Raw genomic sequence first — 110,733 nt, forward strand, 5'->3', positions numbered from 1 at the left:
GCCCGCTTCGTCCTCACCTCGGTCATCAAGCCGTCCAGCGAATGGGGCCACTTCCTCGCCCGGCACGTGGCCGAGCACGGCGACGGCGTCGTCGACCTCGCCATCGAGGTGCCGGACGCGCGCGCCGCGTACGCCTACGCCGTCGAGCACGGTGCCCGCCCGGTCGCCGAGCCGTACGAGGTCAAGGACGAGCACGGCACGGTCGTCCTGGCGGCCATCGCCACCTACGGCGAGACCCGCCACACCCTCGTCGAGCGCTCCGGCTACGACGGCCCCTATCTGCCCGGCTACGTCGCGGCCGAGCCGATGGTCGAGCCGCCCGCGCAGCGCACCTTCCAGGCGATCGACCACTGCGTCGGCAACGTCGAACTCGGCAGGATGAACGAGTGGGTCGGCTTCTACAACAAGGTGATGGGCTTCACGAACATGAAGGAGTTCGTGGGCGACGACATCGCCACCGAGTACAGCGCGCTGATGTCGAAGGTCGTCGCCGACGGCACCCTCAAGGTGAAGTTCCCGATCAACGAGCCGGCCATCGCGAAGAAGAAGTCGCAGATCGACGAGTACCTGGAGTTCTACGGCGGCGCGGGCGTGCAGCACATCGCCCTCAACACCAACGACATCGTGCAGACGGTCCGCACGATGCGCGCGGCCGGCGTGGAATTCCTCAACACGCCCGACTCCTACTACGACACGCTGGGGGAGTGGGTCGGCGAGACCCGGGTCCCGATCGACACCTTGCGCGAACTGAAGATCCTCGCCGACCGCGACGAGGACGGCTACCTGCTGCAGATCTTCACCAAGCCGGTCCAGGACCGTCCGACGGTCTTCTTCGAGATCATCGAACGCCACGGCTCGATGGGCTTCGGCAAGGGCAACTTCAAGGCCCTGTTCGAGGCGATCGAGCGCGAGCAGGCCCGCCGCGGCAACCTGTAGTCCGACGGCGCGTTCCGGGCGTGCGGGTGTCACGGGGCACCCGCACGCCCCGGGCAGGTGAAGGCCGCCGCCGACGGGTTCACACCGCCGGCCCCCGGTGCGAACCTGTGATCATGAGCCGTATCGAAGCGCCTCCCGACGACCGGACCGGCAACCTCGTCGACCTGCTGCTCGGCGGCCTGCCCGCCGACGCGGTCCTCACCGACCCCGACATCACGGCCTCCTACGCCCACGACATGGCGAGCTTCTGCCCGGCCGGCACCCCGGCCGTGGTCGTGCTGCCCCGGACGGCCGAACAGGTCCAGCACGTGATGCGCACCGCCACCGCCCTGCGCGTCCCGGTCGTCCCGCAGGGCGCCCGCACCGGCCTGTCCGGCGCCGCCAACGCCTCCGACGGCTGCATCGTGCTCTCCCTGACGAAGATGGACCGGATCCTGGAGATCAACCCGGTCGACCGCATCGCCGTCGTCGAACCCGGTGTGATCAACGCCGCCCTGTCCCGGGCCGTCGGCGAACACGGCCTGTACTACCCGCCGGACCCCTCCAGCTGGGAGATGTGCACCATCGGCGGCAACATCGGCACGGCCTCCGGCGGCCTGTGCTGCGTGAAGTACGGGGTCACCGCCGAGTACGTCCTCGGGCTGGACGTGGTGCTCGCCGACGGGCGGCTCATGTCCACCGGCCGCCGCACCGCCAAGGGCGTCGCCGGCTACGACCTGACCCGGCTGTTCGTCGGCTCCGAGGGCTCGCTCGGCATCGTCGTCCGGGCCGTGCTCGGCCTGCGTCCCAAGCCGCCCGAGCAGCTGGTGCTGGCCGCCGAGTTCGCCTCCGGCGCCGCCGCCTGCGACGCCGTGTGCCGCATCATGGAGGGCGGCCACGTCCCGTCACTCCTCGAACTCATGGACCGTACGACGGTCAAGGCCGTCAACGACATGGCGCAGATGGGGCTCCCGGAGAGCACCGAGGCACTGCTGCTCGCCGCGTTCGACAGCACCGACCCGGCCGCCGACCTCGCCGCCGTCGGCGCCCTGTGCGAGGCGGCCGGTGCCACCCAGGTCGTCCCCGCCGACGACGCCGCCGAGTCCGAACTGCTCCTCCAGGCCCGGCGCCTGTCGCTCACCGCGCTGGAGGCGGTGAAGGGCGTGACGATGATCGACGACGTGTGCGTGCCGCGCTCCCGGCTCGCCGAGATGCTCGACGGGGTCGACCGGATCGCCGAGAAGTACCAGCTCACCATCGGCGTCGTCGCCCACGCGGGCGACGGCAACACCCACCCGACGGTCTGCTTCGACCCGGCGGACCCCGACGAGTCCCGCCGCGCCCGCGAGTCCTTCGACGAGATCATGGCGCTCGGCCTGGAACTCGGCGGCACCATCACCGGCGAGCACGGCGTCGGCGTCCTGAAGAAGGAGTGGCTGGCGCGCGAGATCGGCCCCGTCGGGATGGAGATGCAGCGGGCCGTCAAGCAGGCCTTCGACCCGCTGGACATCCTGAACCCCGGCAAGCTGTTCTGAGGCCGGCGGCTCACTGGGCGAGCAGCTCGGCCAGTTCGTCGTCGAGCCCGAGCCGCTCGCCCTCCGTCCCCGGCGGGACCACCCGCAGCGTGCGCTCCAGCCACGCCGACACCTGCGCCGCCGGTGCCTCCAGCAGGGCGTCCCCGTCGGGTGAACTCAGCGCCATCAGCACGACACCGCGCCCCTCGCTCTTCGTCGGCCACACCCGCACGTCCCCCTGCCCGCACGGCCGGAACACGCCCTCCACCAGCAGGTCCCGGGCGAACGTCCAGTGCACGGGGTGCGCGGAGTCGACGTGGAAGGTGACGTGGACGGCGTACGGATCGCCGGTGAGGTACCCGAGCCGGGCCGGCACCGGGATCCTGCGCTCGGGCGACAGGACGAGCCTCAGCTCCAGTTCCCGCTCCACCACATGGTGCATGGCGGTCTTCCCTTCTCTCGACGGCTGCCCTCCATGGGCCGGTCGGGAGGAGAGAGCGGGCGGGGGCCGCGCCATTACGCGCGTTGCCGGAAGTTTTTTCGCAGGGGGACGCGCCGGGACCGCGCGATGCGTAGCACATCGGTGCTCGAAAGGGGTGGGTCCGGTGGGAGCGGCGGTGGGGGTTGCGCTCGTCTGATAGATGTGGAGGCCCCCATTTGGCCCCCGAGCAGATACGGGACGACGGACATGAGCGCCCCAACCCCGGCCCCCGGTGACGACAGGCCCCGCGAAGGGTATTACCCGGACCCGTCCATTCCTGGATATGTCCGGTACTGGAACGGTGCCTCCTGGGTACCGGGCACCAGCCGTCCGGCGCCCAAGGACGGCGAGTCGCTCGCGCCGCCGCCCGGCGCGGGGGCCCCGGCCGCCGCGGTCGAGGAGACCGGCCCGCACTTCTTCGACGAGGACCCGGTCGAGGACCGCTCCGCCGCGGACGCCCAGCACGGCAGCCGTCCCGAGCCCGCGTCCGCCTGGGGCGCGGACCGCTCCCGCCAGTCCGGTTTCGGCGGCGACCAGGACCGCCGTGTCTCGTGGGGCGCACCGCAGGGAGCGCAGGGAGCGCAAGGGGCTCAGGGAGCTCAGGGGGCCGACCCGAGGGTGGCGCCCGGGGACGGTCAGGACCGGCAGCCGGAGGGCGAGTCCACGGCCCGGACAGCCGACCGGGAGGAGAGCGCCGCGGCCGCCGGCAGCACGTTCGTCTTCCGCCGCCCGGCGGGCGAGTCCGGGACAGGGGCGGCGGCCTCCGCGGACCGCCCCGACGAGGGCACGATGATGTTCCGCGCGGTCGCGCCGCGCACGGGCTCGGGCACGTCCCCGTCCGGTGCCGGTGGTTCCGGCGGTGGCCCGGGGTCCGGTTTCGCCGGGCAGGCCGCGGCGGCGGGCCCGGGCGGGAGTGCCGGGGCATCCGGCTTCGGCCCGGCGGGCTCGGCGGGTTCGGGCAGTCCGGCCGGTGCTGCCGGTTCGGTCGGTGCTGCGGGTGCTGCGGGTGCTGCCGGTTCGGGCGGTGGCTCGGCGGGACCCGCCTTCGGGGCGCAGGCCGCCGGCTCGGGTGGCGGCCCGTCAGGGCCCGCGTTCAGCGCGCAGGGTGGCGCCGCCCCCGCCGGGGCCCCGGACCGTCCCGGTTTCGGCGCCGGCAAGGCCGCCGCCGCCCGGGCCGCCGCCGCGCAGACCGGCGCGGCCGCCTCGACCGCGCTGTCCGGCCCCCAGGCGGCCCCCGCTGTTCCTCCGCAGGCCGGCGCACCGCAGCCCGGTGCCGCCGCCACGCCCCTCAGCCCCGGCCCCGGCGGCGGTCAGTCCTCCTGGGCGCAGCAGGTGCACCGGCTCGCCGGCGCCGGCGACGAGCAGCCCGTCGCGCCCTGGAAGCCCCCGGTCGACGACCCGTTCCAGGCGGTCGCCCGGCGCCAGGCTGCCGCCCGCCCCGCGGCGCTCGGCAAGCGGCTGGCCGCCCGGCTGCTGGACACCGTCGTCCTCGCCGGCATCACCGCCGCGGCCGCCGTCCCCCTCGGCGGCAAGGCGATCGACCACGTCAACGAGAAGATCGACGCGGCGAAGCTCTCCGGCGAGACGGTCACGGTCTGGCTGCTCGACGGCACCACGTCGGTCTACCTCGGCATCATCCTGGCCGTCCTGCTGCTCGCCGGCGTCGTCTCCGAGGTGCTGCCCACCGCCAAGTGGGGCCGCACCCTCGGCAAGAAGCTGATGGGCATCGAAGTGCGGGACATCGAGGGCCACGAGGCGCCGGAGTTCGGCGCGGCCCTGCGCCGCTGGCTCGTCTACAGCGTGCCCGGCCTCCTCGCCGTGGGCCTGGTCGGCGTCGCCTGGTGCCTCTTCGACAAGCCGTGGCGCCAGTGCTGGCACGACAAGGCCGCGCACACGTTCGTCGCGGGCTGAGCGGCGACACTCGTACGTCCGTCACCGGCCGGGGTGTGTCTCGGCGGCACGGAGGAGCAGGCCGGTGAGTCCATGCCTCGGACGGCCGTCCGCCGGATGCGGAGCCGGGGGGTTCGCGGTCGACTCGGGCCATGAGCAGTGAACCGCCCCCCGGCTCCGGTCAGCAGCCCCCGGACGACGACCCGTTCCGGAAGCGGCCCCCGGGCGAGCCGCCCGACGAGGGCACGGGCCGGCCCCACGGCGGCGAACCCCCGCCGTACCCGGGTGGCGGTCCCGGTGCGGGCCCTGACGGCGGCTCCGGAGACGGTCCCCCGGGTGACGGCCCCTCCGGCGACGGCCCCTCCGGCGACGGCCCGTACGGAGGAGGCCCCTATGGCGGTGGCCCGTTCGGCGGTGGCCCGTTCGGCGGTGGCCCGTTCGGCGGTGGCCCGTATGGCGGCGGCCCCTACCCCACCGCCCCCGTCTCCGACCTGCCCCCGCTCGCCGACGGCGCCAAGCGCACCCTCGCCCGCCTCATCGACCTGATCCTGGTCGGCGCCGTCATGGTGCTGCTCACCTGGGGCCTCGGCGTCAACCAGTACGAGGTGGACCCCGACCGTGTCGACGTCGCCAAGTCCTTCTGGCGGTCCGCGGTCGCCGCCGTGCTCTACGTCGCCTACGACACCGTCCTGACCGCCAGGACGGGCCAGACGCTGGGCAAGAAACTGCTGGGCCTGCGTGTGGTCGACCTCGACAGCACCGGCACGCCCTCCGCGCAGAACGCGCTGACGCGCGCGGCGGTGCTGTGGCTCCCGTCCACCCTCTGCTGCCCCTGCCTCTGGCTCGTGGTCTGCGGCGGCTGGAGCTTCTTCGACGAGCCCTACAAGCAGGGCCTGCACGACAAGGCGGCCAAAACGGTCGTGGTCAGCGCCAATTGAGGCACAGCGGAAACAACTGGCGTACAGAACAGCACGTAAAAGGGAAACGAGCGGTCAGGAAGCCGCCCGCTCGCGCACCGGCTCCGGGGCCGACGCGGTGACCGGGGCCCGTACGGGCTCCACGGGCGCGGGCTGTTCCACCGCCGCCGCGCGCTTGCCGGGCAGCGGCACGGTCATGGCGACCAGCAGCCCGAGGGCGAGCGCCGCGACGGTGATGATCGCGATGCCGACGCCCGAACTCGTCTGTGACAGCAGCAGCATGGCGAGGGTCGAGAAGATCACGGTGCACGAACCGTAGGCGAGCTGTGCGGCAGTCGGACGGGGCATGGCCATCATGTCCTCGAAAGTGGGGGTCCACGGGGGCGTCGGCCTGGCATTCCGCCAGCTTTCGGGCGTTCCGTCAAGCGACTCTAACCGGCAGCGTGCCCGAGCGGAACGAACAGTAAGCGTGACCTAATCAACAAGGGCGGTGCACGGGGGGCGCACGGAGTCATGGCGTCCACCTGGTGGACATATGCACGCGCCCACGGGACGGCGGGGTACGCGATGGTTGTCCGCAAAACGAACCTCGGATCCGCATAGTGCACTTGTCTTGTGCAAGTCAAGGTCTGTCTTTTCTTCTAAACCTCTAGTCAAATGTCGTCACTTGACTACACGCGTTGATCACGCGCGCGCGGACCCTCCACGACCGGGACCCCTTCCTTCCGCGCGCTCGGACGCGGGGGAGGAACTCAAGTGACCAGCAGACCCTGGACGTTCAGAGCGGCTGCCATCGGTGTGGCGCTCGCGGCGGCCACCGCCACCATCTCGACCTACGGCGTGGCCCAGGCGGACGACGACACCTCCGCTCCCCGGTCCACCACCGTGGACCGTCGCGACCCGGCGGATCACCAGCACGACGAGCACGACCTCGAAGGCCCGCTGAGCAAGACCCAGGAGGCCCAGCGCCAGGAGGCCCTGAACCAGGTCATCTCCGGCAAGGCCACGGTCAAGAACCGTGAGGGCTCGAAGGTCGTCCAGCTCAAGAGCAAGAAGGGCGACAGCAAGTACGTCGAGCTCGGCCGCGAGAAGACCGACAAGATCTTCACGATCCTGGTCGAGTTCGGCGACCAGATCGACAGCCGCTACGGCGGCACCCCCGGCCCGCTGCACAACCGGATACCCAAGCCGGACCGCAAGAAGGACAACTCGACGGCCTGGCGCGCGGACTACGACCGCGAGTACTTCGAGGACCTCTACTTCGGCACCGGCAAGAACACCGAGTCGGTGAAGAAGTACTACGAGAAGCAGTCCTCCGGCCGCTACTCGGTCGAGGGAGAGGTCTCCGACTGGGTCAAGGTCCCCTACAACGAGGCGCGTTACGGCAACAACGCCTGCGGCGACACCAACTGCCCGAGCGTGTGGAACGTCGTCAGCGACGGTCTGAACGCGTGGGTCTCCCAGCAGAAGGCAGCTGGGAAGACCGACGCCGAGATCAAGGCGGACGTCAAGCAGTACGACCAGTGGGACCGCTACGACTTCGACGGCGACGGCGACTTCAACGAGCCCGACGGCTACATCGACCACTTCCAGGTCGTGCACGCCGGTGAGGACGAGTCCGCGGGCGGCGGCGCCCAGGGCACGGACGCGATCTGGGCCCACCGCTGGTACGCCTTCGGCACCGACGCCGGCGCCACCGGCCCCGAGGAGAACAAGCTCGGCGGCGCGAAGATCGGCGACACCGGCATCTGGGTCGGCGACTACACCGTCCAGCCGGAGAACGGCGGACTCGGCGTCTACGCCCACGAGTACGGCCACGACCTCGGTCTGCCCGACCACTACGACACCGCGGGCGGCGAGAACTCCACCGGGTTCTGGACCCTGATGTCCTCCGGCTCCTGGCTCGGCACCGGCAAGAACGAGATCGGTGACCTGCCCGGCGACATGACCGCCTGGGACAAGCTCCAGCTGGGCTGGCTGAACTACGACACCGCCAAGGCGGGCGTCAACTCCTGGCACAAGCTGGGCCTCGCCGCGTACAACACCAAGCACAAGCAGGCCCTGGTGGTGGAGCTGCCGAAGAAGGCCGTCACCACCGAGCTCGTCACGCCGGCCCAGGGCGCCACCCAGTGGTGGAGCGGCAGCGGCAACGACCTGAAGAACACGCTGACCCGTTCCGTCGACCTGACCGGGAAGACGTCGGCCTCGCTGACCCTCGACGGCTGGTACGAGATCGAGGCCAACTACGACCACCTCTACGCCGAGGTCTCGACCGACGGCGGCGCCAACTGGACCGCCCTGGACGGCACCGTGGACGGCAAGCCGATCCCGCGGGACGGCAGCGACAAGCCGGCCCTGAGCGGCGCGGTCGACGGCTACAAGAAGCTGGCGTACTCCCTGGACGCCTACGCGGGCAAGAAGTTCGACCTGCGCTTCCGCTACCAGACCGACGGCGGCCTGGCGATGAAGGGCTTCGCGGCCGACCGGATCGCCGTGACCGCCGACGGCACCACCGTCTTCTCCGACGACGCCGAGTCCGCGGACGCGGCCTGGACGGCGAAGGGCTTCTCCCGCATGGGCGAGTCCTTCACCAAGGACTACGCGCAGTACTACATCGCGGAGAACCGCCAGTACGTGTCGTACGACAAGACCCTCAAGGTCGGCCCGTACAACTTCGGCTTCACCGACACCCGTCCGGACTGGGTGGAGCACTACGCGTACCAGAACGGCCTGCTGATCTGGAAGTGGGACACCTCCCAGGCGGACAACAACACCAGCGAGCACCCGGGCACCGGTCTGCTGCTGCCGATCGACTCGCACCCGACGCCCATGAAGTGGGCCGACGGCACGCTGATGCGCAACCGCATCCAGAGCTACGACGCGCCGTTCAGCACGTTCCGCACGGACGGCATGACGCTGCACAAGGCGGGCGTGGCGACCCGCATCCCGTCGTCGAAGGGCGTGCCGGTCTTCAACGACCGCACCCACGACTACTACGACGAGTCGAACGAGGCCGCCGGCGTCAAGATCACTGACACCAACACGAAAATCAAGATCCTCAAGGAGGCCGGCGACGGCTCGACGATCGAGCTCGAGGTCGGCCCCGCGGTGAAGTAGATCGCGTTTTAGCAGGTCAGAGCATGATCGGCGGTGACCCACTGGCGGGTCACCGCCGATCCGTGTTTAGGTGCGTCCTGTGGCTCGCTTATTGACACCGACCGACACGGGGGTATGACCACATGGCCGCAGGAGGTTTCTGCAAGCTGCCGAACGGCACGGTGGTGGTGGCACTGAACCTGCCCAGCCCCGCCGCCGACGGCCCCGGCGCCGTCCGCGTCCTCGTCCACTCCGCGAACCGCGCCCGAGCCCTGACCAGGCTCCGCAACCTCGGCCTGCGCTCGGTCTACCTGCGCGGCAACGCCGCCCCGCCGACCCCCGACGAGATCACCGCGGTCCTCCACCACCCCGACGGCCTCATATGGCGCACGGCCCCCGACAACGGTGTCCTCGCCGGCCCGGACCTGGTCCAGGAGCTGTGGCGCCCGATCAGGTCACTGCTGCGCCGCCCGGCGACTCCCGCGTAGAGCGCTCGCCGGACACCTACTGCACGACCGGCTTCCCCGAGAGCTCCACGCCCGCTTCCCGCAGCTCCTCCAGGGCCCGCTCGGTGGTCTCCTGGGCCACCCCGGCCGTGAGGTCCAGCAGGACGTGGGTGCGGAAGCCCTCCTGCGCGGCGTCCAGGGCCGTGGCGCGTACGCAGTGGTCCGTGGCGATGCCGACGACGTCGACCTCGGTGACCTCGCGCGAGCGGAGCCAGTCCGCCAGCTTCGTGCCGTTCTCGTCCGTGCCCTCGAAACCGCTGTACGCCGCCGCGTACGCCCCCTTGTCGAACACCGCGTCGATCGACCCGGAGGCGACCGCGGGGGCGAAGTTGGGGTGGAAACCGACGCCCTCCGTACCGGCGACGCAGTGCGCGGGCCAGGAGCGGACGTAGTCGGGGTTGGTGGAGAAGTGCCCGCCGGGCGCGATGTGGTGGTCGCGGGTGGCCACCACGTGCTGGTAGCCGGACCCGCCGGCCTGTCCGATCAGCTCGGTGACGGCGGCAGCCACATCGGCACCGCCGGCCACCGCGAGGCTGCCCCCCTCGCAGAAGTCGTTCTGCACGTCTACGACGATCAAGGCGCGGCGCATGGTCGGTGTCCTTCGGCTATGAGGTCGGCAAGCCCGGCCGGTGAACTTCCGAGCCTATTGACTTGGGGGAGGAGAGGGGAGGGGCACGGGTCGGCGCATCGCTGCACACCCGTTCGTGAGGGGCTGTCCGGCAGGCTCTAACTACCCGAAGGCCCCTGGACATACTCCGTCGGAATGACCGGCTCCCCGCGCGAGAGCTGCGTCGCCGACATCGGCAGACCCGCGCGCGCCGCCGCGTGCCGGTCACGCGCCGCGTCCAGCGGTTCGCGGGCCACCACCTCGCCGCCCTTGACCAGCTCCACCAGCAGCTGCCGGTCAGCGAGCCGCGCGGGCACCGGTCCGGTGCCGATCACCTCGGCCTCGGCGACCCCGTACGCGTCCAGCCGCCGCGCCGCCCACTTGCGTCCGCCCAGCGACGTCTTGCCGCCGCTGGACTTCTTCGCCACTGGCACCAGCGGCGCCTTCGGGTCGGCGGACTCGGCCCGGGCCACCAGCTTGTAGACCATGGAGGAGGTCGGGTGGCCGGAGCCGGTCACCAGCTGCGTGCCGACGCCGTAGGCGTCCACGGGCGCCGCCGCCAGCGAGGCGATCGCGTACTCGTCCAGGTCCGAGGTCACGATGATCTTCGTGTCCGTCGCGCCCAGCTCGTCCAGCTGCTGCCGCACCCGGTGCGCCACCAGCAGCAGGTCGCCGGAGTCGATCCGCACCGCGCCCAGCTCGGTCCCGGCGACCTCGACGGCCGTCCGGACCGCCTCGGCGACGTCGTAGGTGTCCACCAGCAGCGTGGTGCCCCGGCCCAGCGTGTTCACCTGGGCCTGGAAGGCGTCCCGCTCGCTGTCGTGCAGCAGGGTGAAGGCGTGCGCGGAGGTGCCGACGGTCGGGATGCCGTACCGGAACCCGGCGGCCAGGTCGGAGGTGGTGGAGAAGCCGCCGACGTACGCGGCCCGGGAGGCCGCCACCGCCGCCAGCTCGTGCGTGCGCCGGGCGCCCATCTCGATCAGCGGCCGCTCGCCCGCCGCCGCCGACATGCGCGAGGCGGCCGCGGCGATCGCCGAGTCGTGGTTGAGGATCGACAGGATCACCGTCTCCAGCAGCACGCACTCGGCGAAGGTGCCCTCCACGCGCATGATCGGGGAGCCCGGGAAGTACACCTCGCCCTCGGGATAGCCCCAGACGTCCCCGCTGAAGCGGTAGCCGGCGAGCCAGTCCAGGGTCTGCTCGTCGACGATCTCCCGCTCGCGCAGGAAGCCGAGGACGCCCGCGTCGAAGCGGAAGTTCTCCACCGCGTCGAGCACGCGCCCGGTGCCCGCCACGACGCCGTAGCGGCGCCCGTTCGGCAGCCGCCGGGTGAAGACCTCGAACACGCTGCGCCGCTCGGCCGTGCCCGCCTTCAGGGCGCCTTGCAGCATGGTCAGCTCGTACTGGTCCGTGAAGAGCGCCGTCGAGGGAACATCCACCGGCAGCCCAAGGTCCGCTGTGTTCATGGTGAGGAGCGTACCCCCATTTCGTCAATCTGACGATTGCGGCTCCGGGAGACGCGATCGCCTTACTGCCAGGCCCGTTTGTGCGACTACCCCCCTCGGGTGGCAGCATGGGCTGTGTGACGTCACCCGCGCCCCTGGAGATCGAACGCACCGAGTCGGCGGAGGAGGTCTTCGCCGTACCCGAGCCGGACGTCCCCTGGGTCACCATCGTCCACAACGACCCGGTCAACCTCATGAGCTATGTGACGTACGTCTTCCAGACGTACTTCGGCTACTCCAAGGACAAGGCCACCAAGCTCATGCTCGACGTCCACCACAAGGGCCGGGCGGTCGTCTCCAGCGGCAGCCGCGAGGAGATGGAACGCGATGTGCAGGCCATGCACGGCTACGGCCTGTGGGCCACCCTCCAGCAGGACCGCAAGTAGCCAGCAGCCCGCCCAGCAGTGAAAAGGCGTTCATGCCCGGAACCTTCGAACCGCTTCCCGGCGGCGGCGCGGCCGTCGCCCTCGACGACGTCGAGATCTCCATCATCCGGTCGCTGGCCGTCCAGCTCCTGGAGCTGATCGGCCCCGGCCCCGCCGCGGACGCCCCCGACGACCCGCTCGCCGAGCTGTTCGCGCAGGGCCCGAGCGAGCCGCCCACCGACCCGGTGCTCAAGCGGCTCTTCCCGGACGCCTACAGCGACCCCGAGCAGCCCGCCTCGCCCCGGGACGCCGAGGAGCAGCGGGCCTACTCCGCCGAGTTCCGCCGCTACACCGAGAACGACCTGCGGGCCGGCAAGCGGGACAACGCCCTCGCGGTGATCCGCTCCCTGGACGCGCTCGCCTCGGCCGCGGCCGGCGAGGGCGGAGCGGTGCTGAAGCTGTCGCCGGCGGAGTCCCAGCAGTGGCTCGGCGCGCTGAACGACCTGCGCCTCGCGATCGGCTCCCGCCTGGAGATCACCGACGAGGAGGACACCGACCTCCTGTACCGGCTCCCGGACGAGGACCCGCGCAAGCCGATGGTGATGGCCTACCTGTGGCTGGGTGGACTCCAGGAGACGCTGGTCGGAACGCTTATGCCCTGATCCGTGTGGATGTTGTGACCGACGGGTGACCCTTCGGTGTTCGCTCAGAGGACACTCAAATCCGGATAACGATCGCGTCACCGCACCCGCCTTCTATGGCCTCTTCGGGTGCGCTTTGTCCAAATTTCCCTGTGCGGTGCGCCACATCGCGCCTCTGTGATCAGTATTGCGGCCGTGATAAATCTTCACGACCGCCCGGCGAGCACCACCCGAATGTTCGGCCGGGTGCGCCACCGAGCCGGCAACCGCCGGCCAGGCACGAGCGGGCTCCCGAGATCCGCTCAGCTCCATCATTCCGGGGGGATCGAGACCCGATCCGAGGCCGACGAGAGGCCCGGGTCGGCATGGAGAAAGGCGCACCACACATGACCTCTGCGCAGGTCGGCACGGACAATGTGCCCGAAGAGGGGTACGAGCGCGGACTCGGCAGCCGCCAAGTCCAGATGATCGCGATCGGCGGCGCCATCGGCGTCGGCCTGTTCATGGGTGCCGGAGCGAACATCGCCAAGGCAGGCCCCAGCATCATCCTCATGTACGCCCTCGCGGGCGTCGTCATCTTCTTCATCATGCGGGCGCTGGGCGAACTGCTCCTCTACCGGCCCGTCTCCGGCTCCTTCGCCGAGTACGCCCGCGAGTTCCTCGGCCCGTTCTTCGGGTTCGTCACGGGCTGGACGTACTGGCTCATGTGGGTGGTCACCGGCATGGCCGAACTCACGGCCGCCGCGATCTACATCCACTTCTGGTTCCCGGAGATCCCGCAATGGGTCAGCGCCCTGGTGTTCCTGGTGGTGCTCTTCGGCGTCAACCTGATCTCGGTCAAGATCTTCGGCGAGGTCGAGTTCTGGTTCTCGATGATCAAGGTCACGGCCATCATCGGCATGATCGTCATCGGTCTGGGCGTGCTCACCCTCGGCTTCTCCGACGCCGGTGACACCGCCACCGTCTCCAACCTCTGGTCGCACGACGGCTTCTTCCCGAACGGCATCGGCTCCAGCCTGATGACGCTCCAGGGCGTCATGTTCGCCTACCTCGCCGTCGAGCTCGTCGGCGTCACCGCGGGCGAGTCCGAGAACCCCGAGAAGACCCTGCCCAAGGCCATCAACACCCTGCCCTGGCGGATCATCGTCTTCTACGTCGGCGCGCTGCTGGTGATCCTCTCCGTCGTGAAGTGGACCGAGTTCTCCGCCGGCGAGAGCCCCTTCGTCCACGCCTTCGGCAAGATCGGCATCCCGCTCGCCGCGGGCATCGTCAACTTCGTGGTGCTCACCGCGGCCCTGTCGTCCTGCAACTCCGGCATGTACTCGACCGGCCGGATGCTGCGCGACCTGGCCGCCAACAGCGAGGCGCCGCAGGCGTTCGGCAAGCTCAACGCCCGCAAGACGCCCGCCGTCGGCATCACGGTCTCCGTGGCCCTCATGGGCATCGGCGTCGTGCTGAACTACGTCGTCCCGGAGAAGGCGTTTCTCTACGTCACCTCCGTCGCCACCGCGGCCGGCATCTGGACCTGGATGATGATCCTGGTCAGCCACATCCGCTACCGCGCCGCGGTCGACGCGGGCCGGCTGCGCGCCTCGTCCTTCCCCGCCCCCGGCGGAGCGCTGTTCAGCTGGGTCGCGCTCCTCTTCCTCGTCGGCGTGACCTGCATGATCGCGTACGACAAGGACGCGCGGATCTGCCTGTACGTCGCGGCCGGCTGGGCCGTCGCCCTCGGCATCGGCTGGAGGGTCCTCAAGAGCCGCAACCCGCAGGTCACCGAGCGCCGCGGCGACGCGGAGTTCGAGAAGGTCGGCTGACCACCCCGCGGGACGCCCGCCGCAGGGAGTTCTCGTGGCACTCCCTGCGGCTGCCGCTCAGGGCGTCCGGCATGTGGGCCGTTCCGTACCAACCCTCGGTACGGAACGGCCCTTCTGCTTATCCTGGCGAACATGCTGACCATCACCCAGGCCCTCGTCGACCAGATCGTCGCCCACGCGCGCAAGGACCATCCCGACGAGGCGTGCGGCGTCGTCGCCGGCCCGGCGGGCTCGGACCGCCCCGAGCGCTTCATCCCCATGCTGAACGCGGCCATGTCGCCCACGTTCTACGAGTTCGACTCCGGCGACCTGCTCAAGCTCTACCGCGAGATGGACGACCGCGACGAGGAGCCGGTGGTGATCTACCACTCCCACACGGCCACCGAGGCCTACCCCTCGCGCACCGACATCTCCTACGCCAACGAGCCCGGCGCGCACTACGTCCTGGTCTCCACCGCCGACACCGACGGCGCCGGCGAGTTCCAGTTCCGCTCCTTCCGGATCGTCGAGGGCGAGGTCACGGAGGAGGAGGTCACGATCGTCGGGACGTACTGAGCAGGGCCTGAACCCCGGAATCTCGACATGCGGATGAATATCGTCCGAAGTGTGGGATCACACTCCGGAGGCCCGGCCGGGAATCGATACGATGAGCCCATGGTTTTCCACGACGTGAGCGAAAAGACGCCGGGCGATCTGCTCGTGGCGCGGCTGCACGTCGACCTGTGCAGGCTCGCCAGCGCCATCTGTTGACGCAGCACCCTGCCGCCGTACGGCCGTGAGCCGCGGCGAAACGCTCCCTCTGCGTACGACCACGCAAGCCCGCGCCGCCGCGCGCCACCAACCGACGACACCTTCCGACAGGAGCCCTGAGCCATGGCCATCGAGGTCCGCATCCCGACCATCCTCCGCCAGTACACCGACGGCCAGAAGGCGGTGGAGGGCACCGGGGACACCCTCTCCGAGCTGTTCACCGACCTCGAGACCCGGCATGCGGGCATCCAGGCCCGCATCGTGGACGGCGGCCAGCTGCGCCGCTTCGTCAACGTGTACCTGAACGACGAGGACGTCCGCTTCCTCGACGGCATCAACACCAAGCTGTCGGACGGCGACAACGTCACGATCCTGCCGGCCGTGGCCGGCGGCATGGTCTGATCAGAGATGCGCTACGACTCACCCCTGGCCGCGGTCGGCAACACCCCTCTGGTGCGCCTGCCGCGGCTGTCGCCGTCCCCCGACGTCCGCATCTGGGCGAAGCTGGAGGACCGCAACCCGACCGGCTCGGTCAAGGACCGCCCGGCCCTGCACATGATCGAGCAGGCGGAGAAGGACGGCCGCCTCACCCCGGGCTGCACGATCCTGGAGCCCACCTCGGGCAACACCGGCATCTCCCTGGCCATGGCGGCGAAGCTCAAGGGCTACCGCATCGTGTGCGTGATGCCCGAGAACACCTCGCAGGAACGCCGTGACCTGCTCGCCATGTGGGGCGCCGAGATCATCTCCTCCCCGGCCGCGGGCGGCTCCAACACCGCCGTGCGCGTCGCCAAGGAGCTCTCGGCGGAGCACCCGGACTGGGTGATGCTGTACCAGTACGGCAACCCGGACAACGCGGGCGCCCACTACGCGACCACGGGCCCCGAGATTCTCGCGGACCTGCCCTCCGTCACGCACTTCGTGGCGGGCCTCGGCACCACCGGCACGCTCATGGGCGTGGGCCGCTTCCTGCGCGAGCACAAGCCGGACATCCAGATCGTCGCGGCCGAACCGCGCTACGACGACCTCGTCTACGGCCTGCGCAACCTGGACGAGGGCTTCGTGCCCGAGCTGTACGACGCGTCAGTCCTCACCAGCCGTTTCTCGGTCGGCTCGGCCGACGCGGTCACCCGTACCCGCGAGCTGCTCCAGCAGGAGGGCATCTTCGCCGGCGTCTCGACGGGCGCCGCGCTGCACGCCGCGATCGGCGTCGGAAGGAAGGCCGTGAAGGCCGGGGAGAGCGCCGACATCGTGTTCGTCGTCGCCGACGGCGGCTGGAAGTACCTGTCGACGGGCGTCTACACGGCGGCCACGACCGAGGAGGCCATCGAGACGCTCCAGGGCCAGCTCTGGGCGTAGCCGGCGGCGGGATGGGACGAACAGAACAGACAAGAAGGGCTGGGGCCGCGACCCCGGCCTTTTTTGGTGCTCACCCCGCCAGGTAGCGCACCTGGTCCCACAGCGCCGGATCGACCACCCCGACCCGCCGCCGGAAGCCCCACACCGGCACCTCGCGCAGCTCGTCCGTCTCCAGGAAGCTCGCGCGGCCCTGCGTGTCGCCGACCGAGCCCGGGGGGAGCGGGATGACGCCGGTGCGCGCGTCGCGGAAGCGGGTGGTGATCTTCGCGACGGTGGCCCGCTCCCCGCGCACCGCCAGGACCAGGCAGGGCCGGTCCTTGGTGCGGGCCTCGTCCTCGTAGGGGACGTCCGCCCACCAGATCTCCGCCGGCTGCGGCCGCCCCGCCGCCGTGCCGGCCGGTGCCGTCACCCCGGCCCGCCGCTCCCGCCACCGCCGCCCGCGCCCCCAGCCGTCGACGAGCGTGGCGACGAGCGCGAGCAGCACCACCGCGGCGAGCGCCAGCCACCAGGACGTGTCCATACTGAGACGTTACCGGCGCCATCCCTCCGGCGCGCCCCCCTCGCGAGGATCACCCCCGGCCCTGCCAGCCGAACCGGTGACAGCACAGGTGAGTTCGCCCACAACAGCCCCTGGCGGAGGAGCTACCGGAGGTTTTGCGCCTTACGCTCGACGAACCGCACGACCCCCGACGCCCCTAACAGACTTATCCCGCCAGCGGAGGTTTCTGCTTCATGAAGCTCACCGTCGTCGGCTGCTCGGGGTCGTTCCCGTCCGCGGAATCGGCCTGCTCGAGCTACCTCGTCGAGGCCGACGGCTTCCGGCTGCTTCTCGACATGGGCAACGGTGCCCTGGGCGAGCTGCAGCGCCACTGCGGTCTCTACGACCTCGACGCGATCTTCCTCAGCCACCTGCACGCCGACCACTGCATCGACATGTGCGCGTACTTCGTCGCGCGCTACTACCGCCACGACGGCGGCCGCTGCGACCCGCTCCCCGTCTACGGACCCGAGGGCACGGAACACCGGCTGACCACCGCCTACGCGGACACCCCCTCCGCCTCGTCCATGAGCGAGGTCTTCGACTTCCACACGGTCAAGCCGTCCACCTTCGAGATCGGCCCCTTCACGGTGCACACCGAGCGGGTGGCCCACCCCGTGGAGGCGTACGGCATCCGCGTCGAACACGACGGCAAGGTCCTCACGTACTCCGGCGACACCGGTGTGACCCCGGCCCTGGACGAACTCGCCCGGGACGCCGACCTGTTCCTGTGCGAGGCGGCGTTCACGCACGGCAAGGAGAACATCCCCGACCTGCACCTCAACGGCCGCGAGGCCGGGGAGACGGCGGCCCGGGCCGGCGCCCGCCGCCTGGTCCTCACCCACATCCCGCCGTGGACGGACCCCCGGGTCAACCTGGACGACGCCCGCGAGGTGTACGACGGTCCGGTGGACCTCGCGGCACCGCGCCAGACGTACGAGGTGTAGCAGCAGACGTGGAAGGCCCCCGGAACCCGAGCGGGTTCCGGGGGCCTTCGCCGTGACGCGGCCTACTTGGCCTCCGCCTTCTGCAGCTCGGCGAGTTCCTCGTCGGACTCGCGGCCGGGCGTCGGCAGGTTGAACTTGGTGATCGCGAAGCGGAAGACCGCGTAGTAGACCGCCGCGAAGCACAGGCCGACCAGGGCCAGGCCCCACGGGTTGGTCGCGATGCCCAGGTTCAGGAAGAAGTCCACCGCGCCGGCCGAGAAGCCGAAGCCGTCCTTCATCCCCAGGGCCCAGGTCAGCGCCATCGAGACACCGGTGAGCACCGCGTGGATCGCGTACAGCACCGGGGCGATGAACATGAAGGTGAACTCGATCGGCTCGGTGACGCCCGTGACGAACGAGGTCAGCGCGAGGGAGAACATCATGCCGCCGACGACCTTGCGGCGCTCGGGGCGGGCGCAGTGCACGATCGCCAGGCACGCGGCCGGCAGGGCGAACATCATGATCGGGAAGAAGCCGGTCATGAACTGTCCGGCGCTCGGGTCACCGGCCAGGAAGCGGGCGATGTCGCCGCTCTTGCCCTCGTAGGTGCCGGCCTGGAACCAGGGGAAGGAGTTCAGCAGATGGTGCATGCCGATCGGGATCAGCGCACGGTTGGCCACACCGAAGATGCCCGCGCCGACCGCGCCGGAGCCGACCAGCCACTCACCGAAGTTGTGCAGGGCCGTGCCGAGGACCGGCCATATGTAACCGAAGACGATGCCGATGACCAGGCCCGCGAAGGCGGACAGGATCGGCACCAGGCGGCGGCCGCCGAAGAAGCCCGCCCAGTCGGGCAGCTTCGTGCGGTAGAACCGCTGGTAGAGCAGGGCGACGACGAGGCCCATCACCACACCGCCGAGCACCTTGGCGTCCACCGGCGCGTCCGTCATCACGATCTTGCCGTCGACGACCTTCGCCACCTGCGGCAGGTTCTTGTCGGTGAAGGTGGCCAGCACGTTCTTGAAGACGAGGTAGCCGACCACGGCCGCGAGGGCGGTGGAGCCGTCCGACTTCTTGGCGAAGCCGATCGCGATGCCCACGGCGAACAGCAGCGCCATGTTGTCGAGGATCGCGTTGCCGCCGGCCGCCATGAAGCCGGCGATCTTGGTGATGAACGCGGGGAACGACTCGCGCCCGAGCATGTCGGTGTTGCCGAGCCGGACCAGCAGGGCGGCGGCGGGCAGCACGGCGACGGGCAGCATGAGGCTGCGGCCGATCCGCTGCAGGACGGCCATCACGGCCGTCCCCTTCTTCGGGCTCGCGGGCGCGGCTGTATCAGTGGACATGTACTTCCTCCAGGGGGCACGGCGCCGCCCAGGAAGAATGCGACGGGGGACGGCGGCGTCTCAAAGAAAGGGGAACGCGGTCTCCACCGCGCGGCCTCCACCAGGGAGTGGTGTAGACCAGTTGTAGCACGGTAGGCCGAACGAGTGGAACCCGCCAATTCCGCCCACCGCGACGATCACGCCTTGGCGCTGTCCTCGACGTCCTCCGCGGGCTCCCGCCCCGGAGTCTTCAGGTCGAACCGCGTGATCGCGAACCGGAAGATCACGTAGTAGACGAGCGCGAAGCACAGCCCGATCGGGACGATCAGCCACGGCCGCGTCGCCAGATTCCAGTTGATGACGTAGTCGATCAGCCCCGCCGAGAAGCTGAACCCGTCGTGCACCCCCAGCCCCCACGTCACCGCCATCGACACCCCCGTCAGCAGCGCGTGCACCGCGTACAGCGCCGGCGCGATGAACAGGAACGAGTACTCGATCGGCTCCGTGATGCCCGTGACGAACGACGTCAGCGCCACCGACAGCATCAGGCCCCCGACCTCCTTGCGGCGCTCCGGCCGCGCGCAGTGCGTGATCGCCAGGGCCGCCGCCGGCAGCGCGAACATCATGATCGGGAAGAAGCCCGAGAGGAACTGGCCCGCGTCCGGGTCACCCGCCAGGAACATGTTGATGTCACCGTGCACCACCGTCCCGTCCGGCTTCGTGAACGAGCCGAACTGGAACCAGATGGGCACGTTCAGGAACTGGTGCAGCCCCACCACCAGCAGCGCCCGGTTCGCCACCCCGAACACACCCGCGCCCCACGAGTCCAGCCCGTCCATCCAGTCGCTGAAACTCTCCAGCGCGTCACCGACCGGCGGCCACACCCACAGACACAGCGCCGCGAACACGATCGCCACGAACGCCATGATGATCGGCACCAGCCGCCGCCCGTTGAAGAACCCCAGCCAGTCCACCAGCCGCGTCCGGTGGAACCGCACCCAGAAGAACGCCGCCAGCAGCCCCATCACGATCCCGCCGAACACCCCCGGGTTCTGGAACGTGAACGCCGTCACCGTCCGGTCCCCGTCCGTCAACTGGCACCCGACGTTCGGCACCGCCACCGACCCCTCGGGACAGTCCTCCGGAAATTGCCGTAGCACCGTGAAATAGACGAGGAACCCGGCCACCGCCGCCAGTGCCGTCGACCCGTCCGCCTTCCTCGCCATCCCGATCGCAACGCCCACACAGAACAGCAGCGGCAGCCCCAGCGAACTGTCCAGCAGCGCCCCGCCCGCCCCCACCATCACCTTCGAGACGTTCGTCCAGCCCAGACCGTCGTCCCCGAACACATCCGGCTGCCCCAGCCGGTTCAGGATCCCCGCCGCCGGCAGCACCGCGATCGGCAACTGCAAACTGCGGCCCATCTTCTGCAACCCTTGGAACAGCCGGTTCCAGCGAGCGCGGGCGGGGCCGGCCGCGGCCTCGGCGCCGGCGGGGCTGTCGGCACTCATTCCGGTCCCCTTTGTCGAGAGACGGGCTCGTGGTGTAGACCAGTCGTTCGACGGTCGCGTGAACGTGACGCCATCCTTCGGCACACACGACGAGACCGCTCGCGAAGATGGGCCAACTGTGGGTTACTGCGACAAAGCGGTTCGGATCAGGGAGAACGAACATGGCCACCAAGGCTGAGAAGATCGTTGCCGGGCTCGGCGGCATCGACAACATCGAAGAGGTCGAAGGCTGCATCACCCGCCTCCGCACCGAGGTCGTGGACCCCGCCAAGGTCGACGAGACCGCCCTGAAGGCCGCCGGCGCCCACGGCGTCGTCAAGATGGGCACCGCCATCCAGGTCGTCATCGGAACCGACGCCGACCCCATCGCGGCGGAGATCGAAGACATGATGTGAAGCGCGGGGATCGTCCCGGGCTTCACCCCCTGACGGACCCTGACACCACCTGAACGGGCCCCTCCGCACCGCGGGAGGGGCCCGTTCCGCAAGGACGGATAGGCTCAGCGGCATGTCTCGAATCGACGGCCGCACCCCCCAGCAGCTCCGCCCCATCACCATCGAGCGCGGCTGGAGCAAGCACGCCGAAGGCTCCGTCCTCGTCTCCTTCGGCGACACCAAGGTCTTCTGCACCGCCTCCGTCACCGAAGGCGTCCCGCGCTGGCGCAAGGGCAGCGGCGAAGGCTGGGTCACCGCCGAGTACTCCATGCTGCCCCGCTCCACCAACACCCGCGGCGACCGCGAGTCCGTCAGGGGCCGCATCGGCGGCCGCACCCACGAGATCAGCCGCCTCATCGGCCGCTCGCTGCGCGCCGTCATCGACTACAAGGCCCTCGGCGAGAACACCATCGTCCTCGACTGCGACGTCCTCCAGGCCGACGGCGGCACGCGCACGGCGGCCATCACGGGCGCCTACGTGGCGCTGGCGGACGCCGTCGCCTGGGCCCAGCGCAAGAAGCTCATCAAGGCCGGCCGCCAGCCCCTCACCGGCACCGTCTCCGCCGTCTCCGTCGGCATCGTCGGCGGCGTCCCCCTCCTCGACCTCTGCTACGAGGAAGACGTCAAGGCCGACACCGACATGAACGTCGTCTGCACCGGCGACGGCCGCTTCGTCGAAGTCCAGGGCACCGCCGAGGCCGAGCCCTTCGCCCGTGAGGAGCTCAACGCCCTCCTCGACCTCGCCGTCGCCGGCTGCGCCGAACTCACCGCCCACCAGCGCACCGCGCTTGATACCGTCCTCGAAAAGTAAAGGGCACACCAAGACGGGTGCTCGGCGCGGGCAACCACGCCGAGCACACTCGCGTCTGAAGGAGTACGGGCGCACGGCTCATCCCTGTGCGTCCGGCCAGCCACACGGGCCCGGACCGGCCCGACCGAACGAGAGGGACCGTTCCATGGCCGCGAGCCGCCGACGCCGCACCGCAGCCGTCGCCGCCACCCTGGCGGCCGTCGCGCTGACCGCCGGACTCACGACCGGCTGCGCCGCCGTCGACAAGGCGCTGGACTGCGTCCAGACCGCCGACGCCATCGCCGACAGCGTCACGGAACTCCAGCAGGCCGTGGACAACGCCGCGAACGACCCGACGCAGCTCGACGAGTCCCTCGACTCCATCGACAAGAACCTCGGCGAGATCGGCGACAAGACGGACAACGCGGACGTCAACAAGGCCGTCGACGACCTCAACGCGGCGGTGGACAACGTCCGTACGGCCATCAAGAACGGCGACGAGACGCCGGACATCAGCCCGGTCACGGACGCGGCGGGCGAACTGACGAAGGTCTGCACGCCGTAGCGCTGCGCTAGCTCGGCCGGGCTTTCTCGTCTGCCGGGTTTCCGCCGGTGGGCGCGTGCCGGTGCGGGGGGCTGGTCGCGCAGTTCCCCGCGCCCCTGACGGGGCCCCATACCCTTGGGGCCATGAGTCGCCTGATCCTCGCCACCCGTAACGCCGGAAAGATCACCGAGCTTCGCGCGATCCTCGCCGAAGCCGGGCTGCCGCACGAACTCGTCGGGGCCGACGCCTACCCGGACATCCCCGACGTCAAGGAAACCGGCGTCACCTTCGCGGAGAACGCGCTGCTGAAGGCCCACGCCCTGGCCCGGGCGACGGGGCTCCCGGCCGTCGCCGACGACTCCGGCCTCTGCGTCGACGTCCTGAACGGCGCGCCCGGCATCTTCTCCGCGCGCTGGTCCGGCCGCCACGGCGACGACAAGGCCAACCTGGACCTGCTCCTCGCCCAGCTCTCGGACATCGCCGACGAGCACCGCGGCGCCCACTTCGCCTGCGCGGCCGCCCTGGCCCTGCCGGACGGCACGGAACGGGTGGTGGAGGGCCGGCTCCAGGGCCTCCTGCGCCACGAGCCGACCGGCACGAACGGCTTCGGCTACGACCCGATCCTCCAGCCGGAGGGCGACAGCCGCACCTGCGCGGAACTGACCCCCCAGGAGAAGAACGCGATCAGCCACCGGGGCAAGGCGTTCCGGGCGTTGGTGCCGGTGGTCCGGGAGCTGCTGGGCTGAGGTGCGCCGAAGGGCGCCCACTGATGTGTGCGCCCTTCTCCAATGAGCCCGGTGGGACTCGAACCCACGACACACCGGACCTAAACCGGCGCCCTCTTGCCAGCTGGGGTACGGGCCCACAGCGGTGCCTACTCTACTGGGCCGCGTGGATCGCCCGGCGGCCTCCTCGACACCACGTCCTGGTGATCGCGTGGCAATTCGGGCACAGCAACCGCAGGTTCTCGCGCCGGTCGTCGCTCCAGTCTCCGTTGATGTGATCCACCTCCAGCGTCATTGGCTTGCCGAGCCACTCGGGACCGGTGCCGCACCGCGCGCACTCTTCCGGTACGCCGACAGCGCTGAGCGCGCGGCGCAACAGCGAGGTGCGGGTCCGGTGCCGGCCGCCGTGCCGGATCAGGATCTCCTCGGGCTGCTTGACCGGGACCGTTCCCGGCTTGCCGCGATTGTGTGCCTGTCCCAGAAAATGCGCCGTGTCGAGGCGCTCTTGGGCGATCCAGCGGCGCAGCATCGCCCGCTGACCACCGTTGTCCGGCCGGCCCACGCGGCGCAGCACCTCCGCCAGGGAGGTGGACGCGGCGACCGCAGCCCGCAGTTGTCCAGGGGTGGGCTGGGCCCGTCGTGTGCTCACGAGGGCCGCCCGCGCCGAGCGCCGCGTCCGCGGTATCTGTCCGTCGTCGCATGGCAGTTGGGGCACAGCACCCGAAGATTCTCGATTCTGTTGTTCCGCCAGTCACCGTCGATGTGGTCGACCTCCAAGGGCAGTGGTTCCCCCAGCCACAGCGCTTCGATGCCGCACAGGGCACAGCGCTCCTCGATACCCAGCTCCTGCATGGCCCTCTTGAGGCGGGCACTCGGAACCCGCCGGGCGTGCGAGGAGGTGTCCTCGATGAGGATCTCCGCAGCGGTTCGGCGGCGCTGGTTGTGTCTCGTCCTCTCCGTGCGGACCACGGGCACGAAGTGCGAGGTGTCGATTCCGTAGGCCTTGATCCTGCGGCTGATGTGCGTGTGATGTCCCCCGACCAGATCGAGTCCGAGTTGACGCAGCACGTCGTTCGTGCTGGTCGAGGCCGCTACGACTGCTTGCAGGGCCTCTTTCGTCCACTTGTGGCCCTCCCGTGTGAAGTGGGAAGTGTCCACGCCCAGCTTCTTCATCCGCCGACTGATGTAGTCCCGCGTAGAACTCCGCGGATCCACCCCCAGCCTCCCCAACGCCTCCGACAACGTCCGAGCCCCCCCGGGCAGCCTCCTCCAGCCGCTCCCTGGTGTACGCACTCGCCCCCATCGAGCCTCCGTCACTCCGTCCTCGATCACCTATTCGTGATCCGCACGGAATAACGAACCGGTAGTCCGACGGTCACGCACGGAATGCGGAACGGCCCGTACCGGACGTTTCCGGTGCGGGCCGTGTCAGGAAGTGGCGCGGGGAGTCAGATCCCCAGATCCTTGATGATCTTGGCCACGTGGCCCGTCGCCTTGACGTTGTACAGGGCGCGTTCGACCTTGCCGTCCTCGTCCACGATCACCGTGGAGCGGATGACGCCGACGACCGTCTTGCCGTACAGCTTCTTCTCGCCGAAGGCGCCGTAGGACTCCAGGACCTGCTTGTCCGGGTCGGCCAGCAGCGTGACCTTCAGGGATTCCTTGTCCCGGAACTTGGCCAGCTTCTCCGGCTTGTCGGGGGAGATGCCGATGACCTCGTAGCCCGCACCGGCCAGCAGCTCCAGGTTGTCCGTGAAGTCACAGGCCTGCTTCGTGCAGCCGGGCGTCAGGGCGGCCGGGTAGAAGTAGACGATGACCTTGCGGCCCTTGTGGTCCGACAGGGACACCTCGTTCCCGTCGGCGTCGGTCAGGGTGAAGGCGGGGGCCACGTCCCCCGGCTGGAGTCGCTCGCTCATCAGGCCAGGGTAACCGGGGGTCGGGACAGTGCGATGAGCCGTGGAGCTGACAGACTGTCCGGCACAGGCTTCATACCGACTTCGGAGGCGACACGGTGGCGGACACGGCGGACACCAGGACCCCGGCGCAGATCGAGGCGGACATCAGGCGCCGCCGCGAGACCCTGGCCGAGACGCTCGACGAGATCGGGGTGCGGGTGCACCCGAAGACGATCGTCGGGGACGCCAAGGCCAGGGTCGCGTCCAACATCGATCACACCCTCGGGCGGGCCTACGTGGAGATCAACAGGGCCGTCACCGATGTGCGGGCCCGGTTCGTGGACGAGGACGGGGCGCCGCGGCTGGAGCGGGTCGTGCCCGTCGCGCTCGTGGCCGTCGCGGTGGTGGGCCTGCTCGCGGTCGGCACGCGGCGGCGCAAGGGCTGACCCGACTGCGTACGTTCGCCGGGAAGACAGGTAGGTTTCAGGGCGTGAGCGCCAAGAGAAACGAGCACAGCACCCATCCCGACAAGCTGCCCATCCGGATGCTGCACGACCGCGTACTCGTGCGGCAGGACACCAGCGAGGGCGAGCGGCGTTCCGGTGGCGGCATCCTGATCCCCGCCACGGCGGCGGTCGGCCGGCGCCTGGCCTGGGCCGAGGTCGTCGCGGTGGGGCAGAACGTGCGGACCGTGGAGCCGGGCGACCGGGTCCTGTTCGACCCGGAGGACCGTGCCGAGGTCGAGGTGCGCGGCATCGCGTACGTGCTCATGCGCGAGCGCGACCTGCACGCCGTGGCCGCGGACCGGTTCGAGGGGTCGGAGGACTCGACGGGCCTGTACCTGTAGGACGGGCTGCGCGTGTGAAGGGGCCGGTGACCTGGGTCACCGGCCCCTTCGTGTGATTTTGCTACGGTGGAACGACCCGACGAGACGCGCCGTACCGGGACGAAGGCAAAGACGACGCACCGACACCGTCAGCCCGTTTCCCGGAGGTGTGCCCGTCATGGCCTGGGTTCTGCTCGTCGTCGCCGGTCTGCTCGAAGTGGGGTGGTCCGTCGGCATGAAGTACACCGACGGCTTCACGCGCCCGCTGCCCAGCGTGCTCACCGGCGCCGGGATCGTCGCCAGCATGCTGCTGCTGTCGCAGGCCGCCAAGACCCTGCCCATCGGTACCGCCTACGGCGTGTGGGTGGGGATCGGGGCGGCCGGGGCGGCGGTGTTCGGCATGGTGGTGCTGGGGGAGCCGGCCACCGCCGCCCGGATCTTCTTCGTGTGCCTGCTGCTGGTCGCCGTGGTGGGGCTGAAGGCGACCTCGGGGCACTGATCTCTTCGCGCCTATTCGCGGCGCATGGTCTGCGGGACCACGCCCCAGTCGGGGCCCGTGGGGCCTTCGGAGTCGCCGCCGCCTTCCGTGGTGCCGCCGTCGCTCGTGCCGCCGTCGGTCGTGCCCCCGTCGGTGGCGGTGCCGCCATCGCCGGTGCCGCCGTCGCCGGTGCCGCCGTCCGCGGTGCCGCCGCCGGTCGGGGACTCGCCGCCGGTGCCGCCGTCGGTCTGCCCCGCGGTCTGTCCGGCGGGCGCGCTCGGGGTCTCGCCGGGCGTCGCGGTGCCGGTGTCCTGGTCGTCGCCCCCGGTGGTGCCGCCGTCGGTGGTGCCGGTGGTGGGGTCGGCCGGGGCCTCGGTGCCGGGGGCCTGCGAGACGTCGGAGCCCGGCTGGAGCCTCAGGTCGAAGTCCTTGACCGGCTTGCCCTTGAGGGCGTCGCGGGTGAACTGCGCCCAGATCTCCGCGGGCGGTCCGCCGCCGTTGATGCGCGGCAGGCCCAGGGCGTTGTACAGCGGCTTCTGGGCGGCGGTGACGGGGTCCTGGCCCATGACGGCGACGACCGTGGCGAGCTCGGGCGTGTAGCCGGCGAACCAGGCCGCCTTGTCCTCCTCGGCGGTGCCGGTCTTGCCGGCGGCGGGGCGGCCCGCGGCCTGGGCGGCGGCGGCCGTGCCGTTCTGGACGACGCTCTGCAGGACCGAGGTGGTGGTGTCGGCGGCCTCGCGGCTCACCGCCTGCCGGGTGCGCCGCTCGGGCAGCTCGATCGGGGTGCCCTCCTTGGCGACCTTCTCGACCATCGTGTACGTGCCGTGCCGGCCGTGGTTGGCGAGCGTGGCGTACGCCTCCGCCATGTCCAGGACGCTGGCGGTGGCCGTGCCGAGGGCGATGGCGGGGCCGTCGGCGAGGTCGGGGGTGGCCTCGGGGATGCCGAGGTCGATGGCGGTCTGCTTGACCTTCTGGGGGCCGACGTCGGCGGCCATCTGGGCGTAGACCGAGTTCACGGACTTGTCGGTGGCCTCGTTGACGGTGATGTCGCCGTAGGAGACCTGGTCCTCGTTCTCGGGGGCGTAAGGGTCGCCGGTCCAGCCCTGGACGGGGCGCTTGTTGGTGCCGTCGTAGATCGTGTTCGGGGTGATGACGCGGCCGTCCTGCGTCTCGGAGTGGTTCTCGACGGCCGCGGTGAACACGAACGGCTTGAAGGTGGAGCCGACCTGGAAGTCCCTGCGGGTGGCGTTCGGGGTGTACTGCTTGACGTAGTCGATGCCGTTGTACATCGCGACGACCTTGCCGGTCTTCGGGTCGACGGCGGCGCCGCCCGCGCGGACATAGCGGTCGACCTTGTTGTTCTTCTTGTCGAGCTTGTCCATCAGCTTGTCGTTGACGGCCTTCACGAAGGCGTCCTGCTTGGGCTTCTGCAGGGTCGTCGTGATGCGGTAGCCGCCGGCGTCGAGCTGGCTCTCGTCGACGATCTTGTTCTGGACCAGGTAGTCCTTGACGGTCCGGACGATGTAGCCGCGCTGGCCGGACATGCCGGTGGAGAGGGTCGACTCCTTGGGCACCGGGAACTTCATCCCGGCCCGCTCCGACTCGCTGAGCCAGCCCTTCTTGACCATGCCGTCCAGGACGTAGTTCCAGCGGGACTCGGCGGCCCTGCGGTTCTCGGGGTGGGCGACGACGTCGTACTGGCTGGGCGCGTTGACCAGCGCGGCGAGGTAGGCGGCGCGGGCCGGGTCGAGGTCCTTGGCGTCCATGCCGTAGTAGGCCTGGGCGGCGGCCTGGATGCCGTAGGCGTTGCGGCCGAAGAAGCTGGTGTTGAGGTAGCCCTCGAGGATCTGGTCCTTGCTCTTCTCGCGGTCCAGCTTGATCGCGATGAAGAACTCCTTGGCCTTGCGCGTGACGGTCTGCTCCTGGCGCAGGTAGTAGTTCTTCACGTACTGCTGCGTGATCGTGGAGCCGGACTGCTTGCCCTTGCCGAGGGCGGTGTTCCAGGCGGCGCGGACCATGGCCTTGGGGTCGACGGCGGACTCCGTGTAGAAGTCGCGGTCCTCGGCGGCCAGGATGGCGTGCTGGGCGTCCTTGGAGATCTGCGCGAGGGTGACGTTCTCCCGGTTGACCTCGCCGTCGCGGGCGATCACGGAGCCGTCCGCGTACAGGTAGACGTTGGCCTGCTGGGTGGCGAGCGCGTTGGCGGGCGGGATCTTCACCAGCGAGTAGCCGAGGAAGAAGCCGCCGACCAGCAGGATGACGACGATGATGAAGCCGCCCAGCGTCATGCGCCAGGTCGGGATCATCCGGCGCCAGCCGGTCCGCTTCGGTTTCCCGGCCGCCTGGCCCTGAGGCGCGCCGGGGTCGCCGTCCGCCTGCGGCTCTCTCGGTGCCCAGCCCGGGTTCGGCTGCTGAGGCTCGTCACTCATGTCGTGCACGGACTCCGTTTCGCGTCGTACGTCGTTCCCGTACGTCTCTGCTCGCTCTTGCGCCCCTGTGATGAAGACTGTCCCATCCGGCGATCAGTTCCCTGATCGAGGGCTTCGCCGTGCCGGTCGTGCAGCCACGCCTGTTCGAGGTGTGTTCCCGCTTGCGCGATTTCCCCCGATGGGGGGACACGACCGAGATGCGACTGCTCGCACGCTCCGCCCTGGCCGGCACCGCCGCCCCGCTGCTCGCCCTGGCCACGGGCGCCTCGGCCCACGCGGACGTCACGGATCGTACCGTCTGGTCCGGTACGGACTTCCCCCGCGCCGCCCCCAGAGCATCTAAAACCCCTGGCACGGCTGATCGTCGGCCCATTAGGCTCCTGCGCTTCGGTGCCGGTGGCGAGGAGGGCGGTGGATGTGGGCTCGGGACGGTTGTACGCGGCCGTCGCGGCGGGCGGCTTCAGGCGGTACGCGACCTATCGGGCGGCCATGCTGGCCGGGATCTTCACCAACACCGTCTTCGGCCTGATCCTGGTCTACACGTATCTCGCGCTGTGGGACGAGAGACCCCACCTCGGGGGGTACGACCAGGCGCAGGCCATCACCTATGTGTGGATCGGCCAGGCGCTGTTCAAGACGCTCGGCATCAGCGGCGGCGGCTTCGAGGACGAGCTGATGGAGCGCATCCGGACGGGGGACGTCGCGGTCGACCTGTACCGGCCCGCCGACCTCCAGCTGTGGTGGATGGCGGCCGACGGGGGCCGGGCCCTGTTCGAGCTGTTCGCGCGCGGGGTGCCGCCCTTCGTCATCGGGGCGCTGCTCTTCCCGCTGGCGCTGCCCGGGGACGTGGCGGCCTGGGCGGCGTTCCTGGTGGCGGTGGCGCTGGCCTGGGTGGTCGGGTTCGCCATCCGGTACCTGGTGGCGCTGTCGGCGTTCTGGCTGATCGACGGCACCGGGGTGGTGCAGATGTCGTGGTTCGTCGGGTGGTTCGCCTCGGGGATGATGCTGCCGCTGAACGTCTTCCCGGGCGTGTTCGGCGACGTCGTGCGGATGCTGCCCTGGTCGTCGGTCCTCCAGGCGCCGGCCGACGTCCTGCTCGGCGAGGCCGATCCGCTCGGCACGTACGCCTTCCAGGCGGCCTGGGCGGTGGCGCTGCTGGCGGCGGGGCGGCTGCTGCAGTCGATGGCGACGCGGCGGGTGGTGGTCCAGGGTGGCTGACACGGTGCACGAGAGTGCGGTGCGGGAGAGCGCGGCGCCCGGCGTGCCCGGCCGGGTGCGGGAGGGGCTGCGCGCCTACGGGCTGATCGCCGCGATGTGGATCCGCTCCACGATGGCCTACCGCGCCTCCTTCGCCCTGACGACGTTCACCAACTTCGCGGTGACGGGGCTGGACTTCGTCGCGATCCTGCTGATGTTCTCCAGCGTCGACGCGCTCGGCGGCTTCTCCCTGCCCGAGATCGCCTTCCTGTACGGCCTGTCCAGCCTGGCCTTCGGGCTCGCCGACCTGCTGATCGGGTCGATGGAGCGGCTGGGGCGCCGGGTGCGCGACGGCACGCTGGACACGCTGCTGGTGCGGCCCGCGCCGGTGCTGGCGCAGGTGGCCGCCGACCGTTTCGCCCTGCGCCGCCTGGGCCGGGTCACCCAGGGCGCGCTGGTGGTGGGCTACGCGCTGACCGCGCTGGACATCGACTGGACGTTGCCGAAGCTGCTGCTGATGCCGGTGATGGTGGTCAGCGGCGGGGCGATCTTCTGCTCGGTGTTCGTGGCGGGCGCGGCCTTCCAGTTCGTCGCGCAGGACGCCTCGGAGGTGCAGAACGCGTTCACGTACGGCGGGGCGACGCTGTTGCAGTACCCGCCGGTGCTGTTCGCGCAGGAGCTGGTGCGCGGGGTGACCTTCGTGCTGCCGCTGGCCTTCGTCAACTGGCTGCCCGCGTCGTATGTGCTGGGGCGGCCGTATCCGCTGGACCTGCCGCAGTGGGTGGCGTTCGCGTCGCCGCTGGTGGCGGTGGTGTGCTGCGCGCTGGCCGGGGTCGCCTGGCGGGTGGGGCTTCGTTCGTACCGGAGTACTGGGAGTTGAGTTGACCGGTTCCGAGAGCGGGTTCATCGAACTCGACGGTGTCGAGAAGGTCTTCGACGTACGCAAGAAGACCGGCTTCATGAAACGGGAACGGCGACAGGTCCGGGCCGTCGACTCGATCTCCTTCCGCGTGGCACGCGGCGAGATGGTCGGGTACATCGGCCCGAACGGCGCCGGCAAGTCGACCACCATCAAGATGCTGACCGGCATCCTCACACCGAGCGCGGGCCGGCTCCGGGTGGCCGGCATCGACCCGTCCCGTGAGCGGACGCGTCTCGCGCACCGCATCGGGGTGGTGTTCGGGCAGCGCACGACACTGTGGTGGGACCTGCCGCTGGTCGACTCCTACCGGCTGATGCACCGCATGTACCGGATCCCGGACGCCCGTTACCGCGAGAACCTCGACCGGCTGGTCGAACTCCTCGACCTGGGCGACCTGCTGGACGTGCCGGTGCGGCAGCTCTCGCTCGGGCAGCGGATGCGCGGCGACATCGCGGCGGCGCTGCTGCACGACCCGGAGGTGCTGTACCTCGACGAGCCGACCATCGGGCTCGACGTCGTGTCCAAGGCCAGGGTGCGGGAGTTCCTGCGGGAGTTGAACGCCGAGCGCGGCACGACGGTGCTGCTGACCACGCACGACCTCCAGGACATCGAGCAGTTGTGCTCGCGGGTGATGGTCATCGACCACGGACGGCTCATGTACGACGGGCCGCTCGCCGGGCTGCACGAGGCGGGGGAGAGCGAGCGGACGCTGGTGGTGGACCTGGAGCGCGAACTGCCGCCGATCGAGGCGCCGGCGCCCGCGCGGGTCGTCCGGGTGGACGGTCCGCGGCAGTGGCTGGCGTTCCCGGCCGCGGAGTCGGCGGCTCCGCTGGTGGCGCGGATCGCGGCGGAGTATCCGCTGGTCGACCTGTCGGTGCGGGAGCCGGACATCGAGGCCGTGATCGCCAAGATGCTGCACACATTGGGGGACACCCCCAAACCCCCGCCCGAACAGGCCGAGCGGGCTGTCTCGTAGCCCCCGGCGGGGTGAACTCGTAGGCTGCTGTGTATGACCGACGACGCAGTCCCGGACCTCCGCGCCTCCGACGCCGACCGTGAACGGGTCGCCGGCATCCTGCGGGACGCCCTCGCGGAGGGCCGTCTCGACATGACGGAGTTCGAGGAGCGGCTGGACGCGACGTACCAGGCGCGGACGTACGGCGAGCTGGCGCCGATCACCCGGGACCTGCCGGCCGCGGGCGTCACCGCGCCGGTGGTGTCGCTGAGCAAGGAGCCCGCGACCGGGTCGGACTGGTCCGGGCGGATCGTCGGCGGTGAGGGCTCCTCCACGTGGGCCGTCGCCGTGATGTCCGGCTTCCAGCGCAAGGGGCACTGGACGGTGCCCCGGCGGTTCACCTGCTTCGCCTTCTGGGGCGGCGGGGAGCTCGACCTGCGCGAGGCGAACTTCACGGAGCGCGAGGTCGAGATCAACGCGATCGCGATCATGGGCGGGGTGGACGTCATCGTGCCGCCCGGGGTCGAGGTCGTCGTCCGCGGCATCGGCGTCATGGGCGGCTTCGACCACAGCGAGGAGGGCGTGCCGGGGGAGCCGGGCGCGCCGCGGGTCGTCGTCACCGGCTTCGCGCTGTGGGGCGGCGTCGGCGTCCAGCGGAAGCTGACGCGCGCGGAGAAGCAGCGGGTACGGGAGGAACGGCGGCGGGAGAAGCTGGAGCGGAAGGAAGGGCGGCGGGAGCTGGGTGGCTCCCGCCGGGACTCGCACTGGGAGCACTGAGGCTCGCCTGACGGCAGCCGGAACTACAGCTTCGCCGCCACCGACCCCTTCAGCGACTCCAGGTCGAACGCCTCGGCCATCCGCGCGTACCCCTGGTCACTCGGGTGCAGATGATCCCCCGAGTCGTACACCGGCCGCAGTCGCCGCGGGTCGTACGGATCCCGCAGCGCCTCGTCGAAGTCGACCACCGCGTCGAACACCCGCCCGGCCCGGATCTCGGCGTTGATGGCCTGCCGCACCGCCTCGCGCGCGTCCGTGTAACCCCGGTGCCCGTAGAACGGCATCAGCGTCGCCCCGATCACCTTCAGCCCGCGCGCGTGGGCCTGGTCCACCATCGTGCGCAGGCCGCCGACGATCGCGTCCGGGTCGGCGAGCCGCGGGTTGCGCAGGATGTCGTTGACGCCGAGGTCGATGACGACGACCTTGACGTTCGTCCGCTGCAGCACGTCCCGCGTGAAGCGGTTCAGCCCGCTGGGGTTGTCCGCGGGGCGGCCGAGACCGTCGGTGAGGATCCGGTTCCCGCTGATGCCCTGGTTGACGACGCTGTAGCGGGGCAGGTCCCGTCCGGCCGCGATCTGCGCGCGTAGCCGGTCCGAGAGAACGTCGGTCCACCGGTTGTTGGCGCCCGACGTGGAGGTGATGCCGTCGGTCAGCGAGTCGCCGAGAGCGACCACCGTCCCGTCCGCCTCGTTGCTCAGCACGTCCAGCGCGGTCAGGTAGCGCCAGTACCCGGTCTGCTCGGTGTACGGCGTGCCCGTCACGTCCCGCGCATGGTCGCCCCGGGCGACGTAGGAGGTCTGCCGGGCGCGCGGGTGGTACGTCACCGGGCCGGAGCTGGTCGGCGTGTACGTGGTGATCAGGACGTCCGCGTCGTGCGGGACGACGATGCGCACGGCGTCGCTCATCACCTGCCCGCCGGGCGGGACGACGACCGCCGGGCCGCCGTTGAAGGTCAGCTGCCGCATGGTGTCGGCGAGCGCGGCGGGCGTGCCGCTGCCGGCGGCGACGGCGATCGAGGCCTGCGTGATGTTCAGCGGCGACTGGCCGTAGAGATTGGACAGCGTCACGCGGGCACTCGTACCGCCGACGCTGGTGTGGACGACGTTGCGTACCGAGCGGTCCGCCATGCCGGTCGTCTCCGTGCCGGGCTCGGCGCCGGCCGGGGACGTGGACCAGGTGCCGACCCAGGTGCCGGTGGAGGCCGGGGCGGCGGGGTTGTTCGGGACGCGGCCGTCGGCGAATGCGTTCCGGTTGAGGGTGCCGTCGTCGGATGCCACTCCGACATATATGGCGGTGGAAAGGGCCACGATCGCTGCGACGACGACGGCCAGGAGGGCGTAACCACGACCCCGGGTCATGCTCTTCAGTTCTCCTCGGGCGATGGGAGCCTCAGGCTCCGATCTGATGTTCCCATGATGCGGCATGGGCACGGGGAAGCTGACAGGACCCCGTCGCATTACCCCTCCCGACAGACGCCGGGAACTCCTGTTCCGTTCCAGGAGTCGGTCAGGAAGGGACAATGTGTGCGGGATCACCAAGCGGGTGGAGCGGATGGAACAGACCAAAGTGGAAGAAAAGGGCGGCGTCGCGGGGCAGCATGCCCGCCCCGGAGCCGCCGTGAACCGTGCGATGACGACCTTCAGCCCGGCGGACGAGGAGAAACAGCGCGGCGTCCGCCGGATGAAACTCACCGCCACCGGGCTCCTGCTGTTCGTCGCCGTGGTCTACGTCCTCGCCAAGTGGGCGCAGAACTCGGGCGCCGGCCCCTGGGCGGGCTATGTCGCCGCAGCCGCCGAGGCGGGCATGGTCGGCGCGCTCGCCGACTGGTTCGCCGTCACCGCCCTCTTCCGCCACCCCCTCGGCATCCCCATCCCGCACACGGCGATCATCCCCACCAAGAAGGACCAGCTCGGCGTCTCCCTCGGCGAGTTCGTCGGGGAGAACTTCCTGTCCGAGGACGTCGTACGGCAGCGGCTGCGCGCCGTCGGCATCGGCAGCCGCCTCGGCGCCTGGCTCGCCGTCCCGGAACACGCCGACCGGGTCACGGCCGAGCTGTCCACCGCCCTGCGCGGCGCGCTGACGGTGCTGCGCGACTCCGACGTCCAGGCCGTGGTCGGCGAGGCCATCACCCGCCGCGCCAACGCCCAGGAGATCGGCCCCGGCATCGGCAAGATGCTGGAGAAGGTCGTCGCCGACGGCGGCCACAAGCGGGTCGTCGACCTGATCGTCAACCGCGCCCACGACTGGCTGGTCCTGCACCGCGAGGAGGTCATGGACGCCGTCGAGGGCGGCGCCCCCGGCTGGACGCCGAAGTTCGTCGACCGCAAGGTCGGCGAGCGCGTCTACCGCGAACTGCTGCGCTTCGCCACCGAGATGCGCGACATGCCCGCCCACCCCGCCCGCGGCGCCCTGGACCGCTTCCTCACCGACTTCGCGGGCGACCTCCAGTCCGACACCGACACCCGCGCCCGCGTCGAGCGGCTCAAGGGCGAGGTGCTGGGCCGCGGCGAGGTGCAGGACCTCATCGCCAGCGCCTGGACGGCCGTACGGTCCATGATCGTCGCGGCGGCGGAGGACGAGCGCAGCGAGCTGCGGCTGCGCGTCCGCGCCTCGCTGCTGTCGCTGGGCTCCCGGATGGCGGCCGAGCGCAAGGTGCAGGACAAGGTCGACCGGTGGGTGGAGGACGCGGCCGTGTACGTCGTCACCACCTACCGCAAGGAGATCACCTCCCTGATCACGGACACGGTCGCGAGCTGGGACGCCGAGCACACCACACGCAAGATCGAGGCCAACATCGGCCGCGACCTGCAGTTCATCCGCATCAACGGCACGGTGGTCGGCTCGCTGGCCGGCCTGCTGATCTACACGGTGTCGCACGCGCTGGGGGCGTGAGGGGCCCGGACGTGACGCACGGGTGGCCCGAGGTGCCAGGGCGTAAGCACATCCGCTCAGGGCACTCGACCCGGGTTCTTCTCGATGAGGAGGGAGCCCATGACCACCGCGCAGGCCGAGACCGGCCGAACCGTCACCACCGACATCCCCGCCCGCCTCGACCGCCTCCCGTGGTCGCGCTGGCACTGGACGATCGTCATCGGCCTCGGCACCGTGTGGATCCTCGACGGCCTGGAAGTCACCGTCGTGGGCAACATCGCCAGCCGCCTGTCGGAACCGGGCAGCGGCCTGCCCATCACCTCCGGCGAGGTCACCGGCCTCGCCGCCGCCCTGTACGTGGCGGGAGCCTGCTCGGGCGCGCTGTTCTGGGGCCGCCTGACGGACAAGTGGGGCCGCAAGAAACTCTTCATGATCACCCTGGCGGTCTACCTCGGCGCCACCGCCCTCACCGCGGTCGCCTTCGACACCTGGTGGTTCTTCCTCTTCCGCTTCCTCACCGGCTTCGGCATCGGCGGCGAGTACGCGGCCATCAACTCCGCGATCGACGAACTGATCCCCAAGGAGTACCGCGGCCGCGTCGACCTGATGATCAACGGCAGCTTCTGGCTGGGCGCGGTCTTCGGCTCCCTGCTCTCGATCGTCGCCCTGGACACGGACATCTTCGCGGCGAACGTCGGCTGGCGCCTCACGTTCGCCCTCGGCGCGGTCCTGGCCCTGGTCATCCTCCTGGTCCGCCGGCACGTCCCGGAGAGCCCACGGTGGCTGCTCATCCACGGCCGTGACGGCGAGGCGGAACGCATCGTCTCCGCCATCGAGCGGAAGGTCGAGGAGGAGCGCGGCGAGCCGCTGCCCCGCCCCGACGGCGAGATCACCATCCACCAGCGCCGCAGTGTCTCCTTCCTGGAGATCGGCCGCACCGTCTTCTCCGACTACCGCCGCCGCGCCATACTCGGCTTCTCCCTCTTCATCGGCCAGGCCTTCCTCTACAACGCCATCATTTTCGGCTTCGGCGCGATCCTCACGACGTTCTTCGACGTCCCGAGCGGCAGCACCGGCTACTACTTCGCCGTCATCGCCCTCGGCAACTTCTTCGGCCCGCTGCTCCTGGGCAAGCTCTTCGACACGGTCGGCCGCCGCGTGATGATCTCCGGCACCTACCTGCTCTCGGGCCTGCTCCTCTTCGGCACGGCCTGGCTCTTCGACCAGGGCGCGCTGAGCGCGGGCACGCTGACGACCTGCTGGTGCGCGGTGCTGTTCTTCGCCTCGGCCGGCGCGTCCAGCGCCTACCTGACCGTCTCCGAGGTGTTCCCGATGGAGACCCGCGCCATGTCCATCGCCTTCTTCTACGCCATCGGCACGGCGGCCGGCGGCATCAGCGGCCCGCTCCTGTTCGCCGACCTCACCGGCACGGGCAAGGTCGGCGACACGGTCCTCGCGTTCCAGATCGGAGCGGCGCTGATGTGCCTGGCGGGCCTGGCGGCAGCGATCCTCGCGGTCCGGGCGGAACGCCGCTCCCTGGAGGACATCGCCGAGCCGCTGACGGCGAAGGCGACGGAGACGGCGAAGGCGACGGAGACGGCGAAGGCGACGGAGACGGCGAAGGCGACGGAACGGTGACGGGCCAGGCGGAGTCGAGGTCGAGGGCGGCGACCAGCTGATCGACCGATCCGTGGCCGCGGGGCGCGGGGCGCGGGCCCGGGCGCTACCCGGCCCCACCCCGCCGCCGCAACAGCAGCAGCCCGCCGGCGACGGCGGTGACGCCCGCGGCGGCGGCCCAGCCCACCACCTCCTCGGACCCGGTGGCGGCCAGGTCGCGGCCAGCGCCGGGCGACGCCGAGGCACTCACTGTTCCCTGTGGCCGGACACCCCCGCCCTCGCCGGCCGCACCCGGCGTCGCGGCCGATCCCTGTTCGGACGGACTCGGCGTCGACGCCGATCCGGCCGTGCCGGGCGTGCCGGGCGTCACCGCCGGATCCGCCGCCCTGTCCCGGGTGAACGCCAGCGTGCCGAAGCCGAGCTGGTCGTAGCCCCCGCTGTTGGGCCCGTAGTCGCCGCCCCCGCCCTCCGGCGCGGCCTTGGCGGCGGCGCGCGTCAGGTACGAGGCCGGCAGCCCCCGCCGCTTGGTGTAGTGGTTGGCGATCATCGCCCAGATCGGCCGGGTCATGGCCGGATCCGCCACCGCCACGTCGGAGGCCGTCTCACTCCCGGACCACCCCCCGATCGCGCCCTTCTTCCGCGTGTTCGCGGTGTACGGCACGTCCGCGCCCAGGCTCCACTTGGCCACGTACTGCGCGCCCTTGAGGAACCGGCTGTCGTCGTAGCCGTACAGGTCGATGCCCTGGTTCCACGCCATCTCGCACACCGTGCCCATCAGGCCGACCCCGAGCAGCGCGTGCCCCTGGTCCCGCCCGGCCTCGACCCACTCGCCGAGCCCGTCCTCGTGCACGACCGGGATCGCGTGCTTGACCGACCCCATGCCGTCTCCGTGCTTGAAGTACTCCACCGCCCGGTCCACGACGGCCCGTTCGTCGCAGAAGATCCCGGTGGCGAGCACGCAGGCGATCGCCGTCAGGTCCCAGTTGGGCCAGTAGTTGGTGACGACGGCGTTGTTGTGCCGGGTCAGGAAGTCGTCGCTGAGCGGGTGGAAGACGTCCAGCAGCAGCTCCCGCGCCCGCCCGAGCTCGAAGTCCCCGTGATCCCGGACGAGTTCCGCGGCGTTGGCGAACTGATAGCCGTACAGCCCCGCCGCCAGGAACCGGTCCGCGCTGCCCTCCAGCGCGGTCAGCTTCCCCGACCAGGCGTTGAGGATCGCCACGGCGGTGTCGGCGTGCGCCTCCTCGCCGCTGACGTGGTAGCGCAGGGCGTTCTGGTAGGCGGCGTGGATGTCGTTGTAGAGGATCCGGTAGTTCTCCGGCGTACCCGACCCCCGGTACACGGTCGCCTGGGGATTCGCCCGCCAGCCGCTCTGCGCGTGCCGGTTGGCGGTGAGCTTGGCGAACCCGGCCGTGTAGGGTCTCGCGCCCGCGGTCACCTTGGCGGCCATACGGTCCAGATCGGTACGGGTGTGCAGCAGGCCGGGGTGGGCGAAGGGGCCGTCGGCAGTGGTGGCGGCAGCGGCGGCGGGCAGGGCAGTGCCCACACCGGCTCCGATCCCGACGGCTCCGGCTCCGGCTGCCGCGCCCGCGGCCTTCAGCATGCTCCGGCGGCTGATCTGTCGTGTCACGTCGTCGTACCTCGGCGTCGTAGGTCGCGTACCTGCGGGGGACGGTGAGGAGACGTCCGGCGGTGAAGGCGATAACAAAAACTGGGTTATAGTTGATCTGCATCCGGCCGCCGGAACTCCGGCAGACGGACAGTGCGTTGGTGGTCCAAGGAAAGACGCCCCACTTCCTGTGGGGAGATGCAGGTGCAAGGCCTGCCCGGCGCTCCAACAAGAACCCGGTCCTGGGTAACAGGGCCGGGTTCTTTGCTGTGTGGTGGGTGCGGGGTGCTGGTTGTGTTGTTGGGCCGTCAGCTGAGCGCGCCGTCAGCTGACGGGGGGTCTGCCTCAGGGAGCCGTCGGGCTCTCAGCCGCGCCGATCCGCCACCACCCACGACGCCAGCCCCACAGCCCCGGCCACCCCGAACACGGCAGGCCACGCCCCGACCTTCTTCGCCAGCGGATGGGACCCGGCGAAGGCGGCGACGTACGCGGCCGACAACGCCCCCGCGGCCACCCCGCCCGCCTGCTGCCGCCACTGCCGCGCGGCAGCCGCCCCGGCGACGGCGAGCACGACCCCGCCGAGCTGCCGCTTCCTGCTCCAGCGGGCCACGCCGTACCCGCCCACGAGACCGCTCGCGGCGACCACCGCGCTGGGAACCCTCGCCATGTCTGCCTCCTGCTCCTGTACCCGCGCTCGCGAGACCCCGAGGCTAACGCCCCAGGTGACAGCCGCACGCGCCGGGGCACCTCGAAGATCACGGCTTAAGGTGAGTCGAGGGTTGTCAAGTTTCCTCCTCCGAGCTATATAAGAAGACGCAGAACGTAGGGCATCGCACAGGCAGCGCCTGAAGAGAGGAGTGACCAGTGATGCTCATGCGCACGGACCCCTTCCGTGAACTCGACCGACTCACCCAGCAGGTCTTCGGCCCCACCGCCCGCCCGTCGGCGATGGCGATGGACGCCTACCGCTCCGGGGACGACTTCCTCGTCCACTTCGACCTCCCCGGCATCGACCCCGAGTCGATCGAGCTGGATGTCGAGCGCAACGTCCTGAACGTGCGAGCGGAGCGCAGGTCTCCCGCCCCCGGGGACGCGGAGATGCTGGTCGCCGAGCGTCCCACCGGCACCTTCACGCGCCAGCTCTTCCTCGGCGACACGCTGGACACGGAACGCATCGACGCCTCGTACGAGGCGGGCGTCCTGACCCTGCGCATCCCCGTGGCCGAGCAGGCCAAGCCCCGCCGCATCCAGATCACCGGCGGCGACAGCCGCAAGCAGATCAGCGGCTGACACCGGTACGTCAGCGGCTGACCGCGGCCGCGCCCCCTACCCACGCACCCAGAGGGCTGTCCCGAGGACGTCCCCCCCGGGACAGCCCCGCACCCCCACCCCACCCCGCGCCGCCGGCGTCGGAGCCCGGCGGCACGGGGCAGGACAGGATCCGGAGGAAGACCCGCACATGAGCGCGACGACGGTGCCCAGTGTGACGACCGTGCCCCCTGCGACGACGGCACTCACGCCCCCGTCCCCGACGACCCTGATCCCCGCACCGCCGCACCACCCCCGGGGCGGCGACGACGCCTGGACGGAACTGGTCGAGGCCGTGCGGGAGTCGGGCCAGTACACCACCAGGTCGGAGGCGGAGCGGGTCACCCGTATCGTCCTGTCAGCCCTCGGCGGCCACGTGATCGGCGACGAACGGGTCGACCTCGCCCGCGCCCTGCCCGAGGAGGCCGCGAGGGTGGTCGCCGCCCAGATCCCGGTGACGCGCCGGCTCACCGCAGCGGAGTTCGTCGAATCGGTCGCGGCCCGCATCGAGGGAGCCACCCCCGCCACGGCCCGCTGGGACGTCAGCTCGGTCCTGAGCGTCCTGCCGCGCCTGACCGGCGACGACCTGGTGACCCGCATCCTCGCCCAACTCCCGCCGGGCTACGCCCTCCTGTTCGGCCGAGCGGACCTGAGCCCGGCATCGTAGGCTCCTGCCCCACAGGCACGACGGCCACCGCGACGGTACTCGCGGCAGTCACCACAGGGGCCACCCGCGACGGTCATCGCCGACAGCCCGGCGTTGGCCGTCGTGCGGGGGAGAGCTGGCCCAGCCGACCGGGCCGCCGAAGACACCAGGGGGCTCCTTGACCACCGCCCGCAGCACGTCCTCCGGAACGTCATCCGGAACCCTCACGACCCCGGACGGCACGACCCTCGCCTACCAGGACCACCGCCCCACCACGGAACCCCCGGCCACGTTCCTCCTCCTCCACGGCCTGGCAGGCCACCAGGGCGAGTGGGACGACCTCGCCGCGCGACTGTCAGCCGACGGCCACCGCGTGGTGACGTACGACGCCCGAGGCCACGGCGCCAGCACACGCACGCCACCGACCACGACCCGCGCGGCCCACGTCCAGGACGCCGTCACCCTGATCGAGGAACTGGCACTGGCCCCCGTGACCCTGGTGGGCCAGTCCCTGGGCGGTCACTCGGCGATGCTGCTGGCCGCGTCCCACCCCCACCTGGTGACGTCCCTGATCCTGGTCGAGGCGGGCCCGGGCGGCCCGGCCCCGGACCTCCCCGCGCAGATCGCCGGCTGGCTGGACAGCTGGCCCACCCCCTTCCCCTCCCTCGATGAGGCGACGACGTTCCTGGGCCACGAGGCCTGGACGAAAACCCTCGAACAACGAGAGGACGGCTGGCACCCGGCCTTCGACCGCACCACGATCATCTCCACGGTCGCCGAACTGGCCACCACCGCCTACTGGCCGGAGTGGTCCCGCATCACCTGCCCGACCCTCCTCATCCAGGGCGAGCACGGCACGATGCCCCCGGAGGAACCGGCCACGATGCTCACCCAGCGCCCGGACACCAAGGTGGTCCGCATCCCCCACGCGGCGCACGACGTCCACCTGGACCAGCCGGACCGCCTCCACGAGGCGATCAGGACCTTCCTCCTTGACCTCAAGTTTGATTGAGGTCCTAGGTTGTTCGCGTCCAGCCGGCCACAGCCGCACGGGAGAGCGAGGACCCATGAACGTCCACGTCGAGGACCTGAAGGACTACCCCCAGGAGGAACTGGCCACCCAGCCCATCGGCGCCTGGACCGGCCAGGCCTACCACCGTGTGGTGGGAGCCCTGCGAGCCCAACTCGCGGTCGAGGACCTCACCCAGCCCCACTGGTGGACCCTCAACCACGCCGCCGGCGCCCCCGGCACCTGGACCCGCACCACCCTCACCGACCGCCTCACCCTCTACGACGACCAGGACACCGACTTCGACGAGGTCTACGACGACCTGATCACCCGGGGCTGGCTCACGGAGGACAAGACAGGCGCCATGACCCTCACCGAGGCCGGCGAGGCGGCCCGCCTGCGCGCCCGCGACCGCAACCTCACGGTCCACCGCCGAACCCACGAGGGCATCACCCCCGCCGACTTCGTCACCACGATCAACGTCCTGCGCCGCATCGTCGCCAACCACGGCGGCAACGGAAACCTCCCCGAGCCCGCGCCACAGCCCCGGCAGCCCGGACGGCCCGGGCAACCCGGTAAATAATTCGACAGCCCTCTGCCTCCCACCCCACCCTGCGGAGCAACACCCGCACAGGAGGCGACACTTGAACCCCACCATCCGCCACATCACCTTCGACTGCACGGGCGAGCCCTACGACCTGGCCCGTTTCTGGAGCGAGTTCCTCGGCCACCCCATCTCCGACGCGGACAAGCCCGGCGACGACGAGGTCCTGATCGAACTCCCCAACAACGCGCCGGGCCTCCTCTTCGTAAGGGTCGAGGAGCCCAAGACCAGCAAGAACCGCCTCCACTTCGACCTGGGCCCCACCACACGCACCCGCTCCCAGGAGGTCGAACGAGCGCTGACCCTGGGCGCCCACATCCTGACGGACCGCACCCTCCCGAACGGCAGGGGTTGGGTGGTGATGGCCGACCCGGAGGGGAACGAGTTCTGTGTGGAGCGGGGGGAACTGGAGCGGGTGGAGGACTGAGCCCGGCCGAGGTGTCAGTCGCTCAGCGGCGCATGGGAGTGCTTCCAGCGGAGGGACGGTTCGTCCCCGATCCAGTAAGCGTGCGCCTCGGGAGTGACCTCCATACGAACGGAGGTGATGTCAGGTTCGCCGGCGTCCCGCCACGCGGCGAGTGCGCCTTCGATGGCATCCCAAATGGCGACCGGTCCCCCCTGCCGGACGTTCCACCCATCCCCGGCAGCGGTGAGCGCGGCGAAGGCTTCCCGGCCGGGGTCGAACAGGTACACCGTCTCTCGGCTGTCGCTGACGGCACGGACGAGTTGCGTACCGGGTGCGGCGAGCTGAGCCAGGAAGGCAGGCATCCAGTCGTTCAGCACGTCGGGGGAAAGGCTGGTCTTGCGCTCGGTGTCTGCGTAGGCAGCACGGGCGGAGAGGTCACCGAAGAGAGGGACGACTGCCTCCGCACGGGCGGGCATGAACGACGTCCGGGCGATGATCCGGCCCACTGCGCTGCCGTCGTCCTTGACTGTGAGTTTCGCCAGGCCAGTGCCGTAGGACCAGGCGCTGGGGCCCACGGTGGCGAGGATGATTCCGCCGGGCTTGGTCTGCCTGACCCAGGCGTACGGAATGCGGCGCAGAGCGCAGGTGGCGATGACCCGGTCATACGGTGCGCGGTGAGGATGCCCGAGGAGGCCGTCTCCTGTGACGGTCCAGGTCGAGTACCCCGCGTCTTCCAGGGCGGCGTCCGCCCGCTCCGATACGGAGTGGTCCACCTCCACGCTGGTGACGTTGTCCTCTCCCAGGCGGTGACACATCAGGCCCGTGGAGTAGCCGGTACCGGTACCGATCTCCAGAACGTTCATGCCATCGTCCACGTCGAGGGATTCGAGCATCTCAACGACGGTGGACGGCACCGTGGAGGATGAGGTGGGAAAGCCGGTCACCGGCCTGACAGTGGTGTCGGCGGTGAGGTGGCCGTCGAGCTGGGTCACCCAGGTTTCGTTCTGATAGACGAGGGTCAGCCGCTCGTCCTCCTGGGTGTCCTGCGTGACGGGGATGTACTGCGTGAGGCCGCCGGGTCCGGGCTCGGCCTTGAAGAACGACGGGAGGAACAGCTCCCGGGGTACGGCTTCGATGGCCTTTCGCCATGCGGGGGTTCTCAAGACACCGCCCTGTTCGAGCTGGTCAGCCAGAGCGCGGCGGAGGCTTGCGGAGTCGGGACGGTTCACGGTGTGGCTCCTTGCTCCAGGAGGTCTGCGAAAGCGGCGGCGATCGGCAACCCGGTCTGGTCTTCGAGCCAACCCCATTGACCGTTCGGGTTCAGCTCCAGCCAGTGCAAGTCACCGTCGCGGGCGATGGCCAGGTCGAAGCTGCCGGAGGCGAGGCCGAAGTGTTCCAGGTGGGCGGTGAGAGCCTTCTCCACGCTGTTGGGCAGGTCTACAGGCGTGTAGGTCAGAGCGCTGTAATCTGCGCGCCAGTCCAACAGGTCGGAATCGATACGGATCGCGAACACCTTGAGCCCGACGATGACCACCCGCAGGTCCGCCACCTTGTTCACGCGTGCCTGGAACAGGTGTGGGACCACGGCCACGCTCTCATCCACCTCTTCGACGGTGACAGGCTCGGTCCAGGTGGTCAGCCCCACGCCGTCGCGGCGCCGGTAGGGAGTCCAGCGCAGCGTCTTGTAGATCACCTGGCCGTGTTCCTTGATGAACGCCCGGATACTGGCCAGGTCGTTGGAGATCAGAGTGGGCGGGACGGTGAGGCCGAGGCGTTCGGCCACGGCCAGTTGCACGGGCTTGTATTCCGCCGTGTAGTTGCTGAGGGGGTGGTTCACGTAGCGGCAGCTTGGCAGTGCATAGAGAGCACCCCCGAGACCATGACGAACCTGGGCAGCGGCGAAGCGGGCGTCGGGAGCGTCCAGGTGCGCGAAGTGAGGCCAGGTCGGGCGGCGCCAATACAACGACCGCACCCCCTCCAGGGTGGTGTCCCTGGAGAGGGTCCGGAGGTGGCCGACGGGGGTGGCCGCCGGGCCGGCGCCGAACCGGGCTGACAGTAAGAGGCGGTCACCGATGTCGGAGGGATCGAACCGCACGACCGGGACACCGCGCTTGTTCAGTTCGGTGATCACCATGTCGGCGGTCACATCGTCCACTTCGGTGACGACCGCGACCGGTCCAGCGTGGTTCATCAGTCCTGCTCGCTGTCCTGGTCGTGGTCGGTGTCGTTGCGGCTGTCCTGGTTCGTGGACTGCGGATGAGTCTCGGTGCCTTTGCTGGTGCCGTGCTTGCCCATCTCCACGATGGCGCCCTGCGCGTCGCGGAAAACGGTGGTCTGGGAGGCCGGGTCGAGTTCGGCGGTGGCGTAGCCGGGCTGGTAGGCACTGGGGTAGGGGCGCATACGGCTGATGCCCCAGGGGATGCGCTCCTGAGCGGTGATCGTGGTCTGCATGCTGTGCCCTCTCTCTTTGGTTTCTGATGTGTGGTCGAGCCCCCGGCAGGAGGCTCACGCCAGGCCCCGACGCTGCTGTTGATGGAGTCGGCCAATGGCGCGGAGCTGGCGTGCCTCACGTTCGGTCCCCGGGCGGAGCCGAATCCAACTCACACGCCAGGACAGGCCCGTGGGCCGGGACACCTCCACCCATCGGCCGTCGACTTCATCGACCCGGGCCACCATGTCCCGGTCCTTGTCCACGACGATCCGGCCAGGGGTCACGTCCTCCGGCCGACCGAATCCGACGACCTTGGTGTCCTCGGCCAGGACGCCCACAGCAAGCGGGAGGACGCTGTTCCGGGGGGTCATCTTGGTTTCCTCCGAGGGGTTGATCGCTGGTGCTCTACGCAACCGCACGAACACGCAGCGCGGTACCGTTGCCGCGACGCCGAAGTATGAAAGCCATGAAAGTTGGCTGCACACGGGGAGTCAGGCCATGGCCGAGCGGAAGCCGAACACCAAGCTGGCTCGCTTAGTCGATGAGACGGGCTGGACCGAGACCCAGTTCGCCAGGGAGGTCAACCGCCTGGGGACGGAGGCGGGTACATCCTTGCGATATGACCAGTCCGCCGTCAGTCACTGGCTTGCCGGGACGATGCCCCAACGCAAGGTCCGCGGGTTCATCGTGGAGGCTCTCTCCCGAAAGCTGGCGCGCCCCGTGACTCATGTGGAGGCAGGCCTTCCAGATCCCGCCCCGGGAACGTCCCCACGCACGGATACCTTGGAAGGGTTGATGGAGCTGGGGAGGCAAGACATGGATCCGTCCCGCCGTGGCGTCATGGGCGCTGCTCTGTTCTCCGTAGCCCTCACGATCCCCGATTGGCCCGACGTACTGGGCCGCATGGAAGCCGTGGAGTCCGGCAAGGCCCGCCGTATCGGGTTTCGGGAAGTGGACGCGGTTATGGCCATGACCGAAAAAATCTCGGAGTTGGACGATCAGTTCGGCGGGCGTCACGCCAGGCCCATGGCGGCCGCGTTCCTGGTCAACACCGTGAGCCCTCACCTCCGTGCGGACGCACCGGAGGACGTACGGAAGGCTCTGCTGTCCGCCACGTCGGATCTCCTGTATCTGACCGGCTTCATGGCCGTGGATGAAGGACTCCACGGCTTGGCCCAGCGGTACTACGTGAAGGCCCTGGAACTGGCCGGGGCCGCCGACGACCACCTGACCTACTGCACCACGTTGCGGGGTATGAGCCTCCAGGCCGTAGACCTCGGCCACCACGCCGAGGCCGTCCGCCTGGCCGACGCCGCGGCAGCGGCATCTCCGGCCGCGGGACCTCGTATGCGGGCGTTCCTGGCCGGGCAACAGGCCCACTCCTACGCGGCCTCAGGAGACCGCCGCACCGCCCTGGTGTTCATCAAGGAGGCGGAGGCTGCCATGGACAAGGCAGAGTCCCGGGCGAAGGCCTTCGGCAGCTACTCGCCGTCGTCCCTCGCTTATCACGTCTCCCAGGTCCGCTACGCCATGGGCGACAAGTCGGGAGCCGTGGAGTCCTTGGTGGAGTCGGACAAGCTACGGGACAGCCACTACCGCCGTAGCAGCGTGCGCTACAACTTCCTCTTGGGAGAACGACAGTTGGAGCTCGGGCGCCTGGAAGAAGCAGTCTCCACCTGGGATCGCGTGCTGGACGACTACCCCTTGGTGCAGTCGGGGAGCGCAGACGAAAAGGTCCGCAACATGAAGGCCCTGATTCGCCCTCACCTCCGTACGCCGGCGGCCCGGAGTCTGTACGAGCGGGCCGTGGCTGTGGCCGTCTGATCGTCACTTTGAGCTGAGGGCCGACTGGGCGCTCTGCTCCGCGGACAAAGCCCGTCAGGATCCGCGGCGGTGCGGTGGCCCTGCGGCAGGCGCCGTGAAGTGAGCCAGGCCCGCCGCCGCTAGCCGGCCTGTCGGTGTGACAATGACCGCTTAGTCCGCAGATGCGTGGGACGCTTCCAGACATGCCGTGAGCTCAAGCAGGCCCTTGACGTGGAAAGTCGGTAATTCTCTGGCCGCGGTGCTGTTCCACTGAATGCTGGCCCAGGGCCCGCGATGCACGAGCGCTGTGTGCATACCCGCCTGCCTAGCTGGCCTGATGTCGTTGTCGTACCGATCACCGACGTAGAGGATCTCGTCCACATCAAAGGGCACATCCTCGGCCACCCGCGTGAAGAACTCGGGGTCCGTCTTGGTGGCACCCCAGTCGTCGGATGTACCGATCATGTCGACGTCGTCGGAGAACAGCGCTCGCAAGATCCTTCCGGCCCGCACGGTCTGGTTACCTGCGATGCCGAGCCACAGCCCGTCGGCCCGGAGCTGTGCCAGCGTCGGCCGGACGTCCTCGTACAGATCCTCTTCCCCAAAGATCTCCGGCTGTCCGGCAGATGCCTGCTTTTCCCGCTCCTCGTCGAGATCGAACCCGGGCCGGAACTCCTGGAACGTCTCCCGGTAGTCACGGCCCTGGGCGATCACGGCGCCGAACATCGCGTTGAACTGTGCCGGGGGACACCTAGCGAGTCGGCCCAAGTCCCGTAATCCGGGTCTCGTCCACTAGGCACTCACCGACATCGAAGACCACTGCGCGAATCATGTTGGAAAGGTAGCTATGGGCTGCCATAGAAGGAGGCCTCACCTTGCTAGTTCTTTTGAGCCCTTACGCTTACCCGTCGTCGGCGCCGGATTCGATCTCAACCTCGATAGATTGGATCTCGGACTCGGACAACTTCCCTGAAAGGAGCGCGCGAATCCGATCGCGAGAGAGGCTTGCGGGAACCTTGCTTGGTGTGGGCATATTGGCTGGATGAGACCACCAGCGTCCCGGATGCAACTCATCCCATGGTGGCCGCCTACTGGTGGGTCGACGATTCGCTCCGGGATCGTGGTTTCCGAAGCCATCAACAACACTGTTCCACACGGGGTGGTAGTGCTTAATGATCACTCGTTCTGCCAAGCTCACGAATGCTTCAATTGCCACCAGGTAGCGCACTTGGAAGTCGGCGATATCCAAATCGTGAACTTGGGAGATCGACTGTCGATGCTCGTATAGACGGTCCCAAAGAACCACAGTTTTCGGGTCGTCAAGAGCCCGGCCCTTACGGACGCCTCCCGTTCGTGCTTGACCAACATACATGGGATGCTTGCAGTCTGGCGAACTGACCTCTGCATACAGAGGATTTTGGCCGGTGTAATACAACGCGTACACGCCACTTCCGTATACAGGCGCGACTTCGGCCAAGGGCTCGGGTGCACAGGTCATGAGCTGTGCCTCCATGTTCCACCCCAGATTATCCAGATCCAGAGGATTGTATGGGGTAGGCCGCCGAGCTGCCTCATGCCATGCCTTGGCTTTGCGCGGCTTCGGATGGGGCTTCATGGGGGCGTGCAGTTGATTGCTGCCCTCTGGCTGGGAATTTTCCGGCAAAATTTCTTCAGTCAACTCTCTGTGGCCTACTCAGTCGCGTCGATCACGGCATCATTTCGGTAGTACCTAATGGCACTCGGATAAGGCTCTCGCTTGCCATACATAATTACATATCCGGGGAGTGCGGTAATCTGCCAGTGACTCGGTAGGTGGGACGCTGTAATCCTCAGTATTTCATCAGCCGTGACTCCGTCATTCGGATGGGGCACTCGAACTTCCTCAAAAATACTTGAGGACTCGTACCGGAATACGTAAGGGAGTGCGGCTTTCGTGGCAGTGAGAAGCGAAGCCAATGTCACAGTTCCGTCCATCGCTGGCTCCAGGCTTAGAAGCTCGGAGAGCCTGAACTCAAGATCGATGGGGTAGGTGCGGTCGAAGTGCTCATGGTCGACTACCGTCGTGTCGCGACGCTTCCCCGGATCGTTGTTGCCGAACCCGTTATAGTTCCACGGAACCTCTCCTTGACCTCGGTGCTTGTTGATGAGGAGCCTTTCTGGGGCGACTGCACCAAAATCCTCGTCGACATATAGGCAAGTGAAGCTCATTTCAGTTATGTCGATGTTAGTGCGACCGGAAATCTTCCGAAAATGCTTCTCAATGCGGCGAGGGAGGGAGCGATCGGCTTTGCCGACGTAGACGAGTTTTTCGCCATGGTAGAGCTGATAGACGCCTGGCAAGGGGCGCAGCGACTGGATGTTCTCCATAGTCAATTGAGCGGGTGTCAGATTATCGAGCGCGTCCGCCAATTGGTCACCGAGCGCCTTGGTGATGCTCAGCTTGAACTCGGCGTGGTTCTCCAGACGCACGAAGCGGCTCCCTTCGGTGAGTGATCAGCATCACTCTATCTGGTGAAGCCCATGTGCAGGCTGGGGACTTCAGCGAAGTGTCTTGATTGCCGCCATCTCCGCGGTATGCTTCGCTCATGTCTGAGCTGCGCACCAAGCATGACGAAGTGGGAACCTGTGTCGAGCTGTTCGCCGGTGGTGGTGGCCTCGCCATGGGCGTCCACAACGCTGGCTTCAGACCGCTTCTAGTGAATGAGTACGCCAAGCGCGCTGTCGAAACACTTCAGGCCAACGAGATGCCGGGCGGCGGTGCTTGGCCACTCATTCCGGGTGATGTGCGCAACATTGTCGACCGATTCGAGGACCTCAAGGGGCAGGTCGATATTCTGGCAGGGGGGCCTCCTTGCCAGCCGTTCAGCCTGGGCGGTGTCCATAGGGGCATGGAGGACGAGCGGAACATGTTTCCTGAAATGTTCCGGGCCATCCGGCAAATGCGCCCGAAGGCGGTCATTTGTGAAAATGTTCGCGGTTTGTTGCGTCCCTCCTTCAAGCCGTACTTTGAGTACATCCTCAACGAACTCCGTCTCCCCTTTGTTGAGCGGGAAGCCGGTGCGACTTGGGAAGAGCATAACGAACTGCTTGAGAAACTCCTGGCCAACGATTCTGTACCAGCAGGTGAGCGGTATTGGGTTAAGCCCATTCCGGTGAACGCGGCGGACTTTGGGGTTCCTCAGATCAGGCACCGTGTCATCATTATCGCGTTCCGGGCTGACCTTGGAGTGAACTGGAAGGAATTTGAGCCGCAGCCAGAGTACTCCGACGAAGCTCTGATTGATTCAATGCGTGAAGGGGGGGCATACTGGTCGGAGGAGCGACACGGAACTGTTGATCCCCAGGTCAAGGCACGCGTTATCGCGAACCTTCCGAAGCTGGATTACGCAAATCTGGAGGTTCAGAGGAAACTTAAGCTGAAGCCTTGGCGTACCCTGCGCGACGCGATTGCTGGAATTGACGAGAATGAAGGTAGCCCCCTCCCCTATGTCCCTCTTGACGCCGTAGCTAATAAAAAGCAGGTCGGCGATATCACCGACCACTTTGGTTGGCCGGGGGCGCGTGCGTACGCTGGCCACACGCCCAACGTTCTAGACAGGCCGGCGAAGACAGTGAAGGCCGGAGTTCACGGGGTGCCAGGGGGGGAGTCTGTAATGCAACTCGATGACGTTACTTTCAATGGCACTGGCTTCCGCTACATGACCGTTCGTGAGACTGCGCGTGTCATGACCTTCCCTGACTATTGGCAGCTTGCTGGCCCGCGAGGCGAGAAAATGCGGCAGCTCGGTAATGCCGTCCCAGTGAAGCTCGGCCAGACGTTCGCCGAGGCTGTCGGGGCAGCCCTCAAGTCCGTGGGTGCCCTCGATGCATCGTGGGAGAAGTGATGGCTGACGCCGCGTCTGGGCAGCAGCAGAAGTGGAAAGACCGAATGCCGCCCGAGAGGGCGTACAAAGCTCGTCCTGGGATGTCTAAGGATAAAAGGTCAGCCGAGCAGGATCGTGCGGCTGGCGGCAGGCATCGACGCGCGGTTCCTCTAGGGGATGGTCGATACGCGCGTGGTTCCATCGCGCTACGTCTTTATCGTCGAACTCGGCGTATCCGGGCCTACTTGCGATGGTCCGTCGATGGCGAAACTCAAGAGCGGTACGTGGGCGAGGTTAACGCCGAGACCCGCAATGCGAACCTCGTGTTGGCGTGGGAAGCGGCACGCGCCGCAGGCCAGGTGACTGAGGAAAAACTGCCAGCCACCTCGTCTGCGTCCTCGATATCGGTCCGTGCTGTCATGGCCGCCAACAAGGCGAAAGATACTAAGCCTGAGCGCCTCCTTCGATCCGCCCTCCACCGTAAAGGACTCCGCTACCGTGTGGGAATCCGTCCAGTGCCAGGGTTGCGTCGTACTGCGGATGTAGTGTTTCCGAAGGCCAAGGTGGCTGTTTTCGTTGACGGGTGTTTTTGGCATGGCTGCCCAGAACACCATCGACCAGCGAGAAAGCGTGGCTCCTTCTGGAAAAAGAAGATCGAAGGTAATCGGGATCGAGATGCCGCGACCAACGTCGCACTACATGAGGCCGGTTGGACAGTTGTGCGGGTCTGGGAGCACGAAGACGTTGACGAGGCCGCAGAACGGATTCTCAACATGGTCAGGGCTGGGAGCTTGACAAGCTAAGTCGCGTGCCTTCTAGGCATGTTGCGACTGGCACTGCAGCTCGGATCGGGCGCGTGCGCTAGCTCCGTTCTCTGGAAGAGGGCGTGAGGCGCACACGTCCGTCAGTATTGACGACCCGGCGAGGTTCGACAATGATCAGGAAGAGGTGAGGTTTTCCCACCTCGAGCTGGTGCTTGGCGCGGTGGGTAGCGCGGGTGGCCGGTCGCATGCGGCTACCGAAAATTTTTCGTTTCTTCGAGTGGTCTCCGCCGCAATGCGGCTGACAGTGGAAGCCGAGACCGACTGCGCCTGTTGCGCGAAAGAGTCTAGAACGAAGAGGGCTCGACTGGTTAATGTTTGACCCATGCCACTTCGTGATCTGCTCATCCGAATCGCGGCTATCTACGATGCCACTGCTCTGGCGTCTAAGGACGTACCGGGGCAGGCTCTTCTCCGTAGTGTGAAGGAAAGGGAAGATCTGCCATTGCCGCCTGGCTTCACCGCAGACGGGCATGGCGGCCAGGGCTTCGCTAGTGGCACTCCTTGGATCGGTGTGTACGATCCCGCGATCAACACGGAACCGCATGATGGTCTGTACCTGGCCTATATCTTCAGCGCAGATTTGTCGGCAGTGACACTGACGCTGCAACAGGGTGTGACGAGCCTGAAGAAGAGCATCCCGCGACGCTCAGAACTTCGGCGTGAGCTTCAGACCCGCGCGCAGCGTTTGCGCGCGGCTCTCCCACCGGCCTCGATGCTGAATTGGAGTCACCAACCGGTGTTTGGTTCCGGCGACTGGCGCCCCCGGTCGTATGAGGCGGGCAGCGTGATAGCGCGGCGCTATGAAATTGCGAAACTTCCGACAGAAGAGATGCTTGCCGCAGATTTACTGGAGGCGTCGAAGTTTCTGCGTGACGTGACTGTGGCACAGCGGATCCATCTTCAGATGCCGGACGCAGCGGATCCTCGAGTGGAGTACCTCCCCGAGGAACACTCAGCAAGCGACGCCCTTGACGGTTTCTGCCCAAAGGACAGCAGTGATTACTACGTCCACATTCAAGGGGGCAAGCGTCGAAGGACGAGGCGCCATGAAGCGCTGATCGCAGACTTCGGGTACCACTCGGTCACTTGTGGATACACCCCCATCGTTGCCGGCATGCACCCACGCGACTTGGTTTTGCGACGCGGCGACGGAAGCGTTCAGCGGAGCTGGCTAGTGGAAGGGAAGACTGTAAAGAACGGAAACACCACAAACGCTGTGCGCCAGGCCGTGGCCCAGCTCTTCGAGTATAGTCACTTCTGGCATGAAAAGCGTGGGGAACTTAAACCTTATCTTATAGCTCTCTTCACCGAGGGTATAGGGCACTACGCGGAGTACCTGGAAGATCATGGTATAGGTTCCGTCTGGCGCTCAGGTGACGGTTGGGGCGGCTCGCCCCGGGCTGCTTCATGGGGCCTTGTGAATAACGACTCTATGTAGCTGAATTACCTGACAGAAGTAAGGCATAGTGCAGTTAACTTGCTCTGCTGGCTGGGCGGGTTGCTACCGCACTTTCTGGGCCGCCCGCTTCCTGGCCAGTGTCGTGCCTCCGCGGCCCGCCTCAAGGGCGCTTCACTCCGCTGCGCTGCGTTTCGCGTCGGCTGGCGCCGATGGCCCTTCGGGCCACCCTTGACCCGGGCCGCTCCGGCACGGGAGAGAAGCGAGCGGGCGGCCCGGGATGAGCGGGGGCAGAGGGTCGTAGCGCAGGGGTGAGGTGCCCAGGCGCTCGGGGATTGCGGGCGCGTCAGCGTCTCCGGGCACGCCGGGTCGGCTCGGCGGCGGTCTGCCGGTGGTCGTTGCGCCCTGTTGGACTCAGGCAGTGCTGCCGTGGCACTCCCCGTAAGCCCGGCCCGAGTCGCACCAGCAAGGTGCCCCCTGCTGCGGCGGCCAGGCCACCGCCCGCCCCCGGGCCGCCAGTGTCGTCGCGTACTGGGGAAGCAGCGTCGCGTCGCCCGGGGACGTGCCCTCCGAAGCCGCGAAGGCCTCGTACGACGGGACCGTGCCTGTGACGATGCCGAGGTTCGGCGTGCCGGAGGAGGAGAGTTCGCGGAGGGCGCGCTCTATCGAGGCGAGGTGCTCGTCGTGGGAGGGGTACTCCGGTGCCAGCGTCGGGTACGCGTCGAGGAGTTCTCGGAGTTCCTCCGCCGGCCAGTGGAGGATCGCCACCGGGAACGGGCGGGAGAGGGCCTCGCGGTAGGCGCCCAGTTCCGCGCGGAGGCGGAGGATCTCCGCTTCCAGTTCCGCCGGGTTCTCGGAGCCGAGGGACCACACGCGCTTGGGGTCGTGGAGTTCGTCCAGGGAGACCGGGAGCGAGTGGACCGTGTCGGCCAGGGCGTCCCACTCGTCGTGGGAGCGGCCCAGCATGCGGCGGACCCGGTGGCGGCCGAAGAGGAGCGGGTGGGTCGGCTGCGGGGGCTGTGCCACGTCCGTCAGGAGGAGGCGCACGGCCTCCGTGAAGGTGTCGTGCGCCGCTTCCAGCTCGTCGTGGGACTCCAGGGACTCGGCCACGATCACCCAGGGGGCCGGGTCCCGCGGGGCCGAGGCGCGGACGCCCTCGATGATCGCCCGGGCCTCGGCCTCGTGGCCGTACTCCCAGAGGTTCGAGGCCTTGAGCGCCCGGATCAAGTGGGGGTTGTCGAGGCCCTCGGAGGAGGACAGGAGGCGGTCGTAGAGCTTCGTCGCGCTGGGGCGGTCGCCGGAGAGTTCCAGGTGGGCCGCTGCTCGCAGCAGCAGGGCCTCGGCGTCCTCGGGATACAGGCCGGCGGTCCGCTCCAGGCGTGCCGCCTCGGCGGTGTGGTCGACGTTTTCGGCAGGCGTGTCGGGGCGCATGGGGGACACCGTACTGCCGGGAGGTGACGAGCGTGAGAGATGCGCAGGCCAGACCCCCGGCCGACTCTCACGCTCATCACCAGGGCTTTACGGTTCGCTCCGAACCGTCGCCGAGTCCGGCTACAGCGTCACGTTGTCTATCTGGAGCGTTTGGACCGACTTTGCCGCGAATGGGACGCTTACCGATTTGCCGTTCAGGCGGATGTCCGAGCGCGGGGTGTAGAGGTCGCCGCCTCCCGTCGTCACCGTGTTCCAGCGGGGCACCAGGCCTCCGGAGCCGCCCGTCACCGTGGTGAAGCGGGAGAGGTCGAAGGTGAGGGTCTGGGCGGAGGTGGCCGTGTTCACGGCGACGATCACCAGGCGGCGGGCCGTCGCGTCGTAGGCCGCCACCGCGTAGCTGACGCCCGTGTCCAGGATCGTCATGCCGGGGCGGATGTGGCGGCTGAACTGGGCCAGGACGTAGTGCTTGGTCTGGACGGTGGTCGGCTGGAGGGTGTTCGCGTCGTAGGCGATCATCGCCCAGCCCGTCGACGGGTCCATGACCTGCCAGTAGCACCAGGCCGTGGGGTGCAGCCAGCGGAAGTCGTAGCAGAGGTTCGACGCCATGGTCAGGCCCGTGCCGTCGCTGTCGCCCGTCTCGGAGTTCCACAGCTTCTTGCGGGACGTCGTCACCACGTCCGTGTAGAGGAGGTCGCGGCGGCCGCCCGAGCCCTGGTAGCCGTGCACGTTGACCTGGGAGACCAGGGCCTTGGTCGAGGAGTTGAAGGATGCCCACGTGGAGCGGGCGGTGTCGTAGTTCGTTTCGTCCGAGGCCGCGATGCGGACGCCGGTCAGGCCGCGCTTGTCCAGTTCGCTGCGCATGTACGGGAGGACGGCCGCCTGGACCGCCGGGTCCATGTGGCAGCCCTCCTGCGTGCCGGTCGCGGTCCACCAGGTGGAGGCCGGCTCGTTGAAGGGGTCGACCGTCGCGAAGTTCACGCCCCAGTTCGACTTCGCGTACAACGCCGTCGCCGCCAAGTGCGAGGCGTGCTGGCGGTAGTTCCAGGTCTGCAGGTTGTTGCCGCCGCCGGCCGCGCCCGAGGGGTTGTGGTTGCTGCACATCCACCACATGGGGGAGTTGGCGAAGAGTTCCGTGATCGCGCCGCGCTGTGTCGCCTTCACCAGCATCGCGCGCTGGTTGGCGTCCGCCGTCCACTTCCAGGCCGAGGAGGTGGGGTCCTCGTTGTTCCAGTCCTGCCAGAAGCCCTCGATCTGCTTGAAGCCGGGGATGTTGGGCGACTCCACCATCGTCTCGCCGCCGACGCTGTTCCAGCTGCACGCGCCGAGGTTGTAGCGGGCGATGTTCAGACCCAGGCCGGGGAGCGATCTGCCGTTGTACGTCACCGACTTGGTGGTGAAGAACAGGTCGGCGAAGTCGTCCCGGGCGCCGAAGACGTTGGCCCACCAGGCGAGGGAGGTGCCCCAGCCCTCCCAGGTGCCGTACGTGGTCGAGGGGTTGACGGCGATCGTGGCGTCCGCGTGCGCGGTGCCCGTCGCGAGGGCGCTGCCGAGGAACGTACCTCCTGCTGCGGCCAGCAGGGATCTGCGTCGTATCACGGCTCCTCCGTAAAGGAATCGGGGCAGGCGCCGGTCCCCGGCCCGGCGTCGCGAATGGCTGTCCCGTTCATGACGACGGGCTCATGGCATCGAGAAGCATCGGGTGCGGCGGGTGGGTTGTCGAGAGTTCCGACGAACCTTTCTCAAACCCGTGTACGAAGTGGCGGTGTCGCTGGGGACCCGTTCGGCCGGGCGATCCCGCACGAGGATCCGTTCGGGCGGGCGATGCTGTATAACGAACAGCAGGGCATGTACACGTATGAGAGGAGGGGCAGCCGGATGAACCGCGGTTGGACGACTCTGCGTCCCGCGCTCGCGCTGCTCTTCCTGATCGTCGAGGTGGCGCTGCTCGACACCGGCAGCCTCTCCGCCACCGTCGCCCTGGCCGCGACCGCCGCGGCCTCCGCCGCCCTCGCGGTCTGCGCCGTCGTCGCCTCACGCTGCGCGCCCACCGTGCCGCGCACCCGAGTGCGTACGGCCATCCGCGACCGGGATCGCCGTACGGCCTTCCTGCCCCAGCGCGATCCCGACGCCCGGGGGCGCACGCGCCCCCGCGCACCCGGACACGCCCTCCGGGCGACCGTCGCGTAGGGAACCTCGCGGAGCTTTCAAGGAACTCCAGGAGCTGACCCCGCGCGGGTCGTCATGCCGCCATGTCTCCATCCGGCACGACGAGACCCCCGGAGGGCTCACCCATGTCCGTCTTCGCCACCCTGGTCGAGCGACTCGCCGACCTGCTCCAGCCGCTGTTCGGCGCCTCCGCGGCCGCCGCCGCGATCGTCCTGTTCACCGCGCTCGTACGACTCCTCGTCCACCCCCTGTCCCGGGCCGCCGCGCGCGGCCAGAAGGCCCGCACCGCGCTCCAGCCGAAGATCGCCGAGCTGCGGAGGAAGCACGGCCGGAACCCCGAGAAGCTCCAGAGGGCCGTGCTGGAACTGCACGCCGAGGAGAAGGTGTCGCCGCTGGCCGGCTGCCTGCCCGGGCTGCTCCAGGTGCCCGCGTTCTTCCTGCTCTACCACCTGTTCTCCAGCGACACGATCGGCGGGAAGGCCAATGAGCTGCTCGGCCACCGGTTGTTCGCCGCGCCGCTGGGGGAGCGGTGGGTGGACGCGCTCGACGGCGGTCTCCTCGGCGGCGCGGGGCTCGTGTACGCCGGGCTGTTCGTCGTCGTCGCCTGCGTCGCCGTGTTCAGCTACCGCCTCAGCAAGCGCATGATGGCCGCGAACCCGGTCGTCCCGGCCGGGGACGGGGAGCAGGTGCCGGGAATGGGGGCGGTGACCAGGGTGATGCCGTTCATGTCGTTCTTCACGCTCGTCACCGTGGCCGTCGTGCCGCTGGCCGCCGCGCTGTACGTGGTGACCAGCACGACGTGGAGCGTCGTCGAGCGGGCCGTTCTGTACCGGTAGCCGGTCTGCTGTACCGGTAGCCCGGTCGTGGTCGGTGAGGTGACGGTCCAGTACGTGAACGGGGTATTGCGGAGTGCACGCCCAGCTTGGAGGATCGACCAGTCCTCCGATGGCTGCCCCGCCGCATCCGGGTCACGCTCGTCGGGCGGGCGCCCGCGATCGAGGGAGACGTGATCATGAAGCTGCTGCGAGTCGGTACGGCGGGGGCGGAGCGGCCCGCGCTGCTCGACGCCGAGGGGACCCTGCGGGACCTCTCGGGCGTCATCGCGGACGTGGACGGCGCGCTGCTCGCCGACGCGGCCGGGCTCGGCCGGATCAGGGCCGCCGCCGACGCCGGCGAGCTGCCCGCGCTGGACGCCACCGGGCTGCGGATCGGACCGCCGCTGGGGCGGATCGGCAAGATCGTCTGCATCGGGCTGAACTACCACGACCACGCGCGCGAGACGGGCGCAGAGCCGCCCGCCGAGCCGGTCGTCTTCATGAAGGCGCCGGACACGGTCGTCGGGCCGCACGACACCGTCCTCGTGCCGCGCGGGTCCCTCAAGACCGACTGGGAGGTCGAGCTGGCCGTCGTCATCGGACGTACGGCCAGGTACCTGGAGTCCGAGGAGGAGGCCCTCGCGCACGTCGCCGGGTACGCCGTCGCGCACGACGTGTCCGAGCGGGAGTTCCAGATCGAGCGGGGCGGGACCTGGGACAAGGGGAAGAACTGCGAGACGTTCAACCCGCTGGGACCGTGGCTGGTGACGGCGGACGAGGTGCCCGACCCGCAGGCGCTGTCCCTGAAACTGTGGGTCAACGGGGAGCTGAAGCAGGACGGGACGACGGCCGAGCAGATCTTCTCGGTGGCGGAGGTCGTGCGGTACCTCAGCCAGTTCATGACCCTGTACCCCGGCGATGTGATCAACACGGGGACGCCGGCGGGGGTGGCGCTGGGGGCGCCCGAGCCGAAGCCGTTCCTTCGGGCCGGGGATGTCGTGGAGCTGGAGATCGAGGGGCTGGGGCGGCAGCGGCAGGAGTTCAAGGAAGCCTGAGAGGCGGGGAGCTGCGGAAGTGTCGGCGGCCGCGGGCCGTGTGTGGCTTGTCGCGCAGTTCCCCGCGCCCCTGAGGAAGGTCCCCCGCGGCCCTGAAGACAGCTCTAGTCCAGCAGAGCCGCCAGCTCGCGCCACGCCTTCCTCGGGAGGGCGTCGCGCGGCTCCTCGTTCACCACCTGGAGGGCGACGTGGTCCGCGCCCGCCTCGAAGAAGGCGTCTATCTTGGCGCGGATCGCCGTATCGTCGCCCCAGGCGAACAGGGCGTCGACCAGGCGGTCGCTGCCGCCGTCCTCGAGGTCGTCCTCGGTGAAGCCGTGCCGGAGGAAGTTGTTGGTGTAGTTCGGCAGGGGGAGGTAGGTCTCCAGGAACTCGCGGGCCAGGGCGCGGGCCCGGCCCGGGTCCGTCTCCGGGACCACCGCGAGTTCGGGGGCGAGCAGGGGGCCTTCGCCCAGGGCCTCGCGGGCGTGGGCGGTGTGCTCCGGGGTGACCAGGTAGGGGATCGCCCCCGCGGAACGGTCGCGGGTCAGCTTCAGGCTTTTCGGGCCGAGGGCGGCCAGGACCCGGCGGTCCGCGGGCATCCCGGCGGCGTCCAGGCCGTCCAGGTACGACACGAGGGCCGAGTACGGACGCCGGTACTGCTCCGCGAGCCGGGCGTGGCTCACGCCGAGGCCGAGCACGAAACGGCCGGGCTGCGTGGACTCCAGCTCGGCGAAGGCCGCGGCCGTGGCGTCCGCCTCGTGCTGCCAGATGCTCTGGATGCTGGTGCCGACGGTGAGCCGCGAGGTCGCCTCGATCAGCGGGGCGGCGTGGGCGGCGGAGGTGTTGCCGCCCAGCCAGACGGCCCCGTAGCCGAGTTCCTCCAGTTCGGCGGCGGCCTCGGCGAGTTCGCCGCGCCGGTCCGGGTCCTCCGAGCGCAGGCCCACGCTCCAGATGCCGTACCGGCCGACGGTCTCCTTCAGGGCTGTGGTCATGGGGTGCGATCCCTCCGATTGGGCACCGTGCTTGATCATGCGTACGCAGGTGCCAACCGGAGGGATCCGGCACGCATTCCGTCCCGCTAGCGGCCGTTGCCCAGGAACTGCTCCAGCGCCTCCACCACCAGGCGGTGGTCCTGGAGTTGGGGCAGCCCGGACACCGTCACCGCGCCGATCACGCCGACGCCCTCGACGGTGATGGGGAAGGAACCGCCGTGGGCCGCGTACGTGTCGGGGTCGAGGCGCGAGGACTCCTCGAACGTCGTGCCCTTGGCGCGGAAGCGGGCGCCGACCAGGTAGGAGGCGGAGCCGTAGCGCTCGACCACCCGGCGCTTGCGGGCGATCCAGGCGTCGTTGTCGGGGGTGGAGCCGGGCAGCGCCGCGTGGAAGAGCTGCTGGCCGGAGCGGTGGATGTCGATGGCGACCGGGGCCTGCCGCTCCCGGGCCAGCTCCACGAGGAGGGAGCCGAGCGCCCAGGCGTCGTCGTGGGTGAACTGGCGGAAGACCAGGAGGCGTTCCTGCTTCTCCAGCTCCTCCAGGCTCGGGGTGAGCTCCGGGTGGAACTTCGGGGTCAGCTCCTGGCTGTGTGAGGGGTTGCTCTTGTGGGTCACAGGGTCACCGTCACCTTCTCGCGGGCCGAACGACGGGCGGCCTCCAGTACGTCCAGGGCGGCGGCCGCCTCCCGCGCGGTCACCGGGTTCGGGGCGCCCTCCAGCAGGGCCTTCGCCACGGCCGCATAGTAGGCGGGGTAGTCGCCGGGGAGGGTCGGTTCGGGGCGGCCGCCGCCGGTCATCGGGGACTCGCCGGCGCCCACGCGGCCCCACAGCGACTCGGGCTCCGCGCCCCAGTCCGGGCCGGGGCGCCGTCCCTCGCGCAGGGCCGCCTCCTGGGGGTCCAGGCCGTACTTCACGTACCCCGCCCGCGAGCCCAGGACCCGGAAGCGCGGGCCGAGCTGGGCGGTCGTCGCGGAGACGTAGAGGTGGGAGCGGACGCCGCTCTCGTGCGTGATCGCGATGAACGTGTCGTCGTCCGTCTCGGCGCCCGGGCGGCGGATATCCGACTCCGCGTACACGGCCGCGGCCGGGCCGAAGAGGACCAGGGCCTGGTCGACGACGTGGCTGCCGAGATCGTAGAGCAGACCTCCGATCTCTGCCGGGTCGCCGGACTCGCGCCAGCCGCCCTTCAGTTGGGGGCGCCAGCGCTCGAAGCGGGATTCGAACCGCTGCACGTCGCCCAGCTCGCCCTCGTCGATGAGCTTGCGCAGGGTGAGGAAGTCGTTGTCCCAGCGGCGGTTCTGGAAGACGGAGAGGAGCAGACCGCGCTCCTCGGCCAGGGCGGCGAGCTCGCGGGCCTCGGCCGCCGTGCCGGCGACGGGCTTGTCGACCACGACCGGCAGGCCGGCCTTGAGAGCGGTGGTCGCGAGCGGCACATGCGTCTTGTTCGGGGACGCGACGACGATCAGGTCCAGCTCGGCGGCCCGGTCGAACAACTCGTCGGGCGAGGCGGCGAGGCGTACGTCCGGGAACTCGGCGCGGGCCTGCTGCTGCCGTTCCGGGTTCGAGGTGACCACCGTGTCGAGGGCGAGGCCCTCGGTGGCGGCGATCAGCGGGGCGTGGAAGACGGAGCCGGCGAGGCCGTAGCCGACGAGGCCGACGCGGAGGGGCGAGCCGGGGGCTGTGCCGAGGGGTGTGCCAGTCATGCCACCCACTTTCGCAACGCTGTTGCCAAAGTGCAAGCGCCGGGGACAATGGGGGCGTGAACAGGGCGGACGACGGCAAGGGCGGGATGAAGGGCATGCGCGTCACCGGCAGCAGCAGTGGCAGCGGGGGTGGGGGTGGGGCCAGGGGCGGGGCGAACCTGCTCGCCCTGCGCAGCCACAACACCGCGCTGGTGCTCGACCTGCTGCGGACCGCCGGTGCCGACGGCATCAGCCGGCTCGAACTCGCCGAGCGGACCGGTCTCACCCCGCAGGCCGTCAGCAAGATCACGGCCCGGCTGCGGGAGGACGGGCTCGCGGCGGAGGCGGGCCGGCGGGCCTCCACGGGAGGCAAGCCGCGCACGGTGCTGCGGCTGGTGCCCGAGGCGGGGCACGCGGTCGGGGTCCATCTGGACCGGGACGAGGTGCGGGCCGTCCTCGTGGACCTGCGGGGGACGGTGGTGGGCGAGCGGCGGGCCGTGCTGGACCTGGGGGCGGGAGCGGAGGCCGTCCTGGGGGCGGTGCGGGAGACGGTGGCCGAGGTGCTGCCCACCGGGCTCGGCCGGGCCGCCCCGCTCGGGGCGGGCGTCGCGCTGCCCGGGCCGCTCGACCACGCCCGGGGCGTGCTGCACCGCGTGACCGGATTCCCCGAGTGGGACGGCTTTCCGCTGCGGGAGGCGCTGACGGGCCGGCTCGGGGTGCCGGTCGTGGTCGACAAGGACACCAACGCGGCCGCGCTCGGCCTGGCCGCCGCGGGTGAGGGCGGCTCCTTCGCCTACCTGCACCTCGGTACGGGGCTGGGGGCCGGGCTGGTGATCGGCGGACGCGTGCACCGGGGGGCCCGGACCGGGGCGGGGGAGTTCGGCCATCAAGTCATCCAGCTGGACGGCCCGCCGTGCACCTGCGGCGACCGGGGCTGCGTCGAGGCGCTGTGCCTCGGCGCGGTGGCGCGCGGCGACCTGGAGGAGGCGGCGCGGGTGCTGGGCGCCGGGGCGGCGAACCTGGTCGGCCTGCTCGACATCGACGTCGTCCTCCTCGGCGGCCGTACGGTGGCCGCGGCTCCGGAGGCGTTCGTGCGCGGTGTCGGCGCGGTGCTGGGGGACCGGGCCCGGCGGACGGGCCAGGACGCCGTGCCGGTACGACTCGCCCCCGGCGGCGGAGGGACCGTGGCGGCGGGGGCGGCTCAGCTGGTGCTGGGGCCGGTGTTCGGGCGCGGGGTCGGCTGAGGCGTCTGTCGGGGGTGGGCGGCGGCGGAGCGGCATCCGGGTCACACGTCGGCGCCGTGGTGGGGGTGTCCGGCCGGGGTGTTGGTGTCTTGGTCGGGGCATGCGGGCCGCCTGCCCGGGCCCTGGGCGGGGTGCCGTGCGGCATCCGGGTCACACATCGGGCGCCGTGGTGGGGTTTTCCGGCCGGGGTGTTGGTGTCGTGGTCGGGGCATGCGGGCCGCCTGCCCGAGTCCTGGGCGGGGTGCCCTGCGGCACCCGGTCACACATCGACGCCCTGGGCGGGGCGCCGTGCCCCGGTCGCTGCCCCGGGCCGGTGCCGGGGTTCTGGGCCGTCCCCGTCCCCGTCCCGGTCACCGCCCCCGGGCCGGCTCCGGCACCCTCGCCCGTCCCCGGCCGGTGCCGGCGCTGTGACCCCTCCGCCTCAGTCGCTGCCCCGGGCCGGTGTCGGGGTTCTGGGCCGTCCCCGTCCCGGTCACCGCCCCCGGGCCGGCTCCCGCACCCTTGCCCGCCCGCGGGCCGGCTCCGGCACCCTCGCCCGCCCCGGCCGGTGTCGGCGCTGTGGCCCCTCCGCCTCAGTCGCTGCCCCGGGCCGATGTCGGGGTTCTGGGCCGTCCCCGTCCTGGTCGCCGTCCCCGGGCCGGCTCCCGCACCCTTGCCCGCCCCCGAGTCGGCTCCCGCACCCGCCCCGGGGCCGACCCCGGCACCCCCGCCCGCCCCCGGCCGGTGTCGGCGCCGTGGCCCCTCCGCCTCAGTCGCTGCCCCGGGCCGGTGTCGGGGTTCTAGGCCGTCCCCGTCCTGGTCACCGCCCCCGGGCCGGCTCCCGCACCCTTGCCCGCCCGCGGGCCGGCCCCGGCACCCCCGCCCGCCCCCGGCCGGTGTCGGCGCCGTGGCCCCTCCGCCTCAGTCGCTGCCCCGGGCCGGTGCCGGGGTTCTAGGCCGTCCCCGTCCTGGTCACCGCCCCGGGCCGGCTCCTGCACCCTTGCCCGCCCGCGGGCCGGCTCCCGCACCCTCGCCCGCCCCCGGGCCGGCTCCCGCACCCTCGCCCGCCCCCGGGCCGGCTCCCGCACGCTCGCCCGCCCCCGAGTCGGCTCCCGCACCCGCCCCGGGGCCGGCCCCGGCACCCCCGCCCGCCCCGGCCGGGAAGATCCTGGCCAGGTGGTAATCCAGCACCCTCCGCACGTCCGGGAGGGAACGGCGGTCGTGCAGGACGTCCAGGCCCAGCCCGACGGCCCCCGACACCAGGAGGTCCGCCTCGTGTGTCCGGTCGATGCCCGGTGCCGTCGCCCCGGCTGCCTCGGCCACGCCGATGATGTCCGCGACGAGCCGTTCCAGCGGCTGCTCGGCGGCCAGGAAGACCGCCGCGAGCGCGGGATCGGTCAGGCTTCGCGCGTAGTACGCCGTGAACACGCGCAGGGCGAAGGCGCGCTGGTCGTCCAGCGGCAGGAACTCGTCCAGCACCGCCCGCAGCAGGGCGCACGGGTCCGTCATGTCGTACGGGATGCGCGCCCGGGCCAGCCGCTCGTTCTCCTCGTGCAGCAGGCGCAGCGCGTCCACGAGGAGGGCGTGCTTGGAGTCGAAGTGGTACTGCACGACCCGCAGCGACACCCTCGCCTCGGCCGCGATCCTGCGCATGCTCGCGGCCTCCAGGCCCTGCCCGGCCGCGATGCGCCACACCGCCTCGGCGATCCGCAGCCGCTGCCGCGCCCGGACGTCCGTCGGCCGGGACACCGGCGGTGTGCCCGGCTCGGGCAGCGGCTGCCGGCGCCGGCGGTAGGCCCGGGCCTGACAGCTCCGGGAGCAGTAGACGGGCGGACGCCCCCGCTCCGGGCGGACCAGCCGCGCGCCGCACACCGGGCACCTCTTTTCGTCACGCACGCCTTCACGATAGCGCGACGAGAAAGTGTGACGTAAGTAGAGGATTAGCCCCTGTGGTAGGGGAATTCATCTCCGGCCATTGATACGTTCGTAACGTCACTCCTCGCGAAAGGAAGACCATGAAGTACGACCTCCTGCAAGTCCTCGGCATGGTGGTGCTGGTCGTCTGCGCCCAGGCGCTCGTCCGGCTCCTCGTCGACCACGGGGATCGGGGCCTGCTGGGCGACCTTCCCGGCGGCTTCGGCCCGCTGCTGCTGACCTACGCGGCCCTCACCGCCACCGGCGCCGCCCTGACCGGCTGGGCCCACTCCCGCGCGAAGGCCCTCGGGCGTCGCTAGGGCCTGGAAGCTGTCCGCCGACCGGGCGGATCCGCGCCGCCGTTCGGGCCTGTTTGCGGCGACATCCGCGCGGGGTCCTTCCGTTCCGGCAAGGTCTCAGATCCATGCGACTCTGCACGCCCGCTCGCCTCTGCCTGGCGGCGACCGCCGCCGTCCTGCTCACTGGTGCTCATCCGGCGTACGCGGACGACCCGGCGCCCGCCTGCGCCGCGCCCGACGACCACACCTTCCCGCTCACCACCCGCATCCACGGCGGGCCGGACTCCTATACGGCCGGGGGCGGCTTCGGGACCTGGTACCTCGATCTGACCAACACGACCGACCGGACCTGCTCCGGCATCCACCCCGTCGTCGTGCTCGTCGACGACCGGCGCGCCATGGAGCCGTCCCAGCCGCGGCTGGAGTTCTTCGAGGGGGCCCGGGCCCGCCCCGTGCGGTTCGAGAAGACCGGCGAGGACGAACTCGTCGGGGCGTTCGCGGACGACGCGGGCGGCTTCGGCGGGTTCACCGTCGGCCCCGGCAGGACCGTCACCGTGAAGGTGCGGCTCGCGGTCACCTCGGACGCCGTGGCCAACGACGTCACCGCGAACGCGGCCGTCGTACAGCGGCACGACGACGACGGTGACTGGGTGGGGCAGTCCGACGACTACCGGTTCCGTATCGAGGGCGGCGGGACGGGGGACGACGGCGGCACCGGCACCGTGCCTGAGGGCGACGCCACCGCCCCGCCCCGCGAGGACCGGTTCCCCTTCGCCGAGGAACTGGCCCGCACCGGAACCGGCGGCCAGATCGCCGCGGTCGCCGCGGCCCTGCTGCTCGCCGGAGGCGGGGCACTGCTCCTCGCGCGCCGCCGTCACTGAACCGCCGTCCCGCCTGTCGGAATGCCGTGAGCGGCCCATTCCGCAAGATCCCGCCACTGTTTAGGCTGGGGCGACGCAGGACCGCGTACGGCAGGGAGATCCCGCACATGGCAGACCGCAAGCCCATCGAGTCGTGGCTCACCGACATGGACGGGGTGCTCATCCACGAGGGCGTGCCGATCCCCGGCGCCGACGCCTTCCTGAAGAAGCTGCGCGAGTCCGGGAAGCCCTTCCTGGTGCTCACCAACAACTCGATCTACACCCCGCGCGACCTGCACGCCCGGCTGCGCCGCATGGGCCTGGAGGTGCCGATCGAGAGCATCTGGACCTCGGCCCTGGCCACGGCCCAGTTCCTGGACGACCAGCGGCCGGGCGGCTCGGCGTACGTCATCGGCGAGGCCGGGCTGACCACCGCGCTGCACGACATCGGCTACATCCTGACCGACCACGAGCCGGACTACGTCGTGCTCGGCGAGACCCGCACGTACTCCTTCGAGGCCATGACGAAGGCGGTCCGGCTCATCCTCGGCGGCGCCCGCTTCATCTGCACCAACCCCGACGAGACCGGCCCGTCCACCGAGGGCCCGCTGCCCGCGACCGGCGCGGTGGCCGCGCTGATCACCCAGGCCACCGGCAAGAAGCCGTACTTCGCCGGAAAGCCGAACCCGCTGATGATGCGGACCGGACTGAACGCCATCGGGGCGCACTCCGAGACCAGCGCGATGATCGGCGACCGCATGGACACCGACGTGCTGGCCGGCATGGAGGCCGGGATGCAGACGTTCCTGGTGCTCACCGGCCTGACCCGGCCCGACCAGGTCGACGGCTTCCCGTACCGGCCGTCGCAGGTCGTGGACTCGATCGCGGACCTGGTCGACCGGGTCTGACCCCGGCCCCGGCGGACGCGTCCCGGGACTCAAACCCGTCGTCACCCGTACGGAGTAGCCGCCGCGTCCCTGCGGATGCGGCGGGCGACCGCGCGGGGGAGGCTCCAGGCGTCTGGAGGTTCACGATGGGTTCCCTGAGAGTCACTCTCTGCACGACCGTCCTGGCCGCGGCCGCCCTGACACCGGTGGCGTACGCGGCGGACACGGGGGGCGTCTCGGTGTTCCCGGCGACCCCCGCGCCCGGCAGTGACGTCGCCCTCCGGGTGACCGGCTGCGCGCAGCGGACGGCCGTCGCCGCGTCGGCGGCGTTCGTCGCGGACGCCCGGCTCACCGTCACCGACGGCGCGCGCGAGCTGACCGGCGAGAGCCGGGTCCGCTCCACGCTCACGGCGGGGACGTACGCCGTGAAGGTCACCTGCGGGGACGCCGAACGAACCGGCACGCTCACGGTCCGGGACGGCGACCGGCGGCGCGCCGTTCCGGGCGCCGCCGGACAGTCGGCCGCCGCCGCAGCCGGGGCCGACGGGCAGTCGGCCGCACCGGGAGCCGGCGACGAATCGTCCGGGCCCGAGGCGTCCGTGCCGCCGGGTCCGCACGCCTCCCCCGTCGCTCCCGTGCGGGCGGGCGGCGGGGGCGCCGCCGACCTGGTCGCCGCCGAGGAACGCGGGGCCGGGCCGGGCACGGCCCAGGGTGTGACCGGCCTGGTGCTCGCGGGAGTGGCCGCGGTGGTCGTCGCGCTGGGCGGTGTCCGCCGGAGCCGCGGAACGGACTGACCATGTCCGACCAGGAACAGAGGTTCTCCGTGGGCACCGGCCGCCTGCTGGCCGGCGTCGCCTGGGTCGTGCTGCTGCTCGGGCTGTGGCTGTGGGGCCGCGAGGTCACCGACGTACGGCACGGCATCTCCGCCCCCACCACCGGCGACATGGCGGCGGCCGGCCGGCCCCCGGACGTGAAGCTGCCCCCCGCCCACCGCCCCCTCACCGACGCGCTGCCGCAGCGCGTCGACATCCCCGGGCTCGGCGTCCAGGCACCCATCGTGGCGCGCGGCCTGGACGCGCGCGGGGCGCTCGACCCGCCGCCGTACGACCAGCCGGGCGTGGTCGGCTGGTACGCGGGCGGCGTGGCCCCCGGGGCGCCCGGCACCGCGCTGCTGGTCGGCCACGTCGACACCGACACCCGCCCGGCCGTCTTCTACAAGGTCAGCGCCATGCGGCCGGGCCAGACGATCCGGGTGATCCGGGCCGACGCCAAGGTCGCCGAGTTCACCGTCGAGTCGGTCCAGGTCCTCACCCGTGACCGCTTCGACGCCCACCAGGCGTACGGCCCGCGCCAGTCGGGCCGGGCCGAGCTGCGGCTGGTCACCTGCGGCGGCAGCTTCGACCGCGCGACCCGCAGCTACACGGCGAACGTGGTGGTGTCGGCGTACCTGACGGGGACCGGCCTGTGAGGCGCCCACCCAGCCCGGTCGACGGCCCGCTCCCCCTGAAGCCGCCGACCGGGCCGGTCCTCGACCGCGCGCGCACGGGCTGCGGGAGTAACCCGGCGAGCTGCGCGGGAGGCCGCGGGAGCACGGTGGGTGAATCTCTGGCCGGAGCCCGGGCCCGGCTGAGAAGACTCTAGAACCAAAGGGCCGCCCGGGCCTAGAGGTTGAATAACGCCAAGTCCCGATACGGTGGCTCTGCGTCATCCGCGCAGGTCGGGTTCGGCTCGTGGGTGCAGCGGGACGTATGTCAGGATTGAGACTTGGAACGGTGCACCCAAGGGGGAGTTGGATGTACGGCAGCAGGGGGGAAGGGGCGTCCGCGGGGAGGCGGATGTCCGCAGTGGTGCTGGGGGCGGCACTGCTGATCACGGGGTGTTCCTCGGACGGCGGGGGAGACGAACCGGACAAGAGCGCCGCTGATTCAGGCGCCGGGATCACCCAACAGCCCAAGGAGACCGCCCCGTTCTGGGTCAACCCGGACGGCACCGCGGCCCGGCAGGTCGCCGCCCTGGAGAAGTCCGGCAAGGAGCAGGACGCCGAGGAGATCCGCAAGATCGCCGAGCAGCCGGTCGCCGAGTGGATCGGCCCGGACAACCCCCAGGAGCAGACCCGGGGCTTCACCGAGGCCGCCGACAAGGCCGGCCGTACGGCCCTGCTCGTCCTCTACAACATCCCGCACCGCGACTGCGGCCAGTACTCCCAGGGCGGCGCCGCCGACGGCAACGCCTACCGCGAGTGGGTCGACGGCGTGGCGGCGGGCATCGGCGACCGCTCCGCCACGGTCGTTCTCGAACCGGACGCGCTGCTCCACCTCGTGGACGGCTGCACCCCGGAGCAGTTCCACGAGGAGCGCTACGACCTCCTCAAGGGCGCCGTCGGCAAGCTGAAGTCCCTGAAGAACACGAAGGTCTACCTCGACGCGGGCAACGCCGGCTGGCAGAACCCCGACCAGATCTTCGAGCCGCTGAACCGCGCGGGCATCGCCCAGGCCGACGGCTTCTCGGTGAACGTCTCGAACTTCTACTCCACCGAGGACTCCATCGCCTACGGCAAGCAGCTCTCCGCCAAGGTCGGCGGCAAGCACTTCGTCATCGACACCAGCCGCAACGGCAAGGGCCCGTACACCGAGGGCAACCCGGACGAGCGCTGGTGCAACCCGCCCGGCCGCGCCCTCGGCGAGACCCCGACGACGAAGACGGCCGACCCGCTGGTCGACGCCTACCTGTGGGTCAAGCGGCCCGGCGAGTCGGACGGCGAGTGCAAGGGCGGCCCCAAGGCGGGCCAGTGGTGGGCGGACTACGCGCTGAAGCTGGCGAAGGCCAGCTCCTAGCAGACGTCCTCGACCTGGTCGGGGTCGACCGCCAGATTCCTCTCGTCCTCGTTCAGTTCCCGCTGCGCGAGGGCGCACAGGCGGTCGGCCCATCGCTCGGGGTCGAAGGGGATCACGGAGGTCCGTGACCCGTCGATGATGGTCAGGTGCCTGCCGTCGGTGCTCGGGGAGAGGGCCGAGCCGTAGCCGACGTAGTAGCGGTAGGTGTCCTGGCGGTCGGTCACGTCCCAGACGACTTGTTCGCCGGCGGCGGTGGTGGTGTGGAGCCCGCGGTTGCCGAGGAAGCGGCCGAGATAGTAGACGCCGTTTCTGGTGAGGGTCTGTTTCCAGACCTTCTTCCGCACGTCCCACAGGTGCACCGAGCCGCCGGAATACTGCACGGCGAGCAGCTTTCCGTCGGGGGAGAGGCTGAAGGAACGGATCGGCCGGTCGCGTCCGTCCTTGGGATCCTTCTCGAACCACTTCGTGAACTCGCCGGTGGTGAAGTCCCAGACCCCGACCTCGTCCAGCGTGCGCACCAGTGCCTGCGGTCTGCCGGGGACGGCGGTGGCGAAGGTGCCCGCGGCTTCGTTGGCGAGCTGCTCGGCTGCCTGGGCCCTGGGCTGGTAGGTCTCACCGTCCGGCTTGCCGGTGTCGAGCCGCCAGCGGGAGACGTACGACAGTCCCGAGATCACGGCATGGTCGTCGTCGGAGAAGCTCAGGTTGATCCAGGACGGGACGAGCCCTGTGGTGGGGTCCGGGCCGGAAGCCGTGAGGCCCTCCGGGGCGGGCAGTTCGAGGACGTGCTCCTCCCTGAGGGAGCTGCCCTCGATCCGCCAGACGAGGACCGTCCGCTCGTCCTGGGCGATGGTCAGCATCCGCCGTCCGTCCGGGCTGAAGGCCGCGTACATACGGGCCAGCGGCCGGGACGGACGCGCGGTCGCGAGGAGACGGTGGTCGGCCAGGTTCCACAGCTGGAGGCCGGTGCCCTTGGAGTCGATGACGGCCATCCTGCCGCTCGGCCCGTCCGGTGTGCGGATGCGGTTGAGCAGGGCGTTGGTGTCGAACGAGGTGGGCGGCCGGACCCGTACGGTGACGATGCTGCCGCCGACCGCGACGGCCGCGCGCAGGTCACCGGGAGGCCCGGCGAGCGCGACCGCGGGGAAGTTCGCCCTCCCGGTGACGTTCTGGTCCTCCGGAGCGGCGGCGGGCGCGTCGAACGTGGCCGGCCAGCCCTTCTCCAGGTCGACGACGAGGAACCGCATCCGGCCGAGGTCCGTGCCGATACGGCCGGTGGGGTTGACGAGGTAGCGACCCGAGGCGTCGAGCCGGGGCGTGTTGAGCGGGCACAACCCCTGGAAGCCGCTGTTGTGCCAGTTCCGGAACCGCTCGGGCGATGAACCCAGCCGCCATGCTTCGAGCACCCCTTGGGTCGTGCAGGTGACCAGGACGGCGCCGTTGCCGCTGACCGTCGCGGAGGCCGTGGCCTGCTCGCCCCAGGGGCGGTTCAGCGTGCCGCTTTCGAACTGCCAGGAGACCAGCCGGCCCCGCACGTCGTCCACGGCGGCGTCCTTGGGCACGATCCGCGCCACCACCGTGCCGTCCGCGGCGAACCAGGCCTGTGCCGCGTCCCAGTCCTTCGGCGGGACGAGCGTACGGCCCGTGCGGCGGCCGTCCTCCGCGTTCCACACGAGCACGCCCTCGCGGGGAATCGCGGCGAGGATCCGCTTCCCGTCCCCGTCGAAACGCAGGTCGTGGACTCCGCGCGGATTCTTGTCGACCGCCTCGCCTTCCCGCAGGGTGATGAGCCGCGGGACATCCGAGGACGACGGCACCCCGAGGGAGATCACGCCCCAGTCGGTCGCCCGGGCCACGGTCCGGCCGTCGGGTGAGATGGCGATACGTTCGTTGTTGCTTCGCTTCGTGAACTTGACGGGCTTGGGCCGGGCCGTGCCGCGCAGGTCCATTTTCACGAAGTCGCCGTTGGCCAGCACGGCGTAAGCGAACGTGCCGTCCTCCGTGAGCGCCACGTCCTCGACCTCATGACGCCCCTCCATCACCACCCGCTCCACGTCCTGCAACCGCAAGTACTGCGCCAGCAGCGCGGAACGGGCGTCCGGCCGGGCCTCCGCCCGGTACGCCCCGACCGTGTACAGCGAGGAGACCGTCAGGGACGTGCCGTCGAGACTCGCGGCCTGCTGCGCCAGCCGGTCCGAGGCCAGCCGCCGCTGCTCCGTCAGCAGGTTCAGATACAGCACGGACACCACGGCCGCCGCCACCACGGCCAGCACGGTGACGACGGCCCACAGCATCCGCAGATACCGCTTCCGGCGCTCGGATCTCGCGGCCTCGGCCGCCTTGCGCTCCCGCAGCCGGACACCGGCCTCGATGAACTCCCGGTCCTCGTCAGTCAGTTCACCCGGGCGCTCCGCGAGCCACCGCTCCGCCACCGGCAGCGCCGGATCCTCCAGCAGCAGCCCGTCCGGCCGCCCGGCCCGCCACCAGCGGGCCCGGTCGTAGCGGAGTTCGCCGCGCCAGGTCAGGAACGTACGGTCGTTCTCCACCTGCTCGGCCAGCGGCTGCCAGTGCTCGATGAGCGCCTCGTGGGCCAGCTCGACCGTCTCGCCCCGCTCGGGGTCCGCGCCGAGGACGAGGACCCTGGCCTCGGCGAGCTCGCGGGCGATCGCCCACCGCTCCTCACCCGCGTCACGTCGGGCGAGCCGGGCGCGCAGGGCCGTGCCGCTGCCGGGCGGCACCTGGACCAGCGCCCGCAGCAGCCCGGTCGCGGCCTCCGGCGTCGCCCCGCGCAGCGCCCGCTGCCACGCCGAGTCGGCCCGGCTGCTCAGCACCCCGCCGAGCCCGCCCAGTTCACGGTAGGTGCCGAGGCGGAGCCGGCCGCCGACCTGCCGGTCCCACAGGGTGGTCAGGACGAAGCCGAGCAGCGGCAGGGCGCCGGGGCGGCCCGCCGCGTCCTCGATGAGCCGGTCGGCCAGGCCGCTGTCGTACTCCACCCCCGGAAAGGCCCGCAGCGGCAGCCGGACCACCTCGGTGAGCTGCTCACGGGTCATCAGGCCCAGCTGGTGCGCGGGCGCCCCGCCGACCAGACGGCTCAGCTCCGGGTGGCGCAGGGCCGCGTCCTGGAAGTCCGTACGCAGCGCCACCAGGACGCCCACCCCGGGGTGGCGGGCGGCGTCGAGGAGCGCGTCCACCAGGGCACGCATCTCCTCCTCGGGACGCAGCAGCAGCGCCTCCGCCTGGTCGACGGCCAGCACGAGCCCGGGAGCGGACCGGTGCTCCCGCAGGGCCGCCCCGACCGAGGCGGCGTCCGGCAGACGGCCCTCCGCGCGCAGGGTGACGACCTCCACGTCCCGTTCCTTCAGACGGGGCAGCACGCCCGCCATGAGGAGGGAGGACTTGCCGGAGCCGGACGGGCCGGTCAGGGTCACGCAGCCCTCGGGCGTCCCGTGCGGGCACAGCAGGCCGGTGACGGCGTCGACGTCCTCGTCCCGGCCGAAGAAGTGCGCGCTGTGCTCCTCGGTGTACGGGCGCAGTCCGGGGAAGGGGGAGGAGGGCGCGAGGAGTTCGGCCAGGCGGGGCAGTTCGTCGAGGATCGTGCGGGTCGGGATGCAGAAGCTCTGCCCCCGGTGCGCCGGTGAGATCGAGGCGACGATGCCGACGACGGCACCGAGCTCGTCGTCCCACACGGCGGCGCCGCTGAAGCCGGGCTGGATCGGGTCCGTCTGGCCGTCGAGCGGGGACATCTGCAGGCGGCCCGTGCCGGTGCGGGCACGCAGCCGGGCGGTGTGCCAGCCGCCGCCCGTGTCGTCCCTGGGCAGTCCGAAAACGATGGCCGGGTGGTCCCAGACGTCCCGGGGCGCCACCATGACGACGGGCCGGGCCTCGGGCAGCGGACGGGTCAGCGACAGGACGGCCACGTCCCCGGTGCCGTTCGCGCGCACCGGCACCCAGTCGCGTACGACGGCCTCCACCGACTCGCCCTCCCGGAGGACGAGGGTGACGCGCACGAGCCCGTCGGGCCGCTCCTCCCACCGCTCCGGCAGACCCAGCGCGTCCAGCACGACATGGGCGCAGGTCAGCACCAGGGTGGGCGCGATGACCGCCCCCAGGCCGCCGATGTGCCCGTCCGCGCCCATGACCTGGACGGTCGCGGCCGCCAGGACCTCCTGGGCCACCGGACCCGACGTGGTCGACTCGGTCATCTCCCGTTTCCCCCGCCACCGTTGACCACACGTGCCGATCTCGTACCGAGAGCACACCACGTGCCGTGTGCAGGTCAAGCCCGTTTCCCGTCAACGGCCCTCGCGGGAAGACATGCGAAAGGGGCGCCCTCCACACCGGAGAGCGCCCCAACCGATCGACGTCTAGGGCACCTTGACCCACTGCGCCTTGCTCGGCGTCCCCCGGTCGTCCGTCACGAACAGCATGTACCAGCCCGCCTGGACCAGGTTCCGGTTCTCCGGCATGGTCACCGTCAGCTTGTCGCCGGAGGCCTCGAAGTCCAGCGCGATGGACCGCTGGTCGACGTCCGTGACGTGCGTGGCGGCGCTCGGCCGGATCAGCCGGACCTTCTTGACCTTCGCCGCGTCCGACGAGGTGAACGTCCCCGTCCCGCCGCGCTCGATGGTCTGCGGCCCACCCGCCAGCGAGGGCCGGTCCCCGTCGCCGTAGAGGTACGGCGGGGTGTAGATCTCGATGCGCTGCTCGAACTTGCCCGGCTTGGTGTTGGCCTTGTCGGCGTACAGCGAGTCGGAGCCGAAGAACATCACGCGCCCGTCGGGCAGCAGGATCGACCCGGAGTGGTAGTTGCGGCCCACCAGCGGGTCGGCGACCCGCTTGAGCTCGTTCTTCTCCGTGTCGTACAGCCGCGCCTCGAAGATGTTGGAGTCGCCGCGGCCCCGGTAGTCCTCCGAGCCGCCGGAGATCAGCACGCTGTCGTCGGGCAGGATCGAGGCGTTCGGGTAGCGCGTGCCCTTGTCGAGCGAGGGGCCGTCGACGAAGCGCGGGTCGTCGTCCTTCAGGTCGACGATCCGGGTCTTCTCGCTGGACTGCTGGGACTCGCCGACGCCACCGCCGCCGATCACCATGTACTTCTCGTCCTGCGCCGGCGGCAGCAGCACCGTGCCGGAGGTCTCCATCAGCTTGGGGTCGCTCAGCCCGGGGACCTTGGTGAACTTGTTGGTGTCCACGTCCCAGACGCCGGGGTCGCGGCCCACGTTGTCCGGACCGTAGCCCGCGTTGGAGCCCGAGTAGAAGACCTTGCCGTTCTGCATGAGGAACAGCGCCGGGTAGGTCGGGAACTGCCGGACCTCGTCGGTGTAGGTCCACTTCTTGGTCTTCGGGTCGAAGATCTCGTTCTTGCCCGGGACCAGCTGGCCGATGTCGTCGAGGCCGGAGACGCTGAGGATCCTCCCGTCGCTCAGGGTGGTGAGCGTCGGGTACCAGCGGGCCTCCTTCATCGGGTCGACCTTGATGTACTTCTCGGCCACGGGGTCGAACTCGAAGGCGTCCCGGATCCCCTGGAAGTCCTTCTTGTCCAGGGCGAGCTTCTGCGCGATGCCGTAGGTGTTGCGCGCGTCGGCGCCGTCCAGGCCGTGCACGCGGTAGTTGTCCTGCGTGCCCGTCTCGAACTTCTTGCCCCGCTTCTGCGCCTCGACGTAGATCCGGCCGAGGCCGGGGTCGTTGCGCAGGAACTTGCCGGTCGCCTTGTCGAAGACCTTCTTGGCGCGCGGCACGAGCACCGGGTCCTTGGAGACGAAGGTCTTGCCGTTCTCCTTGCCGGTGAACTTCGTGCCGGCGGGCAGCGTGATCGGCTTGTCCGGGTTCTCGTTGTGGACGATCATCAGGCCGCCGGCCTTGGTGACGTCACCCTTGAGCTTCTCGTACCGCTTGGTGCCGCCCGCGATCAGCAGGTTGCCGTTGGCGAGCTGGGTGTGGCCGGTGCAGAACAGGTCGCTGGGCGTGGGGACCTTCTTGATCGTGCCCTTGACCGGGTCCCAGATCCGGGTGTCGAACCTCTTCGCGTCGAAGTTCTCCTGGTTGTTGCCCGACCCCGCGACGAGCAGCACCTTGCCGGTGCGCAGCAGCGCCGCGTGGATCGTGTTCTGCCGGTACTCCTCGGGAAACTCGATGATCTCCCACTTGCCGTTCGCGGCCTTGTACTCCGGCTGGTTGATCTTGTACTGGTGGTATTTCTCGGTGCTGAAGCGGTAGAGCCACGGCCCGTTCATCCCGGCCAGCGCGAGTACCACCGCCGTGCCGATCGCGAGTCGACGGGCCCGGCGGCGGCCTGCACGGTCGTTCATTCCTTACGTCCCCCAAGTCCACCAAGGGCGATCTGCATGGTCTGGTCGGTTCCCCCGACCTCCCCGTTGCCGCCAGGGGTGGCGGCCCAACTGGGCTTGTTCTGCGGGGCGTGCGGCGCCTGCTGCTGCGGGATGGGCAGCGGCTGCGTCCGGTGCGGCCCGGCAGGGTCCTGAGGCTGCTCCGCGGCGTGGCGGCCGGGCTTCTTCGCCTCCTGCCGCAGCTGCCAGCGCCAGGCGAAGATCGGCGAGGCGGTGATCAGCAGCGCGAACGTCGCCCAGATGATCATCGCGGGGTGGGAGTTGCCGAAGACGAAGCCCGCCGCGATCGAGGCGGCGAAGATCAGGATGAAGTACCAGTGGTAGCGGAACGTGCCGAACCAGCGGTCCGGGCTCGCCGAATCGCCCTTGGGGGTGACCACGAACTTGCTCTTGCGCCGCAGCACCGAGTCGATCAGCGCCTTCGCGTACAGCGGCGCCGACAGCGCGGACATCACCATGCCGGCCACACCGCCGGAGCCCTCCGGCTCGTGCGGCGAGACGTTGTGCCGGCGGTTCCAGACGTACAGGCCGATCTGCAGGGCGGAGGCGTTGCCGTAGAGCATCAGCCAGACCGCCGGGTCGATGTTCACACCCGAGGCGCCCAGGCCCAGGAACAGCGCACAGCTGAGCGCCGCCAGGATCCAGTTCAGGGCCGACATCGGGTAGAAGATGATCATCATGGTGTAGTTGAAGAGCTTGCTCGGCGGCAGCGAGTACCAGCCCTTCCAGTACTGCCCGATGATCGTCTCGTACGTCCCTCGCGACCAGCGCATCTGCTGGGTGAAGAAGTCCGTCCAGGCGCTCGGGCCCTCACCGACCGCGAGCACGTCCGGCGTGTACACCGAGCGCCACTTCTTCCCCGTCGCCGGGTTCTTGTGGCGGTGCATCTCGAAGCCGGTCGCCATGTCCTCGGTGATCGAGTCGTACAGGCCGCCGATCTGCTTCAGCGCCTTGATGCGCACGGCGTTGGAGGTGCCGACGAACATCGGGGAGCCGTAGCGGTTGCCGGCGCGCTGGATCAGCGCGTGGAAGAGGAACTGCTGCGACTCGGCGGCCTTGGTGATGGGGTTGTCGTAGTTGCCGTAGACCTGCGGGCCGATGACGAAGCCGACGTCCGGGTCGCGGAAGAAGCCGAGCATCCGCTCCAGGTAGTTGGGCAGCGGCACGTGGTCGGTGTCGACCGAGGCGAAGAAGTCGTAGTCGTCGCCGTGGGCTTCCAGCCAGGCGTTGTAGTTGCCGTGCTTGGTCTTGGCGCGGTGCGGGCCCTTGGCCTGGTTCCACTTCGCGACGCCCTTGCGGGAGAAGTGGTGCACGCCCAGGCGCTCGCAGACCGCCTTCACCTCGGGGTCGTCGCCCTCGTCGAGCAGCCACACGTGCATGAGGCCCCGGTGGCGGATCTTCACCGCGGCCTCGAGCGTCTTCGTCACCATCTCCAGCGGCTCCTTGCCGGGCACGAAGGAGGTGAGGAAGGCCACTCTGGTGCCGACCTCGGGCACCACCGGGATCGGGTCGCGGGCGACCAGCGTGGCGTGCGCGTTGGACAGCACGTTCATGCAGCGGAAGAACTCGATCAGGCCGATCGAGACGAGCATGACGACGTCGAGCGCCGGCAGCCAGTCGAAGGCCGGGTAGTCGCGCTCGGTCCAGTGCTCGGGCTGCAGCAGCCAGAACAGCAGCACCAGGGACAGCACCGGGGCCGCGGCCAGCATCAGGGCGACCCGGATGCGGTGCGGCTCCTGCGAGATCAGCGAGCGGTACTGCACCTTGTACGGCTTGCCCGGATCGGGCTGGGTGAGGGGACCCGCGAGCCGGCTGTAATGCTCGTAGTCGTATCTCGGCAGCGTCTTCTTGATCCGCCGGAACGTCCCCGTGGTGCTCATCCGATGCGCCGGCACCCTGAGCTGGGTGGTCTGGGACGGGTCGTGGTCCTGCCGGGCGCCCGTCGGCCTCGACGTCATGAGTCATCCCCCCACACGCGGAACAGCCGCGTGTTTCGTCGCTTCCTACCGTCTGCGACAGGTCCCCCTCGACCTTCACAGACGTATCAGTGGTGGGTCGCTGTCACCACGTCATCCACACCCTATAGACACGGCAACGCGACCTTCCGGTTGCATGATGCCCCCCTCGGCATCGCTTCATGAACGGGGCCCCTACCCCCGCTCGATCCGCAACCGGCTCCGAATCCCCCCAACTGCCGCGAAACCGCAGCATCTTGAAAAACCAGATAACCAGGGTTCTACGGCGTTCATCATGATCGCAAGATGCGAAACGCGGTGTTTACCGGTCATACGCGTTCATTGTGGCGGGTGTGGGGACTCTGTGGAGCCGGTGTGGACAGGCGGGCGCGGATGTTGCCGAAGTGCTCTCGTATGGCATCCTCCGCCCGCATCGAGTCGCCGGACCGGACCGCGTCGAGGATCTCCCGGTGCTGCCGGCAGGTCACCTTCGGGTCCTGCGGCTCACCCCCGAGGTCCGTGCGGACCCGGTGGAAGGCGTCCCAGAAGGCTTCCAGGACCTCGCTCAGCAGCACGTTGTCCAGCCCCCGGTAGAGGGTGGCGTGGAAGGCCCGGTCGGTCTCGGCGAGGCCGGCTCCGCGCGCGGCCTGCTCTTCCATACGGTCGACGAGCGCGTCCAGTTCAACGAGGTCCGCGCGCGGTATCCGCCCCGCGAGCCGGGAGACGAGCCCCGTCTCCACGGCCTCCCGGAGTTCGAGCAGCTGGAGCAGGGAGTCCTCGCCCCGGTAGTGCCCGGCGACCGTGCGGAAGGCGAGGCCCTCGATCATCGGTGCGAGTGACATCGGGCCGACGTACGTCCCGAACCCGTGCCGGATCTCCACGATGCCCATGGCCTGGAGCGCCTTCAGCGCCTCCCGCACCGAGTTCCGGCTCGCGCCGAGGTACTCCATCAGCTCGGGCTCGGTCGGCAGCGGGGCCCCGGAGGCCAGCCGGCGGTCGATGATGAGCTTCTTGATCCGCTCCTGGAGGTCACGCGCTGCCATGGCGAGAGGGTATCCGGCCAATCGCACGGTGGGCCGGGTTCCGGCCACACAAGGGAGACACGCGGGAACGCAAAAGGCCCCTCGCTTCCGCGAGGGGCCTTCCGGTCGGTGCGATCGAGCCACGCCGCGCTTCGGTCCCGGGGCGCTGTGACGCCGAGGGGAGGGGGTGTGGGGGGCGGAGCCCCCACGACGCGCGGCGAAGCCGCGCAATAACAGAGATGGCGAGGTGGTTCGCGCTTTCCGCGAACACGCCTCGCCATCGTCATCGTGCGCCGCCAGGGACTCGAACCCCGGACCCGCTGATTAAGAGTCAGCTGCTCTAACCAACTGAGCTAGCGGCGCCTGCTGACGTCGTCACTCTACAGGACGCCCGGAGGTGCTCCCGACCACCGGCCCGGGCCCGGGGCGGCCCCCGGATGGCCCCCGCGTACATCATTCGGACCGTCAGCATGCGCGTGCGGAAGACAGTTGCGAAACTGACGACGCGCGCCCGGACGTGCACGGGTGCCGCATTTTCCGCCGGAAGTGTGAGGGGAATCGCATGGAGTCTCCGGTATTCGAGGAAATCGACCCCGCGAGCGACTGCGACTGCCCCGGCTGCGTCCACTGGCGCCGCGTCCTGCCGCATTCCCCGGCCGGCCGCACCACCGCCCACCCGGCCGCGCGCCCCCAAGCTCTCGGCTGCGCTCGAGCAGGGGGGACCCCCATCGCCCTCGCCCTGGCCGCCGTCGCGTCCGCCGCACTCGGCGCCGGTCATGCCGCACCGGCCGCCGCCGCCCCGCACGCCTCGCACCGCCAGGACGTTTCCGCAGGTGAGGAGCCTGAGACCCCGCAGGGTGAGAAGGCCCCGCTGCATGGCCCCGGAGGCCGGCCCGCCAAACCCGCGGCCGCCCCCAAGCCCTCCGCCATCACTCGCGCGGAGATCATCAAACGGGCCAAGACCTGGGTCGCCGCGAAAGTGCCGTACAGCATGACCGCCTACTGGTCCGACGGTTACCGGCAGGACTGTTCGGGCTATGTCTCGATGGCCTGGCAGCTGCCCGGGAACGAATGGACGGGCAGTCTCGCCCAGTACGGGGAGCGGATTTCCAAGGAGGAACTCCAGCCGGGCGACATTCTGCTGTTCCACAATGCGTCCGACCCCGAGAAAGGCTCGCACGTCACCATTTTCGGCGGCTGGACGGACTACACGCACAGCTACTACATCGCCTACGAGCAGACCCGCCCGCACACCCGCCGGCAGTCCACCCCGTACGCGTACTGGAGCGATTCCGACCAGTACGTCCCCTACCGCTACAAGGGCGTCAGCCCTGAGGAGCCGGAGCCCGAGCCGGACAGCGGGAAGCCCGGCGCCCCGGCTGCCACGCCCTACCCGGGAGCGGCGTATTTCGGCCCCGGCGCGCACAACAAGTACGTCACGCTGCTCGGCCGCATGCTCGTCGCGCGCGGGGCCGGCGCCGCCTACGCCTCGGGTCCGGGACCGCGCTGGACGGACGCGGACCGGCGGGCGACCCGGGCCTTCCAGCTGGCCCAGGGCTGGACCGGCGCGGACGCGGACGGCCTGCCCGGGCCGCGCACCTGGGAGCTGCTGGCCACCGGCCGGGGCAAGGACGTGAAGGACGGCGCCGTCGGACCCCCGCCCTCCTCGCACGGCGTCCCCGGCTACCCGGGCCGGGCGATGTTCCGGCCCGGCGCCAGCAACGCGTACGTCACCCGGCTCGGGAGGCAGCTGGTGCGCAAGGGGTTCGGCAGGTTCTACACCGTCGGGCCGGGGCCGCGCTGGGGCGAGGCGGACCGGCGTGCCGTCGAGGCCTTCCAGCGCACCCAGGGCTGGCGGGGCGGCGCGGCGGACGGCTATCCGGGGCCGGAGACCTGGCGCCGGCTCTTCTCGTAGGCCCGGCCGACGGGTCCCGAACCCCGGTCGGACCCTTCCGGCGGGTCCCGCACCCGGCACCGGGGACCATCTGTGACGCATCTGGCGCGGAGGCTGGAGGCACGCATGAGTACGACCACTTCCCACACGTCCGAGCCCGACGGACCGGCCGAGGGGCCGGCCCGGCCCGCCCGGCTCATCCAGAACGAGGCCACCACCGAGATCCCCGTCCACCTCCTGTTCCGCGACGACCCCGACCCGGCCACGGTGGCGCTGAAGCCCGCGGTGGTGAGCCGCAGGCAGGGCACGGGGGAGCAGCCGCGCCTGCGGCGCGCGGTCGCCGCTGCACCGCGGCCCGTGCCGCAGGTCGACCCCGATCTGGTGGAGCGGCCGGCCCGGGTGCTGCCCGGTGCGGCGGGCGTGCTGGCCGGGGCGTGCGGGGCGGCCGGCTGCGTGGCCACCTCCTGGTGGGCCGGGGTGCTGCCGCAGCTCGCCCTGGAGGCGCTGCGGCTGCCCGCGCAGGCGGGGGCCGGGCTCGGCCCCGTGCAGTGGGCGGCGTACGCGGGAGCCGCGGCGCTCGGGCTGTTCGGGTTCGGCGGGCTGGCCCGGGGCCGGACCGGGCGGGCCTGGGTGCTGGACCTGTTCGGCCGTTACCGGGGGACCGTCCGGCGCTCCGGCCTGCTGTGGGTCAACCCGCTGCTGCTGCGCCGCCGGGTGGACGTACGGCTGCGGCACTGGCGCAGTGAACCGGTGCCCGCGGTCGACGGGAGCGGGGTCGCGCTGCGGGTGGTCGTGCTGGTGGTGTGGCGGGTGCGGGACACCGCGCGGGCCACGCTGGGGGTCGAGGACCACGAGACGTACCTGCGCGAGTGCGTGGAGGCGGCGCTGGCCCGGGTGCCGGTGGAGATGCCGGGCGGGGCGAAGGGCGCCGGGGACGCTGCGGCCGAGGCGCTGACCCGGCTGGTGGCGGCCGACGCGGCACCGGTCGGGCTGGAGGTGTTCTCGGTGCAGCCGGTCCGGGTGGAGTACGCCCCGGAGGTCGCCGCCGCGATGCACCGCCGCCGGATCGCCGCGCTGGACGCCCAGCACCGGGCGAGCGTGCTCACCTCGGTCGTCGACTCGGTGGAGGACACGGTCACCCGGCTGACCATGCGGGGGCTGGTCGAACTCGACGACTACGAGCGGAAGGTGCTGGTGAAGGACCTGACGGTGGCGTTCTGCGCGGGCCGCGGGGAAACAACCCCGTGATTGGTATGGACATGTTCAACTAACCTCCCTACTCTCAGACTTGGTCTAGACCTACCTGCACGTCAGCTCACTGAAACCCCCACGTTCTCCAGGAGCGGCAGCATGCGTACAAGGACCAAGTTGTCCGCGGTCGCGGTGGGACTGGCCACGACCGGAGCCCTCGTACTCTCCTCCGGCGGCGCCAGCGGCCACGGCTACACCGACCTCCCCATCAGCAGGCAGAAGCTCTGCCAGAACGGCACCGTGGCCAACTGCGGCGCCATCCAATGGGAACCGCAGAGCGTCGAGGGCCCGAAGGGCTTCCCGGCCTCCGGACCCGCCGACGGGCAGATATGCAACGCCGGCCTCGGCCACTTCGGCCAGCTCAGCGCACCCCGGACGCCGTCCGGCGGCGCGTGGCCCGCCACGAAGGTGACGGGCGGCCAGAACTACACGTTCCGCTGGCAGTTCACGGCCATGCACGCCACGACCGACTTCAAGTACTACATCACCAAGCCGGGCTGGAACCAGAACCACAACCTGGCCCGGTCCGACCTCAACCTCACGCCGTTCTTCACGGTGCCGTACAACGGGCAGCGCCCGCCGTCGACCCTCTCCCACACGGGCAGGCTGCCGTCCGGGCTCAGCGGACGGCACGTCATCGTCGCGGTGTGGACGATCGCCGACACGGCCAACGCGTTCTACGCCTGCTCGGACGTCACCTTCTGAACCTCTGAGGTTCTCTTGAGTCACCGGTGCGGCCGGCGTGGGTACGTTCCTCCCACGCCGGCCGATCGGGGCCGGCGCATCGACTTCGGGGGACGCGCGATGCACCTGATCTTCTACGTCGTGCCCGGCCTGATCATGGCCCTGGCGGTCTTCATGGCCTACCGCGTCCTCCGGCGCTGGCTGCAGATCCGGGGCGCGTGGAACAGCGGCCTGACGGCCGAGGCCCGGTGCCTGCGGGCGTTCACGACGGTGAGCGGCGGCCACGGCGACACCTCGGTCCGCACCACCCTCCACCACGTCTACGAGTTCATCACCCACGACGGCCGGGTCATCCGCTTCGAGGAGGAGGGCGGCCCCGCGACCACCGTCGAGGGCGACTACGTCACGGTCCACTACACCGACGGCCGCCAGGTCGTGGCCACGGCCCAGCCGCCGAGCCGGGCGAGGCAGGCCATGACCACCGTCGGCATCCTGGCGTTCCTCGGCGTGGTCGTCGTCTTCTGCGCCGGGTTCGTCACCGCGTACAGCCAGACCTTCGGCCCGAACGGCGACTTCGTCTTCAGCGTCGACAGCGAGACGTCCGTGGCGCCCTGACCCTCCACATCTGACGGTACGTCAACTACCGTGCGCGCCCATGGACTCCAGCGCGAGCACGGTCGCGGAACTCGTCGCCGGCCGGTGGGGCGACCACCGGCCGGGACTGTGGTGCGGGGAGCGCGTGCTGACCCACCACGAGGTGGCGGCCGGAGCCGCGGCCCGGGCGGCACTGCTCGCCGAGTGGCTGCCGCCGGGCGCCGCACCCCACATCGGCGTCCTGCTCGACGACACCCCCGAGTTCCCCCTGTGGCTGGGTGCGGCGGCCCTGGCCGGGGCGGCGGTGGCCGGAGTCAACCCGACCCGCCGGGGCGCCGAGCTCGCCCGCGACATCCTGCACACCGAGTGCCGGATCCTGGTCACCGAACGGGCCCACCTGCCGCTGCTGCGCGACCTGGACCTGCCCGGCGTCCGCCTGCTGGTGACGGACGAGGCGGACTGCGCCGAACTCCTCGCGCCCTACGCGGACGCCCGGCCGGACGCCTCCCGGGCCACGCCCCGCGACCGCCTCCTCCTCTACTTCACCTCCGGCTCGACCGGCGCGCCCAAGGCCGCGCTCTGCTCCCAGGGGCGACTGGCCGCGGCCGGGCAGGCGCTGGCCGGGCAGTTCTCCCTCGGCCCGGACGACGTCCACTACCTCTGCATGCCGATGTTCCACGGCAACGCGGTGATCGCCGGCTGGGCGCCCGCGCTGGTGACGGGGGCGGGCGTGGCGCTGCGCCGCCGCTTCTCGGCGTCCCGCTTCCTGCCGGACGTGCGCCGGTACGGGGCGACGTACTTCACGTACGTCGGCCGGGCGATCCAGTACGTGCTGGCCACCGAGCCGGGGCCGGACGACCGGGACAACCCGCTCCGGCTGGGGTTCGGCACCGAGGCGGGCGCGGTGGACGCGGCGGCGTTCGCGCGGCGGTTCGGGGTGCGGCTGGTGGAGGGGTACGGCTCGTCGGAGGGCGGGGCGGCCGTGCAGTGGTCGCCGGGGACACCCCCGGGGGCGGTCGGCCGGGCGGCGCCCGGGCTGGTCGTCCTCGCCCCGGACACCGGCGAGGAGTGCCCGCCGGCCCGCTTCGACGCGGCGGGGCGCCTGCTCAACGGGGACGAGGCGATCGGCGAGCTGGTCAACCGGGGCCCGAGCCCCTTCGAGGGCTACTGGCGCAACCCGGCGGCGGAGGCGGAGCGGCGCAGGGGAGGCTGGTACTGGACGGGCGACCTCTTCTACCGGGACCGCGAGGGCTACCTCTACTTCGCCGGCCGCACCGACGACCGCCTCCGCGTCGACGGCGAGAACCTGGCCGCCGCGATGATCGAGAACATCCTCGCCCGCTACGAGGGAGCAGCCGCGGTCGCCGTGTACGCGGTGCCGGACCCGGTGACGGGGGACCAGGTGATGGCGACGATCGCCGGGACGTTCGACCCGGAGGGGTTCGCGGCGTTCCTGCGCGCGCAGCCCGACCTGGGGACGAAGATGGCGCCCCGGTTCGTGCGGGTGGTGGAGCGGATGCCGGTGACGGCGACGAACAAGATCCAGCGCGCGGCATTGCGGAGAGAGGGTTTCCGCTGCGCGGACCCGGTGTGGTGGCGGCCGCCCGGAGCGCCCCTGTATCGGCCGCTGACCAGGGAAGACGTCGAAGGGCCCCTTGCTCCCACAAGGGACCCTTCGGCAGGGAGTGTGGGGGGCGGAGCCCCCACGACGCGCGGCGAAGCCGCGCAATAACGGAGATGGCGAGGTGGTTCGCGCTTTCCGCGAACACGCCTCGCCATCGTCATCGTGCGCCGCCAGGGACTCGAACCCCGGACCCGCTGATTAAGAGTCAGCTGCTCTAACCAACTGAGCTAGCGGCGCATGACTCACGCCGACCGTCGGAAGCGTGTTCCGCGGTGGGCGACGCAGAAAATACTACCTGGTCCCAAGGGGTGCTCCGAACCACCCGGCGCGGCGCTAGATCGCCATGGACAGCAGGACCGGCGCGGCGTTGCGGTTGAGGGTGTCCGCGGCCTGGCGCAGGCGGTGGGCGTGTTCGACCGGGAGGGACAGGGCCAGGCAGCCGACGGTGGAGCCGGCCGTGATGGGGACGGCCGCGCAGATCGTGCCGACCGCGTACTCCTGGAGGTCCAGGACGGGCACGGTGGGCGGCTGGGCCTCCAGCCGGGAGAGCAGCAGCCGGTCGCTGGTGATCGTGCGCGAGGTGAGGCGGGCCATCTTGTGCCGGGCGAGGTGGTCGCGGCGGCCGGCGTGGTCGAGCTGCGTGAGCAGGCTCTTGCCGATGGCGGTGGCGTGGGCCGAGGAGCGGAAGTCGACCCACTCGTTGACCTTGGGGGTGGCCGGGCTGTCGGCGTACTGGGTGACGCTGATCTCGCCGTCGACGTAGCGGCTCATGTAGACGGCGGCGCCGACCGAGTCGCGCAGCCGGTCGAGGGTGTGCTGGAGCTTGTCCCGCAGGGCCTGCTCGCGGTGGTGGGCGGAGCCGAGGCGGGTCAGGGTCTCGCCCGCGACGTAGGCGCCGTCGGTGATCTGCTCGACGTAGCCCTCGCGGCGCAGCATGCGCAGCAGCGTGGTGAGCCGCTCCGGTCCGATGCCGGTGCGCCGGGCGAGCTCGGCGTCGGTGACGCCGGAACTGTCCCGCGCCACCGTCTCCAGGACGCGCAGGGCTTCCTGGGCCGAGTGGTAGGGGGTGGTCGGCTCGTGCGTCAGCGCCACGGTGGTCTCCCCTGCGCTTGCTCTGAGGGCCGTAATCCGGTCAGTGAACCTTTCTCAGGTTAACCGGCAAAGGGCCCGCGCGGAGCGGGGGTTGACAAGATTCCCGGGCGCCCGGACCGGGACATTGACCCGCTGGCATATGCCAGCAGCATGCCCCAGTCCGGCGATCCGGCATTCCGCCTGGTCACCGCCCGTAGTCACAGCACTGCGCTGAGAAACTCCCGCGTCCGGTCCTTCTCCGGCTCGCTGAAGATCTTCTCCGGCGAGCCGGCCTCGATGATCCGGCCCGAGTCGAACATCAGCACCTGATCGGAGATGTCCCGGGCGAAGTTCATCTCGTGGGTCACGCAGAGCATCGTGATGTCGGTGGAGCGGGCGATGTCCCTGAGCACGTCGAGCACACCCGCGACCAGCTCCGGGTCGAGCGCGGACGTCACCTCGTCCAGGAGCAGCACCTGCGGCCGCATCGCCAGCGCCCGGGCGATCGCCACCCGCTGCTGCTGGCCGCCGGACAGCTGCGCCGGGTGCTTGTCGAGGTGGTCGGTCAGCCCGACCAGCTCCAGCAGCTCGCGCGCCCGCTCCTCGGCGGCGTCCTTCGACATGCCGAGGACCGTGACCGGCGCCTCGGTGATGTTGCGCAGGACCGTCATGTTCGGGAACAGGTTGAACTGCTGGAACACCATCCCGATCTTCTTGCGGACCTCGCGGACCTGCTTCTCGGGCGCCGGGAACAGCCGCTCCCCGTCCACGGTGATCGTGCCCTCGTCGGGCTTGGTCAGCGTCATCAGCAGCCGCAGGATCGTGGTCTTGCCGGATCCGGAGGGGCCGATCAGCGTGACGTGCTTGCCGGCGTCCACGGAGAAGTCCAGGTGGTCCAGGACCGTGTGGTCGCCGAACCGCTTGGTGACCTGCTCCAGCCGGATCAGCTCGCCGCCGCTCCTGGGCGGGTTCTTCTCGGGGTTGGGGAGGGTGTCAGTGGACAAGGCGTCGCTCCAGAACTCGCAGGGCAAGGGAGGCCAGGTAGGAAATGACGATGAAGGCCACTCCGATCACCGTCAGCGGCTCGGTGAACTGGAAGTGCTCCTGCGAGAACAGGCGCGCGTGGCCGAGCATCTCCAGGACGGTGATCGCCATCAGCATCGGCGTGTCCTTGAGCATCGCGATGACGTAGTTGCCGAGCGCGGGCACGACCCGGCGCACCGCCTGCGGCAGGATCACCGCGGTCCACGTCCGGCGCAGCGGCAGGTTCAGTGCCGTCGCCGCCTCCCACTGCCCGGTCGGCACGGCCTCGATACCGGCCCGGTAGACCTGCATGGTGTACGTCGAGTAGTGCAGGCCGATCGCGAAGACACCGGTGGTCAGCGCCGAGAACGTCAGGCCCCACTCGGGCAGCACGTAGAAGAGGAAGAACAGCTGCACCAGCAGCGGGGTGTTGCGGACGAACTCCGTGACCGCCCCGACCGGCCAGGTCACCCAGCGCGTCGGCACCCGCATCAGCAGCGCCCACACCAGGCCCAGCACGAAGGAGATCAGCGAGCCGATCACCAGGATCTGCAGGGTGACCAGCAGGCCTTCCCAGAAGTCCGGCATGAAGTCGGAGACCGCGCTCCAGTCCCAGTTCATCGGACCGCCTCCACCACGACCGGCTCAGGCGCCCGGGTCTTGCTGTCGGGCTTCTTCCCGACCCCCGCCTTGAGCTTCTTCTCCAGACCGCGCATGACCCGGGTGAGCAGGAAGGCGATCACGAAGTAGACGATCAGGATGTACGTGTAGATCTCCGCGCTCTCCTGCAGCGCCAGGCGCACCAGGTTGCCGCTGAACGCCAGATCGCCCATGCCCATGATCGACACCAGGGCGGTGCCCTTGAGCAGTTCGATCAGCAGGTTGGAGAACGGCGGGATCATCTCCGGCACCGCCTGCGGCAGCAGGATCAGCTTCATCCGCTGCCAGGGCGTGAAGCTGAGCGCGATGCCGCCCTCCTTCTGCGCCGGGTCGACCGCGTTCAGCGCGCCGCGCACGATCTCGGAGCCGTACGCCCCGTAGGTCAGGCCGAGCGCCAGCGTGCCCGCCCACAGCGGCACCAGCTGCCAGCCGAAGGCCGGGGGCAGCACGAAGAACACCCAGAAGATCATCACCAGCGCCGAGGTCCCGCGGAACACCTCGGTGTAGAAGCCCGCGAGGAAGCGGACGATCCACAGCCGGTGGGTGCGCGCGACGCCGACCACGAAGGAGACGGCGGCCGCCAGCAGCGCGCTGCAGACGAGCAGCTGGATCGTGACCCAGGCGCCCTTGAGTACCAGTTCCCAGAGTCCCGAGGTCATCCGCCGCAGAGCTCCTTCGCGGTCAGATCCGTCATCTCGGCCTCGGTGAAACCGAACGGCTTGAGGATGCGGAAGAGTTCGCCGCTCTTCTTGAGCTTGCGAAGCTCCACGTTGAAGGCGTCGCGCAGGTTCGTCTCGGTCGGCCGGAACGCGAAGGCGCCCCCGTCGACGTGCGGCTTGCCGCCCACGAGCGGCTTGAAGGGCTCGGTGGCCTCCGCCTTGGCGGACTTCTTCACCACCTCGCGCACGGTGAGCGCCGTGCCGGCGAACACGTCCACGCGTCCCGCCTCGACGGCGTTCAGCCCCGCCACCTGGTCCGGGACGATGAGGATGTCGCTCTCCTTGTACCCCGCCTCGACGGCGTACTGGATCTCGGCGTAGCCGGTCCCGGTGGCGAACTTCGCCTTCTTCTCGACGATGTCCTTGTAGCTGCGCAGCCCCTTCGGGTTGCCCTTGCGGACGATGAACGCGTCGAGCATCTGGTAGTCCGGGTCGGAGAAGATGACCTGCTCGCAGCGCTCCGGGTTGACGTACATCCCGGCGGCCACGACGTCGAACTGCTGGGAGTTCAGGCCCGGGATGAGCGAGCCGAACTCGGTCGGCACGGGCTGCACGCGGTCGACGCCGAGACGCTTGAAGATCACCTTGGCCAGTTCCGGTGCCTCGCCGGTCAGCTCGCCGTTCTTGTCGATGAATCCGAACGGGATCTCACCGGCGATGCCGAGCCGGACGACGCCCGCCGCCCGGAGGCGGTCGAGGAGGTCACCGCCCTTGACGTCCGAGGCGGTGGCGACCCGGCTGCATCCGGCGGCGCCCACTGCGCCGAGCGCCGCGACCCCCGCGAGCAGCGACCGGCGTGTGGGCCCGGATATGGCCTGGAGTAGGGGTTCGGGTTTTCTCGATGGGCTTCTGCGTGGTGGAGCCATGGGCGCGCGGCTACCCGACCGCATGAGAGTTATGCCGATCTTTTCAAGCCCCGCACTCTCCCCGCGCGCCCTTGACCGCGGGGGCGGGGGGCACTCCCATGGAGGGCATGGCTGATCGCTACATCGAAGTCTCGCTGGTCAAGCGTGACGTGACCTGCACGGCCAGGCTGCTGGACGACCGCGCGCCGATCACCTGCGCGGCCGTCTGGGATTCTCTGCCACTGGCCGGCGACGTCTACCACGCGAAGTACGCGCGCAACGAGATCTACGCCCTTTTCCCGCCCTTCGCCCCAACCGAGCCACCCCTCGAAAACCCGACCGTAACCCCCATTCCGGGCGACCTGTGCTATTTCACCTTCGCCGGTGCGGAGTTGGGGACCAAGTCCTACGGCTACGACCGCGAGGTCCGCGCCGGGACCACGCTCGTCGACCTGGCCCTGTTCTACGAGCGCAACAACCTGCTGCTGAACGGCGACGTCGGCTGGGTGCCGGGCATCGTCTGGGGCCAGGTCGTCGACGGCCTGGACGCCATGGCCGAGGCGTGCAACGACCTGTGGAGGTCGGGAGCGGCGGGGGAGTCGCTCAGCTTCCGGAGGGCGTAGGCCGGCCGGCCGTCGCCACTCCGGCCTCGTACAGCGCGTGCGCCGCCCGCAGCACCAGATCGTCCCGGTGCCGGGCGGCCACGAGCTGCAGTCCGATCGGCAGCCCGTCCCCGTCGGCGCCGACCGGCACGCTTGCCGCGGGCTGCTGCGTCATGTTGAACGGGTACGTGAACGGGGTCCAGCCCGTCCAGCGCCGGTGGCCGGATCCTTTCGGCACCTCGGTGCCCGCCTCGAACGCCGTGATCGGCAGGGCCGGGGTGACGAGCAGGTCGTAGGTGTCGTGGAAGCGGCCCATCCGGCGGCCCAGGTCCATCCGCACGTCCACCGCGGCCAGATACTCCAGCGCCGAGTAGCGGGCGCCTTGTGTGCAGATCTCGCGCAGGCCCGGGTCCAGCACCTCGCGCTGCCGCGGACCGAGATGCTGCGTCACGCGCGCCGCCCCGCTGAACCACAGGGTGTGGAACGCCTCCACCGGGTCGGTGAGGTCGGGGTCGGTCTCCGTGACGTACGCGCCCAGCTCCGCCAGCCGCTCCACCGCCCGCCGCACCGCCGTCGCCACCGCCGGCTGCACCGCCACCTGCCCGCCCAGCGACGGCGAGTACGCCACCCGCAGCCCGCGCACCCCGCCGACCAGGCCCTCCGCGTACGCACCCGGCGGCGGGGCGAGCGCCGACCAGTCGCGCGAGTCCGGGTGGCCGATGACGTCCATCAGCAGCGCCGCGTCCGCCGCGTCCCGCGTCATCGGCCCCACGTGCGCCAGCGTGCCGAAGGCGCTCGCCGGGTAGAGCGGCACCCGCCCGTAGGTCGGCTTCAGCGCGAAGATCCCGCAGAACGACGCCGGGATCCGCACACTGCCGCCGCCGTCCGTGCCCAGCGACAGCGGTCCCGCGCCGAGCGCCACGGCCGCCGCGCTGCCCCCGCTCGACCCGCCCGCGGTGCGCGCGGGGTCCCACGGGTTGCGGGTCACGCCGCTCAGCGGCGAGTCCGTCACACCCTTCCAGCCGTACTCGGGCGTCGTCGTCTTGCCGAGGAACACCGCCCCGTGCTCGCGCAGCCGCGCCACGGACGGCGCGTCCTCGTCCCAGCGCCCCGCCGGATCCACGGCCTTCGACCCGCGCAGGGTCGGCGCCCCGCGCAGCAGCAGGATGTCCTTGACGGTGACCGGCACCCCGTCCAGCAGCCCGCGTGGCTCACCGCGCCGCCAGCGCTCCTCCGACTCCCGGGCCCGCTCCAGCGCGTCCTCGGCGGTCAGCCGGACGAAGGCGTTGACCTCCGGCTGGATCGCCTCGGCCCGCTCCAGCGCCGCCCGCGTGGCCTCCACGGGACTCCACTCGCCCTTGCGGTAACCGTCGAGGAGCCGTACGGCGGTCAGCTCGGTGAGCTCGGTCATCCACCCTCCCAGGAACGTCAGTGGCCCGGTACATACCCACGCTGCTTGTCGACCACGTTCACCAGCGGCCTGCCGGCCTCCCACAGCTCGTACAGCTCCACGAACTGGGCGCCGAGGTCGTCCCGCCAGCCGATCGTGTCCCCGCTCATGTGGGGCGACACGATCAGGCCCGGGAGCCGCCACAACGGGCTCTCGGGGGTCAGGGGTTCGTCGGCGAAGACGTCCAGCGCGGCGCCCGCGATCCAGTGCTTGGCCAGGGCGTCGGCGAGGTCGTCCTCGACGACGAGCTGGCCCCGGCCGATGTTGACGAACCGGGCGGACGGCTGCATCACGCCGAAGCGGCGGGCGTCGAACATGCCGTGCGTCCGCTCCGTGAGCGGCGCGGCCGCGATCACCCAGTCGGCGCGGGACAGCAGCCGGTCCAGGTCCTCCGGGCCGTGCACGCCGGTGCGCGGGGTGCGGCCCACCAGCGCGGTCGTGATGCCCAGCGCCTTGAGCGTGCCGGCGATCGCCCGGCCGATCGGTCCGGAGCCGACCACCACGGCCCGGGTCCCGGCGACCTTGTGCGACTCGCGGTGCCGCCAGGTCCGCTCCCGCTGCAGCTCCAGCGTGCGCGGCAGATCCTTGGCCATCGCCAGGACGAGCGCGGCGACGTACTCGGCGATCGGCTGGTCGAAGATGCCCCGCGCGTTCGTCACCACCGTGTCGGAGGCGGCGAGTTCCGGACACATCAGATGGTCCACGCCGGCGCTCGCCGTGTGCACCCAGCGGGGCCGCGGGCCCTCGCCCGGCCAGGCGTCCCGCACGGCGCGCGAGGTGAAGTCCCACACCAGCAGTACGTCCGCGCGCGGGAGGTGCTCCGCGAGCCCCGCCGCGTCGGTGTGTTCGATACGGGCGCGGCCGGTGAGGCGGCCGAGGCGGGGGAGGGGTTCGGCGTCCAGGACGAGCAGGGTGGGGGTGGGCATGAGCAGCCGTTTCTCCAGCCGTTCGGCGGGCCGGCCGGCCCCGGGGGGCTGCCGGTGACGACGAGTTAACCCGGTGTTGACCAGGGAGTGATCCGGGCGGATTGACCACGCTCGCACCCGAACCTACCGTCGTCAACACGGGCGTTCCCACGATCCGTTGCACACTCGTTGCCCAGCGTGAGGCCGGTGCCTGCCATGGACGTCTCATTTCTCGGCGGGCCCAGCCCGCAGCGCGGGGTCGGCGTCGTCGCCCCGTTCGACTTCGCACTCGACCGCGAGCTGTGGCGCTGGGTGCCGGACGGGGTCTCCCTGCACATGACACGCACGCCGTACGTGCCGGTCGAGGTCAGTCTCGACCTCGCCCGCCTGGTCAGCGAGCACGAGACGCTGAGCGAGGCGGTCCGCACGCTCACCGCGATCGCCCCCGAGGTCGTCGCCTACGCCTGCACGTCGGGCAGCTTCGTCGGCGGCACGATGGGCGAGCGGGCGATGTGCGAGGCGATGAGCCGGGCGGGTGCCGTTCCCGCGATCACCACCTCGGGCGCGCTGCTGGAGGCCCTGGTCGAGCTGGACGTCCGGCGGGTGGCGCTGGTGACGCCGTACACGGTCTCGGTCACGCAGTCCTTGGAGGCCTACGTCGCCCAGGCCGGCGTGGCGATCTCCGGCTGCGCCTTCATGGGGCTGACCCGGCACATCTGGAAGGTGCCCTACCGGGAGGTCGTGGACATGGCGCGCCAGGCCGTCCGCGGTGACGCCGACGCGCTGTTCATCAGCTGCACCAACCTGCCCACCTACGACGTGATCCCCCAGCTGGAGGCGGAGCTGCGCATCCCGGTGATCTCGGCCAACCAAGTGACGATGTGGGCGGCGCTGCGGCGACTGGGTACCCGTGCGGTGGGGCCGTATCAAGCGCTGATCAATCCGGCGGCGCGGTCCGGCCCCGTACCGCCGGGGGCGGACCCCGGTCCCGTCGTGCCGGAAGAAGAGCAGCAGCAGGAAGGCTGGACATGACAGCACTGGGATTCCTCTACCCGGGCCACTCCGCCGAGGACGACTATCCGCGCATCGAGCAGTTGCTGGGCAGCGACATCCGGGTGGACCTGGTGCACACCGACATCGGTGAGGACGCGCACCGGGTGGACGCGCTGCTGGAGATGGGCGCGGCCGGGCGGCTCGCGGCCGGCGTCCAGGAGCTGCGGCACGCCGGCGCGGAGGCCGTGGTGTGGGCCTGCACGAGCGGCAGCTTCGTCTACGGCTGGGACGGCGCGCAGGAACAGGTGCGCACCCTGGCCCAGACGGCGGGCATGCCGGCCTCCTCGACGTCCTTCGCGTTCGTGCACGCGGTGCGGGAGCTGGGGGTGCGGCGGGTCGCGATCGGGGCGACGTACCCGGAGGACGTGGCCCAGCTCTTCGCGCAGTTCCTCCGCGCGGACGGCGTCGACGTCGTGTCGGTCAGCAGCTCCGGCATCATCACGGCGGCCGAGGTCGGCACCTGGGGCGAGGCGGAACTCCTCGCCCTGGCCCGCAACTCCGACCACCCCGACGCCCAGGCCCTGCTCCTGCCCGACACGGCCCTGCACACGGCCGCGCACATCCCGGCCCTGGAGAAGGAGCTCGGCAAGCCGATCCTCACCGCCAACCAGGTCACGGTCTGGGAGGCCCTGCGCCTGGCGGACCGCCGGGTGAACGCACCGGAACTGGGCGCCCTGTTCACGAGGGAGCCGATCATCCAGGCCTGAGCCCAGCCCGCTCCAGGCCGGTGCGAGGCCGACTCAGCGGATCTCCGCCCCGCTCTCACGCCCTCCGTTCAGGCGGCGGGGGCGGGGGATGCGGCGGCGCCGGGCCGACGGGCCGTTCCCGGCGCCGCCGGGGCAGGACGGAGGGGAACACGAAGCCGACGGCTCCACCGGCGACGGCCCCGACCGCCATGGCCAACGGAAAGTCCCAGCCGACGCCGGAGTCGAGCAGTTCCCGCGGCCCAGCCACCACGGCCCCGAAGAGCCCCGTCACCCAGGCGCCGCGCAGACGGCCACGCGAGCTGATCTTGTTCCTTCTCCTGCGCATCAGGTCCGACCAGGTTCAGGCTGACGGCGACTGTGAACGTTGCCCTGAGGCATCTCGCCGCACGAGTCGTCATGAAGCCCAAGGTGCCTTCCAAACAGCCCATGAAGAGGCGCGGTGCCCTCGAATGCAGCTCCCATGCGGGCCGGAATCGGTCCTACCGCTTATTCGGGGCAAAGTGGGGCGTACCTGCTCCCATGTCCAACTGAGAGCTGAGGAATGCTCAACTCCGCCGACACAAAAGGCGCTTGAGTTGACCGAAAGCGCGTTCCCCTTCAGTCGTCCACCCCGTGCACACTGGCCACGTCCGCAGCCAGTCGTGCCGTGAAGGACCCCCTCCGATGGCCGAAACGGGACCGTTCCGATCCCCTGCAAGCGCTGTCCAGGCCTCAGCCCGCCTGCTGTGCTGGAGTCTGGCGGCGGCCATGATCACCGCCGCGGTGGATGCCTCGCTCGGTCCGCGGGCCGGTTGGTGGGGAGTCGTGTGGCTCCTGCCGTGGTGGCTGTTCGGCGCGGCCGCCCTCGCCTGGACCGTCCTCCGGGCCCGTGAGAAGGCCGGCCCCCCGCCCCCGCCCGGCTGCGCGCGGAACGACTGGGAGCAGGCCGCCTGACGGACCCCGGCACGGTTGCCCGGGAATAAGCGGAGACAGTCCCCTGTTAACGCCGGAACGACAGCACACGGCCCACAGCAGGAGGCACCCCACCGTGGCGGCAGACGAGATTCGCGGCGCAGCACAGGGCAGCGCCCCCGTCCCCCTCTCCGTACTGGACCTGGTCACCGTGGGGGCGGGCCGCACCGCCTCCGACGCGCTGCGCACCAGCGTCGGCCTGGCCCGTCTGGCGGAGACGCGCGGCTTCCACCGCTACTGGGTCGCCGAGCACCACTCCATGCCGGGCGTGGCCTCCTCGTCCCCGGCCGTGATCCTGGCCCACCTCGCCGCCCACACCGACCGCATCCGCCTCGGCTCGGGCGGCGTGATGCTGCCCAACCACGCCCCGCTGGTGATCGCCGAGCAGTTCGGGACGCTGGAGGCGATGGCCCCGGGCCGCATCGACCTCGGCCTCGGCCGCGCGCCCGGCACCGACGGCGCCACCGCCGCCGCCCTGCGCCGCACCGACCGGCTGAACGAGGGCGCCGACGACTTCCCCCAGCAGCTCGCCGAGCTGATCCGCTTCCTCGACGACGACTTCCCCGACGGCCATCCCTACCGCCGCATCCACGCCGTCCCCGGACCCGTCCAGGCCACCTCCCCCGGCGGCGTCCAGTCCCCGCACCGCCCTCCGGTCTGGCTGCTCGGCTCCTCCGGATTCAGCGCCCGCCTGGCCGGCGCCCTCGGACTGCCCTTCGCCTTCGCCCACCACTTCTCGGCGCAGAACACCATCCCGGCCCTGGACCTGTACCGCGAGTCCTTCCAGCCGTCCGCCTTGCTCGACGCGCCGTACGCCCTGATCGGCGTCTCCGCGCTCGCCGCCGACGAGGAGCAGGAGGCTCGCCGCCAAGTGCTGGCCGCCGCGCTCAGCATGGTCCGGCTGCGCACCGGCCGCCCCGGCCTCGTGCCCACCCCCGAGGAGGCCGAGGCGTACGAGTTCAGCCCCGTGGAGCGCGACTTCGTCGACTCCTGGAACGCCAACGTCATCCACGGCACCCCGGACGAGGTCCGCTCCGGCCTGGACGACCTCGCCAAGCGCACCGGCGCCGACGAGCTGATGATCACGGCCAACGCCCACGGCGGAGACGTCCGTGTGCGCTCCTACGAACTCATCGCCGACGCCTACGGGTTGCCGACGCCCGCCTGAACGCCCGGCCTGCCCAGCAGCTCGGAGATACGGTCCGGCGGCACCGGACGGGAGTACAGCCAGCCCTGTCCGGTGTCGCAGCCGATGCTCCGCAGCCGCGTGGCCTGGGCCGAGGTCTCCACGCACTCCGCGGTGACCGTCAGGCCCAGCCGGTGGGCCAGCTGGATCATCGCCTCGACGACGACCTCGTCGGCCGGGTTCGCCCGGGCGGCCGCCTCCCGGTCGTCGTACTGGAAGCCCCGCACGAAGGACCCGTCCAGCTTCAGCACCGACACCGGCAGCCGGCTCAGGTACGCCAGGTTCGAGTAGCCCGTGCCGAAGTCGTCGATGGCGATGCGGACACCCATGTCGCTGAGGGCCTTCAGCGTCTGCAGCGGCCGGCCCGCCGAGCCCATCACCGCCGACTCCGTCAGCTCCAGCTGGAGCAGGTGCGGCGCCAGCCCCGTCTCGGCCAGGGTCTCGGCCACGTCCGCCACCAGGTCGGAGTCCCAGACCTGACGCACCGCCACGTTCACGCTGACGAAGATCGGCGGCCCCTCCGGGTGGTCCAGCTGCCAGCGGCGGGCCTGCTCGCACGCCGTGCGCAGTACCCAGCGGCCCAGCGGAACGATCGAACCGTCCTCCTCCGCGAGTCCGATGAACCGATTCGGCGTGAGGACGCCGAACTGCGGATGGTTCCAGCGGACCAGCGCCTCGACCCCGTGCAGCCGGTCGTCCTCCATGCCGACCAGCGGCTGGTACTCCAGCCGGAACTCACCCCGGTCGATGGCCGGGCGGAGCGTGGAGGCGAGGGCCTGACGGGTCATGCGGTGAGCGTTGCGCTCCGGGTCGAACAGTGTCCAGCGGGCCTTGCCGTCGGCCTTCGCCCAGTACAGCGTCGTGTCCGCGGCCTGCATCAGGGCCGTCGGGGTGGTCCCGGCCGCGTGCCGTTCGACCACGCCGATCGACGCCGACACCGACAGCCGCCGGCCGGAGATGTCGAACGGGTCCTGGATCGCCTTCAGCACCGACTCGGCCAGCTCGGCCAGTTGCTCGGTGCCGGTGGAGTCCTCGACGAGCAGCGCGAACTCGTCACCGCCCAGCCGCGCCACCAGCGGGGTGCTGGTCCGGGAGTGACCGGCCTCGTCCGCGCAGCGCGTCAGGCGTTCGGCCACGGCGGCCAGCAGCCGGTCGCCGATGCGGTGGCCGAGCGTGTCGTTGACGGCCTTGAAGCCGTCCAGGTCCAGGTAGCACAGCCCGATCCGGCCCGTGCCGCTCCGCTCGTACGACTCCGCCTCCAGCGCGGCCGACAGCCGCTCGAAGAACAGCGTGCGGTTGGGCAGCCGGGTCACCGGGTCGTGCATCTGCAAGTGCCTCAGGCGGGCCTGGAGTTCGCGCCGGGCGCTGATGTCGGCGACCGACAGCAGCACGCCCCCGTCCTCGGCGGGCAGCGGCGCGACCGTCACCTGGACCCACAGCGAGTTCCCGTCGGGGTGCTTCAGACGGCGCGTGCAGCGCAGCCTGGACTGCCGGCCGCGCAGCACCTCGCGGTAGGCGTGCCGGCTGCGGGCGTCGGAGGTGAGGTCGACCAGGTCGGCGGCGACGGCCCCGGCGAGTTCGTCCGGACCGCTGCCGAGCAGCGCGGCGAGCGCGTCGTTGGCGCTGACGACCAGGCCCTCGCGGTCGACGACGGCCATGGCGAGCGGGGCGGCCGCGAAGGCGGAGCGGTAGGGCGGCTGCGGCACGGGCTCGGTACGGGGAGACGTGACAATCTCACTCTCTGTGACGACCGGCCGGTCCAGGTCTGCCGCGGGCGCCGGCCCTTCGGAGGTTCCGCTCACCGCTCGCTCCCGCATGTATTCGATCTCTGTCCGTGCAGGAAAGGTCAGGAAAGTGTGCCGATCATAGAGGCTGGCCCCAGGGGCTTCCAGCCGGTGTCCAGTCTTCCCGGCCAGTCCGCGCTTCTGCCAGATCGTTTCTGCTCACACCCGGACGGCCTCTTCAGCCTCCCGACCAGTTGTGACGTTCCGTGAATGCTTCGGGGGTGTCGGCTTCCGTGAATTTTCGACCCTCTCACCCAACTGGTGCAGGCAAACAGGGCGCGGTACGACAAATCATCACAGTCTGGGTGCGGTGTCCCGCGAACCGTACCCGGAGGTATCCGTGCCGCGTCCGTTCCCGCGCGCCCGACTGCGCAGCACCGCGGCCGTGTTCACCACCATGTCGGCGCTCGCCGCCACCTCCCTCGGCACCGGCCCCTCGGTCGCCGAGTCCGACCCGGCCGCGCCCTGCGCCCTGACCCGCACCGACGCCCACCACTCGGAGGGCCTGGACACGTGGAACGCCGCCTATCCGCGCCCGGCCCGGGCCCTGGACGCGGTCATGGTCTTCCTGTCCTTCCCGGACGCCCACCCGCTGACCACGCCGCAGGAGCTGACCGCCGACCACTTCCCGGCCACCACCCGCTTCTTCGAACGCGCCTCCTACGGCCGCTTCACGCTGCGCCCGCACCCGCTGAGGCACTGGATCCAGATGCCCCGGCCGTCCACCGCGTACGACATACAGCGTGACTGGAGCCCCGCGCACCGGGCCGCCTATCTGCGCGACGCGCTCGCCGCGGCCGACCCGCGGGTGGACTTCTCGCGCTACGACGTCGTGTACTTCGTCGCCGATCCGGACGCGCCGGGCGTGGACTCCGACGCGACGAAGGTCGTGAACCTCACGAGTCCGCTGCGGGCCGACGGCACCGATCTGCGCCGGATCGTCACGGTGTTCGAGCAGCATCCGCCGGACCGGCTCGTCCTCGCCCATGAGACCGGGCACGTCTTCGACCTGCCCGACCTCTACCACCGGCCCGCCGACGGCAAGGGCGACTGGGACACGCACGTCGGTGACTGGGACCTGATGGGCAGCCAGTTCGGACTGGCCCCGGATCTGTTCGGCTGGCACAAGTGGAAGCTGGGCTGGCTGGACGCGCGGCAGGTGCGGTGTGTGCAGGACGCCGGTCCCGCCCGGCTGACGCTGGAGCCGCTGGCCGCGGGGCCCGGAGTGCCGGTGGCGGGCGCCGCCGGGGCACCGGCCTTCGGGCTGGGGCGGGGCACCAAGCTCGCGGTCGTGCGGACGGGGCGCGACAGCGTGCTCGCGTTCGAGGCGCGGGGGCCGGTGGGCAACGACGCGGCGGCGTGCCGGCAGGGCGTGCTCGTGTACCGGGTGCGGGGCGGGGCCCAGTCCGGGGGCGGGCCGATCGAGGTGATCGACGCCCACCCGCGCACGGAGGCCTGCTGGGAGGACTCGGTCTACCCACCCCTCGCGGACGCCCCGATCGCTCTCGGGGAGAGCTTCACGGTGCCGGGGGAGGCGGTGCGGGTGGAGGTGGAGGGCCGCACGGCTTCGGGGGCCTGGACGGTGAAGATCTTGGTGGGCCGCTGAAGGGTTTCCGGGCATGCAATAAGGCCTCTCGCTCTCGCGAGAGGCCTTACCGCTGTCGGTGCGCCGCCAGGGACTCGAACCCCGGACCCGCTGATTAAGAGTCAGCTGCTCTAACCAACTGAGCTAGCGGCGCCTGCTGACGTCGTAGACCTTAGCACCCTGGTCGGGGGGAGGAAAAATCGATATCCGCACGGCCGAGCGGGCCGCTCGCACGGCCGCCCACAGCAGGACCTCGGGGCCCGGCAGCCAGGGCTGACGGGTGTCGGGCGCGACGAGCCAGCGGGCGGTGGAGCGGGTCGGGGCGGGCGTGACGGGGGAGGCGCTCTGCGTGGGGGCCGGGACGGTCACCGCGTCGCCGGTGCCGTGGCACAGCAGCGGGGGTACGGCGTCCGTGCGGCAGGTCTCCCGGGCGTCCCCGCCGCCCGCGCCCCACTCCTCCCACTCCAGCAGCGCCGGCAGCCGCTGGGCCGTGCCCGGGGCGGCGAACAGGAGCATCCTGCCGCGCAGCTCCGCGACCGGGCCCGAGCCGGGGCCGTCGTCCCACAGCCGGTCCAGCATCCGGCGCCCGAACAGGGCCGGGGCGCTGACCACGTCGAAGACCGACCCGCAGGGCAGCACGACCGGGGCGTCCGGCCGCTCCTCCCAGAGGGCGAGCGTGCTTCGCGGATACGTTCCTGCCGAGGCGAGCCAGGCGGCTCCGTCCGGGGTGACGTGGGAGGCGTTCCATGCGCTGCTCATGCCTTCATGTGTACCGGCCGTGAGCGTGCGGTTCCCGAGGGTTGCGGGAAATCGGGACAGGAGCGGGTGGGTGGGGGTATCTTGCCCGCCTGGCATATGCCGGGTGGTCGGGCGGAGCGTGTTCTAGACCGGTTCGCCGGGTCCTCGGCCTTCGGCGTCGCCCCGCATCAGGTCCCGCCCGAACTCGACCATCTTCTTGGCGTAGTCCTCGGTCCACTCGGCCCGCTCGGCGATGTCGGCCGTCGTCAGCCGGTCGAAGCGCCGCGGGTCGGCCAGCTGCGCGGCCGCCATCGCCTGGAACTCCACGGCCCGGTCCGCCGCCGCCCGGAACGCCAGCGTCAGCTCGGTCGCCCGGGCCAGCAGCGCCCGTGGGTCGTCGATCGACTCGAGGTCGAAGAAGTGCTCAGGGTCGGAGGCCGCCTCCGCGGGCTCGAAGAGCAGGGGCGCGGGGCGTAGCCGCGGTTCGTTCCGACGCGGCGTGGGCTCCGCCATGTCTTCTCCTCCTCGTACGTCGCGCACGGCCCTCCCGGTGGAGTGGGCCACCGTCCATTGTCTCGCGGGCGCGCAAGTGGGCATCGCGGTGGTGGATACGGCCACCCCACCACCCCGCGTTCGCCACGGCCGCCGGGAGGGGCGATGTTCGGCCGGGGTGAGTGGTTTCGGGGGTGTGGGTCATGGCCGCCAGGCCGCCCGGTGCTCCGCGAGATGCGCCAGCACCGCGTGGTTCGCCTCCCACCCGTCCGGGCTGTGTTCACCGGCCGCCTCCGGCGGCGTGCCGGCCTCCGGCCGGGGGGGAGAGAGAGGCGGGTGGTTTCGGGGGTGTGGGTCATGGCCGCCAGGCCACCCGGTGCTCCGCGAGATGCGCCAGCACCGCGTGGTTCGCCTCCCACCCATCCGGGAACTTCACCACCGTCCCCAGCTGGACCGGCTCCGTCGACGGGTAGTCGTCGAGGAGGTCGGTCACCCCCGCCCGGCACACCACCACGCACGCGTGCCGGTGGCGGGAGGCCAGGACGCAGAGGCGGCCCGTCTCCAGGTGGAACGCGGTGGCGTCGGGGCGGCCGGAGAGGGGGTGGAGGACCACCGTCACGTCGTACTCGCGGCCCTGCAGCCGGTTCGCCGTGTCCACGACCACCTCGGTGACGCCGAGGTCGGCGAGGGCCGCGCGGACCGCCGCCGCCTGGTCCCGGTGGGCCGTGCCCACGGCGATCCTGTCGGCCGTGAGGGGGGAGGGGTCCGGTGAGCGTTCCGAGGTCGCCGCGCCGCCCCGGTCCAGCATGCGGCGCACGACCGTGGCCACCGCCCGGACCGCCTCCGGGTCCGTGCGCGGGGTGTGCCGGGCGGGCAGTTCCAGCAGGCCCCAGCCCGACGCCGCCGCCTCGTCGATCACCCGGTCGGGGCCCGAGCCGTCCGACGGCACGCCGAAGGACAGGGTCCGGTCACCGTGGCCGGTGCCGCTGCGGAACGGCGTGTAGGGGTAGAAGGCGTCCGAGACCAGGGGCGCCGCCGAGGCGGGGAGCCGCCAGGACACCGGCAGGCGGTGCTGCGGCAGGTCGGGATTGTGCGCGAGCAGGGTCGTCACCGCCGAGGCCGACGGGTCGTACGAGAGGCCCGCCCACTGCTCGCTGCCCACGATCGCGAAGGGGTCGAGCTGCCCCGGGTCGCCCACGAACAGCGCCCGCTCGAACAGCCCGGCCACCGCGAGCAGCGCGTCCGAGCGCATCTGGTACGCCTCGTCGACGATGGCGTGCCGCCACGGCTCGTCGACCTTGACGTGCGCCCACTTCGCCGCCGTCGAGATCACCACGGCCTGCCCGGCGAGGTCCGCCGCCTTGGCCGACTTGCGTACGTTCTCCAGGCCGTCGAGCGCCTTGTCGTACGGGTCGGCGTCGCTGCTGTGCAGGCGGCCCACCGGCAGCTCGGGGTTCTTCTCGGCGAGCCGCAGGACGAGGTCGTCGACCTGGGCGTTGGTCTGCGCGACCACCATCAACGGGTGACCGGCCTCGGCCAGTTCCAGGGCCGCCCGGACCACCAGCGTGGACTTGCCGGCGCCGGGCGGGGAGTCCACGACCACACCGCGCGCGGTGCCGTGGAGGGTGTCGTGGAGGATCGCGTCGGTGGCCTGTGCCGCGGCGGCCGAGGGATCGAACACCGTGGTCACAGGACATCCTCCTCGGTCACCGGGTCGGCGGCCTCCAGGACCGCCACACCGGGCGGCCCGCCGTGCGTCCACGGCGTCTCCTCCGGGTCGGGCAGCTTGGCGCCGCCCCGCTGCTCGTGCTCGAAGAGCGTGAAGCAGACCCGGTCGCCCTTCTCCGGCACCGAGCCCGGCTCCGGCTCCTTGCCGCGGCCCATCTTGTCGAGGATCCGCAGCACGACGCAGGCGCCCTCCTCCTCCGCGACGAACTCCGCCGACTGCGGCTTGCCGCCCAGCGAGCGGTACACCTTCGTGCGCTCGCCCAGATGCGGCCGGTCGTCCGTGCGGACCGTGACGAGGGGGCGGGGGCTCGGGCGCTTGCCGTCGCTGTACGCCATCACGACATCGGTGACCTCGCCCGCGAACGCCTCCCCGGCCAGCCGCCGGCCCGCCATCACCAGCGGGTCGTCGAGGGCCTCCTGCGCCTCCAGCCGGGCCTGTTCGCGCTCGCGCGTGGCCAGTTTGTTCGCCGCCGTCACCGCGTCGTCGCGGCGCGGCTGCGGGGGCTCGCCGGCCAGGACGCGGTCGCGGTGGCCGGTGAACGACCAGCGGTCGCGGGTCCACCGCTCCTCGACATGCGCTCCCTCGGGCAGCTCCCGCAGCAGGTCCAGGCCCCGCCAGACCGCGTCCCAGGTGGGCCGGGTGCGGCTGAGCACCAGGTCGCGGATCTCCCGCTCGGCGGCGGTCAGGGCCCCGAGCCGGTCGTCGGCCTCCAGGCCGTCCTCGGCGGCGGCCAGGGCCGTGCGGGCGCGGTCGTAGCGCTCGATGGCCGGGGCGAGGAGCTTGTTGTCGAAGGCCGGGTCGGTGGCCGGACCGGCCGGGGGACAGGTCAGCTGTCCCTGGGCGTCCCGCTCCAGCTCGGCCTTGAGCGCGGCCTCGGCGCCGGTCATGCCCTCGGGCGGGTCGATCCAGGCGAGCAGCGCCCCCAGGTGCTGGTCCTCCAGCGTGGACTGCCCGGTCGCCCAGTGCCGGCCCAGGACGTCGGTCATCGCCAGCAGCAGCGAGGAACCGGGCACCCGGGCCCGCTCCCCGAAGTGCGTCAGCCACCGTCCGAGCAGCGGCACCCGCGGCGGCGCCGGGTACGGCGCCTCCGGGTCCTGCTCGGCCGTACGCCGGAACCGCGTGGACCGCCCGAGCAGCCGCACCAGGTCGATGCCCGCCCGGCTCGGCACGACCAGCTGCGGCGCGTCCGCGCACAGGTCGACCTCGACCTTGACCCGCTTGCCGGTCTCCGGGTCGGTCTCGGTGCGCTCGGCGGCCTCGACGACCTCCGCGTAGGAGTCGACGTAGGGCAGCACCACGTCGGCCAGGTCGGCCAGGAACGCGAACCTGAGGTCGCGGTCGCGGGGCTGCGGGACGACCAGCAGACGCGGCGCGTCCCGGTCGGTGCCGACCAGCGCGCCGAGCGGGGCGCCGGCCTCACCCGCGGTGATCAGCGGCACGAACACCAGGGGACGGTCGCCCAAGTGCCGGTGCCGGACGGTGGCGGCGGGCTGGGCGCGGCCCGTGCTGACCGCTTCGAGACGGGCGAGGGTGGAGATCAGCGACACGCCGCCTCCAGGGCCTCGGCGCGCAGGGCCGCCGCGCGGCGCAGGGCCGCCACCGCCGGATCGCCGGGGTCGCCCGCCTCACCGCGGGCCGCCGCGAGGACGTCCTCGACGGTCGTCAGGCCGCCCAGCTCCGCCCGCACCGGGCGGCCGAGCGAGGTCACCGCGCCCGTCTCGCGCGACCTGTTCCGGCAGTGGAAGGCCAGCTCGCACGCGGACAGGCACTCCGGCGCGTACGTCGCCGGGACCGACTCCACGGCGGCCGTCAGCTCCTCGGCGGGCAGCTCGGGCGAGAAGCACGTGCCCTCGGGGAGCGCGTCGGCGATGTCCTCGATACGGGTCAGCCGGGCCAGCTGGCGGGCCGTCACCGCGCGCTGCTTGCGGATGTCCACGGCGGACGCGGCCGGCTGGTTGGAGAAGTCCCGGGGGCAGACCAGCAGGATCCGGTGCCGCACGCGCGGGGCCGGCTCCAGCCGGGCCGCGAGCTCCTCCAGCGCCAGTACGTACACCGCCGCCTGCCGGGCCGCCGCCCCCACCTTCGCCGGGTCGGCCGAACCGTCCAGCAGCGGGAAGGACTTGATCTCCACCACCGTCCAGCCGCCGTCCGGATGCACCACGACGGCGTCCGGCTCCAGGAACGCGGGGGAGCCCGCGACGTCCAGCGCCAGCATCGGGTGGTCGAGCAGCGTCCACGCGCCCGGGTGCGCGGCGGCCTCGCGCAGCTCCAGCGCCGTACGGGCCGTGCGCCCCTGGGGGCCGGTCGCGGTCAGGTCGGGCACGCGCGCGTCGGCGGGCGGCTCGGCGGAGCGGTCCAGCTTCTCGTGCACCAGCCGCAGCAGCTCCGCGCCGCCGTCGGCCTTGACCTTCGCCTCGAAGGCGTTGCCCCGCGTGAGCGCGAACTGCGACTGCCCGAAAGCCGAGGGGGAGCCCAGCGCGCTCGCCAGGGCCGCCTTGTTCACCCCGGCGCCGTCGAGGATCGCGCGGCGCGCACACCCGGGGTTGGCGGCCAGGGCCGCCAGAGCGCGCGCGTCCAGTGCCTTCGCGGGTACGTCGGGGCCGCGCAGCTCAGCGAGCCGGTGCCGGAGCGCCGTCCCCCGCGTCCTTGGGGGAGGCACTCGGCTCGGCTCCCGCTCCGTGCCGCGACTCGCGCTGCCGTGGAATTCGCTCACCCGCGGAAGTCTGGCATCCGGCACTGACAATCGGGGAACCTGCGCCGGAGGAGTCCGCCGCGACCGGCGTGACACTCGGCAGGAGCTGTGCCCTGACCCGGTCCGCCGTGCGCATCACGACCGGCGCCAGCAGCAGTCCGACGCCCATGACGGCCGCGCCCGCGACGGCGTCGAGGAAGTAGTGGTTGGCGGTGCCCATGACCACGATCGTCGTGATCAGCGGGTAGGCGACACCGGCCGCCTTCGCCGTGCGCGTGCCGCCGTAGCGCCACAGCATCACTCCGCACCACAGGGCCCAGCCCACGTGCAGACTCGGCATGGCCGCGTACTGGTTGGTCATGCCCCCCATGCCGCGCGGCGCGCTCGCCGCGCCGCCCCACCAGCCGTAGGAGCTGTACTGGGCCATCGTGTCCACGAAGCCGTGGCTCGCGTCGAGGAGCCGGGGCGGGCAGGTCGGCATCAGGGTGAAACCGATCAGGCCGATGAGGGTGGACGTCATCAGCCAGGTCCGCGCGGCGCGGTAGCGCACGGCCCGGGAGCGGAAGAGCCAGACGAGGATCGCCGGCGTGACCAGGTAGTGCAGCGACGCGTACCAGAAGTCCGCCGGTATGCCTATCCAGGCCTCGTGCGTGAAGAGGCGGTTGAGCGGGTGCTCGAAGTTGATGCGGAGCGCCTTCTCGAAACGCAGCAGCGCCAGACCGTGGTCGACCGCACCTGAGACGTCCCCCCGGGCGAGGAGCCGGCCCGCCGTGTAGCACGCGTACACCAGCAGGATCAGCGGCAGCTCGGTCCACCAGCGCAGCCTGCGCGCGGGGGCCGCCTCGGTGCCCAGTGTCTCGGCGTGCGGCATCCGATCGCCCTCCCCCTTCGTCGTCACGCGGCGCCCGGCCGTCCGGGCGTGTCACTTTACGGCGTGTGTGCGCGCCCAGGGGGCGCTCTCCGGACCTCAAAGACGCAGAGATCGCCCCCCGGGTTGCCCGTGAACAGGGTGCGCGATGATGGATGAGTTCCGCTTGCGTTTTTCTTCCGGAAAGGTTCCCCATGGCTGCGCGCATCCTGCTGGCCCGCCACGGACAGACCGAGTGGTCCCTGTCCGGCAAGCACACGGGCAGGACCGACGTGCCGCTTCTGGAGGAGGGCCGGCGCGGCGCCAAGCTGCTCGGCGAGCGCCTGCACCGGGCGCCCTACGACGGCCTGCCCGGCGTCGAAGTGCGCACCAGCCCGCTGGCACGCGCGCGTGAGACGTGCGAACTGGCCGGATTCGGCGACCGGGCGCGTGCCTGGGACGCGTTGCTGGAGTGGGACTACGGGGCGTACGAGGGCATGACCCCGGCGGACATCCAGGCCGTCCGGCCCGGCTGGCTGATCTGGCGCGACGGCGTCCCCGAGGGGGAGACGCTCGCCGAGGTGACGGCCCGGGCGGACGAGGTGGTCTCCTGGGCCCGTTCCGAGGACCGCGACGTCCTGATCTTCGCCCACGGGCACGTCCTGCGTTCCATCGGCGCGCGCTGGCTGGGCCTGCCGCTCGACTTCGCGGCCCGGATACGGCTGAACCCGACGTCCCTGTCGGTGCTGGGCTGGGCGTACGGAGAGCCGGCGATCGAGAGCTGGAACGACCTGGGGCACCTGGTCTGAAACGCCCTGGGTCACGTGGTCTAGGTCGGGCGTGGCAGCGAGGCGTGCCGGTCCAGGAACGCCGACACCCCCGAAGCCCGCCGATGGGGGAGCAGCACGCGCGCGGTGGCCGCCAGCATCGTCTGGATCCGCGACGACTGGACCTCCTCCAGCAGGTCCAGCACCCGCATCCCCGCCACCGCCGCCTCGTCCGGCCGCCCGCCCCGCGCGAGGTCGTCCGCCAGCTCCGCCGTGTACAGCGCGATGTTCCGCGTGAAGTGCGGATCCTGGAGTTCCGCCGCCCGCCGCGCGTGCCGTGCCGCCCGGGGCCAGTCGCCCAGCGTGGACCAGCACTGCGCCTCCAGGCCCTCCAGTTCGGCCTCCCCGTAGAAGCTCATCCACTCGGGGTCGGCGTCCGAGGGGCCCCGCTCGAAGAGCGCCTGCGCCCGGGCCAGGGCCTGCTCGCAGCCGACGCGGTCCGCGAGGCCCGCCCAGCCGCCCGCCTCGCGCAGCGCGAGCAGCGACATCAGCCGGGCCGACCCCACGGGCCGGGCGACGCGCTGCGCTGCCTGGGCCGCCCGGACCGCCTCGCGCGGGCGGCCCGCGTCGCGCGCGAGGAACGCCGTGTTGCAGAAGGCGTGCGCCTCCAGCCCCGGGTCGCCGGTCATCCGGGCGGTCGCCAGGGCCTCGGCGTAGTGGGAGCGGGCGTCGTCGAAGCGTCCCGAGTCGTGGGCCAGCCAGCCCACGGAGATGGCCAGTTCACCGGCGCCGGAGTAGAGCCGGTCGGCCGTCGTCTGCCGGGTCGTGCCGGCGTCCAGCAGGGCGTACGCGGCGCGCAGCGGGGCGGCCGCTCGGCGGTAGAGGCCGTCGGCGCCGTGCCGGTCGTCGAGCAGCCGGATCCGGCGGACGGCTTCCTCCAGGGCACCCGCGTCGCTCGCCCCGGCGCGGCGCACGGGGCGCTGTGCCGCCGCGGCGTCGAGGGCGAGGCCCACGGGCCCCAGCGAGGCGGCGGCCACCGTGGCGCCCCCGCCGGTCATGAATGCGCGACGTAGCACGTCGCTCTCCTCGTAGGTGTCGTGCGGGTGGTACGGGTCGTACGGGTTCTGCGTGTCATACGGCTCGGACGCCCCACTGGTCTCACTCGTGACGTTCGTGAGGTTCGTGGTGCGCGCCAGGGGCGCGTCCCCGATGTCGCGCGCCCGGCGTCCGCGTACCGACGAGCGGGGCGCGAACCCGAGGTCGGTGAGCGAGCGACCCGGGAACATGTGCAGGAACACCCGTTCGTAGGCGTAGTTGGGGCAGCGGATCTCACCCGCCTCGACCCGCCCGATGTAGCGCGCGTCACAGCTGACCTGCTCGCCGATCTCGAGGCCGGCCCGGCGGATCGCCGCGGCGAACTCGGACGGCGAGCGCTGTCCGCGCAGCTGCCGGAAGGCGAGGTTCGGCCGTGCCGGCCGGTTGGGTTGAGACGAGGTCACCGCTGACGACGCCATGGCCGGGTCCTCTCGTGCGAACCGTCGAACCATGCCGGATTCGGGGCGACTTGTGCGTGTTGTCCGCATGGCCTGCCCTGGGTCCGGCGAGCAAGAACGTACCTGCTGTGTCGGAGCGACCACGCTGAGTTTGGCTACAAACCGGATATCTCATCCGTGATCTGCCATGAAGTGCCATCCTTTGCGGCTGACTTCCGCCGTAGCCGTTGACGCCCTCCCGCGTTGAACCCTGCGGACCGGGAGGCCCCCGACTCCCGACCGCTCGTCCAAGCAGGGGTTTTCGTGGTGGAGGCCGGGATGGAGACCAGCCGGATCAACGATCCTCGTACGCCGCCGAGCACACCGGCGGCCGGCTGCGATGTGGTGACGGTGCCGGCGCGGCAGGGGCTGGAGGCGGTCGACATCCTGCGGCGCGGGACGGCGGAGGCGGTGGGGCCCGTGTTGCACGACGACGGGGGCGGCACCCTGGGGTTCCTGGTGCCGCCCGGCACGGCCGCCGCGTGGGACGTGCCGGGGAGCACGTGCACGGAGACCGACGGACGCGGACTGACCCTCGCGCCCCAACCCCCCGTGGAAGGCTCGGACTGGCTGCTCCCGCCCGGGGAGGCGGACCTCGCGACGGACCCCGCGGTGCTGCGCCGGGCCCTCGGGGAGGCGGCCCGGACGATCAGGGCGGCGGACGGCTGCCGCTGAGACGCAGGTGCTCCGGCTGCCGGCCGGGGCGGAGCGGCTGCCCCGCTTGTCGGCGCGCCCCTGATAATGCCCCCATGGGAAAGTCCAGGAGCGGGCGGCGCAGAGCCGGTGCGGAGGCCGTCGTCGAGAGCGTCGACGGCGGGCTCGCCGAGCTGATCCCCGACGGCGACCGGGTCCGGGCCTGGACCCTCGTGATCGACGGGGCCCCGCAGTCGCACGTCGACCTGGACGACCCGGCGTACCTCTCCTTCGAGTACCAGCGCCGGCTCGGGCACGTCATCGACCTCGTCGCCCCGCCGGGCCGGCCCGTGCACGCCGTGCACCTCGGCGGCGGCGCGTTCACCCTCGCCCGCTACGTCGCCGCCACCCGGCCCCGCTCCACCCAGCAGGTCGTCGAGCGGGATGCCGCCCTCGTACAACTGGTCCGCCGTGAGCTGCCGTTGGACCCGAACGCGCGGATCAGGGTGCGGTCCGTCGACGCCCGTCAGGGACTCGCCAAGGTGCCGGACGGCTGGGCCGACCTCGTCATCACCGACGTGTTCAGCGGCGCCCGGACACCGGCCCACCTGACCTCGACGGAGTTCCTCGACGACGTCCGCAGGGCCCTCAAGCCCGGCGGTGTCTACGCCGCCAACCTCGCCGACGGGCCGCCGCTGACCCACCTGCGTGGCCAGATCGCCACCGCCGCCGCCCGTTTCGGGCACCTCGCGCTGGTCGCCGACCCGACGGTGCTGCGCGGCAAGCGCTTCGGCAACGCCGTCCTGGTCGCCTCGGACCTCACACTGCCCGTCGCCGAACTGACCCGCCGCGCCGCCTCCGACCCGCACCCGGGCCGCGTCGAGCACGGCAGGACGCTCACCGACTTCACCGGCGGGGCCGTGCCCGTCACGGATCTCGCGGCGGTGGCCTCCCCGGCGCCGCCGGCCTCGGTGTTCCGGTGACCCCCGGCGGCGCTCAGTAGGTGCCGATCTCCACGCGCGGCGGCCCGTCGTGCCAGGTGCAGAAGACCGACACCCGGTCCGCGCCCGAGGAGAACTCCACGCGGATCCACGACTCCGTCTTCCACACCTGCATCGACCAGCCCGCGCCGGGAGTCGCCGAGACGAGGGAGGCGGACGTCTTCCCGAGGTCGAACACCGCCCGGCCGCCGTCGGTGTCGTAGCTCCTGACCCGGCCGGTGGCGGCGGGGGAGGGACTGGGGGTCCGGGTGGGCGCGGGGGTCGGCCGCGCCGTCGTCGGCGGGGCGCTCGAGGGCGTCCGCTGCGGCGGAGGTGTCCGTTCCGTCGGCGTGGCGAGCGGCCGCGGCTCCCGCGTGGGCGCGTCGGCGGCCTTGACGGGCAGGGCGCGCGGCGGGTCGTAGGCCGTGCCCGCCATCACCGTGTGGACACCCCACCAGGACAGCGTGACCGCCGCGCCCGTGGCGAGCAGCCAGGCCAGTAGGTGTACGAGTCCTCTGCGCATCGCGGGCCATCCTGCCTCACGCGCCCCACGCGCTGTCCAGGAACGAGCGCTCTCCAGGGGCCCGTTGTCCCCAACCGCGGAGTTGTCCACAGGCCCGCACCCGGCTGTTCGAGATGGCGTACGGTGCGGCGCATGGCAAGTGTGCTCGTGGTCGAGGACGACCAGTTCGTACGCTCGGCGCTCATCCGGCATCTGACCGACGCCTCGCACACCGTGCGCAGCGTCGGTACGGCACTGGAGGCGCTGCGCGAGGTCGCCCATGTCCGCTTCGACGTGGTGATCCTGGATCTCGGACTGCCCGATCTCGACGGGTCCGAGGCCCTGAAGATGCTGCGCGGCATCACGGACGTGCCGGTGATCGTCGCCACCGCCCGGGACGACGAGGCGGAGATCGTCCGGCTGCTGAACGCGGGAGCCGACGACTACCTGACCAAGCCCTTCTCCGTCGAGCACCTCTCCGCCCGCATGGCGGCCGTACTGCGCCGCGCCCGCTCCGGTTCCGGGGAAGGGCAGCCCACCCCCGTGCTCCGGGTCGGCGGCCTGACCGTCGACCCGCTGCGCCGCCAGGCCGAGCTGGACGGCGCCCGGCTCGACCTCACGCGCCGCGAGTTCGACCTGCTCGCCTTCCTGGCCCGCCGGCCCGGAGTCGTCGTCCCCCGCAAGGAACTGCTCGCCGAGGTCTGGCAGCAGTCGTACGGCGACGACCAGACCATCGACGTCCATCTGTCCTGGCTGCGGCGGA

105 protein-coding genes, 4 tRNA genes, 2 pseudogenes and 1 riboswitch (2 of these 112 running past the window's edge) are annotated in these 110,733 nt (G+C 70.8%); of the genes and pseudogenes, 61 read left to right on the top strand and 50 right to left on the bottom strand.

From position 1 onward, the window contains the following. Together hppD and ABZ948_RS07605 are read left to right on the top strand one after the other, a co-directional pair. Positions 1-936, top strand: partial view of a 4-hydroxyphenylpyruvate dioxygenase gene (gene hppD, locus ABZ948_RS07600; RefSeq protein ID WP_359758016.1) — the 3' portion only. It extends 210 nt beyond the left edge of the window; 936 of the gene's 1,146 nt are visible here — the last part of the coding sequence; its start codon lies beyond the left edge, outside the window; the stop codon is at positions 934-936. Positions 937-1,043: 107 nt separating this feature from the next. Then, on the top strand, positions 1,044-2,450 hold the full coding sequence (locus tag ABZ948_RS07605; protein ID WP_359758017.1) for an FAD-binding oxidoreductase: 1,407 nt from the start codon (positions 1,044-1,046) through the stop codon (positions 2,448-2,450). Between the two features lie 10 nt (positions 2,451-2,460). Here the strand turns inward: ABZ948_RS07605 and ABZ948_RS07610 are convergent, their stop codons facing one another. After that, complete coding sequence (locus ABZ948_RS07610) at positions 2,461-2,871, bottom strand: SsgA family sporulation/cell division regulator (RefSeq protein ID WP_359758018.1); 411 nt, start codon at positions 2,869-2,871, stop codon at positions 2,461-2,463. 246 nt (positions 2,872-3,117) lie between these two features. Between ABZ948_RS07610 and ABZ948_RS07615 the strand changes: the two genes are divergently transcribed. Both ABZ948_RS07615 and ABZ948_RS07620 read left to right on the top strand, forming a co-directional pair. Beyond that, positions 3,118-4,821, top strand: coding sequence for an RDD family protein (locus ABZ948_RS07615; RefSeq protein ID WP_359758019.1), 1,704 nt, complete (start codon positions 3,118-3,120; stop codon positions 4,819-4,821). Between the two features lie 131 nt (positions 4,822-4,952). Further along, positions 4,953-5,738 (top strand): RDD family protein, encoded by a 786-nt coding sequence (locus tag ABZ948_RS07620; protein ID WP_359758020.1) that lies wholly within the window; start codon positions 4,953-4,955, stop codon positions 5,736-5,738. Positions 5,739-5,792: 54 nt separating this feature from the next. Here ABZ948_RS07620 and ABZ948_RS07625 read toward each other — a convergent pair whose 3' ends face one another. Then, positions 5,793-6,071, bottom strand: a complete 279-nt coding sequence (locus ABZ948_RS07625; protein WP_359758111.1) for a hypothetical protein — start codon at positions 6,069-6,071, stop codon at positions 5,793-5,795. A gap of 402 nt (positions 6,072-6,473) precedes the next feature. Here ABZ948_RS07625 and ABZ948_RS07630 point away from each other — a divergent pair, with 402 nt between their 5' ends. Together ABZ948_RS07630 and ABZ948_RS07635 are read left to right on the top strand one after the other, a co-directional pair. Beyond that, positions 6,474-8,834: an immune inhibitor A domain-containing protein gene (locus ABZ948_RS07630; RefSeq protein WP_359758021.1), complete on the top strand. Its 2,361-nt coding sequence runs from the start codon at positions 6,474-6,476 to the stop codon at positions 8,832-8,834. Positions 8,835-8,956: 122 nt separating this feature from the next. Further along, positions 8,957-9,301 carry a hypothetical protein gene (locus ABZ948_RS07635; RefSeq protein WP_359758022.1) on the top strand — a complete coding sequence of 115 codons (345 nt, stop codon included), beginning with the start codon at positions 8,957-8,959 and terminating at the stop codon, positions 9,299-9,301. A 16-nt stretch (positions 9,302-9,317) separates the two neighbouring features. On the opposite strand, the gene ABZ948_RS07640 is transcribed toward ABZ948_RS07635, so the two are convergent. Together ABZ948_RS07640 and ABZ948_RS07645 are read right to left on the bottom strand one after the other, a co-directional pair. Next, positions 9,318-9,908, bottom strand: a complete 591-nt coding sequence (locus ABZ948_RS07640) for an isochorismatase family protein (protein ID WP_359758023.1) — start codon at positions 9,906-9,908, stop codon at positions 9,318-9,320. Positions 9,909-10,045: 137 nt separating this feature from the next. Next, entirely contained in the window at positions 10,046-11,392 is a 1,347-nt protein-coding gene (locus ABZ948_RS07645) for a nicotinate phosphoribosyltransferase (protein ID WP_359758024.1), read from the bottom strand. 107 nt (positions 11,393-11,499) lie between these two features. Here ABZ948_RS07645 and clpS point away from each other — a divergent pair, with 107 nt between their 5' ends. The 7 genes from clpS (at position 11,500) to ABZ948_RS07680 (ending at position 16,360) form a co-directional block, all read left to right on the top strand. After that, positions 11,500-11,817: an ATP-dependent Clp protease adapter ClpS gene (clpS, locus tag ABZ948_RS07650; RefSeq protein ID WP_003990557.1), complete on the top strand. Its 318-nt coding sequence runs from the start codon at positions 11,500-11,502 to the stop codon at positions 11,815-11,817. A gap of 32 nt (positions 11,818-11,849) precedes the next feature. Next, complete coding sequence (locus ABZ948_RS07655) at positions 11,850-12,458, top strand: DUF2017 domain-containing protein (protein WP_359758025.1); 609 nt, start codon at positions 11,850-11,852, stop codon at positions 12,456-12,458. 365 nt (positions 12,459-12,823) lie between these two features. After that, the gene (locus tag ABZ948_RS07660; protein ID WP_359758026.1) at positions 12,824-14,251 is read left to right on the top strand and encodes an amino acid permease; all 1,428 of its coding nucleotides are present in this window, start codon (positions 12,824-12,826) and stop codon (positions 14,249-14,251) included. A 132-nt stretch (positions 14,252-14,383) separates the two neighbouring features. Continuing rightward, positions 14,384-14,806: a M67 family metallopeptidase gene (locus tag ABZ948_RS07665; protein ID WP_359758027.1), complete on the top strand. Its 423-nt coding sequence runs from the start codon at positions 14,384-14,386 to the stop codon at positions 14,804-14,806. A gap of 99 nt (positions 14,807-14,905) precedes the next feature. Then, positions 14,906-15,001 (top strand): putative leader peptide, encoded by a 96-nt coding sequence (locus ABZ948_RS07670; RefSeq protein ID WP_311688247.1) that lies wholly within the window; start codon positions 14,906-14,908, stop codon positions 14,999-15,001. A gap of 123 nt (positions 15,002-15,124) precedes the next feature. After that, complete coding sequence (locus tag ABZ948_RS07675; RefSeq protein ID WP_359758028.1) at positions 15,125-15,403, top strand: MoaD/ThiS family protein; 279 nt, start codon at positions 15,125-15,127, stop codon at positions 15,401-15,403. A 6-nt stretch (positions 15,404-15,409) separates the two neighbouring features. Next, positions 15,410-16,360 carry a PLP-dependent cysteine synthase family protein gene (locus ABZ948_RS07680; protein ID WP_359758029.1) on the top strand — a complete coding sequence of 317 codons (951 nt, stop codon included), beginning with the start codon at positions 15,410-15,412 and terminating at the stop codon, positions 16,358-16,360. 70 nt (positions 16,361-16,430) lie between these two features. Here the strand turns inward: ABZ948_RS07680 and ABZ948_RS07685 are convergent, their stop codons facing one another. Beyond that, entirely contained in the window at positions 16,431-16,880 is a 450-nt protein-coding gene (locus ABZ948_RS07685) for a type II toxin-antitoxin system PemK/MazF family toxin (protein ID WP_359758030.1), read from the bottom strand. A gap of 212 nt (positions 16,881-17,092) precedes the next feature. On the opposite strand from ABZ948_RS07685, the gene ABZ948_RS07690 reads away from it, so the two are divergent. Then, positions 17,093-17,845, top strand: a complete 753-nt coding sequence (locus ABZ948_RS07690; RefSeq protein WP_359758031.1) for an MBL fold metallo-hydrolase — start codon at positions 17,093-17,095, stop codon at positions 17,843-17,845. A 62-nt stretch (positions 17,846-17,907) separates the two neighbouring features. Here the strand turns inward: ABZ948_RS07690 and ABZ948_RS07695 are convergent, their stop codons facing one another. Both ABZ948_RS07695 and ABZ948_RS07700 read right to left on the bottom strand, forming a co-directional pair. Next, positions 17,908-19,170 carry a PTS transporter subunit EIIC gene (locus tag ABZ948_RS07695; protein WP_359758032.1) on the bottom strand — a complete coding sequence of 421 codons (1,263 nt, stop codon included), beginning with the start codon at positions 19,168-19,170 and terminating at the stop codon, positions 17,908-17,910. Between the two features lie 176 nt (positions 19,171-19,346). Further along, positions 19,347-20,660: a PTS transporter subunit EIIC gene (locus ABZ948_RS07700; protein WP_359758033.1), complete on the bottom strand. Its 1,314-nt coding sequence runs from the start codon at positions 20,658-20,660 to the stop codon at positions 19,347-19,349. 161 nt (positions 20,661-20,821) lie between these two features. Here ABZ948_RS07700 and ABZ948_RS07705 point away from each other — a divergent pair, with 161 nt between their 5' ends. The 4 genes from ABZ948_RS07705 to rdgB all read left to right on the top strand — a co-directional run bounded on the left by ABZ948_RS07705 (position 20,822) and on the right by rdgB (position 23,174). Then, a complete protein-coding gene (locus ABZ948_RS07705) occupies positions 20,822-21,055 on the top strand; it encodes a PTS sugar transporter subunit IIB (RefSeq protein ID WP_086602225.1) in 234 nt (77 codons plus the stop codon). A 112-nt stretch (positions 21,056-21,167) separates the two neighbouring features. Continuing rightward, the gene (gene rph / locus ABZ948_RS07710; RefSeq protein WP_359758034.1) at positions 21,168-21,905 is read left to right on the top strand and encodes a ribonuclease PH; all 738 of its coding nucleotides are present in this window, start codon (positions 21,168-21,170) and stop codon (positions 21,903-21,905) included. 145 nt (positions 21,906-22,050) lie between these two features. Beyond that, entirely contained in the window at positions 22,051-22,449 is a 399-nt protein-coding gene (locus tag ABZ948_RS07715) for a hypothetical protein (protein ID WP_114253067.1), read from the top strand. 122 nt (positions 22,450-22,571) lie between these two features. Further along, entirely contained in the window at positions 22,572-23,174 is a 603-nt protein-coding gene (gene rdgB, locus ABZ948_RS07720) for an RdgB/HAM1 family non-canonical purine NTP pyrophosphatase (RefSeq protein ID WP_359758035.1), read from the top strand. Between the two features lie 43 nt (positions 23,175-23,217). Here rdgB and ABZ948_RS07725 read toward each other — a convergent pair. The 4 genes and pseudogenes from ABZ948_RS07725 to bcp form a co-directional block, all read right to left on the bottom strand. Further along, positions 23,218-23,292, bottom strand: a tRNA-Leu gene (locus ABZ948_RS07725). 15 nt (positions 23,293-23,307) lie between these two features. After that, complete coding sequence (locus ABZ948_RS07730) at positions 23,308-23,838, bottom strand: HNH endonuclease (RefSeq protein ID WP_435857469.1); 531 nt, start codon at positions 23,836-23,838, stop codon at positions 23,308-23,310. Further along, a pseudogene (locus ABZ948_RS07735) lies at positions 23,799-24,456 on the bottom strand (HNH endonuclease). The gene ABZ948_RS07730 and the pseudogene ABZ948_RS07735 overlap by 40 nt, the downstream one beginning before the upstream one ends. A gap of 145 nt (positions 24,457-24,601) precedes the next feature. Further along, on the bottom strand, positions 24,602-25,069 hold the full coding sequence (gene bcp / locus ABZ948_RS07740; protein WP_359758037.1) for a thioredoxin-dependent thiol peroxidase: 468 nt from the start codon (positions 25,067-25,069) through the stop codon (positions 24,602-24,604). 95 nt (positions 25,070-25,164) lie between these two features. Between bcp and ABZ948_RS07745 the strand changes: the two genes are divergently transcribed. The 3 genes from ABZ948_RS07745 to ABZ948_RS07755 all read left to right on the top strand — a co-directional run bounded on the left by ABZ948_RS07745 (position 25,165) and on the right by ABZ948_RS07755 (position 26,373). Then, a complete protein-coding gene (locus tag ABZ948_RS07745; protein WP_359758038.1) occupies positions 25,165-25,494 on the top strand; it encodes a DUF3618 domain-containing protein in 330 nt (109 codons plus the stop codon). A 44-nt stretch (positions 25,495-25,538) separates the two neighbouring features. Then, positions 25,539-25,895 (top strand): GroES family chaperonin, encoded by a 357-nt coding sequence (locus tag ABZ948_RS07750; protein ID WP_010040015.1) that lies wholly within the window; start codon positions 25,539-25,541, stop codon positions 25,893-25,895. Between the two features lie 55 nt (positions 25,896-25,950). After that, positions 25,951-26,016, top strand: a riboswitch (guanidine-III (ykkC-III) riboswitch). A 36-nt stretch (positions 26,017-26,052) separates the two neighbouring features. After that, positions 26,053-26,373: a DMT family transporter gene (locus tag ABZ948_RS07755; protein WP_175432805.1), complete on the top strand. Its 321-nt coding sequence runs from the start codon at positions 26,053-26,055 to the stop codon at positions 26,371-26,373. 11 nt (positions 26,374-26,384) lie between these two features. Here the strand turns inward: ABZ948_RS07755 and ABZ948_RS07760 are convergent, their stop codons facing one another. Further along, positions 26,385-28,781 (bottom strand): transglycosylase domain-containing protein, encoded by a 2,397-nt coding sequence (locus ABZ948_RS07760; protein ID WP_359758039.1) that lies wholly within the window; start codon positions 28,779-28,781, stop codon positions 26,385-26,387. A gap of 417 nt (positions 28,782-29,198) precedes the next feature. Between ABZ948_RS07760 and ABZ948_RS07765 the strand changes: the two genes are divergently transcribed. Genes ABZ948_RS07765 through ABZ948_RS07780 form a run of 4 tightly spaced genes read left to right on the top strand, consistent with a single transcriptional unit; the run spans position 29,199 to position 32,632 of the window. Next, positions 29,199-29,999, top strand: coding sequence for an ABC transporter permease (locus ABZ948_RS07765; protein WP_359758112.1), 801 nt, complete (start codon positions 29,199-29,201; stop codon positions 29,997-29,999). Next, on the top strand, positions 29,992-30,858 hold the full coding sequence (locus tag ABZ948_RS07770; RefSeq protein ID WP_359758040.1) for an ABC transporter permease: 867 nt from the start codon (positions 29,992-29,994) through the stop codon (positions 30,856-30,858). Before ABZ948_RS07765 ends, ABZ948_RS07770 begins: the two co-directional genes overlap by 8 nt. A 1-nt stretch (position 30,859) precedes the next feature. After that, positions 30,860-31,876, top strand: coding sequence for an ABC transporter ATP-binding protein (locus ABZ948_RS07775; protein ID WP_359758041.1), 1,017 nt, complete (start codon positions 30,860-30,862; stop codon positions 31,874-31,876). 33 nt (positions 31,877-31,909) lie between these two features. Continuing rightward, the gene (locus tag ABZ948_RS07780; protein ID WP_359758042.1) at positions 31,910-32,632 is read left to right on the top strand and encodes a DUF1707 SHOCT-like domain-containing protein; all 723 of its coding nucleotides are present in this window, start codon (positions 31,910-31,912) and stop codon (positions 32,630-32,632) included. A 23-nt stretch (positions 32,633-32,655) separates the two neighbouring features. On the opposite strand, the gene ABZ948_RS07785 is transcribed toward ABZ948_RS07780, so the two are convergent. Beyond that, positions 32,656-33,990 (bottom strand): SGNH/GDSL hydrolase family protein, encoded by a 1,335-nt coding sequence (locus tag ABZ948_RS07785; RefSeq protein ID WP_359758043.1) that lies wholly within the window; start codon positions 33,988-33,990, stop codon positions 32,656-32,658. A 193-nt stretch (positions 33,991-34,183) separates the two neighbouring features. On the opposite strand from ABZ948_RS07785, the gene ABZ948_RS07790 reads away from it, so the two are divergent. Both ABZ948_RS07790 and ABZ948_RS07795 read left to right on the top strand, forming a co-directional pair. Beyond that, positions 34,184-35,524 carry a DUF445 domain-containing protein gene (locus tag ABZ948_RS07790; RefSeq protein WP_359758044.1) on the top strand — a complete coding sequence of 447 codons (1,341 nt, stop codon included), beginning with the start codon at positions 34,184-34,186 and terminating at the stop codon, positions 35,522-35,524. 99 nt (positions 35,525-35,623) lie between these two features. After that, positions 35,624-37,141, top strand: a complete 1,518-nt coding sequence (locus ABZ948_RS07795; protein WP_359758045.1) for an MFS transporter — start codon at positions 35,624-35,626, stop codon at positions 37,139-37,141. 85 nt (positions 37,142-37,226) lie between these two features. On the opposite strand, the gene ABZ948_RS07800 is transcribed toward ABZ948_RS07795, so the two are convergent. Further along, entirely contained in the window at positions 37,227-38,720 is a 1,494-nt protein-coding gene (locus tag ABZ948_RS07800; RefSeq protein WP_359758113.1) for an alginate lyase family protein, read from the bottom strand. A gap of 370 nt (positions 38,721-39,090) precedes the next feature. Continuing rightward, positions 39,091-39,393 (bottom strand): hypothetical protein, encoded by a 303-nt coding sequence (locus ABZ948_RS07805; protein WP_031113249.1) that lies wholly within the window; start codon positions 39,391-39,393, stop codon positions 39,091-39,093. A gap of 200 nt (positions 39,394-39,593) precedes the next feature. Here ABZ948_RS07805 and ABZ948_RS07810 point away from each other — a divergent pair, with 200 nt between their 5' ends. From ABZ948_RS07810 to ABZ948_RS07830, 5 genes are all read left to right on the top strand, one after another. Next, positions 39,594-40,016 carry an Hsp20/alpha crystallin family protein gene (locus tag ABZ948_RS07810; protein WP_359758046.1) on the top strand — a complete coding sequence of 141 codons (423 nt, stop codon included), beginning with the start codon at positions 39,594-39,596 and terminating at the stop codon, positions 40,014-40,016. A 169-nt stretch (positions 40,017-40,185) separates the two neighbouring features. Further along, a complete protein-coding gene (locus ABZ948_RS07815; RefSeq protein WP_359758047.1) occupies positions 40,186-40,701 on the top strand; it encodes a DUF2267 domain-containing protein in 516 nt (171 codons plus the stop codon). 157 nt (positions 40,702-40,858) lie between these two features. Continuing rightward, entirely contained in the window at positions 40,859-41,692 is an 834-nt protein-coding gene (locus tag ABZ948_RS07820) for an alpha/beta fold hydrolase (protein ID WP_359758048.1), read from the top strand. Positions 41,693-41,747: 55 nt separating this feature from the next. Further along, a complete protein-coding gene (locus ABZ948_RS07825; RefSeq protein WP_359758049.1) occupies positions 41,748-42,272 on the top strand; it encodes a winged helix DNA-binding protein in 525 nt (174 codons plus the stop codon). Between the two features lie 61 nt (positions 42,273-42,333). Beyond that, positions 42,334-42,720, top strand: a complete 387-nt coding sequence (locus ABZ948_RS07830; RefSeq protein WP_359758050.1) for a VOC family protein — start codon at positions 42,334-42,336, stop codon at positions 42,718-42,720. Between the two features lie 14 nt (positions 42,721-42,734). On the opposite strand, the gene tgmC is transcribed toward ABZ948_RS07830, so the two are convergent. Genes tgmC through tgmA form a run of 3 tightly spaced genes read right to left on the bottom strand, consistent with a single transcriptional unit; the run spans position 42,735 to position 45,150 of the window. Beyond that, positions 42,735-43,928, bottom strand: coding sequence for an ATP-grasp peptide maturase system methyltransferase (gene tgmC / locus ABZ948_RS07835; protein WP_359758051.1), 1,194 nt, complete (start codon positions 43,926-43,928; stop codon positions 42,735-42,737). After that, complete coding sequence (gene tgmB, locus ABZ948_RS07840) at positions 43,925-44,890, bottom strand: ATP-grasp ribosomal peptide maturase (protein ID WP_359758052.1); 966 nt, start codon at positions 44,888-44,890, stop codon at positions 43,925-43,927. Before tgmB ends, tgmC begins: the two co-directional genes overlap by 4 nt. Beyond that, positions 44,890-45,150 (bottom strand): putative ATP-grasp-modified RiPP, encoded by a 261-nt coding sequence (gene tgmA / locus ABZ948_RS07845; protein WP_359758053.1) that lies wholly within the window; start codon positions 45,148-45,150, stop codon positions 44,890-44,892. The genes tgmB and tgmA overlap by 1 nt, the downstream gene beginning before the upstream one ends. A gap of 478 nt (positions 45,151-45,628) precedes the next feature. On the opposite strand from tgmA, the gene ABZ948_RS07850 reads away from it, so the two are divergent. Next, entirely contained in the window at positions 45,629-46,954 is a 1,326-nt protein-coding gene (locus ABZ948_RS07850) for a tetratricopeptide repeat protein (RefSeq protein ID WP_359758054.1), read from the top strand. 150 nt (positions 46,955-47,104) lie between these two features. Here the strand turns inward: ABZ948_RS07850 and ABZ948_RS07855 are convergent. The 3 genes and pseudogenes from ABZ948_RS07855 to ABZ948_RS07865 all read right to left on the bottom strand — a co-directional run bounded on the left by ABZ948_RS07855 (position 47,105) and on the right by ABZ948_RS07865 (position 49,402). Next, positions 47,105-47,765: pseudogene (locus tag ABZ948_RS07855) on the bottom strand (HAD family hydrolase). 69 nt (positions 47,766-47,834) lie between these two features. After that, positions 47,835-48,611, bottom strand: coding sequence for an Eco29kI family restriction endonuclease (locus ABZ948_RS07860; RefSeq protein ID WP_359758055.1), 777 nt, complete (start codon positions 48,609-48,611; stop codon positions 47,835-47,837). Between the two features lie 11 nt (positions 48,612-48,622). After that, the gene (locus ABZ948_RS07865; protein WP_359758056.1) at positions 48,623-49,402 is read right to left on the bottom strand and encodes an Eco29kI family restriction endonuclease; all 780 of its coding nucleotides are present in this window, start codon (positions 49,400-49,402) and stop codon (positions 48,623-48,625) included. Positions 49,403-49,518: 116 nt separating this feature from the next. Here ABZ948_RS07865 and ABZ948_RS07870 point away from each other — a divergent pair, with 116 nt between their 5' ends. The 3 genes from ABZ948_RS07870 (at position 49,519) to ABZ948_RS07880 (ending at position 53,058) form a co-directional block, all read left to right on the top strand. Continuing rightward, positions 49,519-50,817, top strand: a complete 1,299-nt coding sequence (locus ABZ948_RS07870) for a DNA cytosine methyltransferase (RefSeq protein WP_359758057.1) — start codon at positions 49,519-49,521, stop codon at positions 50,815-50,817. A 398-nt stretch (positions 50,818-51,215) separates the two neighbouring features. After that, the gene (locus ABZ948_RS07875; protein ID WP_359758114.1) at positions 51,216-51,599 is read left to right on the top strand and encodes a very short patch repair endonuclease; all 384 of its coding nucleotides are present in this window, start codon (positions 51,216-51,218) and stop codon (positions 51,597-51,599) included. A gap of 343 nt (positions 51,600-51,942) precedes the next feature. Next, on the top strand, positions 51,943-53,058 hold the full coding sequence (locus tag ABZ948_RS07880) for an MrcB family domain-containing protein (protein ID WP_359758058.1): 1,116 nt from the start codon (positions 51,943-51,945) through the stop codon (positions 53,056-53,058). Positions 53,059-53,430: 372 nt separating this feature from the next. Here ABZ948_RS07880 and ABZ948_RS07885 read toward each other — a convergent pair whose 3' ends face one another. Next, on the bottom strand, positions 53,431-54,447 hold the full coding sequence (locus ABZ948_RS07885) for an SEC-C domain-containing protein (protein ID WP_359758059.1): 1,017 nt from the start codon (positions 54,445-54,447) through the stop codon (positions 53,431-53,433). A gap of 120 nt (positions 54,448-54,567) precedes the next feature. Then, positions 54,568-56,043 carry a glycoside hydrolase gene (locus tag ABZ948_RS07890; RefSeq protein WP_359758060.1) on the bottom strand — a complete coding sequence of 492 codons (1,476 nt, stop codon included), beginning with the start codon at positions 56,041-56,043 and terminating at the stop codon, positions 54,568-54,570. Positions 56,044-56,322: 279 nt separating this feature from the next. On the opposite strand from ABZ948_RS07890, the gene ABZ948_RS07895 reads away from it, so the two are divergent. From ABZ948_RS07895 to ABZ948_RS07905, 3 genes are all read left to right on the top strand, one after another. Continuing rightward, the gene (locus ABZ948_RS07895; protein WP_359758061.1) at positions 56,323-56,634 is read left to right on the top strand and encodes a DUF6412 domain-containing protein; all 312 of its coding nucleotides are present in this window, start codon (positions 56,323-56,325) and stop codon (positions 56,632-56,634) included. 104 nt (positions 56,635-56,738) lie between these two features. Beyond that, positions 56,739-57,449 (top strand): YidC/Oxa1 family membrane protein insertase, encoded by a 711-nt coding sequence (locus ABZ948_RS07900; RefSeq protein WP_359758062.1) that lies wholly within the window; start codon positions 56,739-56,741, stop codon positions 57,447-57,449. A 176-nt stretch (positions 57,450-57,625) separates the two neighbouring features. After that, positions 57,626-58,483 (top strand): fumarylacetoacetate hydrolase family protein, encoded by an 858-nt coding sequence (locus tag ABZ948_RS07905; protein WP_359758063.1) that lies wholly within the window; start codon positions 57,626-57,628, stop codon positions 58,481-58,483. A 104-nt stretch (positions 58,484-58,587) separates the two neighbouring features. Here ABZ948_RS07905 and ABZ948_RS07910 read toward each other — a convergent pair whose 3' ends face one another. The 3 genes from ABZ948_RS07910 to ABZ948_RS07920 form a co-directional block, all read right to left on the bottom strand. Continuing rightward, the gene (locus tag ABZ948_RS07910; RefSeq protein ID WP_359758064.1) at positions 58,588-59,454 is read right to left on the bottom strand and encodes an LLM class F420-dependent oxidoreductase; all 867 of its coding nucleotides are present in this window, start codon (positions 59,452-59,454) and stop codon (positions 58,588-58,590) included. A gap of 86 nt (positions 59,455-59,540) precedes the next feature. Beyond that, on the bottom strand, positions 59,541-60,068 hold the full coding sequence (locus ABZ948_RS07915) for a heme-degrading domain-containing protein (RefSeq protein WP_359758065.1): 528 nt from the start codon (positions 60,066-60,068) through the stop codon (positions 59,541-59,543). Beyond that, on the bottom strand, positions 60,065-61,156 hold the full coding sequence (locus tag ABZ948_RS07920; RefSeq protein WP_359758066.1) for a Gfo/Idh/MocA family oxidoreductase: 1,092 nt from the start codon (positions 61,154-61,156) through the stop codon (positions 60,065-60,067). Before ABZ948_RS07920 ends, ABZ948_RS07915 begins: the two co-directional genes overlap by 4 nt. An 86-nt stretch (positions 61,157-61,242) precedes the next feature. Here ABZ948_RS07920 and ABZ948_RS07925 point away from each other — a divergent pair, with 86 nt between their 5' ends. Further along, on the top strand, positions 61,243-62,379 hold the full coding sequence (locus ABZ948_RS07925) for an ROK family transcriptional regulator (RefSeq protein WP_435857470.1): 1,137 nt from the start codon (positions 61,243-61,245) through the stop codon (positions 62,377-62,379). A 951-nt stretch (positions 62,380-63,330) separates the two neighbouring features. Here the strand turns inward: ABZ948_RS07925 and ABZ948_RS07930 are convergent. Continuing rightward, positions 63,331-64,254 (bottom strand): TetR/AcrR family transcriptional regulator, encoded by a 924-nt coding sequence (locus ABZ948_RS07930; RefSeq protein ID WP_359758067.1) that lies wholly within the window; start codon positions 64,252-64,254, stop codon positions 63,331-63,333. Between the two features lie 119 nt (positions 64,255-64,373). Between ABZ948_RS07930 and ABZ948_RS07935 the strand changes: the two genes are divergently transcribed. The 6 genes from ABZ948_RS07935 (at position 64,374) to ABZ948_RS07960 (ending at position 69,152) form a co-directional block, all read left to right on the top strand. Continuing rightward, positions 64,374-64,592 (top strand): hypothetical protein, encoded by a 219-nt coding sequence (locus ABZ948_RS07935; protein WP_359758068.1) that lies wholly within the window; start codon positions 64,374-64,376, stop codon positions 64,590-64,592. Positions 64,593-64,696: 104 nt separating this feature from the next. Then, entirely contained in the window at positions 64,697-65,452 is a 756-nt protein-coding gene (locus ABZ948_RS07940; RefSeq protein WP_359758069.1) for an LPXTG cell wall anchor domain-containing protein, read from the top strand. 107 nt (positions 65,453-65,559) lie between these two features. After that, positions 65,560-66,339, top strand: a complete 780-nt coding sequence (locus tag ABZ948_RS07945) for an HAD-IIA family hydrolase (RefSeq protein WP_031113304.1) — start codon at positions 65,560-65,562, stop codon at positions 66,337-66,339. Between the two features lie 125 nt (positions 66,340-66,464). Next, on the top strand, positions 66,465-67,112 hold the full coding sequence (locus ABZ948_RS07950) for a hypothetical protein (RefSeq protein WP_359758070.1): 648 nt from the start codon (positions 66,465-66,467) through the stop codon (positions 67,110-67,112). A gap of 2 nt (positions 67,113-67,114) precedes the next feature. Then, positions 67,115-67,786: a class F sortase gene (locus ABZ948_RS07955; protein WP_359758071.1), complete on the top strand. Its 672-nt coding sequence runs from the start codon at positions 67,115-67,117 to the stop codon at positions 67,784-67,786. Between the two features lie 325 nt (positions 67,787-68,111). Beyond that, on the top strand, positions 68,112-69,152 hold the full coding sequence (locus tag ABZ948_RS07960) for a glycoside hydrolase family 6 protein (protein WP_359758072.1): 1,041 nt from the start codon (positions 68,112-68,114) through the stop codon (positions 69,150-69,152). Here the strand turns inward: ABZ948_RS07960 and ABZ948_RS07965 are convergent. The 5 genes from ABZ948_RS07965 to ABZ948_RS07985 all read right to left on the bottom strand — a co-directional run bounded on the left by ABZ948_RS07965 (position 69,149) and on the right by ABZ948_RS07985 (position 78,833). Next, positions 69,149-73,351 (bottom strand): nSTAND1 domain-containing NTPase, encoded by a 4,203-nt coding sequence (locus tag ABZ948_RS07965; protein ID WP_359758073.1) that lies wholly within the window; start codon positions 73,349-73,351, stop codon positions 69,149-69,151. The genes ABZ948_RS07960 and ABZ948_RS07965 overlap by 4 nt on opposite strands. 162 nt (positions 73,352-73,513) lie before the next feature. Next, positions 73,514-75,454 carry a radical copper oxidase GlxA gene (glxA, locus tag ABZ948_RS07970; protein ID WP_359758074.1) on the bottom strand — a complete coding sequence of 647 codons (1,941 nt, stop codon included), beginning with the start codon at positions 75,452-75,454 and terminating at the stop codon, positions 73,514-73,516. Beyond that, entirely contained in the window at positions 75,451-77,451 is a 2,001-nt protein-coding gene (locus tag ABZ948_RS07975; protein ID WP_359758075.1) for a glycosyltransferase family 2 protein, read from the bottom strand. Before ABZ948_RS07975 ends, glxA begins: the two co-directional genes overlap by 4 nt. 326 nt (positions 77,452-77,777) lie before the next feature. Further along, positions 77,778-78,491 (bottom strand): FadR/GntR family transcriptional regulator, encoded by a 714-nt coding sequence (locus ABZ948_RS07980; RefSeq protein ID WP_359758076.1) that lies wholly within the window; start codon positions 78,489-78,491, stop codon positions 77,778-77,780. Between the two features lie 268 nt (positions 78,492-78,759). Further along, positions 78,760-78,833: transfer RNA gene (locus tag ABZ948_RS07985), tRNA-Lys, on the bottom strand. 199 nt (positions 78,834-79,032) lie between these two features. Here ABZ948_RS07985 and ABZ948_RS07990 point away from each other — a divergent pair. The 5 genes from ABZ948_RS07990 to ABZ948_RS08010 all read left to right on the top strand — a co-directional run bounded on the left by ABZ948_RS07990 (position 79,033) and on the right by ABZ948_RS08010 (position 84,625). Beyond that, the gene (locus ABZ948_RS07990) at positions 79,033-80,385 is read left to right on the top strand and encodes a peptidoglycan-binding protein (protein ID WP_359758077.1); all 1,353 of its coding nucleotides are present in this window, start codon (positions 79,033-79,035) and stop codon (positions 80,383-80,385) included. 105 nt (positions 80,386-80,490) lie between these two features. After that, a complete protein-coding gene (locus ABZ948_RS07995) occupies positions 80,491-81,612 on the top strand; it encodes an SPFH domain-containing protein (protein WP_359758078.1) in 1,122 nt (373 codons plus the stop codon). Positions 81,613-81,714: 102 nt separating this feature from the next. Continuing rightward, entirely contained in the window at positions 81,715-82,320 is a 606-nt protein-coding gene (locus ABZ948_RS08000; protein ID WP_359758079.1) for a lytic polysaccharide monooxygenase auxiliary activity family 9 protein, read from the top strand. A 99-nt stretch (positions 82,321-82,419) separates the two neighbouring features. After that, positions 82,420-82,914: a hypothetical protein gene (locus ABZ948_RS08005; RefSeq protein ID WP_359758080.1), complete on the top strand. Its 495-nt coding sequence runs from the start codon at positions 82,420-82,422 to the stop codon at positions 82,912-82,914. A 40-nt stretch (positions 82,915-82,954) separates the two neighbouring features. Further along, the gene (locus ABZ948_RS08010; protein ID WP_359758081.1) at positions 82,955-84,625 is read left to right on the top strand and encodes an AMP-binding protein; all 1,671 of its coding nucleotides are present in this window, start codon (positions 82,955-82,957) and stop codon (positions 84,623-84,625) included. 55 nt (positions 84,626-84,680) lie between these two features. Here ABZ948_RS08010 and ABZ948_RS08015 read toward each other — a convergent pair. The 6 genes from ABZ948_RS08015 to ehuB all read right to left on the bottom strand — a co-directional run bounded on the left by ABZ948_RS08015 (position 84,681) and on the right by ehuB (position 88,856). Continuing rightward, positions 84,681-84,754: transfer RNA gene (locus ABZ948_RS08015), tRNA-Lys, on the bottom strand. Positions 84,755-84,850: 96 nt separating this feature from the next. After that, complete coding sequence (locus tag ABZ948_RS08020) at positions 84,851-85,609, bottom strand: IclR family transcriptional regulator (protein ID WP_359758082.1); 759 nt, start codon at positions 85,607-85,609, stop codon at positions 84,851-84,853. A 197-nt stretch (positions 85,610-85,806) separates the two neighbouring features. After that, on the bottom strand, positions 85,807-86,592 hold the full coding sequence (ehuA, locus tag ABZ948_RS08025; protein ID WP_359758083.1) for an ectoine/hydroxyectoine ABC transporter ATP-binding protein EhuA: 786 nt from the start codon (positions 86,590-86,592) through the stop codon (positions 85,807-85,809). After that, on the bottom strand, positions 86,582-87,232 hold the full coding sequence (gene ehuD / locus ABZ948_RS08030; protein WP_359758084.1) for an ectoine/hydroxyectoine ABC transporter permease subunit EhuD: 651 nt from the start codon (positions 87,230-87,232) through the stop codon (positions 86,582-86,584). Before ehuD ends, ehuA begins: the two co-directional genes overlap by 11 nt. Then, positions 87,229-87,930 (bottom strand): ectoine/hydroxyectoine ABC transporter permease subunit EhuC, encoded by a 702-nt coding sequence (gene ehuC / locus ABZ948_RS08035; protein ID WP_359758085.1) that lies wholly within the window; start codon positions 87,928-87,930, stop codon positions 87,229-87,231. Before ehuC ends, ehuD begins: the two co-directional genes overlap by 4 nt. Continuing rightward, complete coding sequence (gene ehuB / locus ABZ948_RS08040) at positions 87,927-88,856, bottom strand: ectoine/hydroxyectoine ABC transporter substrate-binding protein EhuB (RefSeq protein WP_359758086.1); 930 nt, start codon at positions 88,854-88,856, stop codon at positions 87,927-87,929. Before ehuB ends, ehuC begins: the two co-directional genes overlap by 4 nt. Before the next feature lie 107 nt (positions 88,857-88,963). Between ehuB and ABZ948_RS08045 the strand changes: the two genes are divergently transcribed. Beyond that, complete coding sequence (locus ABZ948_RS08045; RefSeq protein WP_359758087.1) at positions 88,964-89,458, top strand: DUF3830 family protein; 495 nt, start codon at positions 88,964-88,966, stop codon at positions 89,456-89,458. Here the strand turns inward: ABZ948_RS08045 and ABZ948_RS08050 are convergent. After that, a complete protein-coding gene (locus ABZ948_RS08050; RefSeq protein WP_359758088.1) occupies positions 89,439-90,848 on the bottom strand; it encodes an amidase in 1,410 nt (469 codons plus the stop codon). The genes ABZ948_RS08045 and ABZ948_RS08050 overlap by 20 nt on opposite strands. Before the next feature lie 17 nt (positions 90,849-90,865). Beyond that, positions 90,866-91,813 (bottom strand): D-2-hydroxyacid dehydrogenase, encoded by a 948-nt coding sequence (locus ABZ948_RS08055; protein WP_359758089.1) that lies wholly within the window; start codon positions 91,811-91,813, stop codon positions 90,866-90,868. 195 nt (positions 91,814-92,008) lie between these two features. On the opposite strand from ABZ948_RS08055, the gene ABZ948_RS08060 reads away from it, so the two are divergent. From ABZ948_RS08060 to ABZ948_RS08075, 4 genes are all read left to right on the top strand, one after another. Continuing rightward, a complete protein-coding gene (locus ABZ948_RS08060; protein WP_359758090.1) occupies positions 92,009-92,824 on the top strand; it encodes a maleate cis-trans isomerase family protein in 816 nt (271 codons plus the stop codon). After that, positions 92,821-93,552, top strand: a complete 732-nt coding sequence (locus ABZ948_RS08065; RefSeq protein ID WP_359758091.1) for a maleate cis-trans isomerase family protein — start codon at positions 92,821-92,823, stop codon at positions 93,550-93,552. Before ABZ948_RS08060 ends, ABZ948_RS08065 begins: the two co-directional genes overlap by 4 nt. Positions 93,553-94,299: 747 nt before the next feature. Continuing rightward, entirely contained in the window at positions 94,300-94,485 is a 186-nt protein-coding gene (locus ABZ948_RS08070) for a hypothetical protein (RefSeq protein WP_359758092.1), read from the top strand. A 94-nt stretch (positions 94,486-94,579) separates the two neighbouring features. Then, on the top strand, positions 94,580-95,671 hold the full coding sequence (locus tag ABZ948_RS08075; protein ID WP_359758093.1) for an LLM class flavin-dependent oxidoreductase: 1,092 nt from the start codon (positions 94,580-94,582) through the stop codon (positions 95,669-95,671). On the opposite strand, the gene ABZ948_RS08080 is transcribed toward ABZ948_RS08075, so the two are convergent. Next, positions 95,647-97,506 (bottom strand): putative bifunctional diguanylate cyclase/phosphodiesterase, encoded by a 1,860-nt coding sequence (locus tag ABZ948_RS08080; protein ID WP_359758094.1) that lies wholly within the window; start codon positions 97,504-97,506, stop codon positions 95,647-95,649. The two genes, ABZ948_RS08075 and ABZ948_RS08080, sit on opposite strands and share 25 nt — an antisense overlap. A gap of 307 nt (positions 97,507-97,813) precedes the next feature. On the opposite strand from ABZ948_RS08080, the gene ABZ948_RS08085 reads away from it, so the two are divergent. Then, a complete protein-coding gene (locus ABZ948_RS08085; protein ID WP_359758095.1) occupies positions 97,814-99,079 on the top strand; it encodes a M6 family metalloprotease domain-containing protein in 1,266 nt (421 codons plus the stop codon). Positions 99,080-99,138: 59 nt separating this feature from the next. Here ABZ948_RS08085 and ABZ948_RS08090 read toward each other — a convergent pair. From ABZ948_RS08090 to ABZ948_RS08120, 7 genes are all read right to left on the bottom strand, one after another. Then, a tRNA-Lys gene (locus ABZ948_RS08090) sits at positions 99,139-99,212 on the bottom strand. Next, positions 99,203-99,817 (bottom strand): bifunctional DNA primase/polymerase, encoded by a 615-nt coding sequence (locus tag ABZ948_RS08095; protein ID WP_359758096.1) that lies wholly within the window; start codon positions 99,815-99,817, stop codon positions 99,203-99,205. The genes ABZ948_RS08090 and ABZ948_RS08095 overlap by 10 nt, the downstream gene beginning before the upstream one ends. A 123-nt stretch (positions 99,818-99,940) precedes the next feature. Continuing rightward, positions 99,941-100,309, bottom strand: coding sequence for a DUF8844 domain-containing protein (locus ABZ948_RS08100; RefSeq protein WP_359758097.1), 369 nt, complete (start codon positions 100,307-100,309; stop codon positions 99,941-99,943). 334 nt (positions 100,310-100,643) lie between these two features. Further along, entirely contained in the window at positions 100,644-101,978 is a 1,335-nt protein-coding gene (locus ABZ948_RS08105) for an AAA domain-containing protein (protein WP_359758098.1), read from the bottom strand. Next, positions 101,975-103,564, bottom strand: coding sequence for an amino acid adenylation domain-containing protein (locus ABZ948_RS08110; protein WP_359758099.1), 1,590 nt, complete (start codon positions 103,562-103,564; stop codon positions 101,975-101,977). Before ABZ948_RS08110 ends, ABZ948_RS08105 begins: the two co-directional genes overlap by 4 nt. After that, entirely contained in the window at positions 103,555-104,676 is a 1,122-nt protein-coding gene (locus ABZ948_RS08115) for a hypothetical protein (protein WP_359758100.1), read from the bottom strand. The genes ABZ948_RS08110 and ABZ948_RS08115 overlap by 10 nt, the downstream gene beginning before the upstream one ends. Next, entirely contained in the window at positions 104,627-105,580 is a 954-nt protein-coding gene (locus ABZ948_RS08120) for a phosphatase PAP2 family protein (protein WP_359758101.1), read from the bottom strand. The genes ABZ948_RS08115 and ABZ948_RS08120 overlap by 50 nt, the downstream gene beginning before the upstream one ends. 191 nt (positions 105,581-105,771) lie before the next feature. On the opposite strand from ABZ948_RS08120, the gene ABZ948_RS08125 reads away from it, so the two are divergent. Beyond that, positions 105,772-106,365, top strand: a complete 594-nt coding sequence (locus tag ABZ948_RS08125; protein ID WP_359758102.1) for a histidine phosphatase family protein — start codon at positions 105,772-105,774, stop codon at positions 106,363-106,365. 20 nt (positions 106,366-106,385) lie between these two features. Here ABZ948_RS08125 and ABZ948_RS08130 read toward each other — a convergent pair whose 3' ends face one another. Beyond that, complete coding sequence (locus tag ABZ948_RS08130; RefSeq protein WP_359758103.1) at positions 106,386-107,837, bottom strand: NsdA family TPR-like regulatory protein; 1,452 nt, start codon at positions 107,835-107,837, stop codon at positions 106,386-106,388. Between the two features lie 297 nt (positions 107,838-108,134). Here ABZ948_RS08130 and ABZ948_RS08135 point away from each other — a divergent pair, with 297 nt between their 5' ends. Both ABZ948_RS08135 and ABZ948_RS08140 read left to right on the top strand, forming a co-directional pair. Continuing rightward, the gene (locus ABZ948_RS08135; protein ID WP_359758104.1) at positions 108,135-108,530 is read left to right on the top strand and encodes a hypothetical protein; all 396 of its coding nucleotides are present in this window, start codon (positions 108,135-108,137) and stop codon (positions 108,528-108,530) included. A 74-nt stretch (positions 108,531-108,604) separates the two neighbouring features. After that, positions 108,605-109,471, top strand: coding sequence for a spermidine synthase (locus tag ABZ948_RS08140; RefSeq protein WP_359758105.1), 867 nt, complete (start codon positions 108,605-108,607; stop codon positions 109,469-109,471). Between the two features lie 13 nt (positions 109,472-109,484). On the opposite strand, the gene ABZ948_RS08145 is transcribed toward ABZ948_RS08140, so the two are convergent. Then, positions 109,485-109,991 (bottom strand): hypothetical protein, encoded by a 507-nt coding sequence (locus ABZ948_RS08145; RefSeq protein WP_359758106.1) that lies wholly within the window; start codon positions 109,989-109,991, stop codon positions 109,485-109,487. 132 nt (positions 109,992-110,123) lie between these two features. On the opposite strand from ABZ948_RS08145, the gene ABZ948_RS08150 reads away from it, so the two are divergent. Beyond that, a protein-coding gene (locus ABZ948_RS08150; protein ID WP_359758107.1) for a response regulator transcription factor crosses the window boundary here: on the top strand, positions 110,124-110,733 show its 5' portion. 95 nt of this gene lie beyond the right edge of the window; 610 of the gene's 705 nt are visible here — the first part of the coding sequence; its start codon is at positions 110,124-110,126; its stop codon lies off the right edge, out of view.

Source organism: Streptomyces olindensis, from assembly GCF_040645895.1.
Taxonomy (GTDB): Bacteria; Actinomycetota; Actinomycetes; order Streptomycetales; family Streptomycetaceae; genus Streptomyces; species Streptomyces olindensis.

What these genes read in the sequence shown, in the direction of transcription:
- ABZ948_RS07610 (WP_359758018.1), bottom strand. Translation starts at nt 2,871, where the DNA reads ATGCACCATGTGGTGGAGCGGGAACTGGAGCTGAGGCTCGTCCTGTCG.
- ABZ948_RS07615 (WP_359758019.1), top strand. Translation starts at nt 3,118, where the DNA reads ATGAGCGCCCCAACCCCGGCCCCCGGTGACGACAGGCCCCGCGAAGGG.
- ABZ948_RS07620 (WP_359758020.1), top strand. Translation starts at nt 4,953, where the DNA reads ATGAGCAGTGAACCGCCCCCCGGCTCCGGTCAGCAGCCCCCGGACGAC.
- ABZ948_RS07625 (WP_359758111.1), bottom strand. Translation starts at nt 6,071, where the DNA reads ATGGCCATGCCCCGTCCGACTGCCGCACAGCTCGCCTACGGTTCGTGC.
- ABZ948_RS07635 (WP_359758022.1), top strand. Translation starts at nt 8,957, where the DNA reads ATGGCCGCAGGAGGTTTCTGCAAGCTGCCGAACGGCACGGTGGTGGTG.
- ABZ948_RS07640 (WP_359758023.1), bottom strand. Translation starts at nt 9,908, where the DNA reads ATGCGCCGCGCCTTGATCGTCGTAGACGTGCAGAACGACTTCTGCGAG.
- ABZ948_RS07645 (WP_359758024.1), bottom strand. Translation starts at nt 11,392, where the DNA reads ATGAACACAGCGGACCTTGGGCTGCCGGTGGATGTTCCCTCGACGGCG.
- clpS (WP_003990557.1), top strand. Translation starts at nt 11,500, where the DNA reads ATGGGCTGTGTGACGTCACCCGCGCCCCTGGAGATCGAACGCACCGAG.
- ABZ948_RS07655 (WP_359758025.1), top strand. Translation starts at nt 11,850, where the DNA reads ATGCCCGGAACCTTCGAACCGCTTCCCGGCGGCGGCGCGGCCGTCGCC.
- ABZ948_RS07660 (WP_359758026.1), top strand. Translation starts at nt 12,824, where the DNA reads ATGACCTCTGCGCAGGTCGGCACGGACAATGTGCCCGAAGAGGGGTAC.
- ABZ948_RS07665 (WP_359758027.1), top strand. Translation starts at nt 14,384, where the DNA reads ATGCTGACCATCACCCAGGCCCTCGTCGACCAGATCGTCGCCCACGCG.
- ABZ948_RS07670 (WP_311688247.1), top strand. Translation starts at nt 14,906, where the DNA reads ATGGTTTTCCACGACGTGAGCGAAAAGACGCCGGGCGATCTGCTCGTG.
- ABZ948_RS07675 (WP_359758028.1), top strand. Translation starts at nt 15,125, where the DNA reads ATGGCCATCGAGGTCCGCATCCCGACCATCCTCCGCCAGTACACCGAC.
- ABZ948_RS07680 (WP_359758029.1), top strand. Translation starts at nt 15,410, where the DNA reads ATGCGCTACGACTCACCCCTGGCCGCGGTCGGCAACACCCCTCTGGTG.
- ABZ948_RS07685 (WP_359758030.1), bottom strand. Translation starts at nt 16,880, where the DNA reads ATGGACACGTCCTGGTGGCTGGCGCTCGCCGCGGTGGTGCTGCTCGCG.
- ABZ948_RS07690 (WP_359758031.1), top strand. Translation starts at nt 17,093, where the DNA reads ATGAAGCTCACCGTCGTCGGCTGCTCGGGGTCGTTCCCGTCCGCGGAA.
- ABZ948_RS07695 (WP_359758032.1), bottom strand. Translation starts at nt 19,170, where the DNA reads ATGTCCACTGATACAGCCGCGCCCGCGAGCCCGAAGAAGGGGACGGCC.
- ABZ948_RS07700 (WP_359758033.1), bottom strand. Translation starts at nt 20,660, where the DNA reads ATGAGTGCCGACAGCCCCGCCGGCGCCGAGGCCGCGGCCGGCCCCGCC.
- ABZ948_RS07705 (WP_086602225.1), top strand. Translation starts at nt 20,822, where the DNA reads ATGGCCACCAAGGCTGAGAAGATCGTTGCCGGGCTCGGCGGCATCGAC.
- rph (WP_359758034.1), top strand. Translation starts at nt 21,168, where the DNA reads ATGTCTCGAATCGACGGCCGCACCCCCCAGCAGCTCCGCCCCATCACC.
- ABZ948_RS07715 (WP_114253067.1), top strand. Translation starts at nt 22,051, where the DNA reads ATGGCCGCGAGCCGCCGACGCCGCACCGCAGCCGTCGCCGCCACCCTG.
- rdgB (WP_359758035.1), top strand. Translation starts at nt 22,572, where the DNA reads ATGAGTCGCCTGATCCTCGCCACCCGTAACGCCGGAAAGATCACCGAG.
- bcp (WP_359758037.1), bottom strand. Translation starts at nt 25,069, where the DNA reads ATGAGCGAGCGACTCCAGCCGGGGGACGTGGCCCCCGCCTTCACCCTG.
- ABZ948_RS07755 (WP_175432805.1), top strand. Translation starts at nt 26,053, where the DNA reads ATGGCCTGGGTTCTGCTCGTCGTCGCCGGTCTGCTCGAAGTGGGGTGG.
- ABZ948_RS07760 (WP_359758039.1), bottom strand. Translation starts at nt 28,781, where the DNA reads ATGAGTGACGAGCCTCAGCAGCCGAACCCGGGCTGGGCACCGAGAGAG.
- ABZ948_RS07780 (WP_359758042.1), top strand. Translation starts at nt 31,910, where the DNA reads ATGACCGACGACGCAGTCCCGGACCTCCGCGCCTCCGACGCCGACCGT.
- ABZ948_RS07785 (WP_359758043.1), bottom strand. Translation starts at nt 33,990, where the DNA reads ATGACCCGGGGTCGTGGTTACGCCCTCCTGGCCGTCGTCGTCGCAGCG.
- ABZ948_RS07790 (WP_359758044.1), top strand. Translation starts at nt 34,184, where the DNA reads ATGGAACAGACCAAAGTGGAAGAAAAGGGCGGCGTCGCGGGGCAGCAT.
- ABZ948_RS07795 (WP_359758045.1), top strand. Translation starts at nt 35,624, where the DNA reads ATGACCACCGCGCAGGCCGAGACCGGCCGAACCGTCACCACCGACATC.
- ABZ948_RS07800 (WP_359758113.1), bottom strand. Translation starts at nt 38,720, where the DNA reads ATGCTGAAGGCCGCGGGCGCGGCAGCCGGAGCCGGAGCCGTCGGGATC.
- ABZ948_RS07805 (WP_031113249.1), bottom strand. Translation starts at nt 39,393, where the DNA reads ATGGCGAGGGTTCCCAGCGCGGTGGTCGCCGCGAGCGGTCTCGTGGGC.
- ABZ948_RS07810 (WP_359758046.1), top strand. Translation starts at nt 39,594, where the DNA reads ATGCTCATGCGCACGGACCCCTTCCGTGAACTCGACCGACTCACCCAG.
- ABZ948_RS07815 (WP_359758047.1), top strand. Translation starts at nt 40,186, where the DNA reads ATGAGCGCGACGACGGTGCCCAGTGTGACGACCGTGCCCCCTGCGACG.
- ABZ948_RS07825 (WP_359758049.1), top strand. Translation starts at nt 41,748, where the DNA reads ATGAACGTCCACGTCGAGGACCTGAAGGACTACCCCCAGGAGGAACTG.
- tgmB (WP_359758052.1), bottom strand. Translation starts at nt 44,890, where the DNA reads ATGAACCACGCTGGACCGGTCGCGGTCGTCACCGAAGTGGACGATGTG.
- tgmA (WP_359758053.1), bottom strand. Translation starts at nt 45,150, where the DNA reads ATGCAGACCACGATCACCGCTCAGGAGCGCATCCCCTGGGGCATCAGC.
- ABZ948_RS07850 (WP_359758054.1), top strand. Translation starts at nt 45,629, where the DNA reads ATGGCCGAGCGGAAGCCGAACACCAAGCTGGCTCGCTTAGTCGATGAG.
- ABZ948_RS07870 (WP_359758057.1), top strand. Translation starts at nt 49,519, where the DNA reads ATGTCTGAGCTGCGCACCAAGCATGACGAAGTGGGAACCTGTGTCGAG.
- ABZ948_RS07875 (WP_359758114.1), top strand. Translation starts at nt 51,216, where the DNA reads ATGGCCGCCAACAAGGCGAAAGATACTAAGCCTGAGCGCCTCCTTCGA.
- ABZ948_RS07880 (WP_359758058.1), top strand. Translation starts at nt 51,943, where the DNA reads ATGCCACTTCGTGATCTGCTCATCCGAATCGCGGCTATCTACGATGCC.
- ABZ948_RS07885 (WP_359758059.1), bottom strand. Translation starts at nt 54,447, where the DNA reads ATGCGCCCCGACACGCCTGCCGAAAACGTCGACCACACCGCCGAGGCG.
- ABZ948_RS07895 (WP_359758061.1), top strand. Translation starts at nt 56,323, where the DNA reads ATGAACCGCGGTTGGACGACTCTGCGTCCCGCGCTCGCGCTGCTCTTC.
- ABZ948_RS07900 (WP_359758062.1), top strand. Translation starts at nt 56,739, where the DNA reads ATGTCCGTCTTCGCCACCCTGGTCGAGCGACTCGCCGACCTGCTCCAG.
- ABZ948_RS07905 (WP_359758063.1), top strand. Translation starts at nt 57,626, where the DNA reads ATGAAGCTGCTGCGAGTCGGTACGGCGGGGGCGGAGCGGCCCGCGCTG.
- ABZ948_RS07910 (WP_359758064.1), bottom strand. Translation starts at nt 59,454, where the DNA reads ATGACCACAGCCCTGAAGGAGACCGTCGGCCGGTACGGCATCTGGAGC.
- ABZ948_RS07920 (WP_359758066.1), bottom strand. Translation starts at nt 61,156, where the DNA reads ATGACTGGCACACCCCTCGGCACAGCCCCCGGCTCGCCCCTCCGCGTC.
- ABZ948_RS07925 (WP_435857470.1), top strand. Translation starts at nt 61,243, where the DNA reads ATGAAGGGCATGCGCGTCACCGGCAGCAGCAGTGGCAGCGGGGGTGGG.
- ABZ948_RS07935 (WP_359758068.1), top strand. Translation starts at nt 64,374, where the DNA reads ATGAAGTACGACCTCCTGCAAGTCCTCGGCATGGTGGTGCTGGTCGTC.
- ABZ948_RS07940 (WP_359758069.1), top strand. Translation starts at nt 64,697, where the DNA reads ATGCGACTCTGCACGCCCGCTCGCCTCTGCCTGGCGGCGACCGCCGCC.
- ABZ948_RS07945 (WP_031113304.1), top strand. Translation starts at nt 65,560, where the DNA reads ATGGCAGACCGCAAGCCCATCGAGTCGTGGCTCACCGACATGGACGGG.
- ABZ948_RS07950 (WP_359758070.1), top strand. Translation starts at nt 66,465, where the DNA reads ATGGGTTCCCTGAGAGTCACTCTCTGCACGACCGTCCTGGCCGCGGCC.
- ABZ948_RS07955 (WP_359758071.1), top strand. Translation starts at nt 67,115, where the DNA reads ATGTCCGACCAGGAACAGAGGTTCTCCGTGGGCACCGGCCGCCTGCTG.
- ABZ948_RS07960 (WP_359758072.1), top strand. Translation starts at nt 68,112, where the DNA reads ATGTACGGCAGCAGGGGGGAAGGGGCGTCCGCGGGGAGGCGGATGTCC.
- ABZ948_RS07965 (WP_359758073.1), bottom strand. Translation starts at nt 73,351, where the DNA reads ATGACCGAGTCGACCACGTCGGGTCCGGTGGCCCAGGAGGTCCTGGCG.
- glxA (WP_359758074.1), bottom strand. Translation starts at nt 75,454, where the DNA reads ATGAACGACCGTGCAGGCCGCCGCCGGGCCCGTCGACTCGCGATCGGC.
- ABZ948_RS07975 (WP_359758075.1), bottom strand. Translation starts at nt 77,451, where the DNA reads ATGACGTCGAGGCCGACGGGCGCCCGGCAGGACCACGACCCGTCCCAG.
- ABZ948_RS07980 (WP_359758076.1), bottom strand. Translation starts at nt 78,491, where the DNA reads ATGGCAGCGCGTGACCTCCAGGAGCGGATCAAGAAGCTCATCATCGAC.
- ABZ948_RS07990 (WP_359758077.1), top strand. Translation starts at nt 79,033, where the DNA reads ATGGAGTCTCCGGTATTCGAGGAAATCGACCCCGCGAGCGACTGCGAC.
- ABZ948_RS07995 (WP_359758078.1), top strand. Translation starts at nt 80,491, where the DNA reads ATGAGTACGACCACTTCCCACACGTCCGAGCCCGACGGACCGGCCGAG.
- ABZ948_RS08000 (WP_359758079.1), top strand. Translation starts at nt 81,715, where the DNA reads ATGCGTACAAGGACCAAGTTGTCCGCGGTCGCGGTGGGACTGGCCACG.
- ABZ948_RS08005 (WP_359758080.1), top strand. Translation starts at nt 82,420, where the DNA reads ATGCACCTGATCTTCTACGTCGTGCCCGGCCTGATCATGGCCCTGGCG.
- ABZ948_RS08010 (WP_359758081.1), top strand. Translation starts at nt 82,955, where the DNA reads ATGGACTCCAGCGCGAGCACGGTCGCGGAACTCGTCGCCGGCCGGTGG.
- ehuD (WP_359758084.1), bottom strand. Translation starts at nt 87,232, where the DNA reads ATGAACTGGGACTGGAGCGCGGTCTCCGACTTCATGCCGGACTTCTGG.
- ehuC (WP_359758085.1), bottom strand. Translation starts at nt 87,930, where the DNA reads ATGACCTCGGGACTCTGGGAACTGGTACTCAAGGGCGCCTGGGTCACG.
- ehuB (WP_359758086.1), bottom strand. Translation starts at nt 88,856, where the DNA reads ATGGCTCCACCACGCAGAAGCCCATCGAGAAAACCCGAACCCCTACTC.
- ABZ948_RS08045 (WP_359758087.1), top strand. Translation starts at nt 88,964, where the DNA reads ATGGCTGATCGCTACATCGAAGTCTCGCTGGTCAAGCGTGACGTGACC.
- ABZ948_RS08050 (WP_359758088.1), bottom strand. Translation starts at nt 90,848, where the DNA reads ATGACCGAGCTCACCGAGCTGACCGCCGTACGGCTCCTCGACGGTTAC.
- ABZ948_RS08055 (WP_359758089.1), bottom strand. Translation starts at nt 91,813, where the DNA reads ATGCCCACCCCCACCCTGCTCGTCCTGGACGCCGAACCCCTCCCCCGC.
- ABZ948_RS08060 (WP_359758090.1), top strand. Translation starts at nt 92,009, where the DNA reads ATGGACGTCTCATTTCTCGGCGGGCCCAGCCCGCAGCGCGGGGTCGGC.
- ABZ948_RS08065 (WP_359758091.1), top strand. Translation starts at nt 92,821, where the DNA reads ATGACAGCACTGGGATTCCTCTACCCGGGCCACTCCGCCGAGGACGAC.
- ABZ948_RS08070 (WP_359758092.1), top strand. Translation starts at nt 94,300, where the DNA reads ATGATCACCGCCGCGGTGGATGCCTCGCTCGGTCCGCGGGCCGGTTGG.
- ABZ948_RS08080 (WP_359758094.1), bottom strand. Translation starts at nt 97,506, where the DNA reads ATGCGGGAGCGAGCGGTGAGCGGAACCTCCGAAGGGCCGGCGCCCGCG.
- ABZ948_RS08095 (WP_359758096.1), bottom strand. Translation starts at nt 99,817, where the DNA reads ATGAGCAGCGCATGGAACGCCTCCCACGTCACCCCGGACGGAGCCGCC.
- ABZ948_RS08100 (WP_359758097.1), bottom strand. Translation starts at nt 100,309, where the DNA reads ATGGCGGAGCCCACGCCGCGTCGGAACGAACCGCGGCTACGCCCCGCG.
- ABZ948_RS08120 (WP_359758101.1), bottom strand. Translation starts at nt 105,580, where the DNA reads ATGCCGCACGCCGAGACACTGGGCACCGAGGCGGCCCCCGCGCGCAGG.
- ABZ948_RS08125 (WP_359758102.1), top strand. Translation starts at nt 105,772, where the DNA reads ATGGCTGCGCGCATCCTGCTGGCCCGCCACGGACAGACCGAGTGGTCC.
- ABZ948_RS08130 (WP_359758103.1), bottom strand. Translation starts at nt 107,837, where the DNA reads ATGGCGTCGTCAGCGGTGACCTCGTCTCAACCCAACCGGCCGGCACGG.
- ABZ948_RS08135 (WP_359758104.1), top strand. Translation starts at nt 108,135, where the DNA reads ATGGAGACCAGCCGGATCAACGATCCTCGTACGCCGCCGAGCACACCG.
- ABZ948_RS08140 (WP_359758105.1), top strand. Translation starts at nt 108,605, where the DNA reads ATGGGAAAGTCCAGGAGCGGGCGGCGCAGAGCCGGTGCGGAGGCCGTC.
- ABZ948_RS08145 (WP_359758106.1), bottom strand. Translation starts at nt 109,991, where the DNA reads ATGCGCAGAGGACTCGTACACCTACTGGCCTGGCTGCTCGCCACGGGC.